Annotated in this window: 89 protein-coding genes and 1 pseudogene (2 of these 90 only partly in view); 42 read left to right on the top strand and 48 right to left on the bottom strand. The window is 67.5% G+C overall.

The features are described from left to right. Positions 1-443: the 5' end (the start) of a LacI family DNA-binding transcriptional regulator gene (locus ACEN9G_RS26630; RefSeq protein WP_483127238.1), read on the bottom strand. 601 nt of this gene lie to the left of the window's left edge; only the first 443 of its 1,044 coding nucleotides appear in the window; the start codon lies at positions 441-443; its stop codon lies off the left edge, out of view. A gap of 944 nt (positions 444-1,387) precedes the next feature. Between ACEN9G_RS26630 and ACEN9G_RS26635 the strand changes: the two genes are divergently transcribed. Beyond that, positions 1,388-4,348 carry a TonB-dependent receptor gene (locus tag ACEN9G_RS26635; protein WP_413342988.1) on the top strand — a complete coding sequence of 987 codons (2,961 nt, stop codon included), beginning with the start codon at positions 1,388-1,390 and terminating at the stop codon, positions 4,346-4,348. A gap of 118 nt (positions 4,349-4,466) precedes the next feature. Here the strand turns inward: ACEN9G_RS26635 and ACEN9G_RS26640 are convergent, their stop codons facing one another. From ACEN9G_RS26640 to kdgD, 8 genes are all read right to left on the bottom strand, one after another. Beyond that, positions 4,467-5,507 (bottom strand): DUF4380 domain-containing protein, encoded by a 1,041-nt coding sequence (locus tag ACEN9G_RS26640; protein WP_413342986.1) that lies wholly within the window; start codon positions 5,505-5,507, stop codon positions 4,467-4,469. 53 nt (positions 5,508-5,560) lie between these two features. Beyond that, positions 5,561-6,268: an ABC transporter substrate-binding protein gene (locus tag ACEN9G_RS26645; protein WP_483127239.1), complete on the bottom strand. Its 708-nt coding sequence runs from the start codon at positions 6,266-6,268 to the stop codon at positions 5,561-5,563. Positions 6,269-6,272: 4 nt separating this feature from the next. Continuing rightward, positions 6,273-8,471, bottom strand: a complete 2,199-nt coding sequence (locus ACEN9G_RS26650) for an NADP-dependent malic enzyme (RefSeq protein WP_483127240.1) — start codon at positions 8,469-8,471, stop codon at positions 6,273-6,275. Positions 8,472-8,743: 272 nt separating this feature from the next. Continuing rightward, entirely contained in the window at positions 8,744-9,361 is a 618-nt protein-coding gene (locus ACEN9G_RS26655) for a flavin reductase family protein (RefSeq protein ID WP_413343054.1), read from the bottom strand. Between the two features lie 115 nt (positions 9,362-9,476). Beyond that, positions 9,477-10,361 carry an SMP-30/gluconolactonase/LRE family protein gene (locus ACEN9G_RS26660; RefSeq protein WP_413343052.1) on the bottom strand — a complete coding sequence of 295 codons (885 nt, stop codon included), beginning with the start codon at positions 10,359-10,361 and terminating at the stop codon, positions 9,477-9,479. Continuing rightward, positions 10,354-11,763, bottom strand: a complete 1,410-nt coding sequence (locus tag ACEN9G_RS26665) for an MFS transporter (RefSeq protein WP_413343050.1) — start codon at positions 11,761-11,763, stop codon at positions 10,354-10,356. The genes ACEN9G_RS26660 and ACEN9G_RS26665 overlap by 8 nt, the downstream gene beginning before the upstream one ends. 127 nt (positions 11,764-11,890) lie before the next feature. Continuing rightward, the gene (locus ACEN9G_RS26670) at positions 11,891-13,471 is read right to left on the bottom strand and encodes an aldehyde dehydrogenase (NADP(+)) (RefSeq protein ID WP_483127241.1); all 1,581 of its coding nucleotides are present in this window, start codon (positions 13,469-13,471) and stop codon (positions 11,891-11,893) included. Positions 13,472-13,504: 33 nt separating this feature from the next. Beyond that, on the bottom strand, positions 13,505-14,416 hold the full coding sequence (kdgD, locus tag ACEN9G_RS26675) for a 5-dehydro-4-deoxyglucarate dehydratase (RefSeq protein WP_413343899.1): 912 nt from the start codon (positions 14,414-14,416) through the stop codon (positions 13,505-13,507). Positions 14,417-14,741: 325 nt separating this feature from the next. On the opposite strand from kdgD, the gene ACEN9G_RS26680 reads away from it, so the two are divergent. Together ACEN9G_RS26680 and ACEN9G_RS26685 are read left to right on the top strand one after the other, a co-directional pair. Then, positions 14,742-17,684: a TonB-dependent receptor plug domain-containing protein gene (locus tag ACEN9G_RS26680; protein ID WP_413343897.1), complete on the top strand. Its 2,943-nt coding sequence runs from the start codon at positions 14,742-14,744 to the stop codon at positions 17,682-17,684. Positions 17,685-17,832: 148 nt separating this feature from the next. Continuing rightward, positions 17,833-19,578: a methyl-accepting chemotaxis protein gene (locus ACEN9G_RS26685; RefSeq protein WP_483127242.1), complete on the top strand. Its 1,746-nt coding sequence runs from the start codon at positions 17,833-17,835 to the stop codon at positions 19,576-19,578. Here ACEN9G_RS26685 and ACEN9G_RS26690 read toward each other — a convergent pair whose 3' ends face one another. Both ACEN9G_RS26690 and ACEN9G_RS26695 read right to left on the bottom strand, forming a co-directional pair. Beyond that, entirely contained in the window at positions 19,579-20,328 is a 750-nt protein-coding gene (locus tag ACEN9G_RS26690) for a FadR/GntR family transcriptional regulator (RefSeq protein ID WP_413343741.1), read from the bottom strand. A gap of 132 nt (positions 20,329-20,460) precedes the next feature. Then, complete coding sequence (locus ACEN9G_RS26695; RefSeq protein ID WP_413343743.1) at positions 20,461-21,270, bottom strand: NAD-dependent epimerase/dehydratase family protein; 810 nt, start codon at positions 21,268-21,270, stop codon at positions 20,461-20,463. 188 nt (positions 21,271-21,458) lie between these two features. Here ACEN9G_RS26695 and ACEN9G_RS26700 point away from each other — a divergent pair, with 188 nt between their 5' ends. Continuing rightward, positions 21,459-24,398 carry a glycoside hydrolase family 2 protein gene (locus ACEN9G_RS26700; protein ID WP_413343745.1) on the top strand — a complete coding sequence of 980 codons (2,940 nt, stop codon included), beginning with the start codon at positions 21,459-21,461 and terminating at the stop codon, positions 24,396-24,398. An 82-nt stretch (positions 24,399-24,480) separates the two neighbouring features. On the opposite strand, the gene ACEN9G_RS26705 is transcribed toward ACEN9G_RS26700, so the two are convergent. Continuing rightward, entirely contained in the window at positions 24,481-25,752 is a 1,272-nt protein-coding gene (locus tag ACEN9G_RS26705; RefSeq protein ID WP_483127243.1) for a tetratricopeptide repeat protein, read from the bottom strand. A gap of 317 nt (positions 25,753-26,069) precedes the next feature. Between ACEN9G_RS26705 and ACEN9G_RS26710 the strand changes: the two genes are divergently transcribed. The 4 genes from ACEN9G_RS26710 (at position 26,070) to ACEN9G_RS26725 (ending at position 34,779) form a co-directional block, all read left to right on the top strand. Continuing rightward, positions 26,070-29,780 carry a TonB-dependent receptor gene (locus ACEN9G_RS26710; RefSeq protein ID WP_413338944.1) on the top strand — a complete coding sequence of 1,237 codons (3,711 nt, stop codon included), beginning with the start codon at positions 26,070-26,072 and terminating at the stop codon, positions 29,778-29,780. Between the two features lie 3 nt (positions 29,781-29,783). Further along, positions 29,784-33,065 carry a DUF8487 domain-containing protein gene (locus ACEN9G_RS26715; protein WP_483127244.1) on the top strand — a complete coding sequence of 1,094 codons (3,282 nt, stop codon included), beginning with the start codon at positions 29,784-29,786 and terminating at the stop codon, positions 33,063-33,065. Positions 33,066-33,225: 160 nt separating this feature from the next. After that, entirely contained in the window at positions 33,226-34,248 is a 1,023-nt protein-coding gene (locus ACEN9G_RS26720) for a glycoside hydrolase family 43 protein (RefSeq protein ID WP_413338947.1), read from the top strand. 96 nt (positions 34,249-34,344) lie between these two features. Then, complete coding sequence (locus ACEN9G_RS26725) at positions 34,345-34,779, top strand: hypothetical protein (RefSeq protein ID WP_413338949.1); 435 nt, start codon at positions 34,345-34,347, stop codon at positions 34,777-34,779. Here the strand turns inward: ACEN9G_RS26725 and ACEN9G_RS26730 are convergent, their stop codons facing one another. Continuing rightward, positions 34,780-35,271 (bottom strand): phage regulatory CII family protein, encoded by a 492-nt coding sequence (locus ACEN9G_RS26730; protein WP_413338951.1) that lies wholly within the window; start codon positions 35,269-35,271, stop codon positions 34,780-34,782. It abuts the gene before it with no gap. Positions 35,272-35,347: 76 nt separating this feature from the next. Here ACEN9G_RS26730 and ACEN9G_RS26735 point away from each other — a divergent pair, with 76 nt between their 5' ends. Genes ACEN9G_RS26735 through ACEN9G_RS26745 form a run of 3 tightly spaced genes read left to right on the top strand, consistent with a single transcriptional unit; the run spans position 35,348 to position 37,683 of the window. Beyond that, complete coding sequence (locus ACEN9G_RS26735; protein ID WP_413338953.1) at positions 35,348-36,088, top strand: hypothetical protein; 741 nt, start codon at positions 35,348-35,350, stop codon at positions 36,086-36,088. A gap of 5 nt (positions 36,089-36,093) precedes the next feature. Then, positions 36,094-36,879, top strand: coding sequence for a DUF2491 family protein (locus ACEN9G_RS26740; protein ID WP_413338955.1), 786 nt, complete (start codon positions 36,094-36,096; stop codon positions 36,877-36,879). Between the two features lie 39 nt (positions 36,880-36,918). Beyond that, on the top strand, positions 36,919-37,683 hold the full coding sequence (locus ACEN9G_RS26745; RefSeq protein ID WP_413338957.1) for a hypothetical protein: 765 nt from the start codon (positions 36,919-36,921) through the stop codon (positions 37,681-37,683). A 15-nt stretch (positions 37,684-37,698) separates the two neighbouring features. Here ACEN9G_RS26745 and ACEN9G_RS26750 read toward each other — a convergent pair whose 3' ends face one another. The 4 genes from ACEN9G_RS26750 to ACEN9G_RS26765 form a co-directional block, all read right to left on the bottom strand. Then, complete coding sequence (locus ACEN9G_RS26750) at positions 37,699-38,670, bottom strand: family 43 glycosylhydrolase (protein WP_413338959.1); 972 nt, start codon at positions 38,668-38,670, stop codon at positions 37,699-37,701. Between the two features lie 70 nt (positions 38,671-38,740). Beyond that, complete coding sequence (gene lspA, locus ACEN9G_RS26755) at positions 38,741-39,226, bottom strand: signal peptidase II (protein WP_413338961.1); 486 nt, start codon at positions 39,224-39,226, stop codon at positions 38,741-38,743. Positions 39,227-39,233: 7 nt separating this feature from the next. Further along, positions 39,234-39,371 (bottom strand): hypothetical protein, encoded by a 138-nt coding sequence (locus ACEN9G_RS26760; RefSeq protein WP_413338963.1) that lies wholly within the window; start codon positions 39,369-39,371, stop codon positions 39,234-39,236. A gap of 20 nt (positions 39,372-39,391) precedes the next feature. Continuing rightward, positions 39,392-40,399: a S41 family peptidase gene (locus ACEN9G_RS26765; protein WP_413338965.1), complete on the bottom strand. Its 1,008-nt coding sequence runs from the start codon at positions 40,397-40,399 to the stop codon at positions 39,392-39,394. A gap of 111 nt (positions 40,400-40,510) precedes the next feature. Between ACEN9G_RS26765 and ACEN9G_RS26770 the strand changes: the two genes are divergently transcribed. After that, a complete protein-coding gene (locus tag ACEN9G_RS26770; RefSeq protein WP_483127245.1) occupies positions 40,511-42,121 on the top strand; it encodes a right-handed parallel beta-helix repeat-containing protein in 1,611 nt (536 codons plus the stop codon). Positions 42,122-42,142: 21 nt separating this feature from the next. Here ACEN9G_RS26770 and ACEN9G_RS26775 read toward each other — a convergent pair whose 3' ends face one another. Beyond that, positions 42,143-42,913: a hypothetical protein gene (locus ACEN9G_RS26775; RefSeq protein WP_483127246.1), complete on the bottom strand. Its 771-nt coding sequence runs from the start codon at positions 42,911-42,913 to the stop codon at positions 42,143-42,145. Between the two features lie 104 nt (positions 42,914-43,017). Here ACEN9G_RS26775 and ACEN9G_RS26780 point away from each other — a divergent pair, with 104 nt between their 5' ends. Both ACEN9G_RS26780 and ACEN9G_RS26785 read left to right on the top strand, forming a co-directional pair. Beyond that, a complete protein-coding gene (locus tag ACEN9G_RS26780; RefSeq protein WP_413344865.1) occupies positions 43,018-43,233 on the top strand; it encodes a DUF3079 domain-containing protein in 216 nt (71 codons plus the stop codon). A gap of 94 nt (positions 43,234-43,327) precedes the next feature. Next, positions 43,328-43,612 (top strand): hypothetical protein, encoded by a 285-nt coding sequence (locus ACEN9G_RS26785; RefSeq protein ID WP_413344863.1) that lies wholly within the window; start codon positions 43,328-43,330, stop codon positions 43,610-43,612. Here the strand turns inward: ACEN9G_RS26785 and ACEN9G_RS26790 are convergent. From ACEN9G_RS26790 to ACEN9G_RS26800, 3 genes are all read right to left on the bottom strand, one after another. Beyond that, the gene (locus tag ACEN9G_RS26790) at positions 43,609-44,169 is read right to left on the bottom strand and encodes a hypothetical protein (RefSeq protein WP_413344861.1); all 561 of its coding nucleotides are present in this window, start codon (positions 44,167-44,169) and stop codon (positions 43,609-43,611) included. The two genes, ACEN9G_RS26785 and ACEN9G_RS26790, sit on opposite strands and share 4 nt — an antisense overlap. A gap of 116 nt (positions 44,170-44,285) precedes the next feature. Beyond that, positions 44,286-44,636: a TfoX/Sxy family protein gene (locus ACEN9G_RS26795; RefSeq protein WP_413344859.1), complete on the bottom strand. Its 351-nt coding sequence runs from the start codon at positions 44,634-44,636 to the stop codon at positions 44,286-44,288. Between the two features lie 64 nt (positions 44,637-44,700). Continuing rightward, on the bottom strand, positions 44,701-45,579 hold the full coding sequence (locus tag ACEN9G_RS26800) for a PhzF family phenazine biosynthesis protein (RefSeq protein WP_483127247.1): 879 nt from the start codon (positions 45,577-45,579) through the stop codon (positions 44,701-44,703). Between the two features lie 416 nt (positions 45,580-45,995). Here ACEN9G_RS26800 and ACEN9G_RS26805 point away from each other — a divergent pair, with 416 nt between their 5' ends. Further along, positions 45,996-47,195, top strand: a complete 1,200-nt coding sequence (locus ACEN9G_RS26805; protein ID WP_483127248.1) for a glycosyltransferase family 9 protein — start codon at positions 45,996-45,998, stop codon at positions 47,193-47,195. Positions 47,196-47,204: 9 nt separating this feature from the next. Here the strand turns inward: ACEN9G_RS26805 and ACEN9G_RS26810 are convergent, their stop codons facing one another. From ACEN9G_RS26810 to ACEN9G_RS26820, 3 genes are all read right to left on the bottom strand, one after another. Further along, positions 47,205-47,591 carry a glyoxalase superfamily protein gene (locus ACEN9G_RS26810; RefSeq protein ID WP_413343173.1) on the bottom strand — a complete coding sequence of 129 codons (387 nt, stop codon included), beginning with the start codon at positions 47,589-47,591 and terminating at the stop codon, positions 47,205-47,207. Positions 47,592-47,609: 18 nt separating this feature from the next. Then, positions 47,610-47,822, bottom strand: coding sequence for a hypothetical protein (locus ACEN9G_RS26815; RefSeq protein WP_413343171.1), 213 nt, complete (start codon positions 47,820-47,822; stop codon positions 47,610-47,612). Positions 47,823-47,902: 80 nt separating this feature from the next. After that, positions 47,903-50,845, bottom strand: a complete 2,943-nt coding sequence (locus tag ACEN9G_RS26820) for a TonB-dependent receptor (RefSeq protein WP_413343169.1) — start codon at positions 50,843-50,845, stop codon at positions 47,903-47,905. Positions 50,846-51,134: 289 nt separating this feature from the next. Here ACEN9G_RS26820 and ACEN9G_RS26825 point away from each other — a divergent pair, with 289 nt between their 5' ends. The 7 genes from ACEN9G_RS26825 (at position 51,135) to ACEN9G_RS26855 (ending at position 61,988) form a co-directional block, all read left to right on the top strand. Continuing rightward, a complete protein-coding gene (locus ACEN9G_RS26825; protein WP_413343168.1) occupies positions 51,135-52,559 on the top strand; it encodes a glycoside hydrolase family 28 protein in 1,425 nt (474 codons plus the stop codon). Further along, complete coding sequence (locus ACEN9G_RS26830; RefSeq protein ID WP_495605480.1) at positions 52,556-56,341, top strand: beta-galactosidase; 3,786 nt, start codon at positions 52,556-52,558, stop codon at positions 56,339-56,341. Before ACEN9G_RS26825 ends, ACEN9G_RS26830 begins: the two co-directional genes overlap by 4 nt. 134 nt (positions 56,342-56,475) lie before the next feature. Continuing rightward, on the top strand, positions 56,476-58,758 hold the full coding sequence (locus ACEN9G_RS26835; RefSeq protein WP_483127250.1) for a putative bifunctional diguanylate cyclase/phosphodiesterase: 2,283 nt from the start codon (positions 56,476-56,478) through the stop codon (positions 58,756-58,758). Between the two features lie 105 nt (positions 58,759-58,863). After that, positions 58,864-59,415 (top strand): hypothetical protein, encoded by a 552-nt coding sequence (locus tag ACEN9G_RS26840; RefSeq protein WP_413344292.1) that lies wholly within the window; start codon positions 58,864-58,866, stop codon positions 59,413-59,415. Between the two features lie 23 nt (positions 59,416-59,438). Then, positions 59,439-60,266: a PhzF family phenazine biosynthesis protein gene (locus tag ACEN9G_RS26845; RefSeq protein ID WP_413344290.1), complete on the top strand. Its 828-nt coding sequence runs from the start codon at positions 59,439-59,441 to the stop codon at positions 60,264-60,266. Continuing rightward, positions 60,267-60,521, top strand: a complete 255-nt coding sequence (locus ACEN9G_RS26850) for a hypothetical protein (protein ID WP_413344289.1) — start codon at positions 60,267-60,269, stop codon at positions 60,519-60,521. A 180-nt stretch (positions 60,522-60,701) separates the two neighbouring features. After that, complete coding sequence (locus tag ACEN9G_RS26855; RefSeq protein ID WP_413344287.1) at positions 60,702-61,988, top strand: YhjD/YihY/BrkB family envelope integrity protein; 1,287 nt, start codon at positions 60,702-60,704, stop codon at positions 61,986-61,988. 31 nt (positions 61,989-62,019) lie between these two features. On the opposite strand, the gene ACEN9G_RS26860 is transcribed toward ACEN9G_RS26855, so the two are convergent. The 6 genes from ACEN9G_RS26860 to ACEN9G_RS26885 form a co-directional block, all read right to left on the bottom strand. Next, positions 62,020-63,360, bottom strand: coding sequence for an FGGY-family carbohydrate kinase (locus ACEN9G_RS26860; protein ID WP_483127251.1), 1,341 nt, complete (start codon positions 63,358-63,360; stop codon positions 62,020-62,022). Further along, positions 63,357-64,376 (bottom strand): ABC transporter permease, encoded by a 1,020-nt coding sequence (locus ACEN9G_RS26865; RefSeq protein ID WP_413341270.1) that lies wholly within the window; start codon positions 64,374-64,376, stop codon positions 63,357-63,359. The genes ACEN9G_RS26860 and ACEN9G_RS26865 overlap by 4 nt, the downstream gene beginning before the upstream one ends. After that, entirely contained in the window at positions 64,373-65,371 is a 999-nt protein-coding gene (locus tag ACEN9G_RS26870) for an ABC transporter permease (RefSeq protein ID WP_413341272.1), read from the bottom strand. The genes ACEN9G_RS26865 and ACEN9G_RS26870 overlap by 4 nt, the downstream gene beginning before the upstream one ends. After that, positions 65,368-66,879, bottom strand: coding sequence for a sugar ABC transporter ATP-binding protein (locus ACEN9G_RS26875; protein ID WP_413341274.1), 1,512 nt, complete (start codon positions 66,877-66,879; stop codon positions 65,368-65,370). Before ACEN9G_RS26875 ends, ACEN9G_RS26870 begins: the two co-directional genes overlap by 4 nt. A gap of 112 nt (positions 66,880-66,991) precedes the next feature. Next, entirely contained in the window at positions 66,992-67,999 is a 1,008-nt protein-coding gene (gene rhaS, locus ACEN9G_RS26880) for a rhamnose ABC transporter substrate-binding protein (protein ID WP_413341276.1), read from the bottom strand. Then, complete coding sequence (locus tag ACEN9G_RS26885) at positions 67,996-68,898, bottom strand: DeoR/GlpR family DNA-binding transcription regulator (RefSeq protein WP_056329878.1); 903 nt, start codon at positions 68,896-68,898, stop codon at positions 67,996-67,998. Before ACEN9G_RS26885 ends, rhaS begins: the two co-directional genes overlap by 4 nt. Positions 68,899-69,217: 319 nt before the next feature. Between ACEN9G_RS26885 and ACEN9G_RS26890 the strand changes: the two genes are divergently transcribed. The 5 genes from ACEN9G_RS26890 (at position 69,218) to rhaM (ending at position 77,016) form a co-directional block, all read left to right on the top strand. Then, positions 69,218-71,326: a bifunctional rhamnulose-1-phosphate aldolase/short-chain dehydrogenase gene (locus tag ACEN9G_RS26890; protein WP_413341279.1), complete on the top strand. Its 2,109-nt coding sequence runs from the start codon at positions 69,218-69,220 to the stop codon at positions 71,324-71,326. Positions 71,327-71,385: 59 nt separating this feature from the next. Beyond that, on the top strand, positions 71,386-72,681 hold the full coding sequence (rhaI, locus tag ACEN9G_RS26895; protein WP_413341281.1) for an L-rhamnose catabolism isomerase: 1,296 nt from the start codon (positions 71,386-71,388) through the stop codon (positions 72,679-72,681). A 118-nt stretch (positions 72,682-72,799) separates the two neighbouring features. Continuing rightward, entirely contained in the window at positions 72,800-75,481 is a 2,682-nt protein-coding gene (locus ACEN9G_RS26900; RefSeq protein WP_483127252.1) for a glycosyl hydrolase, read from the top strand. An 18-nt stretch (positions 75,482-75,499) separates the two neighbouring features. Continuing rightward, the gene (locus ACEN9G_RS26905; protein WP_413339915.1) at positions 75,500-76,702 is read left to right on the top strand and encodes a glycoside hydrolase family 88/105 protein; all 1,203 of its coding nucleotides are present in this window, start codon (positions 75,500-75,502) and stop codon (positions 76,700-76,702) included. Then, positions 76,699-77,016: an L-rhamnose mutarotase gene (rhaM, locus tag ACEN9G_RS26910; RefSeq protein ID WP_413339917.1), complete on the top strand. Its 318-nt coding sequence runs from the start codon at positions 76,699-76,701 to the stop codon at positions 77,014-77,016. The genes ACEN9G_RS26905 and rhaM overlap by 4 nt, the downstream gene beginning before the upstream one ends. 8 nt (positions 77,017-77,024) lie before the next feature. Here the strand turns inward: rhaM and ACEN9G_RS26915 are convergent, their stop codons facing one another. After that, a complete protein-coding gene (locus ACEN9G_RS26915; RefSeq protein ID WP_483127253.1) occupies positions 77,025-77,945 on the bottom strand; it encodes an alpha/beta hydrolase in 921 nt (306 codons plus the stop codon). Positions 77,946-77,991: 46 nt separating this feature from the next. On the opposite strand from ACEN9G_RS26915, the gene ACEN9G_RS26920 reads away from it, so the two are divergent. Continuing rightward, positions 77,992-78,624 (top strand): 3-keto-disaccharide hydrolase, encoded by a 633-nt coding sequence (locus tag ACEN9G_RS26920; protein ID WP_413339921.1) that lies wholly within the window; start codon positions 77,992-77,994, stop codon positions 78,622-78,624. Here the strand turns inward: ACEN9G_RS26920 and ACEN9G_RS26925 are convergent. After that, positions 78,621-79,949 carry a TolB-like translocation protein gene (locus ACEN9G_RS26925; RefSeq protein WP_413339923.1) on the bottom strand — a complete coding sequence of 443 codons (1,329 nt, stop codon included), beginning with the start codon at positions 79,947-79,949 and terminating at the stop codon, positions 78,621-78,623. The genes ACEN9G_RS26920 and ACEN9G_RS26925 overlap by 4 nt on opposite strands. Before the next feature lie 117 nt (positions 79,950-80,066). Here ACEN9G_RS26925 and ACEN9G_RS26930 point away from each other — a divergent pair, with 117 nt between their 5' ends. Genes ACEN9G_RS26930 through ACEN9G_RS26940 form a run of 3 tightly spaced genes read left to right on the top strand, consistent with a single transcriptional unit; the run spans position 80,067 to position 83,887 of the window. Then, complete coding sequence (locus tag ACEN9G_RS26930) at positions 80,067-81,788, top strand: rhamnogalacturonan acetylesterase (RefSeq protein ID WP_483127254.1); 1,722 nt, start codon at positions 80,067-80,069, stop codon at positions 81,786-81,788. After that, entirely contained in the window at positions 81,785-82,468 is a 684-nt protein-coding gene (locus ACEN9G_RS26935) for a DUF6250 domain-containing protein (RefSeq protein WP_483127255.1), read from the top strand. Before ACEN9G_RS26930 ends, ACEN9G_RS26935 begins: the two co-directional genes overlap by 4 nt. Before the next feature lie 12 nt (positions 82,469-82,480). Then, positions 82,481-83,887, top strand: a complete 1,407-nt coding sequence (locus ACEN9G_RS26940) for a glycoside hydrolase family 88/105 protein (RefSeq protein WP_413339928.1) — start codon at positions 82,481-82,483, stop codon at positions 83,885-83,887. A 1-nt stretch (position 83,888) separates the two neighbouring features. Here the strand turns inward: ACEN9G_RS26940 and ACEN9G_RS26945 are convergent, their stop codons facing one another. From ACEN9G_RS26945 to ACEN9G_RS26960, 4 genes and pseudogenes are all read right to left on the bottom strand, one after another. Further along, positions 83,889-84,707: a metallophosphoesterase gene (locus ACEN9G_RS26945; RefSeq protein ID WP_413339929.1), complete on the bottom strand. Its 819-nt coding sequence runs from the start codon at positions 84,705-84,707 to the stop codon at positions 83,889-83,891. A 45-nt stretch (positions 84,708-84,752) separates the two neighbouring features. Further along, positions 84,753-85,160: a hypothetical protein gene (locus tag ACEN9G_RS26950; protein WP_371769226.1), complete on the bottom strand. Its 408-nt coding sequence runs from the start codon at positions 85,158-85,160 to the stop codon at positions 84,753-84,755. Between the two features lie 191 nt (positions 85,161-85,351). Further along, positions 85,352-86,674 (bottom strand): annotated as a pseudogene (locus ACEN9G_RS26955) (NCS2 family permease); the annotation flags it as partial. A 234-nt stretch (positions 86,675-86,908) separates the two neighbouring features. After that, the gene (locus ACEN9G_RS26960; RefSeq protein WP_413339931.1) at positions 86,909-87,571 is read right to left on the bottom strand and encodes an O-methyltransferase; all 663 of its coding nucleotides are present in this window, start codon (positions 87,569-87,571) and stop codon (positions 86,909-86,911) included. Between the two features lie 83 nt (positions 87,572-87,654). Here ACEN9G_RS26960 and ACEN9G_RS26965 point away from each other — a divergent pair, with 83 nt between their 5' ends. After that, the gene (locus tag ACEN9G_RS26965) at positions 87,655-88,290 is read left to right on the top strand and encodes a TetR/AcrR family transcriptional regulator (RefSeq protein ID WP_483127751.1); all 636 of its coding nucleotides are present in this window, start codon (positions 87,655-87,657) and stop codon (positions 88,288-88,290) included. Here ACEN9G_RS26965 and ACEN9G_RS26970 read toward each other — a convergent pair. Then, entirely contained in the window at positions 88,287-89,762 is a 1,476-nt protein-coding gene (locus ACEN9G_RS26970; protein ID WP_413344809.1) for a tryptophan halogenase family protein, read from the bottom strand. The two genes, ACEN9G_RS26965 and ACEN9G_RS26970, sit on opposite strands and share 4 nt — an antisense overlap. A gap of 167 nt (positions 89,763-89,929) precedes the next feature. Between ACEN9G_RS26970 and ACEN9G_RS26975 the strand changes: the two genes are divergently transcribed. Further along, a complete protein-coding gene (locus ACEN9G_RS26975; RefSeq protein WP_483127256.1) occupies positions 89,930-92,104 on the top strand; it encodes a glycoside hydrolase family 3 C-terminal domain-containing protein in 2,175 nt (724 codons plus the stop codon). Here ACEN9G_RS26975 and ACEN9G_RS26980 read toward each other — a convergent pair. Beyond that, positions 92,070-93,389, bottom strand: coding sequence for a GMC family oxidoreductase N-terminal domain-containing protein (locus tag ACEN9G_RS26980; RefSeq protein WP_483127257.1), 1,320 nt, complete (start codon positions 93,387-93,389; stop codon positions 92,070-92,072). The genes ACEN9G_RS26975 and ACEN9G_RS26980 overlap by 35 nt on opposite strands. A gap of 61 nt (positions 93,390-93,450) precedes the next feature. Between ACEN9G_RS26980 and ACEN9G_RS26985 the strand changes: the two genes are divergently transcribed. Then, positions 93,451-93,906, top strand: coding sequence for an Rrf2 family transcriptional regulator (locus ACEN9G_RS26985; protein ID WP_413346544.1), 456 nt, complete (start codon positions 93,451-93,453; stop codon positions 93,904-93,906). Beyond that, complete coding sequence (locus tag ACEN9G_RS26990) at positions 93,887-94,807, top strand: NAD(P)/FAD-dependent oxidoreductase (protein ID WP_483127258.1); 921 nt, start codon at positions 93,887-93,889, stop codon at positions 94,805-94,807. The genes ACEN9G_RS26985 and ACEN9G_RS26990 overlap by 20 nt, the downstream gene beginning before the upstream one ends. Positions 94,808-94,850: 43 nt before the next feature. Here ACEN9G_RS26990 and ACEN9G_RS26995 read toward each other — a convergent pair whose 3' ends face one another. The 7 genes from ACEN9G_RS26995 to ACEN9G_RS27025 form a co-directional block, all read right to left on the bottom strand. After that, positions 94,851-96,017, bottom strand: coding sequence for a DUF2382 domain-containing protein (locus tag ACEN9G_RS26995; RefSeq protein ID WP_413343577.1), 1,167 nt, complete (start codon positions 96,015-96,017; stop codon positions 94,851-94,853). A gap of 20 nt (positions 96,018-96,037) precedes the next feature. Continuing rightward, positions 96,038-96,424: a DUF2382 domain-containing protein gene (locus ACEN9G_RS27000; RefSeq protein WP_413343579.1), complete on the bottom strand. Its 387-nt coding sequence runs from the start codon at positions 96,422-96,424 to the stop codon at positions 96,038-96,040. Positions 96,425-96,583: 159 nt separating this feature from the next. Beyond that, positions 96,584-97,558 (bottom strand): glycoside hydrolase family 43 protein, encoded by a 975-nt coding sequence (locus ACEN9G_RS27005; RefSeq protein ID WP_413343581.1) that lies wholly within the window; start codon positions 97,556-97,558, stop codon positions 96,584-96,586. Beyond that, entirely contained in the window at positions 97,555-98,823 is a 1,269-nt protein-coding gene (locus tag ACEN9G_RS27010) for a rhamnogalacturonan acetylesterase (protein ID WP_413343582.1), read from the bottom strand. Before ACEN9G_RS27010 ends, ACEN9G_RS27005 begins: the two co-directional genes overlap by 4 nt. 19 nt (positions 98,824-98,842) lie before the next feature. Beyond that, complete coding sequence (locus ACEN9G_RS27015; protein WP_483127259.1) at positions 98,843-100,138, bottom strand: right-handed parallel beta-helix repeat-containing protein; 1,296 nt, start codon at positions 100,136-100,138, stop codon at positions 98,843-98,845. 1 nt (position 100,139) lies between these two features. Continuing rightward, complete coding sequence (locus ACEN9G_RS27020; protein ID WP_483127260.1) at positions 100,140-102,827, bottom strand: exo-rhamnogalacturonan lyase family protein; 2,688 nt, start codon at positions 102,825-102,827, stop codon at positions 100,140-100,142. Beyond that, entirely contained in the window at positions 102,827-104,053 is a 1,227-nt protein-coding gene (locus tag ACEN9G_RS27025) for a DUF4861 family protein (protein ID WP_413342230.1), read from the bottom strand. The genes ACEN9G_RS27020 and ACEN9G_RS27025 overlap by 1 nt, the downstream gene beginning before the upstream one ends. Positions 104,054-104,337: 284 nt before the next feature. On the opposite strand from ACEN9G_RS27025, the gene ACEN9G_RS27030 reads away from it, so the two are divergent. The 5 genes from ACEN9G_RS27030 (at position 104,338) to ACEN9G_RS27050 (ending at position 110,622) form a co-directional block, all read left to right on the top strand. Continuing rightward, the gene (locus ACEN9G_RS27030) at positions 104,338-104,988 is read left to right on the top strand and encodes a class I SAM-dependent methyltransferase (protein ID WP_413342229.1); all 651 of its coding nucleotides are present in this window, start codon (positions 104,338-104,340) and stop codon (positions 104,986-104,988) included. A 117-nt stretch (positions 104,989-105,105) separates the two neighbouring features. Beyond that, complete coding sequence (locus ACEN9G_RS27035) at positions 105,106-106,113, top strand: DUF2156 domain-containing protein (protein WP_413342228.1); 1,008 nt, start codon at positions 105,106-105,108, stop codon at positions 106,111-106,113. A gap of 15 nt (positions 106,114-106,128) precedes the next feature. Beyond that, positions 106,129-107,712, top strand: coding sequence for an SDR family oxidoreductase (locus ACEN9G_RS27040; protein ID WP_413342226.1), 1,584 nt, complete (start codon positions 106,129-106,131; stop codon positions 107,710-107,712). Between the two features lie 212 nt (positions 107,713-107,924). Then, entirely contained in the window at positions 107,925-110,315 is a 2,391-nt protein-coding gene (locus ACEN9G_RS27045) for a sensor domain-containing protein (protein ID WP_413342224.1), read from the top strand. A gap of 19 nt (positions 110,316-110,334) precedes the next feature. Then, positions 110,335-110,622, top strand: a complete 288-nt coding sequence (locus ACEN9G_RS27050) for a hypothetical protein (protein ID WP_483127261.1) — start codon at positions 110,335-110,337, stop codon at positions 110,620-110,622. Here ACEN9G_RS27050 and ACEN9G_RS27055 read toward each other — a convergent pair whose 3' ends face one another. After that, on the bottom strand, positions 110,623-113,295 hold the full coding sequence (locus ACEN9G_RS27055; protein WP_483127262.1) for a sensor domain-containing diguanylate cyclase: 2,673 nt from the start codon (positions 113,293-113,295) through the stop codon (positions 110,623-110,625). It lies immediately after the preceding gene. A 226-nt stretch (positions 113,296-113,521) separates the two neighbouring features. Between ACEN9G_RS27055 and ACEN9G_RS27060 the strand changes: the two genes are divergently transcribed. Then, entirely contained in the window at positions 113,522-113,815 is a 294-nt protein-coding gene (locus ACEN9G_RS27060; RefSeq protein WP_440962770.1) for an H-NS histone family protein, read from the top strand. Here ACEN9G_RS27060 and ACEN9G_RS27065 read toward each other — a convergent pair. Then, on the bottom strand, positions 113,805-114,746 hold the full coding sequence (locus tag ACEN9G_RS27065; RefSeq protein WP_483127263.1) for an NAD-dependent epimerase/dehydratase family protein: 942 nt from the start codon (positions 114,744-114,746) through the stop codon (positions 113,805-113,807). The genes ACEN9G_RS27060 and ACEN9G_RS27065 overlap by 11 nt on opposite strands. 95 nt (positions 114,747-114,841) lie before the next feature. Here ACEN9G_RS27065 and ACEN9G_RS27070 point away from each other — a divergent pair, with 95 nt between their 5' ends. Next, positions 114,842-115,240 carry a VOC family protein gene (locus ACEN9G_RS27070; protein WP_413342956.1) on the top strand — a complete coding sequence of 133 codons (399 nt, stop codon included), beginning with the start codon at positions 114,842-114,844 and terminating at the stop codon, positions 115,238-115,240. A gap of 4 nt (positions 115,241-115,244) precedes the next feature. On the opposite strand, the gene ACEN9G_RS27075 is transcribed toward ACEN9G_RS27070, so the two are convergent. Further along, a protein-coding gene (locus tag ACEN9G_RS27075; protein ID WP_483127264.1) for an NHL repeat-containing protein crosses the window boundary here: on the bottom strand, positions 115,245-115,343 show its 3' portion. 1,119 nt of this gene lie beyond the right edge of the window; the window shows 99 of its 1,218 coding nt (coding positions 1,120-1,218); its start codon lies off the right edge, out of view; it ends in the stop codon at positions 115,245-115,247.

Raw genomic sequence — 115,343 nt, forward strand, 5'->3', positions numbered from 1 at the left:
CGCCGGCCCTGTGCGGAGCGCATGATGCCGGCGAGCACGATGCCGTCCGGCCGGCGCCCGATGATCGCTTCCAGCAGCTCGTCCTCGCGCGAATTCTCGTAGCCCGACTGGCCCAGGATGAGCTGGTAGCCGGCGGCGGCGAGGTTTTCCGTCAGCGCCTGGACCGTATCGATGAACACGGAGCCCGCGATGGTCGGCAGGATCGCGGCAACCATGCGGCTCTTCGTCGACGCCAGGCTGCCCGCCAGCAGGTTCGGCACATAGCCCGTCCGCTCGATCGCGGCGCGCACTTTCTGCACGAGGTCGGGCGACACCTTCTCCGGCGAGTTGAGCACGCGCGACACCGTGATCGGCGCCACGCCGGCCACGCGCGCCACGTCGACGAGCGTGAGGCCGCCTTTCGTGCGCCGGGTCCGCTTGGGGGGGGCGACCGGCGCGTTCATGCGGTCTCCGGGCAGCCCGGTCGGGCGCTGCGGCGAATACAGTTACGGAACTTCTGAAAATCGATCATGTCTTTAATTGCGATCTTCTATTGAATTGGACCGCGTATCGAAATAAATAGCAGCGACTCTAAATGCTGGGCGCGATAGCGACAAGATACCACTGCATTCCCTTACTGATGCAAAATGGGGATCGATAATTGTTTTCATCAACGATTCAAAAATTTAATTGATTGCGCTACCAAATTGTATCGCTGATTGGCGCCGTTGCAATGCACCGATATATGGGAGGAACGCGGTATTTCATGGGCAAGGTCAACTTCGCTGATTGCGCTACCTTGGCTACCCTCGGATCATACGGCTGATTTCGTGTGGTGAACGTCATGAATCTTGTTCTCATCTACGTGCATCAGCGTTACGTTGGCCGGGGGCGGGTGCGGCCTGGTGGCGGCATCACGGGGCCTGCGCGCCTTTTGTCTGGTGTGCAATTCGATTGCGCTCCGGGTGCAATGCGATTTAATCGTGCGCGGCTGGCATGGCTGTTGCGGATTTAGAACGAATTGCTGAGCTATAAACTTTCAGCATACTTTGTTGTAAATAATATATACCTTCGATGTTAGCGTGCAACAGTGATGTTATGGGGTTTGACAAAAATCACAGTAAATATCTACACTCATGAAAACGATTACAAGACCATAACGACTACATCGCCAACGCAATCAATAAAGCGTGGAGACAAGAATGCCGACCTCATCCAGCCGTCCTCATTCCTTCCGATCCGGGCGCCATTCCCGATCCGTTCCGACCGTCGTTCCGGCAGCGCCGCGTTACCGCGCAGCGTAATTCTCAGACCGTTTTTGCGGCCGCCGCAGGGCGGCCGCTTCATCCGCCGTCGTAACCAGCTCCGCCGTGAAGCGGAGCATCAATTAGAGAGCACAGGAGACACCATGATTCGATTCAAGAGAACCGCGATCGCCGTCGCAGCCGGCCAGATCGCACTGCTTGCCAGCGGCTATGCGCTGGCGCAGACCGAAGCGGGCCAGAACGCTTCCGGTTCCAACGTCGTCGTCGTGACGGGCCAACGCGCCGCGCTGCAGTCCGCACAGAAGCTCAAGCAGAATTCGGACGAGATCGTCGATTCGATCGTCGCCGACGACATCGGCAAGCTGCCGGACCGTTCGGTCACCGAGGTGCTGCAGCGCGTGGTCGGCGTGACCATCGACCGCACGATGTCCAAGGGCGACCCGGAACACTATTCGGTCGAAGGTTCGGGCGTGAACGTGCGCGGCCTGTCGTACGTGCGCTCGGAACTGAACGGCCGCGACTCGTTCTCCGCGAACGGCGGCCGCTCGCTGAACTTCGAGGACGTGCCGCCCGAGCTGATGGCCGGCGTCGACGTCTACAAGAACCCGTCGGCGGAACAGATCGAAGGCGCAGTCGGCGGTCTCGTCAACCTGCGCACCGCGATGCCGTTCGACTTCAAGGGCCGCAAGCTGGCCCTCACGCTGGAAGACACGTATTCCGAACTGAAGCGCGGCAAGCGCCAGCCGTCCGCCTCGTTCATGTTCTCGGACCGCTGGAAGACGGGCTTCGGCGAGATCGGCGCCCTCGTCGACTTCGCGTATTCCGAAAGCGGCACCCGCACCGACGCCTTCCAGGTCGAGCCGTACTACCCGCGCGACGACGTCGTGGCCGGCAAGACCGTGTGGATCCCGAAGGGCTCGCAATGGCGCACGCTGGAATTCGACCGCAAGCGCAGGGGTACCTACGGCGCGCTGCAGTGGAAGAAGGACAGCACGCTGAGCTCCTCGCTGACGTTCTTCAAGTCGCGCTACAAGATGCACTGGGACGAGCAGGCGATCTTCGCCCAGTCGAGCCCCTACAACATCCAGGTCAGCAAGGATGCGACGTTCAATTCGAAAGGCGCGCTGCTGACCGGCACGCTGACCGATCCGGCCGACGGCGGCATCAACTTCGGCGGCGACACGCGTTCGGCCGACCGCACGTCGGAAACGACGGACGTGTCGTGGAACCTGCGCTGGCGTCCGAACGACCGCTGGACCATCACGACCGACCTGCAGCGCATCCGCGCCACGACCAGCAGCTTCGACTCGACCGTGGCCACCGGCGTGCAGATGCCGAGCGAGACGATCGACCTGCGCGGCGACGTGCCGACCCTGTCGTTCACGGACGCCGACCGCGCCTACCTCGCGAACCCCAACAATTACTACTGGGCGTTCACGATGGAACACCAGGACCGCAGCAAGGCGGGCGAATGGGCATGGCGCACGGATGCGAAGTACGACTTCGACCACCCGGTGCTGCGCGACATCCGCTTCGGCGTCCGCCTGACGGACCGCGATTCGCGCAACGAGAACTCGAACCCGAGCTACAACTGGGCCGCCATCACCCAGACGTGGCAGGTCGGTCCGACCAACACGCTGTCGAGCCTCGCCTACCTGGGCGATCCGCGCTTCAACAACCAGGTGCAGGTCCACTCGTTCAATAACTTCTTCAACAACAACACGTCGGTGCCGGCACTGGTCTTCCCGGCCGTCGCGCTGACCACCGGCTACCCGGCCTCGTATGCCCAGCTGCACACGTATCCGAATATGCTGTGCAACAACGGCACCAACAATTGCACGTCGTGGAACCCGGCCACGTTCGGCACCGATCCGGCCGGCGTCAACGAGCAGAAGGAGAAGACCGGCGCGCTGTACTCGCAACTGCGCTTCGGCTTCGACGACCTGAAGTACCCTGTCGACGGCAACATCGGCCTGCGCTACGTGAAGACCGACATGACGGCGCACGGCTACACCGTGTTCACCCCGAGCACTTCGACGGGTGCCGGCATCCCGCAGTTCACGGCGTTCTCCCAGAAGCAGGACTTCAGCAACAGCTACAACAACGTGCTGCCCAGCCTGAACCTGCGCATGAAGGCGAGCGACGCGCTGCAGTTCCGCTTCGGCCTGTCGACCGGCATCTCGCGTCCGGACTTCAGCGACCTGCAGGGCTACACGACGCTGTCGCAGAACGTGGACAATTCCAGCGGCCTGGTCACCTACACGGGTACCGGTACGGGCAACCCGAACCTGCGTCCGGTCCGTTCGCACCAGGTGGACCTGACGGCCGAGTGGTACTTCGCGAAGACCGGTTCGCTGACCTTCGGCGTCTTCAACAAGCAGCTGAAGGACGTCATCATCAAGCAGTCGTACGGCTACGACCTGGCGGACAACACCGGCAAGTCGTACACCTTCACGACCACGGGTCCGGTGAACGGCGCGGACGGCCATGCGCGCGGCGCGGAAATCGCGTTCCAGCAGTACTTCGACTTCCTGCCGGGCTGGCTGTCGGGCTTCGGCGTGCAGGCGAACTACACGTACGTGGACAGCAAGACGTCGCTGCACCAGCCGGTTCACTCCGTGTACTGCACGGGCAGCAACTCGGCGGCGAACTTCAACCTGAACCTGAACGGCTGCGATACCAACGGCACCACGTTCGACGATCTGCCGCTGATCGGCCTGTCGCGCCAGTCGTACAACCTGGCGCTGATGTATGACCAGGGCAAGATCTCGGCGCGCCTGGCCTGGAACTGGCGCTCGAAGAACCTGCAGAACGTGAACGTCAACGGCACCAACGGCGGCGACGGCACCGACAGCAATCCGGCCAGCCCGACCTTCGGCCAGCACAACGTGGCCTGGGCGCTGCCGACGTGGGCGGACGGCTACGGCCAGCTGGACGGCTCGATCTTCTACAACGTGTCGGACCGGCTGTCGATCGGCCTGGAGGCGCAGAACCTGACCGACTCCAAGGCGCGCCAGCTCATGCAGCAGAGCACGGGCTTCATGGGCCGTGCATGGTTCGTCTCGGGTCCTCGTTACACGGCCAAGATGCGTTACAGCTTCTAACCGCGTAGCGTAGGTAACGCAAGATCCGTCGCCCCTGCGAAGGCAGGGGCCCAAGTTCTGCAGGCATCTCGTCAGCGCATGCAAGATTGGGCCCCCGCCTCCGCGGGGGCGACGTTATTCAGAGTCCGTCGAGCCCCAGTTCCTTCGCATGCGCCCGCAGGAACGCCACCTGCGCCGCACGCGTATCCGGCCCGCCATAGGGCAGCAGGGTCCACTGCTCGGACGCCTGCATGTGCCGGCCCGGTGCCAGCGTCACGTACGGCGCGTGCACCTCCATCTCCATCAATCCCTTCTCGGGCGCTTCCGGCTGCCAGTCGTTGTACAACTCGATCTGCCCCTGGTCCGGATGGATGGCCGTGCGCGGCTGGTGCGTGAACTGGATCACCAGCACCTGGCCTTGATGAAAACCCGCCATCCAGCCGGCGGACGGCTGCAGCAGCATCTTGCCGTTGCGGTGCGGCTGGCCTTTGCCCGCCGGGTAGGCGTCCAGCGAGAACAGGCCGTCCGCCAAGGTCCACGTCAGTGGCACCATGTCCGGCTTCGGTTCGATGGCCTGCTGGCGCACGTCTTCGCGCCGCGCGACGGGCACGTACACGCGCGTGTCGCCATGGGCGCGCGTGTTGAACCAGATGTCCCACGCCACCTGCGTCTTGCGCGCGTTGGCCGCGTCGACGTCCATGCGCAGGCTGTGCGGCTTGCCCGCCGCGAGGCTGTAGCGTTTCACCAGTTGCAGGCCGTTCACGGGACTGGCCGGGCTCGCGAGCGTGATGGCGTCGGGCCGCTTCTCCTCGATCTTGTAGCGGGCGAGGCTCAGCCACGGATCGGGCGGCCACGGCAGGCCGGCGCGCGCCGGGTTCACGTCCTGGTGCGACCACCATTCCTTTTGCGGACCGACCCAGATCTCGTGGCCGAGCCAGCCGACGTTGTCCGTCGTTCCGCCGATGGCGAGGTGCGGATCGCCGGCGGCCAGGTCGCTCTTGATGAAGCTGGGTTGGCCCGCCAGCCCGAACGACAGCAGTCGGCCGCCGATGGCGTCGGTGACGGTCGCGCGCACGCTGCCGTTGTCGAGGGTGTGGACGGGAATATCTGCCGCTTGTGCTGCGGCCGTGAGGGCGCAGGACAGGACCAGCGCTGTTGCGGTTTTGGATGGTGTGGGCATAAGCTGTCGGGCTGTGTGTGAAATCGGTTTCAGCCTGACAGCTTAGCAAAGAATCACCCGGGCGGGGCGACCGATGCGCCTTCGATGCCGTGGCGCTTCAACGCGTCCGCCACGAAGCCGCTCGCCTTCATCTCTTCGACGAACGCGGCGAGCGCGGCGGCCGCGTGCCCGCCCCGCGATTTCGGCACGCCCATCGCCTGGCGGATGACCATGAAGCGGCCGTCCAGCAGGCGCAGGCCGGGGCGGTCGCGCGCGTCCGCTTCCAGCTGCTGGCGCACGCCGGCCGCCACGTCCGCGCCCTGTTCGAGGAACGTCGTCACGACGGCGGGTGAGGAGGGCGCGCGCACGATCTGCGCCTGCCGGAGTTCCCGGGTCAGGAACAGGTCGTACGCACTTCCTTTGCCGACGACGACACGGTGCGCCGCCCGGTCGACGTCCTCGTTGGCGCGGATCGGCGACCCGGCCTTCACGAGGTAGCTGCCCTCGATCAGCACGTACGGCGCCGTGAACGCGATGGCGGCACCGCGCGCGGGATCGATGGCGAAAAAGCCGATGTCCGCGCGCTCCGTTGCGACGGCGTCGACCGACTTGCCGGCCGTGTCGACGACGACGAGCTCGAGGTCCACGCCGAGCCGCCGCGCGAACTCGCGGGCGAGATCGACGGAGACGCCGCCCGCGCCGCCGTCGCCGGCCGCGTGCGCGAGGATCGGGTTGCCCAGATTGATCGCGGCACGCAGCTTGCCGGTCGGCGCGAAGTTCATCCCGTCATGCCTCGGCCACTGCGAGCGCCGTCATGTTGACGATGCGGCGCACGGTCGCGCTGGGGCTCAGGATGTGCACGGACTTCGCGGCGCCCAGCAGGATCGGCCCCACCGTCACGCCCTTGCCCGACGTGACCTTCAGCACGTTGAACAGGATGTTGGCGGCATCCAGCGACGGCATCACGAGCAGGTTGGCGCTGCCGGCGAAATCGTCCTTCGACTGATAGATGCGGCGGATGTCTTCCGACAGCGCGGCGTCGCCGTGGACTTCGCCCAGCACCGGCAGTTCCGGCGCGCTCGAGGCGAGCAGGGCGCGCGCGTCGCGCATGCGCTGCGCGGACGGGCGCTGCGACGAGCCGAAGATCGAGTGCGACACGAGCGCCGCCTTCGGCTCGAGGCCGAAATGGCGCATCTCCTGCGCGGCCAGCTTCGTGATCGCCGCCAGTTCCTGGGCGGACGGGTTGTCGTTGACGTACGTGTCGGTGATGAACAGGGTCATCTTGTCCAGCACGAGCGCGTTCATCGCGGCCAGTACGTCGGCGCCCGGGGCGAGGCCGATCTCGTTCTTCACGTGCGCCAGGTGGGTGTCGTAGCTGCCCGTCATGCCGCAGATGAGCGAGTCGACCTGACCCGCGTTCAGCAGGCGGGCGCCTTGCAGGGTGGTGTCGCCCTCGGCTTCGACGAGCGTGTAGTCGACGCCCGCCTTCAGGCGCAGGCCGGACTGCCTGATCGCCTTTTCGACGTCGGCCGCGCGGCCGATCAGCACCGGCTTGGCGATGCCCTCGTCGACGACGGTCTGCACGGCGCGCAGCACGCGCGGCTCGGCGCCGTCGGCATACGCGACGCGCTTCGGCGCGGCCTTGGCCTTCGCGAACACGGGCTTCATGAAGAAGCCGGTGTGGTAGATCATCTCGCCCAGCTTGTCGCGGTAGGCGTCCATGTCGGCGATCGGACGCGTGGCCACGCCGGATGCTTCCGCCGCCTTGGCGACGGCCGGCGCGATGGCGGCAATCAGGCGCGGGTCGAACGGTTTCGGGATGATGTAGTCGGGACCGAAGTTCAGGTCCTGGCCGGCGTAGGCGGCGGCGACGGCGTCATTCGCTTCCGCCTCGGCCAGGTCGGCGATCGCGCTCACGCAGGCGAGCTTCATCTCGTCCGTGATGCGGGTGGCGCCGCAATCGAGCGCGCCGCGGAAGATGTACGGGAAGCACAGCACGTTGTTGACCTGGTTCGGATAGTCCGAACGGCCGGTCGCGATGATGCAGTCCGGACGCGCGGCCTTCGCCACTTCCGGACGGATCTCCGGTTCCGGGTTCGCGAGCGCGAGGATGATCGGGCTGGCGGCCATCGTCCTGACCATGTCGGCGGTGAGGACGCCGGCGGTCGAGCAGCCGAGGAACACGTCGGCGCCGTCGACGATGTCGGCCAGCGTGCGCGCGTCGGTCTGTTGTGCGTAGCGGGCCTTGTTCGCTTCCATGTTCGCTTCGCGGCCCTGCCAGATCACGCCCTTCGAGTCGGCGACGAAGACGTTCTGCCGTTTCACGCCCAGGCTCACCATCATGTCGAGGCAGGCGATGGCCGCCGCGCCGGCGCCGGACGCCACCAGTCTCACCTGGCCGATGTCCTTGCCGACGACCTTCAGTGCGTTGAGGAGCGCCGCGCTCGAGATGATCGCGGTGCCGTGCTGGTCGTCGTGGAAGACGGGGATGTTCATCCGCTCGCGCAGCTTCTTCTCGATGTAGAAGCACTCGGGCGCCTTGATGTCTTCCAGGTTGATGCCGCCGACGGTCGGCTCCAGCATCGCGATCGCATCGACCAGCTTGTCGGGATCGTTCTCGGCCAGTTCCAGGTCGAACACGTCGACGCCGGCGAATTTCTTGAACAAACAGCCTTTGCCTTCCATGACGGGCTTCGAGGCCAGCGGGCCGATGTTGCCCAGGCCAAGGACCGCGGTGCCGTTCGAGATCACGGCGACCAGGTTGCCGCGTGAGGTGTAATCGGCGGCGGTGGCGGGGTCCGCGGCGATTTCCTCGCAGGCGTAGGCGACGCCGGGCGAATAGGCGAGCGACAGGTCGCGCTGGTTCGACAGGGGTTTCGTGGCGACGACCTCGATCTTCCCGCGTACCGGACTGCGGTGGTACTCGAGCGCGTCGGCGCGCAACTGGGTGTCTTTAGCCTCGTTCAGGCTGCTTTCGGTACTCATGATTTCTCCTATGCCGCTTTGCGCGGACGATGTTATGGATTCGTTGCGGCCATCCGGCGCACGGCAGGGACCGTGCGGGGAGGCAGGCCGGGACATCCGCCGCGCCCGATTCGGCGGCGGGTGGTGGCGCGCCTCCGTTGCCCGCACGGCGTGGTGGCCGGGGCTGTGCGCGCGCTCCTGGCGCGGGCGCGGACGGGGCGCCGTGTCCACGGCGATACGCGATCATACGTGATCGCGGGCGATGTTGCCTACTTCGCCAGATATTCGGTATATCACTGTGGCCTGAACATCCGGAACAGTTGCGCCGGACCGACCTCGAAATAGTCGGCCGGCCCGCCGCCGCGGAGGATGTGGCCGGCGTGCGCCGTGTCGTACACCCCGTCCTTCAGCTGGGCGCGGGCGATGTGCACGCCGACGACTTCGCCCAGCACGAGCCAGCTCGGCGCCGGCTGCCCGTCCGCGTCGTGCAGCCGGATGAGCTGGGTGAGCCTGCATTCGAACGAGACCGGGGCTTCAAGCACGCGCGGGACGTCCACGAGGCGCGACGGGGCGGGCGTGAGGCCGGCCAGCGCGAATTCGTCGACGTCGGGCGGCACCATCGCGCAGGTGGTATTCATGCGGTCGGCGAGGGCGCGCGTGGCCAGGTTCCAGCAGAACTGTCCCGTTTCCTCGACGTTGCGGACGGTGTCCTTGTAACCGACGCTGGCGAAGCCCACGAGCGGCGGCGTGTAGTTGAATGCGTTGAAGAAGCTGTACGGGGCGAGGTTCAGGATGCCGGCGCGGCTTTTGGTGGAGATCCAGCCGATGGGGCGGGGGCCGACGATGGCGTTGAAGGGATCGTGCGGCAGGCCGTGGCCGGCGCGTGGTTCGTAAAAATGGATGTCGTTCATACAAGCACGATACCGCATCGGCGCCATCCGTGCAGGCGCCGGGCGCATGCGGCACCCCGTGCCCACGCGACAGCAGGCAGGACGCGAACGTCCGCGTGGGCGGCGGCCGCCCACTCTACGAGAACGGTACCTCTGGCACGCCGGTCACGCCGGGGCGCACGAGAAGCACCGCCCCCGCCAGCGAATCATCCTCATGCCCCGGCTGCACGATCGACGTGATCAGCAGGGTATCCAGATCCGGCCCGCCGAAGCAGGGCATCGACGGCTTCGCGACCGGCAGCTTCAGTTCCCGATCCAGCTTCCCGACCGGCGTGAATCGCAGCAGGCTCGCCCCATCATTGCCCGCGACCCAGTAACAGCCGTCGCTGTCCATCGCGGCCCCGTCCGGCCGGCCCGCGTACGCGGCCATGTCGACGAGCAGCCGCCGGTCGTGCGGCACGCCCGCGTCGACGTCGTAGTCGAACGTCCACACGCGCCGGCGCGTCGGGTGCGAGTCGGACAAATACATCGTGCGCCCGTCCGGCGACCACGCGAGGCCGTTCTGGGTGACGAGGCCGGAAACGAGCGGTGCCGACAGGCCCGCGCCGTCGTAGCGGTACAGACGTCCGATCGGCAGCGCGGCCGCCATGTCCATCCACATCGTGCCGCTCCAGAAGCGGCCCTGGCGGTCCGTGCGGCCGTCGTTGAAGCGCATGCCGGGCGCCAGTTCGGGCGGCGCGGCGAGACGTTCTGCACGGACACTCCCGTCGTCCCGCAGGTCGACGGTGAAGATGCCCGTCTCCATGCCGGCGATCAGGCCGCCCGCGGCGCGCGGCGCGATGCAGGCGACCATCTCGGCCGCCGTCCAGTGGCGGGTCGCACCCGAGGCATGGTCCAGGCGCCAGATGCGGCGGGCAGGGATGTCGACCCAGTACCATGCCTGTTCGCCGGCGTGCCAGACGGGGCTCTCGCCCACGGCGCAGCTCACGCCGTGCACTCTTTCCACGATCGCGTCAGGCATGCGCCAGCTCCTCCGGCAGGCGGACCATGTCCTGGGTCGGCACGAGCACCTTCATGATGACCCACGCGGCCAGGTAGGCCAGCGCGCAGAACGAGAACATGATCATGTAGCCCGTCTGGATCTGGCCTTGCGCGCCGTAGTAGTCGAACAGCATGCCGCCGATCTTCGTCACGAGCACGCCGCCGATGCCGCCCGCCAGACCGCCGATGCCGACCACGGAGGCGACGCAATGGCGCGGGAACAGGTCCGACGTGATCGTCAGCACGTTGGCGGACCACGCCTGGTGGGCGGATGCGCCGATGCCGATCAGGATCACGGGCACCCAGTAGCCCAGGTGGCCCAGCGGCTGCGCCAGCAGCACGACGAGCGGGAAGAACGCGATCAGGAGCATGGCCTTCATGCGGCTGTCGTATGGCGCGCTGCCCTGGCGCATGAAGCGCGACGGCAGCGCGCCGCCGCCGATGCTGCCGACCATCGTCATGCTGTACAGGACGGCCAGCGGCAACACGAGGTCCGACGTGGCCATGCCGTATTTGTCGGTCAGGTATTTCGGGAGCCAGAACAGGAAGAACCACCAGACGCCGTCCGTCATGAATTTGCCGACGATGAAGGCCCACGTCTGGCGCAGGCCGAGCAGGGTTCGCCAGCTGGGGGCGGGGCCGGTCGCGGCCACCGGAGCCGAACCTGCGTCATCGCTGCGGATGTATTCGAGTTCCGCGCGCGACACGCGGCGCTGGCGAGCGGGTTCGTCGAACAGGACCGCCCAGAACCCGACCCACAGGAACCCGACGGCGCCGATCCAGATGAACGCGGCCTGCCAGCCCCAGATCGCGGCGAGCACCGGCACCGTCAGCGGCGCCAGGATCGCGCCGATGTTGGCGCCGGAATTGAAGATGCCCGTCGCGAACGAACGCTCGGACTTGGGAAAGTATTCCGCCGTGGCGCGGATCGCGGCCGGGAAGTTGCCCGCTTCGCCGATCGCGAGGATCGTGCGGGCGATGATGAAGCCGAGGACGGAGGCCGGCACGGCAAGGCCGAGCAGCGATTTCAGGCCGTTGCCCAGCTCGATCGAATACGCATGGGCGACGGCGCCGGCCGACCAGATGACGATAGCGAGGATGTACGCGGTCTTGGTGCCGAGGCGGTCCACGATCCTGCCCGCGAACAGCAGGGCGATCGCGTAGATGAACTGGAAGGCGGCGGCGATGTTGGCGTAGTCCGTGTTGGACCAGCCGAATTCCTTCGACAGCGACGGCGCGAGAAGGCTCAGCACCTGGCGGTCGAGGTAGTTGACGGTGGTGGCGAAGAACAGCAGCGCGCAGATGGTCCACCGGTAGTTGCCGCCGGCGGGCCGGGCGGCGGGGCTGGCGACTGCGGCGTCGCCGGTGCGATTGCGGGTCATGGTCAGGCCTTATGTTTGATTATGCTGACGTACGCGTGGCCGGCGTCTCCTCCGGCCGTGGCGGGCGGCCGGCACATCGTACCAGCCGCCCGCGCGCAGTTGAGTGCTACTCCGCTCTACTTGATGATCATTTTGCGAGCTGCAAAGTGCCGTCGACCATGCGCGCGAGGCCCAGCGGATTGTCGTCGCGCAGGGATTCCGGCAGCAGATCCGCCGGCACGTCCTGGTAGCACACCGGACGCAGGAAGCGCCCGATGGCGGTGGCGCCGACGGACGTCGAGCGGCTGTCCGACGTGGCCGGGAACGGGCCGCCGTGCACCATCGCGTGCGACACTTCGACGCCTGTCGGGAAGCCGTTGAACAGCACGCGGCCGGCCTTGCGCTCCAGCGTCGGGAGCAGGCTGCCCGCGAGTTCGCGGTCGGCGGCCGTCGCATGGACGGTGGCCGTCAGCTGGCCTTCCAGGTGGCGTGCGACCGCCAGCATCTCCGCTTCGTCGCGGCAGGCGATGACCAGCGATGCCGGGCCGAAGATCTCTTCGTCCAGCGCCGGGCTGGCGATGTACGTGGCGGCGTCGCAGGCGTACAACGCGGCCTGCGCGGCACAGCCCGTGCCTTCGGCGCTGCCCTGGCCGACCAGTTGCACGCCCTCGATGCCGGAGCGGCGGCCGACGGCGTCGACATAGGCCTGGTGGATGCCCGCGGTGAGCATCGTGCCGGCGCCCTTGGCTGCGAGCGCTTCGGCGGCGGACGCGCGGAAGGCGTCGAGGTCAGCGCCGGCGAGGGCGATGACGAGGCCCGGGTTCGTGCAGAACTGGCCCACGCCCAGGGTCAGCGAGTCGACGAACGCGCCGGCCAGTTTCGCGCCGCCTGCAGCGAGGGCGCCCGGCAGGATGAAGACCGGATTGATGCTGCTCATTTCGGCGTAGACGGGGATCGGTTCCTTGCGGGCGTTCGCCGTGCGCACGAGGGCGAGGCCGCCCTGGCGCGAACCGGTGAAGCCGACGGCCTTGATGGCCGGATGCGCGGCCAGCGCCTGGCCGGCCACGCGGCCTTCGCCGATCAGCATCGAGAACACGCCGTCCGGCATGCCGCAGTCTTCGGCCGCCTGGCGCACGGCCTTGCCAACCAGTTCCGACGTGCCGAGGTGGGCGCTGTGCGCCTTCACGACGACGGGGCAGCCGGCCGCCAGCGCGGAGGCGGTGTCGCCGCCGGCGACGGAGAACGCGAGCGGGAAGTTCGAAGCGCCAAAGACGGCGACGGCGCCCAGCGGGATCTTGCGCATGCGCAGGTCCGAACGGGGCGGCGTGCGCTGGGGCAGGGCGGAATCGAGCGTCGCTTCGAGGAAGTGCCCGTCGCGCACGACCTTGGCGAACAGGCGCAGCTGGTTGCACGTGCGTCCGCGCTCGCCTTCCAGGCGCGCCGTCGGCAGGCCCGATTCGGCGGAGGCGCGTTCGATCAGCGCGGGGCCGATGTCCATGATGCGGTCGGCGATGGTTTCCAGGAAGCGCGCGCGCAGTTCCAGCGGCAGGTTCCGGTAGGTGTCGAAGGCCTGTTCCGCGAGCGTGCAGGCGGCGGCGACGTCGTCTTCCGTCGCGAGGCCGAATTCCGGTTCCATCTGGGCGCGCGTGGCCGGGTTGAAGGCGCGCGTGGTGCCGGCGCTGCCGCGCACGACGCGGCGGCCGATGATCATTTCACCTTGAATCGTCATGGTTTCTCCTTGCTGGTAGTCGTTCTTGTTATTTTATTGGCCGCCCTGGGCGACGATCAGCTTGTGCAGCATGTCGGATTCTTCCGCCGTCAGGTCGGTCAGCGGTGCGCGCACCGGGCCGCCGTCGTGGCCGACGAGGCGGGCGCCCGCCTTCACGATCGACACGGCGTAACCGGCCTTGCGGTTGCGGATCGCCAGGTAAGGCAGGAAGAATTCGTCCAGCAGGCGGTTCGTCGTCGCGTGGTCGTCCTTGGCGATCGCGTGGTAGAAATCCATCGCGAGCTTCGGCATGAAGTTGAACACGGCCGACGAGTACACCGGCACGCCCAGCGCCTTGTACGCCGCGGCGTAGACTTCCGCGGTCGGCAGGCCGCCCAGGTAGCTGAAACGGTCGCCCATGCGGCGCCAGATCGAGACCATCAGTTCGATGTCGCCGATGCCGTCCTTGAAGCCGATCAGGTTCGGGCAGCGGTCGGCCAGCTTTTCCAGCGAGTCCGGCGTCAGCCGGCACTGCGCGCGGTTGTACACCACGACGCCGATCTTGACCGATTTGCAGACGGCTTCCACGTGCGCGACGAGGCCATCCTGGCTCGCTTCCGTCAGGTAGTGCGGCAGCAGCAGCACGCCTTTCGCGCCGAGGCGCTCGGCTTCCTGCGCGAACGCGATGGCCGCGCGGGTCGGGCCGCCGGCGCCGGCGAGGATGGGCACCTTGCCGGCGCACGTGTCGACGGCGGTCTTGATCACCTGCGAGTACTCGTCATGCGTCAGCGAAAAGAATTCGCCGGTGCCGCCGGCCGCGAACAGGGCGGTGGCGCCGTACGGGGCGAGCCATTCCAGGCGTTCGATGTAGGTGCTGGGGCGGAAGTTGCCTTCTGCATCGAAGTCGGTGATGGGGAAGGACAGCAGGCCGGACGACATGACTTGCTTGAGTTCTTGCGGATTCATTGGGTCTCCAGGGAAGGACGCGCGGGCGCGATGATGTGTCAACAATTGTCAGTCATCGTACAAGTGAGGCGGAAAAAGGGCAAGCACAAATTGTTGGGGCTGCATACAGAGCGATACCGATTTTGGCATCGAGCGATTAAAAAAAGTTATTGGACGCATATTTACGATGCGGTTCAAAATGCAATTTACGCAATGATAGCGGTAACAGATAGCGTTACCACCGCGTAAAGCAGAGGCAGCGGACCGGGATGAGGTGAAGAGAGCACCCTGCCGGGCATCGCGGTTCGCAACCGGACCACACCGATAAAACAAAAACGGAGACACCATGCCAAAGCAGTTCCGCAAGACCCTGATCCACCTCGCCGTCGCCAGTGCCTGCGGCGTCCTCGCCCTCCCGGGCCATGCCCAGGAGACCGCCGCCGCCCCCGCCGATCCCGCTTCGGCACCCGCACCCGCGCCGGCGGCGGCCACACCCCAGGAGGGCGTCAACACCGTCGTCGTCTCCGGCTCGCGCATCGCCGCGCGCGGTTTCAGCCAGCCGACGCCGACGACGACGCTGACGGCCGACGACCTGGCGAAATCCGCCAAGCCGAACCTGTTCAACACGCTGGCCGAACTGCCCGCCCTGCAGGGCAGCACGGGCCGCACGACGTTCACGTACAGCACGTCGAGCGGCGTGCAGGGCCTGTCGTCGCTGTCGCTGCGCGGCCTCGGCACGATCCGCACCCTGACCCTGCTGGACGGCCAGCGCGTCGTCGGTGCGAACGTCACCGGCGTCACGGACGTCAGCCAGTTCCCGCAACTGCTGGTAAAACGCGTGGACGTCGTGACGGGCGGCGCGTCGGCGTCGTACGGTTCCGATGCGGTGGGCGGCGTGGTGAACTTCATCACCGACAAAAAATTCAGCGGCTTCAAGTTCAATGCCGAAGGCGGCATGACGAAGTACCACGACGACAAGAACGGCACCCTGCAGGCCGCGTGGGGCAGGGGCTTCATGAACGATCGCCTGCACGTGACGGCGAGCGGCGAGTTCACGAAGGAGAACGGCATCGATTCGCCGGGCTTCGGCGAAGTGGGCGCGAACGGCCGCAGCTGGTACAAGAACCCGGCGCTGCAGGAATCGACGAAGGCGATGCAGGCCGCGGGCGCGCCGCGCTACAGAAGCATCCAGCACGCGCAGCACATCCAGTACGCGAAGTACGGCCTGATCACGGACGGCCCGCTGAAAGGCACGGCATTCGGTCCGGGCGGCACGCCGTACCCGTTCCAGTACGGGTCGAATTGCGTGGGCAACTTCTGCGTGGGCGGCGATCTGGCGGGCAGCGTGGGCGCGGGCACGAACCTGGCGATGAACTTCAAGCGCCAGGTCGCGTACACGCGCGTGTCGTGGGACCTCGACGCCGATAACGAGATCTACGTGACGGGCAACTGGGCGCAGGTGAAATCCGTGTTCTCGCCGAACCCGGGCGCGGCCAAGCAGGCCAACCTCGGCATCAAGTGCGACAACGCGTACCTGCCGGCGTCGATCGCGGCAGGCTGCGCATCCGGCTATCCGAACGGCGTGATGCAGGTCGGGACGGCGAACGCGGAATTCCCCGCCAATATTTCCGTGCTCCCGACGCGCACGCAGCGCCGCTTCGTCGTCGGTGCGGACGGCCGCTTCACGCTGTTCGGCAAGGACTGGTCGTATGACGCGTACGCGGAACATGGCGAGAACACGACCGTCATCCACGTGCAGGACATCACCCTGAACCGCCGCTACAACTACGCGATCGATGCCGTGCGCGACGCCAGCGGCAACATCGTCTGCCGTGACGCCAACGCGCGCGCCAACGGCTGCCAGCCGATCAACATCTTCGGCGACGTGCCGATCAACATGGCCGGCTGGTCGTACATCGCGCCGCTGAACGGGCCGATGCAGCATACGGATTCGAGCCAGAACGTCGTCAGCGCCAACGTGCACGGCGACGTGGCCGAAGGCTGGGCCGGGCCGATCTCGATGGCCACCGGTTTCGAATGGCGCCGCGAGGACTATTCGGTGGTCGGCGACCCGTACGGCGCCGGCGTGGACCTGCAGTCGCGCTACGGCCCGAGCTATCCGCTCGACACCACGCTGTCGACCGGCGGCGACAACTGGTTCGCCGGGAACTACCACAACGGCCGCGGCGCGTTCAACGTGAAGGAAGCCTACCTCGAGTTCAACATCCCGTTCCTGAAGTCGGCCACGTGGGGCGAGGCGAACCTGAACATCGCCGACCGCGAAGAAAAATACAGCACCGCCGGCCATGCGAGCGCGTGGAAGATCGGCGCGACGTGGAAGACGCCCGTCGACGGCCTGCGCCTGCGCGCCGTCAGCTCCAAGGACGTGCGCGCGCCTAACCTGTCCGAGCTGTATGCCGCGATGACGGTGACGAACCAGGCCGTCAACAACAACCAGGGTTCGTCCATCCAGATCCAGCAGCGCAACGTGGGCAACCCGGACCTGAAGCCGGAAGTGGCCCGCAACAATTCGTTCGGCATCGTGCTCTCGCAACCCGGCTGGGCGCGCGGCTTCAACCTGTCCGTCGACTACTACGACATCAAGGTCAAGAACGTGATCAACTCGCTGGGTCCCCAGCAGGAGGTCGACCTGTGCTACGCGGGCTACCAGAACGTGTGCAGCGCCGTGTCGATCAACGGTGCGGCCGGCACGAACTACGTGCTGGCGCAGAGCTTCAACTTCGCGTCGCTGCACACGCGCGGCGTCGACATCGAGACGGCGTACCGCACGAACCTGCGTGATTACGGCCTGCCGGGCATGTTCACGTTGCGCGGCATGGCGACGCGCACGATCCACTCGGTGTCCGACCCGGGCGTGCCGGGCACGACGCCGAGCGAGGGCGCTGGCAACATGGCGGGCAGCACGCCGAAGTGGAAGGCGCTCCTGACCCAGTCGTGGGACGACGGCAAGCTGGGTCTCAGCCTGACCGAGCGCTGGGTCAGCGCCGGTGTGTTCAGCAACGAGTTCATCGAGTGCCAGACCAACTGCCCGGTGCCGACCGCGGCGCATCCGACGATCTACGACAACCACCTGCCGGGCGCCACGTACATCGACTTCGGTGCGACGTACACGTTCGCGAAGGACTCGATGTTGTACTTCAAGATCGACAACCTGGCCGACCGCGGGCCGGTGCTCGTGCCGCAGACGAACCTCAGTATCGGTATCAATCCGGCGCTGTATGACGTGATCGGCCGCACCTATCGCGCCGGTGTTCGGATGGCGTTTTAAGCAACCGTCGCTCCCGCGTTCGCGGGAGCGACGATGTCTCAGCGCAACATATATTGCTTTTAGAGAATATATTTCCGATTTTTATGCTTTCCCACTATTTTACCCGGTGAGATTTGGATAGATTGTAGGTGTCGAGGAGGAGACAACCATGCGGCATCTTACAATCAAACAAACATTCATCACCCTGCTGGCCCTGACCCTGGTCATGGCCAGCCTCATGCTGGCCGCGCTGCAGCGCGTGTCCGTCGCGCAAAGCCGCGCGACGGAGGCGAGCGAGTCGCGCTACCGGTCCTATCTGCTGGCGGACGAACTGCGCCAGAGCTCCGACGACCTCACGCGCCTCGCCCGCACCTACGTGGTCACGGGCGACAGCCGCTACGAACAGCAATACCAGGACATCCTCGCCATCCGCAACGGCACCAGGCCGCGGCCCGAGCACTATGAGCGCATCTACTGGGATCTCGTCGCGGGCGGCGTCGCGGTGCCGCCGTCCAGCGGCCAGGCGGTCCCGCTGCAGGAATTGATGCGCAAGGCCGGCTTCAGCGAACAGGAATTCGCCAAGCTGCGGGAGGCGCAGGACGTGTCCGACGCCCTCGTCAAGACCGAAGTCGCCGCGATGAATGCCGTGAAGGGCCTGTTCGACGACGGCCGCGGCGGATTTACCCGCAAGGACGAACCGAATGCGGAATTCGCGCGGGCGATCATGCACGACGCCGCGTACCACCGCAACAAGGCGCGCATCATGGTGCCGCTGAACGACTTCCTGCGCCTGCTCGACGAGCGCACCGGCGCCGCCGTCGCCGACGCCCACCAGGCCACCGGCAGCGCGATGACGGCCGCGATCGCGCTGATGGTCCTGTCGCTCGTGTCGACGACCGCCGCCCTGTACATGGTCTACCGCTACATCATGCGCAACCTGAACAAGGCCGTTACCGCGGCCGACCGCATCGCCGGGGGCGACCTGTCGGGCGAAGTCGTCGTGGAGTTCGACGACGAGGTGGGCCGGCTGATGGGGGCCATCGCCACCATCAACGGCAACCTGCACGACATGCTGGCCAGGATCCGCACGAGCACGGAAAACATGGCGACGGCGACGGATGAAATCGCGACGGGCAATGCCGACCTGTCGGCACGCACGGAAGCGCAGGCCGGGTCGCTCGAGGAGAGCGCCAGCGCGATGGAGACGCTGACCGGGACCGTCCAGCGCAACGCGGCCAACGCGCACAACGCCAACGACCTGGCGGCGCGCGCCTCCACGGTCGCCGGCAAGGGCGGCGACGTGATGGCGCAGGTGGTGTCGACGATGGGGGACATCAAGGATGGCTCGGCACGCATCGCCGACATCATCGGCGTCATCGACAGCATCGCGTTCCAGACCAACATCCTCGCGCTGAACGCGGCCGTGGAAGCGGCGCGGGCCGGGGAACAGGGCCGCGGCTTCGCGGTGGTGGCGGCGGAAGTGCGCGCGCTGGCGCAGCGCAGCGCCGGCGCGGCCAAGGAGATCAAGGACCTGATCAGCGCGTCCGTGCAGAGCGTGGAGACGGGCAGCCGCCTCGTCGACGAAGCGGGCAGCACGATGGACGAGATCATGGATGCGATCCGCCAGGTGTCCGGCATCCTGGGCGACATCGCCCGCGCCAGCGCGGAGCAGGGTCACGGCATCGCGGAAGTGAGCAGCGCCGTGCACCAGATGGACGGTATCACGCAGCAGAATGCGGCGCTCGTCGAAGAGGCCGCGGCGGCGGCGCAAAGCCTGAAGGACCAGGCGCAGGCGCTGCTGCAGGCCGTGGGCATCTTCACGCTGGAACGGGCGCCGGCGGCCGCGTCCGCCCGCCCGGCGCTGGCCGGCAAGCCGCGCCGCGGCGCGCAGGTGGTGGCGCTGCAGTACCGCTGATCAGGCGCGCGGCTGGTCCTGCAGCCGCTGCTGCGCTTCCCGCAGCCGTTCGCGGCTGTTGGAGAGGTGGGTGCGCATCGCGGCGCGGGCCGCTTCCGGGTCGCGCCGCAGGATCGCTTTATAGATGTCCTCGTGCTCGCGGTTCACGCGTTCGAGGTAGTCGGCCGGCTTGTCTTCGCCGAGACCGGGGGTGTTGAGGCGTGCACGCGGGATGATCGCGCTGCCCAGCTGGCCCAGCAGCTCGACGAAATAGCGGTTGTCCGTCGCCTCCGCGATGAGCTGGTGGAAGCGGACGTCGGCCTCGACCGAGGTGCGGCCATTCTCGAGCGCGCGCTGCATCTCGCCCAGCGCCTGGCCCATCTGCGCCACCTGTTCCTCGGTGCGGCGCGACGCGGCCAGCCACGCGGCTTCCGTCTCCATGCTGATGCGCAGTTCGAGGATCGCGAGCACGTCGCGCACCGTCACCACGCTGTCCGTGCCGATGCCGAGCGTGGTCGCGGGCGGTTCCAGCACGAAGGTGCCGATGCCGTGGCGCGTCTGCACGAGCCCACCCGCCTGCAGCTGCGAGATCGCCTCGCGCACCACCGTGCGGCTCACGCCGTACTCTTCCATGATCGCGGATTCCGGCGGCAACTTGTCGCCCGGGTTGAATTCGGAGCGGCGGATGCGCGCGCTCAATTCTTCCACCACACCCTGGGCGAGGTTGCGGTATTTTTTGCGGGCGGGCAGCAGGGCGGTCGGCGAGTTCATGCGGGCGTTGTACACAGTGGGTCCAGGCTACGATTATAGCCGTGCGGACTCACTTGTCTGACAAGTTTGCAAAAAAAACCCGCACGTCAGTGTGGTCGGACGTCAGACGACATTTGGTACGCCAAGCTGTGCTCAGGGCCGGTATTTCGGCCCGTTGTGCAGGAACACGCCGCCCTGGTAGAAGGTCGTGATGTCGTCCGCCGGCGGATACTGGACCTCGGCCGGGAGCTTGTCCGCGAACTGCTGCGAGCTGTCCTTCGGCTTGTAGCGCAGGAAGGAAGCGTGACGGTCGTCCCACCAGCGGCCCTCGTTGTTCGAGATGCCGAACGTGATCGTGTGGCCCACGCGCGGCGTCGTCAGCGAGCGGTGCAGCAGCTGCATCAGGTCGTCGAGCGACAGCCAGGTGACCATCTGGCGGTAATTCGTCGCCTCCGGCCAGCAGTAGCCGATGCGGACGCACACGGTCTCCACGCCGAAACGGTCCCAGTAATAGCGCGACAGCGTCTCGCCGAACACTTTCGATACGCCGTAATAGCCGTCCGCGCGCGGGGGCATGGTGGCGTCGACGAGGTCCGTCGTCCTGTACATACCCATCGTGTGGTTCGTGCTGGCGAAGACGACGCGGCGGATGCCCAGCTTGTGTACGGCTTCGTACAGGTTGACCATGCCGAGGATGTTGGCCTGCATGATCGGCGCCCATTCCTCTTCGGTGGAGATGCCGCCGAAGTGCAGGATGGCGTCGACGCCCTCGCACATGCGCATGACGGCGTCGCGGTCGCCCAGGTCGCACAGGACGATTTCCTCGTGCGGCGCGGCGGGGCCGAAGTCGGCCACGTCGGACAGGCGCACGATGTCGGCGAATTCGTGCAGGCGCTCGCGCAGGCGGCGGCCCAGGTTACCGGCGGCGCCGGTGAACAAAATGCGTTTGAATGGTTTCGTCATTTGTAGTCGTTGATACGGGAAGGGAAAAGCGGCACGGGGCGAGCCCGCGTGCCGCAATGCTAACAGCGTTCCCGGCCCGTTGGCCAGTCCGGACCAACGCTCATCGTGTTGAGTAATTGGCCAGGGCACGAAAAAGTCGAATACCGGACTGCTAGTATTTTAGCGACGTCCACCCCGATCCGACCTTCATGAACCTACGTCTTGCCTTGCTGCTGGCGCTCGCCGCGGCCGTCCCCGCGCATGCCGCGCGCGCCCTGTACGATTTCAATCCCGGCTGGAAGCTGACGGTCGGGGACCCGGCAAACGCCGCGCGTCCCGCCTTCGACGACAGCGGCTGGAAGGCGGTCAGCCTGCCGCACGCGTGGAACGAGGACGACGCCTTCCGCAAGGACATCGCCGACCTGTCGACGGGCATCGCCTGGTATCGCAAGCATTTCCGGGTGCCCGGCCTGAAGCCCGGCCAGAAGGTGTTCCTCGAATTCGAAGGCGCGCGCCAGGCGGCGGAAGTGTTCGTCAACGGCAGGCGCGTGGCGCTGCACGAGAACGGCATCAGCGCGTTCGGCGTGGAGATCGCGGCGGCGCTCGTCGACGGCGACAACGTCGTGGCCGTCCGCACCGACAACCGCTGGGACTACCGCGAACAGGCGACGGGCCAGCGCTTCCAGTGGAACGACAAGAACTTCTTCGCGAACTACGGCGGCCTGCCGAAGAACGTGCGCCTGCACGTGACGGAACCCGTGTACCAGACCTTGCCCCTGTACGGGAGCCTCGGCACGACGGGCGTGTACGTGTATGCGCGCGACTTCGACATCCCGCACCGCAAGGCCACCATCACGGCCGAATCGCAGGTGCGCAACGATTCCGCGCGGGCGCACAGGGTCGCGTACGAGGTCGAGCTGCGCGATAAGGACGGCAAGCGCGTCGCGCGCTTCGATGCGCCCGCGCAGACGATCGCGCCCGGCGCCACCGTCACGCTGAAAGCCGGCGCGCCCGTCGCGGGCCTGAATTTCTGGAGCTGGGGCTACGGCTACCTGTACGACGTGGTGACGACCCTGGAGGTCGACGGCGAGCCGCTCGACGCGGTCACGACCCGCACGGGCTTTCGCAAGACCGCGTTCCGCAATGGGATGATCGAATTGAACGACCGCGTGATCCAGGTCCACGGCTATGCGCAGCGCACGACGAACGAATGGCCGGCGGTGGGCAGCGCCGTGCCCGCGTGGCTGTCCGATTACAGCAATGGCCTGGCGCTGGCCAGCAATGCGAACCTGATCCGCTGGATGCACGTGACGCCGTGGAAGCAGGACGTGGAATCGCTCGACCGCCTCGGGATGATGGAGGCGATGCCGGCCGGCGACTCGGAAGCGGATGTGAAGGACCGCCGCTGGGAGCAGCGCCTCGACGTCATGCGCGACGCCATCGTCTACAACCGCAACAACCCGAGCATCGTGTTCTACGAAAGCGGCAACAAGGGCGTCAGTGCGGACCACATGCGCGCGATGAAAGCGCTGCGCGACGAATTCGACCCGTACGGCGGCCGCGCGGCCGGCAGCCGCGAGATGCTGAGCCGGGAGTTGCAGCACGTCGCGGAATACGGCGGCGAGATGCTGTACATAAACAAGAGCGCGGGCATGCCGATGTGGGCGATGGAGTATGCGCGCGACGAGGCGCTGCGCAAGTACTGGGATGACCTCTCGCCGCCGTACCACAGGGACGGCGACGGGCCGCTGTACAAGGGCCAGGACGCGAGCGTCTACAACCGCAACCAGGACAGCTTCGCCATCGAGGACGTGCAGCGCTGGTACGACTATTGGCGCGAGCGTCCCGGCACCGGCACGCGCGTGTCGAGCGGCGGCGTGAACATCGTGTTCTCCGATTCGAACACGCACCACCGCGGGGCCGAGAACTACCGCCGCAGCGGCGAAGTGGACGCCATGCGCATCGCGAAGGATGCGTTCTACGCGCACCAGGTCATGTGGGACGGCTGGGTCGACGTGGAGCATCCGCGCGCCCACATCGTCGGGCACTGGAACTACCCGGCGGGCACCGTCAAGCCGGTCACGGTCGTCTCCAGTGCGGACCACGTAAAACTGTTCCTGAACGGGAAGGAGGTCGGGCCGGCAGTACAGAGCGCGCGCTTCCTGTTCACTTTCGACCGGGTCGCGCAAGACAAGGTGGCGTGGGCGGCGGGCGAACTGAAAGCGGTCGGCTACGACGCGCACGGCAAGCCCGTGTGCGAAACGACATTGGCCACCGCCGGCGCGCCCGTCGCGTTGAAACTGACGCCCATCGTGTCGCCGCAGGGCCTGCGTGCCGACGGCGCCGACATGGCCCTCGTCCAGGTGGAAGTCGTCGACGCCGCCAGCCGCCGCCATCCGCTCGCGCTGGACATGGTCGACTTCGACGTGCAGGGCCCGGCCGAATGGCGCGGCGGCATCGCGCAGGGGCCGGACAATTACGTCCTCGCGCGCTCGCTGCCGGTGGAGGGCGGCGTCAATCGGGTGCTGCTGCGCACGACGCCGCAGGCGGGGCGCATCGTCGTCCGCGCCCGCGCGCAAGGTCTTGCGCCGGCCGAAGTGGTGCTGGAGTCGAAGCCGGTGACCCTGAAGGATGGCCTCGCAGCCTTGCCGCCCGCGCCGCCCGTGCATCTGGACCGCGGACCGACGCCCTCCACGCCATCGTTCACGGTGTCGCGCGTGGCCGTGCCGGTGACCGCCAGCGATGCGCCGGACGGGAGCAAGTCCTACGATGACGACGAGACGACCGCGTGGACGAGCCAGGCCGGCGCCACGCCCGCGATCACATATACGCTCGCGCGGCCCGCGCGGCTGGCGCAAGTCGTGCTGAAATTGACGGGCTGGCGCGACCGCAGCTATCCGCTCAAGGTCTATGTCGATGGCCGGGAAGCATGGAGCGGCCAGACGCCGAAGAGCCTCGGCTACGTCACGCTGCCGTTGCAACCCGTGCAGGGCCGCACCGTGCGCATCGAGCTGGCGGGCCGGGCGGAAGAGGGCGGGGGCATCAAGCTGACGGAAGTCGCCAACCAGGCGAATACGGCGACGGGAACGAAAGGCGTGTCGACGGAAGTGCTGTCCATCGTCGAGGCGGAATTCTACGAAAGGCCCTGAGCGATGAGCGCCTTCGACATCCCGTTCCGCGTGGACCGCCCGCGCAGCGCGCCCGCTTTCCCGACATGATGCTGCCGGCCGACTACGAGCCGGCCTGGCCGTGCGGCGGGTGCAGCACGGCGTCCGCGCGCTTGCGTTCGTCGGCCGTCAGCGTGGGCGCGAGTGCCCGCAGCGCGGCCGCCGCGCCATCGTGGCCGGCCTGGCGGGCCAGGTCGAACATGACGTACGCCGTGGCCGGATCCCTGGCGCCGCCTTCGCCGTGCGCGGCCATCGCGCCCAGGTTGAACATGGCGTCGGGCTGGCCCTGGCGCGCCGCGGCGGCGAACCAGCGGCGCGCGGTGGCGAGGTTCTTGCCGACGACCTCGCCGCTGTAGAAATAGGTGCCGAGCGCGAACCGGGCATCGGGGTCGCCCTTCAGGGCCGCCTCCTTGTAGTACACGATGGCTTTCGCGGGATCCGCCGGCACGCCTTCGCCCAGGTCGTGCATCCGCCCGGCCGCGAACAGGGCGGCGGGGATGCCGGCGCGGGCCGCCGCCTCGAAATACGCGCCCGCCAGTTTCAGGTCGCGCGGGACGCCGTCGGCCGTGTAGTACGCGAGCCCCAGCAGGTATTGCGCCGGCGCGTAGCCATAGCCGGCCGCCTTTTCGTACCACGCGCGGGCCTTGTCCGTATCGCGTGCCACGCCGATGCCGCGGTCGTACATCCGTGCCAGCATGAACGCGGCGTCGATGCGGGGCGCCAGCAGGTCGGAGCGGGCGGGGTCGTACGGCTTGTGGTCCACCTTTTCCAGCCATGCGACGGCCTGCGCGCCATTCTTCGCCGTCCCGAGTCCGTACAGGTGCATCCGCGCCAGCATCAGCGCCGCGTCGTCGTAGCCGATCTTCGTCCACGCGGTGCCGAACATGTCCAGTGCACGCGCGTAGTCCTTGTTGTCGAAGGCTTCGTAGCCCAGCGCGAGCGTCCTGTCGTTGCGGACGATGCGGTTGCGGCCCGCCGCGAAGCGCCAGTCGGCGCCGCGGCAGCCCGTGACCCGCGCGGTGGCGGAAGACGGGTTCGACACGTCGCCGTCCGGCGCCAGGTCGGAGGCGCGCGGGACGTCGTTCGACATGCTGTCGTCCAGGCCGAAGTCGCGCATGTACGCGGTCGTGACCGGATCGTAGGCGGGATTGTACGGGTCCATGAACGCGCACGACGATGCGGACCGGCCGTTCAGGATGCGGTCCTTCGCCGCGTTGATCGCATGGGGATCGCCGGCCCGCGCGCGGGGACCGTTCACGACCACCGTGTCCGTCTGCGCCTGCACGGAAGACGCCAGCAGGACCGAGAGCAGGGCAGGAATGATGGTTGGCTTCATCGTGTCTCCTCGTTGTGCGGTCAAGGATAGCGCAGCGCGTGTGGCCGGATCGCTCACGGGATTGATCGATTCGGCCGCGGCGGCACGCGGACGGAGAGTTGCGATAACCGGCGATGCGGCAAACGCGCGAATCGGGAGCAAAAAGGAATCGCAATCGCCGCGTTGATCGGTTCGTGTGGTGTTTGCGCACGCACTTCGCTCACGCCGATGAGTATTTCCTGCTGATATATCACGGCGGCTGCACACGACCCTACACTGTTTTCAAGCCGACCCACACAAAAACAGACCGCACAGCGGTCCACCTAGGAGACAGAAAAATGCACGACATCCGACAGGTCATTCGCCCCACGCGCCTCGCCTACGCCGTCTCGCTGGCGGTCGCATCCCTGATGGCGGGCCAGGCTGCGTTCGCGCAGGACGCCACGCCGCCGCAGGACGCGACCAACGCGCAGGCGCCTGGCGCCGGTACGGCGGCAACCGCCGCGCCGCAGGGCAACCAGGAGATCGCGAGCGGGATCGCCACCGTGGTCGTCTCGACCCGCAAATCGCAGCAATCGTCGATCGCCCGCAAGAAGAACGCGGCCACCGCGATCGATTCCATCGTCGCGGAAGACGTGGGCTCGCTGCCGGACCGGAACATCGGCGAGGCGATCTCGCGCATGGCCGGCGTGGCGCTGGACCGCGGCGACTTTGGCGAGGGCGTGACCGTCGCCGTGCGCGGCAACGGCCCCGACCTCACGCGCGTGGAGATCGACGGCATGGCCGTGCAGTCCGCGAACACGGCCGGTCCCGGCTCCAGCGGCCGCGGCAACGAGTTCCGCCAGCTGTCCGCGGACCTGATCAAGAGCGTGGACGTCGTCAAGGGCTCGACGGCCGACATGGTCGAAGGTTCGCTCGGCGGCGGCATCATCATCAAGACGCGTACGGGCCTCGACTTCAAGGAGCCGTTCGCCTCCGTCCGCGTGGCCGGCACCACCAATAATCTGAACAAGAAGTGGGAACCGGACACCAACGTCATCCTGTCGCGCAAGTTCATGGACGACCGCCTGGGCGTGATCCTGAACGCGTCGAAGTCGACGACGGCCAACGAGCAGCACCAGATGCAGGTCGCGACGAGCGCGAACACGGGCTATGCGCGTGCGATCGACTTCGACAACTCGCCGGAAAAGACGTTCACCTATAACCCGTCCACGTTGAACATGGCCGATCCGGCCTCGACCACGCCGGCGGGGCCGGCGGCCGGCTCGGTGGGCATCTACCCGTACACAAGCGGCACCGGCAATTACATGACGGCCACGCCGTACGAGATTCTGACCAGGTCGGCCGCGGCCAAGACCAAGGCCGAATGCTACGCGGCGTTTCCGCGGCTGTCCGCGGCCGACGCGTCGCTGGCGAACCTGAGCTCCACCAATCGCAACAACGCGGTCAACGAGCGCCAGAACGAGTTGATCAGCTGCCTGAACCAGTGGAACGACTACACCCCTTCGCTCATTCGCAACAAGGTGCAGACCGAGGTCGATAAGCGCCAGAACCTCGACTTGCGCGGCGATTTCAAGGTCAACCGCGAACTGACGGTCTACCTGAAGGGCAGCTATTCGAAGCGCGACACGACGAACAACACCTCGTTCCTCAGCTTGGGCGGCATGAACGTCAACACGGCCAAGACGTTCGTCGACGCCAATGGCGTGCGCGCGGTCGCCCCGGGCGCGGATGGCTACTACCTGTACCCGAACAACGTCAGCTACCTCGCCAACAACCCGGCCGTGCAGGGGGCCGTCACCAATATCGATCCGTCGACCGTGACCGTGGACGCGAGCCACCACGTCACGAGCTTCGGTATCAGCGACGGTAGCGCGGGCGTCGACCAGATCTACCAGAAGAGCAAGACGATCACCAAATACTTCCAGACCGGCGGCGAGTGGCGGCGTGGCGGCCTGGCGGCCGAGTGGCTGGTCGGCGACGCGAAGTCGAAGTACACGAGTGAGCAGTTCCGCACGACGTTCAGCACCAAATACGGCGCGGCGCAGTTGTCGGTGCAGCCGAACGGCCTGTGGGCGTACGACTTCCCATCGGGCTCGAACTTCAATCTCTACAATCCCGCCAACTATGTGCAGATGGTACAACCGGCGGCGTCGGCGGCGGTCAAGCCCGGCGGCAACAACATCAACGCCATCCCGGCATATACGGCCAACCAGCAGCCTCTGCTGACCTATTCGCAGCCGCAATTGACTTACAACCCGGTGGTGAGCGAGACGGAAGAGCGCACGGCCAAGGCGGATCTGACGTGGGCGACGCCCGAGTCGGTGCCGTTCTTCACTCGCCTCAAGACCGGCTTCAATTTCCGCGACACCCGCTACAAGCTGCCCGGCAATTACGGTAATGGTTACCAGGCGAGCAGCGACCCGAACGTCTGGGTGCAGCCGTCCATCGTCCGCAGTTCGCTGGTCGGCTGCCAGGACACGACCGGTTCGCTGGGCGCGGGCGGCAACAAGTGCCAGTACGGCTACGTTCCGGGCAACGGGTACAACCGCCTGGGATCGGGCACGGTATACGTGACGCCGCAGCAGTTCCAGGACTTCGTCGGCAAGTCCATCACGGGTAACATCACCCAGACGGCGTTCTTCAACGGCGCCAACGGGCAGTTCGGCAGCGCCCTGACCAACTGGCCGAACATCGACGTGCCGAAGCTCTTCCAGCTCTCAGGCGTCCCGAACGCGAACCTGAACTGCATCTACACCTGCGTGGGCTCGGACGGCAAGACCTACGACCAGCCGATGGCGCGCATGAGCGAGCGGTCGGAGGCACTCTATGTCATGGGCGACTTCCACGTCGACCACATCCCGTTCACGACCCGATCTCTGCCGTTTGGCTGGGATCTGGAAGGGAACCTGGGGTACCGCTACATCCGCACCAAGGTGCACGGCATGGGCCAGATGTCGTTCCAGTCGATCACGCGGAACGCGGACTTCGATCCGGCCAACCCGAACGCGCCGGGCGGCGTCAACGACGTGACGGTGACGACCAATACCGCGATCGACGCGACGACCCACGACTTCCTGCCGATCTATAACCTCGCGTTGTGGGTCGTGCCGGACCAGCTCGTGCTGCGCTACAACCGCGCCCGTACGGTCGCCCGCCCGCCGGTGACGTACCTGCTGCCCCAGGGGCTGTGCCGCTACGACGAACGCCTGAGCGAGGACGGTACCCAGACCTGCACGTCGAAAGTGGGCAATCCGGCGCTGCAGGCCCAGAAGAACCTGAACCAGAACTGGAGCGCGGAGTACTATCCAAGCAAGGACACGATGTTCTCGCTGTCGTACTTCAAACAGCAGGGCATCATCGGTCCGGCCATCGTGCAGAGTTCCACTGGTACGCTGGGCCTGGCGATCACCGACCCGACCACGGGCCAGCCGCTCGCCGAGCTGCCGTTCTCGTTCTCGACGTACCAGAATGGCGTGCCGACCACGCGCACCGGCTGGGAATTCAACACCAAGACCGCCTTCACGTTCCTGCCGGGGCCCTTGCGCTACCTGGGCTTCGACGGCAACTATACGAAGCTGGGTTCCGTCACGTCCACGCAGAACATCGTCGACCTGCTGACCGGCACCGCCATGCCGCCGCTGCGCGAGTCGAAGTTCCAGTACAACTGGGCGCTTTGGTACGACGATGGCCGCCTGTCGGCGCGCGTGGCGGTGCAGGGGGTCGCCAGCTACTTCGCCAACATCGCAGGCTGGACCGGCAACGGCTTGAACAATTACCCGAACGCGAGCGGCAATACCCGTCCGCCCGCCTACAACCCGGGTTCGCCAAACTTCAAGGACGCCACGCGCTACGTCGATGCGAAGATCGGGTATCGCATCACGCCGGAGATCGACGTCTTCGTGGAAGGCCGCAACCTGAACAACGCCGCGACCAGCAACAGCCAGGGGTCCTACGTACCGTTCTCGAACGGCACGCCGAGCATCCTGGACTACAGCTACGCGGGCCGTCGCATCATGGTTGGTGCGAATTTCCGCTTCGGCGGCTGACGCATGAGGAACCTGCTGGGTATCGCCGCGCTGGCCTGGGCCGCTTCGGCCGGCGCGGCGGACACCATCGACCTCGCCGGCGACTGGCGCTTCGCGCTCGACCGCGACGACGCCGGCGTGGCCGGCCACTGGGAAAGCCGCACGCTGGCGGACCGCATCCGCATCCCCGGCATCCTGAACGCACAGGGCTACGGCGACGAGATCACGGTGCGGACGCCGTGGGTGCTGTCGCTGTACGACAAGAACTGGCACCTGCGCGCGGACTACGCGGCATTCACGCAGCCGGGCCAGGTGAAGGTGCCGTTCCTGAGCCAGCCCCCGCGCCACTACCTGGGCGCGGCATGGTACCAGCGCGACGTCGAGGTGCCGGCCGCCTGGCGCGGCAAGCGCGTCGTGCTGCACCTGGAACGGCCCCGCTGGGGTTCCGGCGCGTGGATCGACGACCGCGCGCTGGGTACCGACGTCTCCCTCGTCGCGCCGCACGACTACGCCATCGGCCCCCTCGCGCCGGGCCGGCACCGCATCACGGTGCGCGTGGATTCGCGCGTGCTGATGGCCTACCGGCCGGACTCGCACAGCATCTCCGATTCGCTCGGCATGAGCTGGAACGGCATCGTCGGCAAGGCCGAATTGCGTGCGACGTCCCCCGTCTACATCGCGGATGCGCAGGTGTTTCCGGATGTGGCCAGCCGCAGCGTGCTCGTGAAGCTTGAGGTCGGTAATGGCGGCGGCCAGGCCGGGGCGGGAACCGTCACGGCGAATGGCCAGCGCATTCCCGTGCGCTGGACGGCGGACGGCGGCCATGCCGAATTCCGCGTGCAATATCCGAAGGACGCACCGGCGTGGGACGAGTTCCACCCGGTTCTGCAATCGCTGAAGCTGCGCCTCGCGGGACCAAGCGCCGACGACGCGCGCGACGTGTCGTTCGGCTTCGTGCAGGTGGCGGCGCGCGGCACGGACATCCTCGTCAACGGCCGCCCGGTGTTCCTGCGCGGGACGCACCACGGCGGCGATTTCCCGCTCACCGGCTATCCGCCGACGGACGTCGCGTACTGGAAGAAGATCTTTGCGATCAACAAGGCGTGGGGCATCAACCACGTGCGCTTCCACTCGTTCACGCCGCCGGAAGCGGCCTTCCAGGCGGCGGACGAGGTGGGCATCTACCTGCAGCCGGAGCCGGGCATGTGGAACCGGTTCGAGCCCGGTTCGCCCATCGAACAGGCGCTGTACGACGAGACCGAGCGCCTGATCCGCGCCTACGGGAACCACCCGTCGTTCCTGCTCCTCAGTCCCAGCAACGAACCGTCGGGGCACTGGAAAGACGTGTTCGCGAAGTGGGTTGCACGCTTCCGCGCCGAAGATCCGCGCCGCCTGTACACGAACGGCACGGGCCACACGGAGCCGGTCGTGCCGGGTCTCGACGAGGATGTCGACTACCTCGCGGTGCAGCGCATCGGCCCGAAACCGCTGCGCAACAAGACGGGCTGGTTCGGGCGCGACTACGCGGCGTCGCTGGACGGCATCCGCGTGCCGGTCGTGTCGCACGAGGTGGGCCAATGGGTCGCCTATCCGGATTTCTCCATCATCGACAAGTTCACGGGCTATCTGCAGCCGGGGAACTACGAGATCTTCCGCGCATCCGCCCGCAGTCACGGCGTATTGGACCGCAACCGCGAGTTCGCGCTGGCCTCCGGCCGCTGGCAGCTGGCGTGCTACAAGGAAGAGATCGAGGCGGCGCTGCGCACGCGCGGCCTCAGTGGCTACCAGCTGCTGGACCTGCACGACTATCTGGGCCAGGGCACGGCGCTTGTCGGCATCCTCGATACGTTCTGGGAGTCGAAAGGTTATGCGACGCCCGACGCGTTCCGCCGCTTCAACGGCGCGACGGTGCCGCTGGCCCGCCTGACGCGCACCGTGTACACGACGCGCGACGCGTTCGACGTCCCGGTGGAGATCGCGCACTACGGCGCGCAGCCGCTGGCCGGTGCGCGGCCGTGGTGGCGCATCGAGGACGATGCCGGGCGTGCGGTCGCCGCAGGGCGGTTCGCCGCACTCGACATCCCGATCGGCAAGAACATCCCGCTGGGCCGCGTCGCGGCGGACCTCGCACGGCTGCCAGCGCCCGCGCACTACCGGCTGGTCGCGGGCCTGGACGGAACCGATATCGCCAACGACTGGAACTTCTGGCTGTATCCCGGGCAGGTCGCCGCGGCCGTCCCGGCCGGTGTGCTCGTGACGCATGCATGGCCGGAAGCCGAGGCACGGCTGGCGCAGGGCGGCAGGGTGCTGTACCTGCCGCGCAAGGCGGACCTGGACTGGACGTCGCCGCCGCTCGCGGACGTCCCCGTGTTCTGGAACCGGTTGATGAATCCCGGATGGTCGCGCATGCTCGGCCTGTGGATCGATCGCGCGCATCCCGCGCTGGCCGGCTTTCCTTCGGCCGACCACATGGATTGGCAGTGGAGCGACCTGGTGGCCGGCGCCCGCGCGTTCAATCTCGAACGCCTGCCGGCCGGGTTGCGGCCCATCGTCCAGCCCATCGACGACTGGAACCGCAACTACCGCCTCGGCGCCGTGTTCGAGGCGAAGGTGGGCAGCGGCCGCCTGATGGTGGCCACGTTCGACCTCGAGACCCGCCTGGACGAGCGCCCGGCCGCGCGCCAGCTGCGCCGCTCGCTGCTGGACTACATGGCCGGCCCACGCTTCGCGCCCGCAACGGCCGTCGATCCCGCCGCGCTGCGCGCCAGCCTGTTCGACACGCGCGTGATGAAAAAGCTCGGCGCGACAGCAAGCGGGTGGCCCGATGCGGCGAACGCCGTTGACGGCGACCCCAATACGGTCAGTCTCGTCGCGGTGAAGGGCGATGCGCCGCGGCCGCAGCCGGTGCTGACGATCGCGTTCGCGCAGGCCGTGCCGTTCGACGGGCTCGTGCTGATGCCGCGCCAGAATCACCGCGACCACGAGGGCGACGTGCGCGAGTGGTCCATTCAGGCCAGCGACGACGGCACGACGTGGCGCGACGTGGCCCGGCCGACGCTCCCGTCGACGTTCGATCCGCAGACCGTGCGCTTCGGGCGGACCGTCACGGCGCGCTGGCTGCGGCTGACGTCCCTGTCCGGGTTCGGTGCGGACCGGGCGAGCGCGCTGGCCGACGTCGCGGTGCTGTATGCCGGCCCGGCGCTGCCGGACGAAGCGGGCGAGCTGGAATACAAGCGCTCGCGGTCGACGTCGGCCGACGTCGACGAGGCGGGGATGGACGACAGGCCCCGCAAGCGTACGCGCTGAAAACGTATCGGTCGCGCGAAAAATTCTATTGGTCGGGTGAGGGGTACCCGATTATCATGCGATTATCGCCGCCAGCCGTAGGGCGGGCACCCGTGCCCGCGCGAAAGCAAACGTCCGCGTGGGCGCGGGGCGCCCACCCTACGTCTTGTCTGGAGGTCCGATGTTTCGCTTTGCCCTTCGCGCCCTGCCGGCGCTGGTTCTTTGTGCCGCCGCCGCATCCGCGCCGGCCCACGCCGCCGACCCCGTATTCCACAATCCGCTCGTGCAGCAGCGCGCCGACCCGCAGGTGAGCCTGCAGCCGGACGGCTGGTATTACTACACGGCGACCGTGCCGGAATACGACCGCATCGAGATCCGCCGCGCCCGTTCCCTCGACGACCTGGGTGCCGCCCCGGCGAAGACGGTGTGGCGCAAGCACGCGACCGGCGCGATGGGCGCGCACATCTGGGCGCCGGAGATGCACCGCATCGGCGGCAAGTGGTATATCTATTTCACGGCCGGCAGCGCGGAGCATCCGTGGGAAATCCGCCTGTACGCGCTGGAAAACGCGTCCGCCGATCCGTTCGCGGGCGAGTGGGTCGAACGCGGCCAGGTCAAGACGGGCTGGGAATCGTTCTCGCTGGACGCCACCACGTTCGAACACCGCGGCCAGCGCTACCTCGTGTGGACGCAGACGGCGCCCGACGGCAGCAAGGGCACCAACATCTACCTGGCGAAGATGGACACGCCGCTGTCGATCAAGGGGCCGGCCGTGCTGCTGACGAAGCCGGAGTACGCGTGGGAGAAGGTCAAGTTCGCCGTCGACGAAGGCCCGGCCGTGCTGGTGAGCCACGGCCGCGTGTTCGTCACGTTCTCGGCCAGCGCGACGGATGCGAATTACTGCCTCGGCATGGTCAGCGCGCCGGCGGACGCCGACCTGCTCGATCCGAAGTCGTGGACCAAGCTGCCGGAGCCCGTCTTCAGGAGCAGCGAGAAGAACGGCCAGTGGGGCCCGGGCCACAACGCGTTCACGACGACGCCGGACGGCAAGACCGACGTGCTGGTCTACCACGCGCGCAACTACCGCGAGATCCAGGGCGATTCGCTGCACGACCCGAACCGCCACACGCGCGCGCAGGTCATCCGCTGGCGCGCGGACGGGATGCCGGATTTCGGCGAACCCGTGCCCGACGCGCCCCGGTAATTTAACCGTTGCTTTACCGCCCGGCACACTGGCAATGTGACCGGAAAGTCTGGTATTGTTGTCGCTGTCGCAACAAAAAACAAGACGGAGGACACAATGAACGGTGCGGGCGGTACGAGCGGAGGAACGGGCCAGTTCTTCCTGGGGCTGGTCCTGATGTGCGGGGGCTTCTACCTGCTGCTCAACAGCGTGGTGGTGAGTTCCAGCTTCGGCCTCGGCACGCGCCTGTTCGGCGTGGGCGGCTACGGCATCACGGGCGGGATCGTCCTCATTCCCCTCGTGATCGGCATCGCGATGATCTTCTACAACGCCCGCAACGCGCTGGGCTGGCTGCTGGCGGTCTGCGCGTTCGCGGCGCTCGTGTTCGGCGTGATCGCGTCCGTGAACATGTCGCTGCGCACGATGTCGGCGTTTGAACTCATCTGCATCCTCGCGCTGGCCTTCGGCGGGCTTGGACTGTTTTTACGCTCGCTGCGCAGTGCGGCCCGCGCAGAACAGGCGGCGGCGCCCGAACGCCGGCTGCGTTCCTGATCAGCGGATGCCCGCCTCGGTCTCCTGGCGCAGGCGTGCGCGCCAGGCGCCCAGGGCGGACAGCGCGGCATGGAACTTACGTTCGATCAGGTCGGCCTCGGCCGGGGTGACGGTGCCGTCGAGCAGGGCGGTCGACACCGCCTCGGCCACGGCGCCCACGTCGCTCATCACGCGGCAGACCGTCTGCGACAAGTCGTCCTGGCGCGCCTGCTCCGGCTGCGGCACGACGAACGCCGCCATTCCGTGGCGCACCAGCAGCGCGTGCAGCGGCAGGTGCGCTTCCTGCACGCCGGCCTTGTGGCAGCACTCGACGATCTGCGACACCTCCTCGAACGACGGATAGTGCGATGCGATCGTGGGCGACAGCTTGTTGCGCAAGACATTGGCGGACATGTCGAGCTCGCGCGCCAGCGCATCGATGCCGCCGGGGTACTTGCGCGCCACCGTGTACAGGGCATCGTGCTGGTTCATGTCGAGGTAACGGCGGGTCATGGTATTCCTTTGCTAATTTTACCGGTGCGTGCGACCATCGCGGTCGTTATGCTGATTCTAACTTTCGATCGCTTCCATGACCATGTTGAAGTCTTATAACGTCGCGCTCGTGCTGGCCTTGCTGCTCCCGCTGGCGCATGTCGGGACCGTCGACGCCAGGCCGTCCTCGTCGAGCTCTTTCAAGAGCGGCTTTTCGTCGCAGCGCTCGTCGTCGCCTTCGAAGCCGTCGTATTCGTCGGCGAAGTCGAGCGGGACCAGCTTCGGGTCGTTCAGCCGGCGTTCGGCGCCACCCGACGCCGCGCCGCAGCAGAATAAATCGCCGGGCGGCTTCGGTTCGTTCGGCCGCGGCGCCGCCACGCCGCAGAAATCGGATTCCGCGCTGTCGCGGAAGCTGGACAGGAACACGTCGGAAGCGAACGCGTTGCGCACCCTGGATGCGCGCCGGCAGGCGCAGGCCGATGCGGCGCGGGACACCCGGCCGGTGCCCGGGTACGAGCAGGGACGGAGCGCGCCGACGTATGCGCCGCCGCCCGTGCAGCAACAGCAGCCGCCGGTGATCGTGCGCCAGGACAGCGGCCTCGGTCACGTGATCGCGGGTGCCATGATTGCGAACGCGTCGCGCGGCGCGCATGCGAACAATAACGGCTATGCGGGTGGAACCGCGCCCGCGCCTTCCGGCGGCGGCACGTCGTTCCTCGGCGTGTTCCTGACCCTGTGCGTGCTGGCGCTGATCGGCTGGGGGTTGTACTTCGCGTGGCGCCGCCTGCGCCGCGGCCGGGAAGCCAAGAAACCGAATTATTCGTTCGAAAGGAATTGACGAGAATGGCCTGGAAGGATGTCTTCAGCTACGTGCGTGCGGTGGCCGCCAACAAGGGTGTGACCAAGGGCGAGACGCGTGCCGACGACGACGTGCCGCTGGGCGCGCGCATCGGCAGCGTCGTGCAGGTCCAGATGTCGCCGATCATCCGGGCGCAGGCGAACGGCTCGCTGATCGCGATGCCGGCCGCCGCGGACACGCGCATTCTCGCCGTGTCGCAGATCCGCCTGCAACCCGACACGGAGTTGTACCGCCTGTACCTCGACAAGGGCGACGACGCCGCGGACGAGAAATTCCTGCAGGTGTTCTGCGGCGACGACGGCAAGGTGGCCGAAGTCCTGTACTGCACCCAGCTGGCGCGCATCATCCCGGAGACGGCCGACGACCAGGACGCGTACACGGGCGTGGCCGGCTACGGCCTGGGCGACGCCGGCTACACGCTGTGGCGCGAACAGCTGGCCGACATGCTGGGGGCGCAAGAACTGGCGACCGTGTTCGGCGAGTCGGACCGTCTCGACTACACCCGCGATGCCGGCGGGCGCGAGGCGCAGTTCGTCAGCCCGTTCAAGGGCCGCGAGACGCGCATCGACGATGCACAAGGGCAGCACGGCCTGCGCCAGGAAATGTATTTCATGCCGTACGTGCGCCAGCTGGCGGACGGCGGCCGCGAATATTTATTGATCACGACGGAGATCGTGGAAAGCGTCGATGGCGATGCGGGCAAGCGCGGGATCCACGTGGACTTCGTCATCGGCATCCCGATGGAGCAGGAACGCATCGTCATCCAATAACCGTAGTAACCGTTTTCTTCACCGCAGAAAGGAACAACAATGAGCAACGCTAGTGGATGGGGCCTGACCGCACGACTGGTCACGAAGCATTTCGGCGCACTGGGCAACCGCATCGCCGAGGCCATCGCCAACTTCGACCCCGAAACCGCGACCGAGGCCGACCGCGACCGCCTGGTCGCCACCTTGCGCGAAACGGCGCAGTTGCTGGCCACGTCGCGCGCGTCGTTCGACAAGGAGCATGGCGACGTGGCGAACCTGCAAAACCTGATCGCCAACGACGAACGCGCCGCCGAGAAGCTGGCCGAGCGCCTGGCCGCCGGCACGATCTCGGAAGCGACCGTGACGATGTTCTGCGACGAGCTGGAAGCGAACAAGGCCCGCCTGCCGCAGGAAATCCAGGAAGAGGCGGACGCGAAGGCCTACATGGACGAGCTGCAGAAGATCGTCGATGCGCTGTCGAAGCAGTTGGCCGAATTCGACGCCCAGGCCAGGAAGGCGATGCAGGCACTGGCTTCCGCCAAGGCGCAGAAGGAGCTGCAGGAGCTGCGCCTCGAGCGCCAGGAACAGCTGAACGGCCTCACGAGCATGCGCGGCAACTCGACGGCGCTGTCCGCGCTGACCCGCCGCGCCCAGGCTGTGACGAACGAGGCGTCGGGCCTGCGTATCGTCGCCGACATCGGCCAGAAGCCGCTGGACCAGCAGGCGGAACTGGATGCGATCCGCAAGTCGGTCAGCCAGCCGGAAACGGCCGGCGAGAGCGCGCTGGAACGCCTCAAGCGCCTGTCGGGCAAGACGGCCGCTTGAGGATGCGAGATCCGGTCAGTCGTTCGGCTGACCGGGCTTCACCGCGACCTGTTTGATCGTGCCATCCGCGCCATATTCGAGCGGCGCGATGGCGATCGAGCGGCGGTAGCCGCCGCCGCCCGGCAGCAGGGCGTCGTGGTAGAACACCCAGCTTTTCCCGTCGTGTTCGAGGATGGCCTGGTGGTTCGTCGAGATCTTCAGGTAGTCGATCATCACGCCGCGGTACGTGAAGGGGCCCATCGGCGAGCTCGCGGTCGCGTACAGGATCTGGCCGGGCCAGCCGGACGAGAACGAGAAGTAGTACACGCCGTTATGCTCGTGCATGAACGGCGCTTCGCCATATTTCTTCTTCGGGTCGGACGCGGGCAGGCCGTCGATCTTCACGATCCGGATCGGGCCGTCCAGCGAGATCATGTCGGGCTTCAGCTTGACGACCTTCGGCACGCGCGTGCCGAAGTACATGTACGCCTGGCCGTCCTTGTCGATGAAGACGGCCGGATCGATCGGCTCGTCGCCCGCGTTCACGTCGCGCTCGCGGTCGACGAGCGGATCCTTGCGTGCATCGACGAAGCCGCCGTCCGGACGATCCGACACGGCCACGCCGATCTTGTCGCCGCCGACCGGCGCATAGAAATAGTACTTGCCGTTGCGGTAGGCCGCTTCCGGCGCCCACGCCTTCGCATCCGGCCGCGCCCATTTGAACACGGTGACGGCCAGCGGCACGCCGGCGTCGCGCCACGTCTTCATGTCGGGCGACGTGTACAGGCGCCACGTGACGGAATCCCAGTACTTGCCGGTGTTCGACGCGTCGTCCGTCGCGTACAGGTAGAACTTGTCGCCCTTCGCGGCGGGGAAGAAGTGCGGCGACGGGTCCGCATTGAAGCGGGAAGCGATGGGCCGGCCCGCCTCCGGTGCGGCCGCGTGGGCGGCCAGCGCAAGCGATAGGGTGGGTACGAGAACGGCAAAGAAACGGCGAGTCAGGTGCATGGCGGCTCGTGGTCGAATAGTAAAAGAATGTGCATGCTAGCACAGCTTTTGGGACAAATGATATCGATAACTAAACTTTCTCGTGCCTGCTGGAGCCGGTCGCCAGGACGAGGAATAGCGCGCCGCCGAAAATCCACACGTCGGCGACGTTGAACGAGTACGGATTGGTGATCCCGCAGCAGCTCACGTTGATGTAGTCGGCCACCGCGCCGTAGACGATCCGGTCGTAGGCATTGCCGAGGGCGCCGCCGATGATGGCGCCGGACGCCAGCAGCAACGGCCAGCCCGACTTGTTGCGTACCCAGAATGCCAGTGCAATGGACGCGATGATACTGATCGCCACCAGCAGCCAGCGGGCGTCGAACCCGTTCAGCAAGCCGAAGTTCACGCCCTTGTTCCAGGCCATCACGAAATTCAAGTACGGGGGCCAGGCGGGGATCTGGTGGACGGACGCCAGGTCGAGCCGTTCGACGATGACGATCTTGGAGAGGCGGTCGAGGCCGAAGAAAACGAGCGATGCGACAGCGGTGCGCAGCAGGGGGCTAAAGGAAGTCATTCGTCAGCTAGTCTTGAATGGTGAGGTCGACATCGACCGTCTCTTCGTACACGTAACCCTCGGCTTCATTGCGCAGCAACAGCTTGACGCGCTTGATCGTACAGGGCTCGCCGGCGTCGATGTCATCCGTACAGTGTACGGTCAAAGTTGAACTGATGCGTCATTTCATCGGGACGGGGCCGCGTCCAGCTGCCTCTGCAGCATGTCTTTCGCCACCGCGAGCGCATCGGCGGGCTTCGCAGCGACATCCGGCATGACCCCTGAGCCTTCCCAGTTCGTGTGGGTAACCGGGCTGATGGTCCGGCTATGCGGGATGGCGGCAAAGAAATGGTCGCCGAGGCGATACAACGCGATCGGGTGGGCACCGCCCCACGTCCGCGCCCCGACCACGGTGGCGCGTTTCAACGCCTGCATCGTATAGGTGAAATCTTCGCCGGCGGACGCCGTCCCCGGCCCGGCCAGGATCGCGACAGGCTTCCTGCCGCCATAGCGTCTGCCGTCGAGTGCGCCTTCGGTCCAGGTCTGCATCGTCCGGCCGGAGTCGCGCGACCAGATGTCGTTCAGGCGCGTGGGGCCGTCGACGAAATAGCTGATCAGCAGCGCCACCGATGCCGGGTCGCCGCCCCCGTTCTCGCGCACATCGACGATGAGCGCGTCGGTATCGGACAGCTTGTCCAGTGCGGACGCATACGCTCCCGCCACCGCGGCACGGGGTGGGAATGACGATATCCGCAGATAGCCGATGGCGGGACTCAGATGGTCGACGTGCTCGACACCGTCATATTGGGCCCGGGCGGCGCCGGACGCCGCCCTCGGCATGACATCCGGCACGACGCCGGGACGCAACCGCTTCGGGCTGAACTTCACCTTCATGTGCAGGTCGTGGGCCACGGACGCCATATCGGCCGTGAGCTGCGCGGCGAATCGCTCGCCGCTTGTGATGGCGCCGTACGCGCCATCATGCTGCCGCTGTCGCAGCAACATTTCGATCTGCTTTGCCTTATCGTGGAACACGTAGTGCTGGTCGAGCCGGGCGACCAGCGTATCGATCGTTTGTGCGCGCGTCGTGCCGTCGAGCGACAGGTCGGGCCGGAAGAAGTCCGGCAGGGCAACGACGGTGCCGGCCAGCCCCAACGACAGCAAGATCAACAGGATGAACAGGTTTCTTTTCAATTCTTTCCCCCTCGCTGAGCAGGTTATCGGAAAGGCTGCCCGGGAAAATGCGTGGATTGTCACATCGGTTCGGTAATCATATTCGACACCATGCCGTGTTAAGCTCGCCTCATGCATAACGTTCCCAGCCCGATCTTCACCATGTTGCTGGCTGCGGCAGTCAGCGCCAGCGCTTCCGCCGCCACATTGTCCGTCGGCCCGGGCAAGGCGTTTTCCGCACCGTGCGCGGCCGTTGCCGCCGCCCGGGACGGCGACACCATCGAGATCGAAGGCGGCACCGCGTACCAGGGCGACGCCTGCAGGATCGCCCGCAACGGCCTGACCATCCGCGGCGTGAACGGCCGCCCCCGGATCGACGCGGCGGGCAAGGAAAACGGCGGCAAGGGTACGTGGGTCGTGACGGGCAACGACATCGTCGTCGATAACGTCGAGCTGATGGGCGCCAAAGTGGCGGACCAGAACGGTGCGGCGCTGCGCCTGGAGGGCACCAACTTCACGTTGCGTCACAGCTTCCTGCACGATAACGAAAACGGCATTCTCAGCGGTCACAACGAGAACAGCGACATTCTCATCGAATACACCGAGTTCGGTCACAACGGCTTCGGCGATGGCCAGACCCACAACCTGTACATCGGCAAGGCCAGGAGCCTGACCTTCCGCTACAACTATTCGCACGATGCGAACGTCGGCCACAACCTGAAGTCGCGCGCGATGACGAACACGATCGCCTACAACCGCTTCTCGAGCACGAATCCGGGCGAGAAGGGCAGCACGGCCTCGGGCCAGCCGAGCTACGAGATCGACCTCCCGAACGCGGGCACATCCTACATCATCGGCAACGTCATCCAGCAACCGGCCGCCAACCAGAATCCGGCCATCGTGGCGTACGGGGAGGAAGGTGCGACCAATCCGGGCCAGGACCTGTACTTCGTCAATAACACCGTGGTGAACGACTTCGCCGGCGGGACGTTCCTGTTCGTCAGCGGCAAGGTTTCGACGCCGGCGCTCATCCAGAACAATATCTTCGTCGGCAACGGCACACTCAGTACCCAGTCCAGCGCAGTACTGAAGAACAATTACCGCGCTTTCGCGGCCGACATCGCCGATCGTTCGACCGGCAGCTTGCGGCGCTTCGCCAGCGCGCTCGTGATCGGCGCGGGCACCGACCCGGGCAAGTCGGCCGCCGGCGTGTCGTTGGCGCCGACGGGGCAGTACAAGGACGTCGCGTCGGGCGAGGCGCGCCCCGTTTCCGGCGCGCTGGACCTCGGCGCCTTCGACGTGCGGGGCGCCACGGCGCGCGCGAAAGCGGTCTCCTGGACCGAATGCGCCGCGGAGGGCAAGGTCTGCCGGTTCGGCGGCACGCGCGAAGTGAGGTTCGGCAGCGAAGGCGCGTACACCTCGAAGATCGTGACCGCATCGACGCCCTGCACGACGGCCGTGTTCGGCGACCCGGCGCGCGGCCTGGCCAAGGCCTGCAGCTATGCCGACGTGACCACGGCGGCGCCGGCCGCGCAGGCGAAAACCGCCGCGGCGAGCGCCTGGACGCCGTGCGCGGGCGAGGGCGCCATCTGCCAGCTCAGCGGAACCAATCGGGTGCGTTACGGTACCGAAACCAAAAACGTGACCAAGGTGTTGACCGGTCCCGTGACCTGCTCGAACGCCACGTTCGGGGATCCTGCCCACGGTTCCTTGAAGAGCTGCAGCTATCGGGCGGGACGGTGACGGCGCCGGATCGGTGCACGGTCAAGCGTCACGTTGCATGCGGTCGCGGCGTCGTCGCACTATCGTGAAGACGGCCCGGCCAACGACATAAGCCGCAAGTGCTTGCGGCACGAGGACCAGCAACGCGAACGGGACCACGAGGAAGGTATTTGCGTCGACGTCGGGCGAACGCAAGACTCCGGTGGTGGTCCAGCCGACGACGGCCACGACAATCCCACCGAGGAAAGCGGCCAGGTTCGCCCGGCGGTGCCACCCCGCGTACACGCAGATCGCCGCGGCCGCCAACCAGGTCAGGTTGCTATGGAAGAGTGGCGCCGACGCAAACGCGGAATATGCCGCGACCCCGTGCATGAAGGCGTTGTTCAGGCTACGCGTGGGGGCATCGTCGTGGACGACGCGGCGCTCACGTTTTATGAGCGACAGACACAACTCCAACAATGCCCACAGGACGCCGGTGATCCCAAGCTTCATGAAGAGCCAGTTCGTCTCGATACGCCCCTGGACCTGCTTCTTTCTTTGTTCGAAGTCGATCGTGACGGGACTGAACGGGTAGCCGATCCGCAGGCGATGCCAACGCTCTTTGAAGCGAACGTCAAAGCTGTCGAGGTTGACGGCGAACACGACGTCCTCCTTCAGCCGCACGAAGGTGCCGGTTCGATCTTCCAGATCATCTCTGCCGAGGGCAGTCCAGGAAGGGCGGTAGCTGTCGAACATCGTATCGTATGTGGGGATGGCATTCAGCATCAGGAGCAGCACGATTCCACGGGAAATCGGCCTGGAGAAGAATCGCATGGGGACCTTGGCGTTTGCTGGAGCGCATGAGCTACTCTGATTGGTTTCGGAATGAGTTGACATAGATTAAGGAAAATCATTGCACAACTCACCATACTCGATACATGGCAAAAAAATTTCCCATTTATCCCGTACACCCGGAGCGTGTTTGCTGGGGATGCGACAAATATTGCCCTGCAGATTCACTTGCATGCGGAAACGGCTCGGTGCGCACGCAGCACCCGGTCGAATTATTCGGCGAGGACTGGCAGGAGTGGGGACTCGATTCGAAAAATGACGGCGATCCTGGATCACAAGTCGACGCCAAGGAAAAGCGGTAGGCGCGCACCGTTATTTTTTCGGTGGCCTATTGCGTTCGGGCCCAGTACGACCCATGTACGGGCTACCGACACGTCCCGAGCCATGGAGGCCTCCTTGAAACGTCTCATTGCACTGTGGCGCACCGTCGCCGGCCAGGATCTGCGCCTGCTGTGGTACGCCGTCCGGCACGAACATCGCCCCGGATGGCTGGTGCCGGCACTGGCCGGCCTCGCCTTGTTCGCGGTGGAGCCGTTGAATGTCGCGGTGCCCGTGCTTGGCACGATCGACGAGTTCGTGCTGCTGCCGCTCATCCTGCACGGCATCGCGACCATGTTGCCGGCGCACGTCGTCGACGGTTATGCGCGCGCTTACGATAAGCGCTTGCGGCGCCGGGCCTAGGTTCGGCATGCGGGGAACTTTTCCCGCTGCCGGTTGATGTTCTTGACGAACTCCTCCGCCTGATCCTGCGGATAGGTCTGTACCTGCTCGTTGATCTTCACCTTGTTGAAGACTTCCTTGCCCTGGCACGTGACGAGGACGACTTCGCCGCGTCGAACCAGCGCGGAGCGCATGTCGGCCAGCGACAGCGCCAGGCTGCGGTCGAGTAACTGCCTGACGCCGCTGAGCGCCATCGTCTTCAGCATGTTGCCCAGGAAGCCTTCGTCCTTGTCGCGCGCGTCCTGCGGCTCGCCGATCTGCTTCATGCCGTAATCGGTGAGCTGCATGACCACCGCATCGTCCTTCAACATCAATTCGGTCCACCGGCTCGTCGACTGCACGTAAGGCTGCCCCGACGCGGGCTTCTGGCGCGGACCGAAACGCTCGGGGCCATCGCCCTCATGGGCGTCGATCGAGATGGTCGAGCTGTGGCGGGTTTCGCCGGATGGACCGGCATGGGCAAAGGTCGTGGTCGCGAGGACGGCGGTGGCGCAGAGGATGACGCGGATCGTGTTCATGGTTGTTCCGAAAGCCGGTTGAGGATTGCGGAGGACGATAGCGCAAGCGGCACACGGTTGGCCCGCCGTTTGCGACGAACGGCGTTATTCGGGCGCCAGACGGTGTTATCGCGCGCTCAGCCAGCACCCCGTTTCGCCCGCGGTGCGGCCGGCTTCTTCGGCTTCGGCGGCGGCATGATCGCCGCCGTCTCGAGCAGCAGGCGGCGCAGCGCGTCCGGCTCGTCCAGCAATTCGTCGGCGATCGGATAGTCCTTGGCGCCGGGGTAGGGCGGCCCTTGCGGCAGGTCGGGCGCGAGCCTCGCGGCGGCGTCGGACGGCTTGACGAACAGGCTGCCGTCGCAGGCGAAGGCGACCACCTTGTCGTCGACGTACAGCGCGTATTCGCCGAACATCTTCCGGTGCGTCAGCCGCGCCCCCAAACCCACCACTTCCGCGACGTAGTCGATGAAGCTCCTGTCCGTTGCCATGCGCGTTCTCCGTGCCGTGATCGAAAGCGCCAGCGTAGCTCGGCGCGGCGGTTCGATCAAGACCTCAGAACGCCAGGTGACCGTCGACGCAGGTGACGGCGTTGCCGCCCACCCGGATCGCATCGTCGGCGATCTGCAGGCGCAGGATGCCGGCCCGGCCCAGCGCGGCGCCCTGGCTGGACAGGAAGTCCCGGCCGAACGCGTCGGCCTGGCCCGTGTGCCGCAAATACGCGGCGATGGACCCGTTGCCGCTGCCGCAGACGGGGTCTTCGTCCACGCCGTGCGCCGGAGCGAATGCGCGGACCTCGATGCGCGCGGCGGCGCCGTCGGGATGCGGGCCGAAGACGATCACGCCCGTGTTGCCGGTTGCGGCATCGTGCGCCTTCATGCGGGCCAGGTCGGGCGCGGCGGCCAGCACCGCGCGCGCGTCCGGCAATTGCGCGACGACCCAGCGCGTCCCGGCATCCACGAGGCAGGGCGGGGCGCTGCCGGCCAGCGGCGTGCCGAGGATGCGCGCCACCTCGTCCGCCTGCGCCGCATCCAGCGGGGTGATCGTCGTCGCCGGCAGTTCGAACGCGATCCAGCGGGCGCCATCGCTTGCCTGCGTCACGTCCAGCCGGACCAGGCCGCGCGCGCATTCCTGCACCAGCGCGCCGTCGCGCGGCGCGACCTTGCCCGCTTCAAGCAGCGCGTGCGCCGTGCCGATGGTCGGGTGACCGGCGAACGGCAGCTCCGCGCCGGGCGTGAAGATGCGCACGCGGTAGTCGGCGCCAGGCTGCGTCGGGCGCAGCGCGAACGTCGTTTCGGACAGGTTGGTCCAGTTGGCGATGCGCTGCATCTGCGCGGTGGACAGGTCGTCGGCGTCGAACACGACGGCGAGCGGATTGCCCAGGAACGGGGTGGCGGTGAAGACGTCGACGGTCTTGAACGGGTGGCGTGCCATGCGGATCTCGCGTTGTTGGGATGAGCCCAGTCTACGCAAGGGGCGGCGGCATCGACAGGCACAGTCACCCGATTGCGGCCGGCACTGTACCGGCGATCGGCCCTGCACGGTTTCGACGGGGCGCAGGCTGCGCAACACGGCGCCGGGCTGCTTGCCGACCGGGGTCAGTTCGTACTCGACGCGCGGCGGCACTTTACGACACGGGCGTCGCCCACGCGCGTGGCCGGCAGGTACTCATCGTCACGCATCGCGACAAGGAGGCGGACGTGCTGCGCGCCTGCGCGGCATCGTCGACATCGACGGGGTGGTGCCGGGGTGACTGTAAAGGGACGTAAAGAAGGGTAAAAGAGTTTTATCCGCACACATCGCGTGCGCCGTCCTGCGCATAATGCCTGCAACCCAGCCAGGAAAGGACGATGGTGAATACAGCGCGCGCACATGCCGGAGCGGTTCCGGTCCGCGCCGCCCGCGAGGCGGCACGGTACACGACGGCGGCCCTGCCGCTCGTCCCGGCCGGTGTGCTGGCGCGCGCCGACCGCATCCTGTTCGTCACCCACCTCGCCATCGGCGATTTTACTTACCTGCAGGCGTGCCTGCGCGCATTCGCCCGCGCGTGGCCGCATGTGCGCATGCACGTGTGGGTCGACGAACGGCGCCGCACGGCCGATCCGGCCGCGTGGCCGCACCTGCGCAGGTACGCGCTATACGACTGGCTCGCGGCCTGCCCGTGGATCGACCGGGTCTACGACAGCACGTACAGCCCGGCCGCGTTCGAGCAATCGGTCGACGACGCGCGCGCCGAACGCTATCCGGTCGTCGCGTCGCTGGCCGTCGTCGACTGTCACCGCTATGCGCGGCTGGCCCGGCGCATCAGCCCGCGCGGCTTCGTCGTGGGCCTGACCAAGCCGGCCGAGCGCCTGCTGCACGCGCCGTCGCGCTGGGCGGGCTACCGCAAGCTGGACGCGGCGCTTCCCGTGTATGGGCCCGCGGAGGCGGCGCACCAACACATCAGCGACATCTACGCGGCCTGGTTCGCCCGCTGCTTCGGCGTGGACGTGCCGCCGGCCGCGCGCATGCCGCGGCTGGACATCCCCGAGCGCTGGGTCCGCAGGGCGCACGCGCAGTTCGCGGTCTGGGGCTGCACGGTCGGCAAACCGGTCGTGTTCGTGAACGCATTTTCGAAATCGCCCGACCGCACGTGGCCCCTGGAACGCGTGGCCGCGCTGGCACGCGCGCTGAAGAACCGGCTCGCGTGGCGCGGCGTCACCGTCGTCGTCAACGTGGTGCCGGAAGCGCAGGAGGAAGCGCGCCGGCTGTTCGAAGGGCGGCCCGACCCCGACCTCGCGCATGTGCGGCTGTTTTGCGCGGACGAGCACTTCTTCCAGCTGCCCGCCGTGCTGCGGCTGTGCAGCCTCGTCATCTCCGTGGAGACGGCCGTGATGCACCTGGCGAATGCGGTCGGCGTGCCGGTCATCGCGCTGATGCGCCGCAATCACCCGGAGTGGGCGCCGATCGACCGGGCCCGCAGCACCGTGCTCATGGTGCCGGAACAGGACGACTGGGTCACGCGCATCGGCGTGGACGAGGTGCTGGCCGCCGTGGACGGCCGGGATTGAAGCAAAGCCTCAAGACGCGTCGGCCCCGGGGACCGGTTCCTCGAACGACAGGCGGTTGTGCGACGGATCGCGGATCGTCATCTCGCGGGTCCCCCACGGCATCGTCTGGACGTGCGGGCGCGAATACTTGAACGATTTCGCGAGCAGCGTGGCCTGGTAGCCGTCGAGGTCGCGCACGGCGATGCGGATCGACGCGCCCGGGCTGCCGTCGCCGTAGTGCTCGGACAGGTGCAGCACGCAGTCGCCCAGCGACACCTGCATGTAGACGGGGAAGTCGCCGCCTTCGAAGCGGTGCTCCCAGTCGATCTTGAAGCCGAGGAAGTCGATATAGAACTCGCGCGCCTTTGCTTCGTCGAAGATGCGCAGGATGGGAGTGACGCGGGACAGGGTGTACATGGAACCTCCTTGCACGATTCAGGCGCTGCCGTCCTGGCCGGCCTCCGCGAGACGCTTGCGGTGCGCCGCGCCAAGGGTCAGGTGGAGCATGACGGCCACGCCGGCGAAGCCGACGCCCGCGAGCCAGTCGGCGGTCGCGCCCGAGCGCACCGCGTCCACGATGCGCGCGGCGGCGAGGAACAGCATGCAGGCCGGTGACAGGAAGCGTGCGTTACGTGCGAAAAAGGACATGGCGCGGCGGGATGGCAGTAAAACGGAAAGAATACCAGATCGCCGCGCCCTGAAGCTCGCACTTTTTCACACCCCGTGCTTCAGTACTTGTAGTTCAGCCCCAGCACGAACGAGCGGCCCGAATGCACGTACAGCAGCGTGTCGTTGCGCTGCGTGTCGCGGCCGTAGCGCAGCGGCGTGTCGTTCAGGTTCTGGCCCTCCAGCGACACGCGCAGTTGCGGCGTGATGTTGTACGAGAGGCTCATGTCGATGTTGGTGGAGCCGTCGACCATCGTGTAGTCGTGGCCCGCCACGTCGCCCAGCACGGCATAGATATAGCTGGAGCGGTGCGCCGCCGACACGCGCGCGCTGAACTTCGCGTCCTCGTAGTACAGCGTGAGGTTGTGGGTGCGCGGCGACAGGCCCGTGAAGTCCGCGACCTGCGTCAGCTGCTCGTTCGCCGGCGTGGCCGGGTTGTCCACGCGGGTGATGTACGTGATGCGCGACTTCACGCGCGTCGCGTTGGCAAGCAGGCCGAAATTGCTCCAGAAGCCGGGCAGGAAGCTGAACGGCGCCTGCAGGTTGAATTCCCAGCCTTTCAGCGGGCCGCCGGCCGTGTTGACCTTGCGGCTCACGTTGACTTCCGTCGTGGGCAGGGTCTGGCAGATCGGAGCGCCCGTCAGCGAGCAGCCGTTCAGGATCAGGAGTTCGTTCGGCAGTCCGAGCGTGTTGTACGGCACGCGCTCGTTGACGCTCTGGATGAAGCTCTTGATGTCCTTGCGGAAGTGCCCGAGCGAGACCATCGCGTTCTTCGCGTAATACCACTCGGCCTGCAGGTCGTAGGTGTTGGCGCGGATCGGGTCCAGGTTCGGGTTGCCGATCGAGACCGACTGCGAGATCGGCGATACGGTCGCATTCGGCGCGAGGTCCGTGTACTCGGGCCGCGACAACGTCTTGCCGGCCGAGAAGCGCAGGAACACGTCCTTCGGCAGCTGCGCCGTCAGGTTGAAGGCGGGCAGCCAGTCGCGGTATTTCTTCGTGCCCGTGTTCGGCTGCAGCTGGCCCTGCACGTTGATCATCGCCGTGGACGTCGCCGTCGTCTCCGCGCCGCGCACGCCGGCATTGCCGCGCCACGTCACGCCGAACAGGTCGTAATTGAAGTCGACCATGCCGTACAGCGCATTGATCTTTTCTTCCACGCGGCGGTTGGTCTGCGCGAGGTAGTTGTATTGCGATCCCGGCACGGCATCGCAGTGGCACTCGGTATTGACGACGCCGAGGAACTTCTGCAGGTCGACGGCCGCCCACGACCCCGGCACGCCGGTGCCGCCCAGGCCCGAGCCGAAGCCGCTGATCTGGCGCGAGATGTCGGCCATCGACACGCCGGCCGGCAGCGCGACCGCATTCGCGCTGTTGCCGATCTCGTAGTTGGTCCAGATGTTCTTGCGGGCCGAGATGCCGAAGTGGCTCGTCACGTGGTCGTTGATCTCCCAGTGCACGTTGGCGGCCTGGGTCTGCAGCTTGTTGGTCGTGTCCAGGTAGCGGCCCACGAACATGCCGCGCACGTTGCCGGCGGCATCCTGCGGGGCGAACTGGAAGTTGGCCGGATTGCTCACGTCGATGCCGAAGTTGAGCGTCGGGACGTTGCGGTTGTCGCGGAAGTCCCACGAGAAGCCGTTCACGTTCGGCGCGTCGAACTGCACGGTGGCGCGCATCGGCTCGTTCAGGTTCGAGTTCGAGTTACCGGCCATGAAGTCGGCCTTCACCGTATCGCTGAACCTGTGGCTGCCGGACAGGACGTGCTGGCGGAACTTGGTCGTGTACACGTCCAGCAGGCCTTCGGTGCGCACGTCCACGCCGTTGAACTTGCCGTAGTCCCAGCTGCCGCTCTGGTCGAAATGCGCGTCCAGGATCGACGTCTGCGGCTTGCCGTTCGAACCGAGGTTGCGGCCGAACGAGATCGCCTCGATGTAGTTGTCGTAGCGTTTATTGGCGAACTTGCCGTACATGAGGTCCAGATTCAGTTCGCTGTCCGCATTGCGCCACTGGTAGGAGTTGGTGATCCCCGTGCGCTCGTAATCGGTCTGCGAGCGGCGGTAGCGCGGGATGCGCGGTGCGAACGCGCCCGAGCCGGCGGCCGGGTTCGCGACCGTGCCGCCGTAATTGTCCTTGCGGCCCATGACGCTGTTGTACGCGGCAGGATCGGTCGCGCGCGGCATGCCGGTGCCGCACGTCGTCGCGGTGATGCCCTTGACGGCATCGTTGCCCGGGACCTGCGGCGACACGCCGACGGGCGAGCAGAAGCCGCCGTCGTTGCTGGCGCTGAGCAGTTCCACGGCCTCGTAGCCTTCTTCCGTCGCGCGCCGCTTCGAGTACGCGGCCGAGAGCAGGGCGCCGACCTTGCCGTAGCCCGTGTCCCAGCGGTCCGACACCAGCGCCGTCACGCGCGGCTGCGTCTTGCCGGAGAGGGAGTTGTGGCTTTCCTGGCCGCCGATGCTGAACGTGCGGCCCTTGAAATCGAACGGCCGCGCCGTGCGCAGGTCGACGGTGGCGCCCAGCGAGCCTTCCTCGATGTCCGCTTCCGACGTCTTGCGCACTTCCAGGCTGTTGAACAGCTCCGACGCGAACACGGAGAAGTCGAAGCCGCGGCCGCGGTTCGTGCTGCCGTTGATGTCCGAGGCGCCCGTCGCCGCCACGCCCTCGATGCCGTTGATGCGCACGCGCGTGAAGCCCGCGTTCAGGCCGCGCACGGTGATCTGCTTGCCTTCGCCGCCGTCGCCGCGCGCCAGCGCCACGCCGGGCACGCGCTGCAGCGATTCCGCGAGGTTCGCGTCGGGGAACTTGGCGATGTCCTCGGCCTTGATCACGTCGATGATGCCGTCGCTGTTCTTCTTCGTGTTCAGCGCCCTGTTCAGGCTCGCGCGAAAGCCCGTCACGACCACGACGCTGTCGGACGATTTGCCGTCGGCAGCGGTCGTGGCGACAGGCGCCGCATCGGCCGCCGCCGCCGTCTCCTGGCCGTGTGCATGCAGCGAAGCGAGCATCGCCAGGACGCCGATACTGATGCGGCTGCGGGGTGAAAGAGGATGAATGTTCCGAGGGGTTGCGGTGAAACGCATCGTTGTAGTCTCCATGTCGTTATCGATGACTCGTGCGGTCATATTGACGGGGGCATGGTAGCGCCAAGCATGCTTGAGCGAACCGTCGGTCCGGTACGATCGCGGTAATAATCACGTTGTTGAGCGCTTGCATGGCGAATCGACAACGGTGCCCGCGCAGGCGGCACAATATGCGCTCACAAGGTGCGCGGTGCACCATCAAAGGAGACGTTCAGTGCCCAGTTCCCTCTCACGGCGCGCGCTGCTGCGCGCCGGCGTTGCCGTGCCCGTGCTGGCCGGCTGCCAGGCCTTCATGCCGGGATCCGCCGGCACGCTGCCCAGGTCCGAAGTCCGCGTCGACGCGCCGTTCACGATGCCCGCCATCGCCGTGCCCGATTTCTCGGGCGCGCCCCGCTTCGACATCGTGACGTATGGGGCAGTGCGCGGCGACCAGGCCGCGACCGGCACCGCGCTCGCGCGCGCCATCGCGGCGGCGCATGCGGCCGGCGGCGGTGTCGTCGTCGTCCCGGCGGGGACGTGGCCGACCGGCCCGATCCACCTGAAGAGCCACGTCGCGCTGCACGTGGAGGACGGCGCGACACTCCTCTTTTCGCCCGACCCGCGCGACTACCTGCCGGCCGTGTCCACGAGCTGGGAGGGACTCGAATGCATGAACTATTCGCCGCTCGTGTACGCATACGGGTGCGAGAACGTGGCGGTCACGGGCCGCGGCACCTTGCGCGCGCGGCTCGACGTGTGGAAGCAATGGTATGCGCGGCCGCGGGCGCACATGGATGCGCTGGTCGCGTTGTACAACATGGCGTGCCGCGACGGCGTGCCCGTGGAACGGCGCGACATGACGGCGGGCCAGGCCAACCTGCGTCCGCACTTCATCCAGTTCAACCGGTGCCGCCACGTGCTCGTGGAAGACATCCACATCGTCGACAGCCCGTTCTGGGTGCTGCATCCCTACCTCTGCCGCGACGTCGTGATCCGCCGGGTCGACATCGCGGCGCACGGCCACAACAACGACGGCGTCGATCCGGAGATGAGCCGGAACGTGCTGATCGACCAGTGCACGTTCGACCAGGGCGACGACGCCGTGTCCGTGAAGTCCGGGCGCGACCGCGACGCGTGGCGCCTCGGCGTCCCGTCGCGCAATATCGTCATGCGCCGCTGCCGCATCAAGAATGGCCACCAGCTGATGGCGATCGGCAGCGAGCTGTCGGGCGGCGTGGAGAACGTGTTCGTCGACGACTGCCACTTCGATCACGCGGATTCCTCCGTGCCCAGCACCATCAACAACCTGCTGTACGTGAAGACGAACGAACGGCGCGGCGGCTTTGTCCGCAACATCCACATGACGAACGTGAGCGCCACCCGCATCAAGGGCGGCGTGCTTGCCGTCGAGACGGATGTGCTGTACCAATGGAAGACGCTCGTGCCCACGCTCGAGCGCCGCCTCACGCCGATCGAAGGCCTGTTCGTGTCCGGCATCCGCGTCGAGGATGCGGGCTTCGTCTGCCGCGTGAAGGGCGAGGCGGAACTGCCGGTGCGCGACATACGCTTGCGCGACGTGGCGGTGCGCACGGTGCGCGGGACGCCGGTCGTCACCGAGCACGTGCAAGGCTTCGACAACCGCGCGGACGTGCGGGCATGAGCGGCCGCCGTTTGTGCGCGGCGCTCGCCGCCGCCGTCCTCGCCTGCGTGCCCGCGGTCGCGCAGGAGCTGGGCATTCCGCAGGCGTCGGATACGGCAGCGCGCGCCGGGGACCGGGCGAACCGGGCCGACACGACATGGCTGATGGCCGCCGTGGCGCCCGGCCTGCCGGACCGCCTGAGCATCTTCCGTTCGGACGACGGCACGACCTTCGTCACGCAGGCGTCGGAAGCGTATGCGCCGCCGCGCGGCATGTTGCGCGACCCGGCGCTCGTGCGCGACGGCGGCCGGTACCGGGTGGCGTACGTGGCAGGGGCCGGCAACGAGATCGGCCTCGCGCGCTCGAGCGACCTGAAACACTGGACGTTCGAACGCACCGTGCCGATGCCGGGTCCCGTACGCGCGCCGCGCTGGGTGCGTGCGCGCGACGGCAGCCTGGAACTCGTCGTCGCGCGGCCGCGCGGGCCCGCGCTGCTCGCGCCGGATAACGCGCCGGCGCCGCGTGCGCTGACGGGCCTGCAGGACAGGTACGAGGATGCGGCCATCGTCCGGGATGGCGGCGGTTACGTGGCATTGGCGCGCCGGCGCGCGGACGGCGGCCTGGTACTGGCGCGGGCCCGCGACCTGGCGGGGCCGTGGAGCGTCGAGCGGACGCTCGATGCGCTGGGCCTGGCGGCACCCGGCATCGGCCTCGCGCGCCGGCCGGACGGCAGCTGGCGCCTGGTCTTCGCCGACGCGGCGGGCCATGCGTGGCAGGCCGACAGCGCCGATGGCATGAAGACGTGGTCGGCGCAACGACCGCTGGCCGGCGTGGCGGCCGGCGTGGCCGCGCCGGACATGCTGGCCGACCGTGCGCAGGACGTCGCCGCCGCCGTTCGCCCGCGCGGCAAGGCGCGGCAGGTCGGCTGGGATCCGTACTCGCTGACGGTCGGCGGCAAGCGGATCGTCGTGTGGTCCGGCGAGATCCACCCGTTCCGGCTGCCCGACCCCGCGCAGTGGCGCGACGTGATCCAGAAGATGAAGGCGGTCGGGTTCAACGGCGTGTCGTTCTATTTCGACTGGGGCTATCACTCGCCGGCGCCGGGCGTCTACGATTTTTCCGGCGTGCGCAACGTGGAGCGGGCGCTCGAGATCGCGGAGGAAGAGGGCATGTACGTGATCGCGCGCATGGGGCCGTACGTCAATGCGGAGCTGTCCGGCGGCGGTTTCCCCGGCTGGATGTTCCGCAACCGGGCGGAGGCGCGCACGGACGATCCGGCCTACCTGGCGGCCGTCGACGAATGGATGACGCAGATCGACGCCATCATCGCGCGCCACCAGGCGACGACGGGCGGCGGTACCGTGATCGCCTACCAGCTCGAGAATGAACTGGGCAAGGTGGAGCCGAAACACGTACGCCAGATGGCGCACCTGGCGGCGAAGGCGCGCGCGGACGGCATCACGGTGCCGCTGTTCCACAACGCTGCGGGTCGGCTGCCCGACTGGACGCCGGCGGCGTCGTCCGCGCCGTGGGCGAATCCGGGACCGGTGGACCTGTATGCGTTCGACGGTTATCCGGGCGGCGCCTGCGACGTCCACGCGAATCCGGCGGGCCCGAACAAGGCGCCGGACTGGGGCATCTACGCGACGCCGGGACCGAAGGCGGGCGCGGCCAGCTCCCCCGGTACGCCCGGCTTCGTGGCGGAGATCGGGGCGGGCTGGTTCGACTACTGGGGCTCGAACGGCACGTACGCGTGCACGGCCCAACGCCAGGGCAAGGGCTACCAGCGCGTGTTCTACGGGACGAACCTGATGAACCGCATCACGCTCCACAACATCTACATGGCGTTCGGCGGCACGTCGTGGGGCTGGCTGCCGGGGCCCATCGTGTACACGTCGTACGACTACGGCGCCCCGATCGCGGAAGACCGCGGCCTGCGTCCGAAGGCGCTGGCGCTGAAGCAGCAGGGCATGTTCGTGCAGGCGGCCGCGCCGGTGCTCGCGCGCATGGACAAGGGACCGGAGATCCGCACCACGAACCCGCGCGTGCGGCTCTACCACAACGTCAACACGGAGCTCGGCACGCACGTGCTGTTCGCCGTGCACGGCCCGTCCGACCTGCTGACCGACGATGCGTTCTCGTTCGACGTCACCACGCGCGACGGCACGTACACGATCGCAGCGCGCCTGAATGGCCAGGACGCGAAGATGCTGCTGGCCGATTACGCGCTGGAGCGCCAGCACCTCGTGTATGCCACGTCCGAACTGCAGGCGCAATTGCGCGACGGGGCGCGCGACGTCGTGCTGCTGCACGGCCGTGACGGCGAGAGCGGCGAGACGGTGCTGCGCTATGCATCCGCACCGAAAGTCGAGGTATTGGCGGGCGACGTGCGCACGACGTTCGACGCGGCGCGCGGGGACCTGAAGCTCGCGTATGCGCACACGGGCCTGGCGCGCGTACGCATCACGGGTGGTGGACGCGCGCCGCTGCTGCTCCTGATCGCGGACGAGGGCACGTCGCAGCGTTTCTGGATGCAGGACACGCCGGCGGGCCGCGTCCTCGAACTGACGCCGGCGCTCGTACGCGCCGCCCGCATCGAGGGCGGCCGGCTGCACCTGGCCGGCGATACGGCGGCCGCCAGTCCGCTCGAGATCTGGGGGCCGGAGATCGCCGGGGTCTCGTTCAACGGCACCGCCCTGACGATGGCACGCCAGCCGGACGGCAGCCTGCGCAGCACCGTGCCGCTCGCCGGTCCGGTGCCCGTCGCCGTCCCGGACCTCCGCGCGGTGGCCTGGACGCGGCGCATGGACAGTCCCGAGGCGCAGCCCGGCTTAGACGATAGCGCCTGGGTGCAGGCGGACAACCGGCCGTCGGCCGCGCAGACGTGGACGTTGCCGGAGCGCGGCCAGCCCACGCTCGCGATGAGCGACTACGGTTTCCATCATGGCGACGTGTGGTACCGCGGCCGCTTCGACGCGAGCGATCCCGCCGCGAACCGGCTGGAACTCTTCTACGGCGGCGGTGGCGCGGGCATGCTGCAGGCGTGGGTCGACGGCCGCTTCCTGGGCCAGCACGAGCTGGACACGGGCCGCTCGTTCCCGGAGACGACGGACACCGTGCGCTTCGACCTCGGCAAGCTCGCGCCGGGGCCGCACGTCGTCGCGGTCATGGTCCGCAACGATTCGCACAACTGGGACCTGATGGCGGACGACGCGCACCGCGAGGCGCGCGGCCTGATCGCGGCGTCGCTGACGTCGAAAGGGGGGCGCCGGTTCGCCGTGCCGATCCGCTGGCGCATCCAGGGCAACCAGGGCGGCGAGGACATCGCCGACCGCGTGCGCGGCCCGTACAACGACGGTGGACTGTACGGCGAACGGGCGGGCTGGCACCTGCCGGGCGCGCCGGGGCAGGGGTGGTCGCGCGCGCAGCCGGACGACGCGCCGCCGGCCCCGGGCACGTACTGGCTGCGCACGCAGGTGAAGCTGGACCTGCCGCGCGGGCACGACGTCCAGCTGGGCCTCGCGTTCGGCGACACCGCGCGGCCGCGCTCCGGGCGCGAGAACCGCGCGCTCATCTTCGTCAACGGCTGGAATGTCGGGCAGTTCATCGCGCACGTCGGGCCGCAACGGGTGTTCGTGATCCCGCCGGGCATCCTCGACCCGCACGGCGACAATACGATCGCGCTCGCCGTCACGACGGACGGCGACCCGGCCAATGCGCTGGAACCGGTGCGGCTCGAGGTGTTGCGTGCCGTTCACGGTGGGGTGTCCGGCGACGCGGTAAAGGGTCGGGCCGGGCCGTAGTTGTTGAACTGTCAGTCACAAGACAGCAACACCTGATAGTGTCCCGCGTGACAGTAAGCGGTCCGGGCCTTACAATGTTGCCTCACGAGAATATCGGCCGGACCTTTCCGGCCGCGCCGCGAGGATACAATTTGATGCTAGGGTTTGACGATATCGCACAATGGCGCGCGCGGATCTTCTCGCGCCTGTTGTCGATAGTGCTCGTCCTGGGCACCATCGCGGCGATTCCCAGTGTGGTCGTCGTGCTGCGTCAAGGCGTCTGGACCGTGGCCGCGATGGACGGCGCCGCGCTGGGCTGGCTGTTCGCCCTGTGGCGCCTGAAGCGCCTGCCGTACACCTTCCGCGTCCTGAACTTCCTCGCCATCATCTACATGGTGGCCATCTGCCTGATGCTGAAGGTGGGACCGGTCAGCCAGAACTACCTCATGGCGCCGCCCGTGATGGCGGCGATCCTGCTCGGGACCGGTCCGGCGCTGACGGCCCTCGCGGCCAGCGCCATCATCCTCATCCTCGGTATCGGCCACTTCCAGTCCTCGCTGGTGGACATGGGCCACGACCCGATCATCGTCGCGCTCCTCGTCGCGTTGAACTTCACGTGCGTGGGCGCGCTGCTGACGCTCACGTGCAGCACCTTGCTCAAGGGGTTATCGCGTTCGCTGGACGAAGTGCGCGGCTTCGCCAAATCGCTGGAGAGCGGAAAGGATGCGCTGCAGGCGGTGAACGCCGAACTGCGCCTGACGTCGGCCGCGCTGTCGCGCCTGAACGACATGGTGCTGATCGCGCGCGCCGTCGACACGCCGGACCGCGACCAGCCCATCATCTTCAGCAACGAAGCGTTCCAGCGCCGCACCGGCTACAGCGACGCCGACATCGTCGGCCGCAGCATGCGCGTGCTGCACGGGCCGGGCACGGATCCGGCCGTCGTCGAGCGCATCGTGGAGACCATGCGCAGCGGCCAGCCGGCGACGGCGGAACTGGTCAACTACACCAAGTCCGGCGACCCCTATTGGGTCGAGATGGAACTCATGCCGTTCACGGACGACGCGGGCCGGATCAGCCACTGGGTCGTCGTCGGCCGCGACATCACGGAACGCCGCCATTCGGCCGACGCGATCCACCGCCTCGCGTACTACGACGTCCTCACGGGCCTGCCCAACCGGCGCCTGATGACGGAGCGCCTGGACGCCATGGTGGCATCGGCCAACGGGGGCCGCGGGCTCGGCGCCGTGCTGTACATCGACCTGGACAACTTCAAGCACGTGAACGACGCGCGCGGCCATGCGACGGGCGACGCGCTGCTCAAGCACACGGCGAAGAGCCTGGCCCACGTCGTGCGCAAGGGCGACACGGTGGCCCGTCTGGGCGGCGACGAATTCGTCGTGCTGCTCGACGGCCTCGGCACCGATCCCGCCGCCGCCACCGCCGCCGCGCTGTCGGTGTCGGACAAGATCCGCGTCGCGCTGGCCGACGACGTCGTCATCGACGACCAGAGCTACCATTCGACGGCCAGCATCGGCGTCGCGCTGCCCACGCGCCCCGGTCAGTCCGTGGCCGACCTGCTGCGCGATGCGGACCTGGCCATGTACCACGCCAAGGCGGCCGGCCGCAACGGCGTCGCCGTGTTCGAGACGCGGATGCTGGCCGCGGCCGAGCGCCAGCTGACGCTGGGCCGCGACCTCTCCGCGGCGCTCGACAACGGCGAACTGTCCATGCACCTGCAGCTTCAGGTCGACCATGCGGGCGAGCCGGTGGGCGCCGAGATGCTGATGCGCTGGCGCCGCGCCGACGGCACGTTCGTCCCGCCCGACGTCTTCATCCCGGTGGCGGAAACGACCGGCATGATCGTCCCCCTCGGCCTGTGGGTGCTGCGCCAGGCCTGCGAGGCGCGCCTGGCGCTGGAGGCGGCCGGGCATCCGCTGCAGCTGTCGATCAACGTCAGCCCGCGCCAGTTCCGCCAGCCCGAATTCGTCGCCCAGGTGCGCGCCGCGTTCGAGGAATCGGGCGTGACGCCGCACGCGTTCGTGTTCGAGGTGACGGAAGGGCTGCTCGTCGAAGACTTCGACCTCATCACGGCCAAGATGCGCGAGCTGGCGGCGCTGGGCATCCGCTTCTCGATCGACGATTTCGGCACCGGCTATTCGAGCCTGGGCTACCTGAAGAAGATGCCGCTGTACGAACTGAAGATCGACAAGAGCTTCATGCGCGACACGCCGCACGACGCCAACGGCACGGCGATCGTGCAGACCATCCTCGCGATGGCCGATCACCTGGGCCTGCGCGTCGTCGCGGAAGGCATCGAGACGGAGGCGCAGGCGCGCTTCCTCGGCGAGAACGGGCGCCCGTGCATGCAGGGCTACCTGTATTGCCGGCCGTTGCCGCTGCCCGACCTGATCGCGCGCCTGGAGCGCGTGACATAACGTCGACCCGTACGGCCTCCGTTAGTTGCTCCGGCGGCAACGGCCCGGTACACTGAGCCACGCTGATCTTTGCCCGCCACACCAACACGGGAACCTGTTCGCAGGATGGAAACTTCTGGAGCACACCTCAAGGCGATGCGCGACCCGGCGCGTATATTCCCCGTGGTTGCTCACCCTGAAGCTGTCCGTCGTGCGACGGTATGGCACTGCCGATACAAGAGCCTCGAACCCCTGGCCGAGCTGCGCGACGTGGAAGAGCTCGTGATCGCTACCTTTCCTGATGAGTCGTTTGAATTCCTTGCAAGGCTGGAGAAGCTGCGCCTTCTGCGCGTAGTGCACATGCCCAGGATTAGCGATCTCGGGCCGCTGGCCAGACTGACGCGGCTGACATCACTCTCCTTATCGACGCTTCCTGGCTGGGACGCGTCAGGGAAGACCACGACCATCCGGTCGCTCGAGCCGCTCACGGCAATCCCCGGGCTCGCCCATGTGGAACTTTTTGGTATCTGCCCGCCGGACAAACTGCTCGGTCCCCTCGAGGCGTGCAAAGGTCTCCAGACGGCCCGGGTCTCGCAATACCCTCAAGCCGAAATAGACCGCTTCTTCCGCCAGACTGGAGTCGCCAATCAGTTCAACCCGGACCCATCCATGTCGTAAGTCATCGACGAACGCTCAAGCATATGAATTGTCCAGTAACGAGTCTGCCAATATATCAAGTCGACGCATTCACCAGCCGGCTTTTTGGAGGAAACCCCGCTGCCGTGATCTTGATGAACACGTTTCCGGACGATGGACTGCTACGCCAGATTGCGGCGGAAAACAACGTTCCGGAAACTGCCTTTCTGGTCCCGGACGGCGACAATTACCGGCTGCGCTGGTTCACGCCGACGGTCGAGGTGCCGCTGTGCGGCCATGCTACGCTTGCAAGCGCCGCAGTCGTCATGGAGCGGCTACAGCCAGGACGCACAATGGTGACGTTCGATTCGGCGAGCGGACCTCTGACCGTCAAGCGCATGGGCGATCGATATGTGATGAATTTTCCGGTACGCGTGCCGCGATCGATCCCGCTTCCGGAGGGGCTGACAGAAGCGCTGGGAATCGAGCCGGTGGAGACGCTCGACGACGGTTTTAATTACATCGCGGTCCTGCAAGATACGGAGGCGGTACGTAGCCTGACACCGAACATCGCTGCGGTCGCGCGGCTCGACCGCCCCGGCGTCGTCGTGACCGCCCAGGGAGACCAGCGATGGGATTGCGTGAGCCGCTATTTTGCGCCGGCTAAAGGCATACTGGAAGATCCGGTTACGGGCGGAGCGCACTGCGGACTCGCACCGTATTGGAGTGCCCGTCTGGGAAAGCGTGAACTGCGCGCATACCAGGCTTCAGCTCGTGGTGGCGAGCTTGTATGCCGGGTCGTCGGAAACCGTGTCGAGTTGGAAGGCGCTTGTGTGTTTTATTTGGAAGGCAAGGTTGCTGTCCCCGTCGATCAGGGCTCCGAAAGCGCCTGAATGAAAGTATCCCAGCGTGAACGCGAGACGTTAACAGGGCCGGCGGCGGTAGGTATCGTCGTGGGCATCTTCTGCGCAGTATTCACGGTCGCTTTCGACAGTGATTACGGGGAAGCGCTTGCGTCCGGCTGGTCGACAACGTGCGACGCGATCCTGAGCCTTGTCGCTGGTTTTGCCCTGGCGTTCGTCCCCTTCGGTTTGGTACCTGTGCTGGTCGGACGAGTCAGGTCCGGTGCCGGAAACAAGGGCGGCTGACAGCAGGTTCGACCCGAAAGCCACGCGAATATCAGGCGCGCATCGGCTCGCAAGCGGCGCTGCGGGCTGCGGTCCTTCGTCTTTTGTTTCAATGGACGGTGAGTCACCGTACTGAATCTCACAAGTGGAAGGCTTACCGTAATGCAGGTGACCCGCTCTGTTTCAGTCCGAGGAAATGATATGAACCCTACCGCTCACGAGATGCATGAAGCCGAAACCCGCGCAGCGACCGCCGGGATGGCAACGAACGCGCAATTCGACGTGTTGAAATCACAGGCTTCGGACGTACTTTCCTCTCCGTACGTGCGCGGCGCCGCGGTACTGGGAATCGCGGCTGCGGGTTATGCGCTCCTAAGGCGCAAGAAAGCCCCTGTATCGGATGTAGCACCAGAACGCCACGACCACCTTGGCGGTATGCTGAAGGCAGGTGGTTTGCTTGTTTCCCTGGCAGCGTCCATTGCCTCGGCCAGGGACGATGCCGGTGTCGAACCATCCGCCCCGGTCCAGAAAGGAACGGCATATGTGCCGACGCGTGCGGAGGAAAGCAGATCCGACGCGAAGATCGCGGAACCATCCACAAGCGCGCCCCCACGCCCGATGTTCGAGCACACCTCGGGGAGCTGGATCGGCAGGCAGTGGCAAATATTCGTGGCGGCGGCAAACGCCTGGATGGATGATTACGCGCCGAGCATGGGGGCGGCGCTTTCGTATTACACGCTGTTTTCCCTCGCGCCGCTGCTGGTCCTGATCATCGCGATCGCCGGGACGGTATTTGGACAGGACGCCGCACAAGGCGCAATCATTGCGCAGCTTCAGGGCATCATGGGTAAGGAAGGCGCAACGGCCGTGCAGGGCTTGCTGCAAGCCGCGCGCGAACCGTCCACCGGGATCGTCGCCAGTATCGTCGGCGGTTTTCTTGTGCTACTGGGCGCAACTGCCACGTTTGCCGAGCTGCAAACGGACCTGGACCGCATCTGGCGGGTACCGGCGAAAGCGAAACCGTCGGGTATCTGGGGATGGCTGCGCAGCCGCGTATTGTCCTTCGGGCTGGTTCTCGGATTTGCTTTCATGCTGATGATTTCACTCGTCGTCAGCGCCGCGCTCGCAGCGACGAGCGATTGGCTGGGCGGGGGCAATGCGGTGGAAAGCGTTCTGGCAAGCGTATTGAATTTCATCGCGTCGTTCGCCCTCTTCACGGTTCTCTTTGCGATGATCTACAAGATCATGCCAACCGCCAGGATATCCTGGCACGATGTGTGGATGGGGGCCGCAGTCACGGCATTGCTCTTCAACATAGGCAAATCACTGATCGGGCTGTACCTTGCCAAATCGAGCGTGGCCACGGGCTTTGGCGCAGCCGGCTCGTTTGTCATCCTCGTTGCGTGGTTCTACTATTCGGCGCAGATTTTCCTGTTTGGCGCCGAATACACGTGGGTGTACGCCAACAGCAAGGTACGGAACGGGTAGGTCGAGCCGGCGCGCATCGCGGGCGCGCGCATCATCCGAGCGCAGCACGCCAGCGGGCCCGGTAGGCCGCCAGTCCAGCGGGCGCGCGTGCCGCGATCGCGCTGCTGGCGCCCGGCGGCGCCGCATCGCGGTAACGCAGCATCCAGCCGCCGCACGTGGTGCCGCTCGCATCGTCCGAATACGACACCGGCTGTTGCGGACGCAGCGCCGCAAGCAGGGGGCCGAACCACGGGTTCGCGGTAAAACTGCCCTCGACGGCAAGCGGGCCCGCGGCGCCCAGCGCGTCGAGGCAGTAATCCGTCATCAGCACGCAGTACAGCGTCGCGAGCGCATAGCGTTCCTGCGCGTCCGCGGGCGGCGGGCCTTCGATGCTGCCGCTGCGGCCCGCGAACGGACCACCGGTCGCGGCGAAGCACGGCAGCGCCAGCGTGCCTTGCGCGACGAGGCGCTCGATCGTATCGAGGCCGCAGGGCGCCGGTGTGGCACCCGCCAGTTCGCCGAATTCGCGACCGCCCATGAAGCGCATGCACGCGACGGGCCGGCCCAGCGCGTTCGTGTTGGCGAGCATGTCGTCTTGCTCGCGCAGCCCGTCCAGCGCCGTGCCGAAGGCCGCGGCGATCATCCACGTGCCCGTCGACAGCACGGTGCCTTCGGCGCGGCCGAGGTAGCGCAGCAGCGACGCATTGCTGTCGTGGATGCCGCACAGGACCTGGCAGTCCGCCGGCAGCCACGTGGCGGCCGCGACCTCGGACCGCAGCGTGCCCAGCGCCGCGTGCGCGGGCGCGAGCGGCGGCATCAGGCCCGTCCAGTCCATGCGGCCGACGAGGCTCGAATACGCCTGGGTGCGCGGGTTCCACAGGTCCGTGTGACAACCCAGCGACGTCGCTTCCGACGCCGCCACGCCGCACAGGCGCCAGGCCCAGTACTGCGGATACATGAGGATGTGCTGCGTGCGCGCGAACTCGCGCGGGAAGCGTGCCTGCAGCCATGCGAGCTGGCGGCCCAGGTTCAGGCCCGCCGGCAGGCGCGGGGACAGCGTCTCGTCGTAGGATGGACCGTCGTACTCGACGCCGGGAAGCTCCGCCTCGTAGTCGAGCACGGGCAGCACGAGGCCTGCGTCGTCCACCAGCGCGGCGGTGGCCCCGTGCGTGACGGGCACGATGGCCGACACGTGCGCCCGCGCGGCAAACGCCCGGCACGTGGCGAGCAGCCAGTCCCACAGGCCGTCCGTGTCGAGGTGCGCGTAGGGTCCATCCGCAAGCACCGCGTTCGGGCGGCGCTGCTCCGAGAGGACCTTGCCGGCGGCATCGATCAGCGCGAGCTTCGCGTTCGTCTTGCCGATGTCGAGGACGATCAGGGCGTCCGGCATCATGCGCTCCGCGCGCGCCGCATGCGCAGGAGCTTCGGCAGCGCGATGGTCGCGAGCAGCAGCACACCCACGACGATCGTCATGTAGATGCCGGGGATGTTGGCGAGCGCCAGCCCGTACGTGACGGTGCCCATCGTGAGCACGGCCAGCATCACGCCGGCGATGGTGCCGGCGCCGCCCGCGATGCTGACGCCGCCCAGGATCACCATCGTGATCACTTCCAGCTCCCAGCCGGTGGCGATGTTCGGGCGCGTGCTGCCGATGCGGCCCGTGAGCAGGAAGGCGGCCAGGCCGGCCATCGCGCCCGTCAGCATGAACAGCGCGAGACGGTAGCGGTCGACGGCGATGCCGGAAAATCGCGCCGCTTCCGGGTTGTTGCCGATGGCGTAGATGCGGCGGCCCCAGGTCGTCGTGTGCAGCAGCACGGCGAACAGCGCGGCGCACACGAGCAGCACGACGAATTCGCGCGGCACGATGCCGAAGAAGTAGCCCTGGCCCCAGTCGGCCATCAGCTGCGGATAGCCGGTGAACGCCTTGTCGCCCAGGACGACGCTGGCGAGGCCGCGGTACAGCGACACGGTGCCGATCGTGACGACGATCGACGGCAGCGCGAAGCGCGTGACGAGCACGCCGTTCAGGAAGCCGCACGCGGTGCCCGTGGCCAGTGCGACGAGCGGCAGGCTTTCGGCCGGAAAGCCGGCGCCTTTCGCCAGGCCCATCGCGACGGACGACAGCGCGAGGGTGCCGGCGACCGAGATGTCGATTTCGCGGCAGATGATCAACAAGGCCATCGGCAGTGCGATCAAGGCCTTCTCGCTGAAGTTCTGCGTGCCGTCCAGCAGGTTGTACAGGTCCAGGAAGTGCGGCAGCGCGATGCTGTTCGCGACGAAGACCGCGACGAACAGCATGGCCAGCAGGCTTTCCCAGCGCCCGAGGATCGTTTTCAGGCGCGGCGTTTCGCGGTCGAGGATCGTGTAGCGCGACGTTTTTTCAGTTTGCATCGTGGTGGTCGGGTTCACGCGGCACTCCGTTCGGGTTGGGCGTCCGTGCCATGCAGCGGCAGGATCTGGCGGCTGCGGCGGCCGGCGCCGCGGGCGTTGATCAGGACGGCGACGAGGATCACGAGGCCGGTGAGGGCGCTTTGCCAGAACGGCGACACCTGCAGCACGGGCAGCGCGTTGCCGATCACGGTGAGGAACAAAGCGCCGAGCGTCGCGCCGAGCACCGTGCCGACGCCGCCGCCGATGGAGACGCCGCCGATCACGCACGCGGCGATCACGGTGAATTCGAAGCCATAGGCGATTTCCGTGTAGGCGACGGCATAGCGCGCCACCCACAGGTAGCCGCACAAGCCGGCGACGGCACCGGACAGCGCGTAAGTACCGAGCAGGCGCTTGTGGCTCGGGATGCCGATATATCCCGCGCATTGCGGCGCGTTGCCGATGGCGTACAGGTCGCGTCCGAAGCGTGTGCTGCGTGCGATCCAGGCCATGAGCGCGAGCGTCGCCGCCGCGATCCAAACCAGGTGCGGGAGGCCCAGCAGGCGGTCGAGCGGGAACGCGATGAAGTGAGGCGGCATCTGGTGTGCGGACACCCACGCGCCGCCGGACAGCACGAACACGGCGCCGCGGTAGACGCTCATCGTGCCCAGCGTGACGACGATCGGCGGCAGTTCCAGATAGCCGATCAGCCAGCCGTTGACGAGACCGAGGGCCAGGCCGACGGCGACGGCCGCCAGCATGATCAGCGGCAGCGGCAGGCCGGGATAGTGCGCGCCCAGCATCGCGGCGACCATGCCGGACAGCGCCAGGTTCGAGGCGACCGACAGGTCGACGCCGCGCGTGACGATGACGAGCATCTGCGTCAGCGCCAGCATCACGAGCAGCGTGCTGTCCGTGACGAGGTTGGCGAGCGAGCCGGCCGACAGGAAGACCGGTGCGCGCAGGCCGACGGCCACGACGAGCAGCACGATCATCGCCGCCAGCAGCGGTTCGCGTTGTTTCAGGATGTTCATGCGGCCTCCAGGGTCAACCCGGACGCGGCGGCGACGACCGTTTCCGGCGTCGCATCAACGCGCAGGAATTCGCGCTGCACGCGGCCGTGGTGCATGACGACGATGCGGTCCGCCATGCCCAGCACTTCCGGCAGTTCGGACGACACGAGGATCACGGACAGCCCGCGTGCCACGAGCTGGCTGATGAAGCGGTGCACGGCCGCCTTCGAGCCGATGTCGATGCCCTTGGTCGGCTCGTCGAGGATGATCACTTTCGGATCCGTCGCGAGCCATTTGCCGAGGACGACCTTTTGCTGGTTGCCGCCCGAGAGCTCGGCCACGTGCTGCGTCAGGTGGCTCGCCTTGAGTTCCAGCTGTTCCGCGAAGTGGCGCGCGATGGTCGCTTCCTGCTTGCCGCGGCCGCGCAGGAAGAAGCCGATACGCGACAGTATCGGCAGGGTGATGTTGTGCTGGATCGGCATCGTCAGGTGCGCGCCGTGGTGCTGGCGGTCTTCCGGCACGTAGGCCATGCCCAGCGCGATGGCTTCGCTGGGCGAGCGCGCCATCACGGGCCGGCCGTCCAGCGTGACGCAGCCGGAGACGCCCGGCGTCAGGCCGAACAGCGCCTGCATCACCTCGGAGCGGCCCGCGCCCACGAGGCCATAGAAGCCGAGGATCTCGCCGCGGCGCAAGGTAAAACTGACGTCGTCGAATTCGGTGGGGTGGGACAGGTTCTGCACGACGAGCAGCGGCTCGCCGATCTCGGCGTCAAGCTTCGGATACGCCTGGTGCACGGCGCGGCCGACCATCAGCGCGACGAGTTCCTGTTCCGTGATGTCGGCCAGGCGCCCCTCGGCGACGAACTGGCCGTCGCGCAGCACGGTGTAGCGGTCGGCGACTTCGAAGATCTCGTCGAACTTGTGCGAGATGAAGATGACGGCAGTGCCGGCGGCCTTCAGTTGGTCGATGATGCGGTACAGCTCCCGGATCTCGCGCTGCGACAGCGCGGCCGTCGGTTCGTCCATGATGACGACGCGGGCATCCTGGGCGAGGGCGCGCGCGATCTCGACGAAGTGGCGCTGCGCGACCGACAGGTCTTTTACGCGCGCCTTCACGGGCAGCGCCACTTCCAGGCGCGCGAACAGGGCTTCCGCCTCGCGCTCGATCTGCGCCCAGTCGATACGGCCACCGCGTACGGGCTGGCGGCCGACGTAGATGTTCTCGGCGACGGAGAGTTCGTCGAACATCACGGTTTCCTGGTGCACGGCGGTGATCCCGGCGGCCATTGCTTCCTGCGGGCTCGCGAACGTGACGGGTTTGCCGTCGAGGGACAACGTGCCGGCGTCCGGGCGGTAGATGCCCGTGAGGGTCTTCACGAGCGTGGACTTGCCGGCGCCGTTCTCGCCGATGAGCGCCATGCATTCGCCGGCGCGGATCGTGATGTTCACGCCGTTCAGGGCATGGATGCCGTTGAAGCGCTTGCTGATGCCGGTCAGTTGGAGGACGGGGGGTGTTTGGGTGGCTGGCATGAGTAGTAGTCGGCTTGTGTGCCGTCATTCCCGCGGACGCGGGAATCCATGCTGAGCCGACTTCGGTCGCTCAGCATGGGTTCCCGCCTGCGCGGGAACGACGGGCTGGTGGTCAGAACAGCTTCGCGAACTTGTCGACGTTTTCCGCGTTATAGGTGAACGGCGGTCCCAGCGCCGCCTCGCCATTGGCATCCAGCGTCACGCTGCCCAGCCGTCCGACGGATACGCTGGCCCCGGGTTTCGATTCCGCCTTGCCCTTCACGAACTGGTCGGCCGCGTAGGTGGCGGCGTAGCCCAGGTCGATCGGATTCCAGATCGCGAACTCCTTCACGGCGCCGCTTTTCACGTGGCCCGCCATTTCGGACGGCAGGCCGAGACCCGTCACGTAGACCTTGCCGACGAGGTGTTCGTCCGCCACGGCCTTGCTGGCCGCGACGATGCCGACGGTGGTCGGCGCGATGATCGCCTTCAGCTGCGGGTGGCTGCGCAGCAGGCCGATCGCCTCGCGGTAGCTTTTATCCGACTGGTCGTCGCCGTACACGGTGGCCACCAGCCTGATCTTCGAATACTCGGGTTGTTCCAGCACCTTCTTCATCACGCCGATCCAGATGTTCTGGTTCGTCGCCTGGGCGGAAGCCGAGAGGATCGCGATCTCGCCCGCGCCCCCGATCTCGTCGGCTGCCATCTGGATCTGCTTCTCGCCGATCAGTTGCGCGTTCGACGGATTCAGTTGCATCTGCCGGCCTTCGGGCGCGAGGCCGCTGTCGAACGAGACGACCTTGATCCCGCGCTGCATCGCCTTCTTCGCGATCGGCACCAGCGCGTTCGGGTCGTTCGCCGAGATGACGATCGCGTCGACCTTCTGGCTGATCAGCGAGTTGATGATCTCGATCTGGCCTTCGGCGCTGGGCGTCGTCGGTCCCGTATAGATCACTTCGACGTTGCCGAGCTGTTTCGCCGCTTCGTCGGCGCCCGTGTGGGCCGCGTCGAAGAAGCCGTTGCCGAGGCTTTTCACGACCATCGCGATGCGCGTCTTCTCCGGCTTTTTCTCGGCGCAGCCGGCGACGCCGGCCAGGACGCCGACCGCCGCCAGTGCGAGCAGGGTGGTTTTAAGCTTCAATGTGCGGCCTCCAGTTGCGCGTCCAGCCGCGGGTCGAGCTGCGCGTCCAGGTGGAACAGCGCGGCGGATTGCAGGTCGAACTGCGGATTAAAAAAAGGCGCCCCGACGTTCGGCGCCACTTCGTCCGGTTCGACGGTGACGACCTTGACGCCGTACTGCTCGAGCGTCTGCACGGCCTTGTCGGAGGCGCCGGTGTCCGTGATGACGGTCGATACGCGATCGAGGCCGCACAGGATCAGGCCCGCCTTGCGCGCGAACTTGGAACTGTCCGCCAGCACGATCAGTTCTTCCGCCTGGCTGATCAAACGCTTCTCCGCCTGGATCAGCAGCGGGTCCGCTTCCATCAGGCCGAGCAGCGACAGGCCGTAGACGCTCATGAACATCTTGCCGGCGTAGTGGTGCTGGGTGATGTCGTTGTCGAACGGGGACAGGATCACGTTCTGCTCGCGGTAGACCTTCCCGCCGGGGACGATGATCTCGTTCTCGCTCGAGACGAGCAGGCGCTCGGCCATCAGGAACGAATTGGTCAGGATCTTGAGGTGTTTGTCGGCCAGGAACTCGGCCATCATGAACGTCGTGGTGCCGCCGTTGATGATGATCGTTTCGCCGTCCGTACACATGCCGGCCGCGTGGCGGGCGATGGCCCGTTTGCGGGCGGCGTAGCACTGGATATTGTTCTGGAACGTTTCGCTCGACAGCGGGAACTGGCGCTTCTTGGGAAGCAGGTTCTCGGCGCCGCCGCGGGTGCGGGTGAGCAGGTTGCGGGCTGCGAGCCAGCTGATGTCGCGCCGGACCGTCGCCGGTGACGCGTTGAGCCATTCGACGAGTTGCTGGACCGTCGCCGTCTGGTGCTCGGCGAGCAGTTTCAGCAAACGCTTGCGGCGTTTGTGATTCACCATGTGTCTCCTCCTATGCCGTTTATGTTTTGTGCGGCGGGGACAGCGTCGTACCGTGGGTCGCGCCGTCTGGGAAAAAGAGTAATGAGGAGTTGAAAGGCCGTCAATCGTTAAATGATCAAACGATTGATTATTTGGCCGCCGCGGCGCGCTCAAATGCGCGTTTCGATCAACTAAATGATTAAATCGCTCTTGGTCACGATGTTGATCGATTCCGCGTTGACACTGCTTGGGCCGCTGAATTCTACTGTGCCGGATGCCGCGACCGTGGTCCACGGCGCGGGCCAGACGACACACAACGCAAACACATGGAGACGTATTTATGGGTGCAATGAGCGCTACCTCCCACAAGGAACCGATCACGTCGCGCTGGGACGACCAGCACGCCGCCACGCTGAGCGAGCCTGAACTGCTGCTGTACCGTTCCAATCTGCTCGGTTCCGACCTGCGCATCACGAACTTCGGTGGCGGCAATACGTCGGCCAAGATAGTCATGACGGATCCGCTCACGGGCGGGCAGGTCGACGTGCTGTGGGTGAAGGGCTCCGGCGGCGACCTGGGTTCGATCAGGCTGGACGGCTTCTCGACCCTGTACATGGACAAGCTGCAGGCGCTGAAACAGCGCTACTGCGGCCTGGAACACGAGGACGAGATGGTCGGCTACCTGCCGCACTGCACGTTCGACCTGAACCCGCGCGCCGCGTCGATCGACACGCCGCTGCACGCCTACATCGACCGCCGCCACGTCGACCACATGCACCCGGATGCCGTCATCGCGATCGCCGCGTGCAGGAACAGCCGCGCGCTGACCGAAAAAATCTTCGAAGGCGAACTGGGTTGGCTGCCGTGGCAGCGTCCCGGCTACGATCTCGGCCTGAAGCTGGAACAACTCTCGCGGGAACAGCCGCAGCTGAAGGGCATCATCCTCGAGGGCCACGGCCTGTTTACGTGGGGCGATACCGCCAAGTCGTGCTACGAGACGACGCTCGCCATGATCAAGCGCGCCGAGGAATGGCTGGCGGCGAACGTCAGGCAGCCCGTGTTCGGCGGCCAGGTCGCCCAAGCGCTGCCGGCCGACCAGCGTGCGGCGCTCGTCGCCCGCCTGATGCCGCTGCTGCGCGGGAAGATCAGCCAGCAGGAGTTCAAGCTGGGCCACTTCGACGATTCCGACGCCGTGCTGGAATTCGTCTGCAGTGCCGACCTCGCGCCGCTGGCCGCGCTGGGCACGTCCTGCCCGGACCACTTCCTGCGCACGAAGATCCGCCCGCTGGTGCTGGACTTCGATCCGGCCGCGCCCGATTTCGATCGTCTGGTGGCCGGTCTCGATCAGGCGCTGAGCGATTACCGCGCCGACTACACCGCGTATTACGAGCGCTGCAAGCGCGACACGTCGCCGAAAGTCCGCGACGCCAACCCGATCATCTACCTGATCCCGGGCGTGGGCATGCTGTCGTTCGCGAAGGACAAGGCCACGGCGCGCATCGCCGGCGAATTCTACGTCAATGCGATCAACGTGATGCGCGGCGCGAACGGTGTCGACGAGTACGTCGGCCTGCCGGAACAGGAAGCGTTCGACATCGAATACTGGCTGCTGGAAGAAGCGAAACTGCAGCGCATGCCGAAGCCGAAGAGCCTCGCGGGCCGCATCGCGCTGGTGACCGGTGGCGCGGGCGGCATCGGCCAGGCCGTGGCGCGCCAGCTGCTGCAGGAAGGGGCATGCGTGATGCTGACCGATATCGACGCCGAAGCGCTGGCAGGCGCCCGGGACAACCTCGTCAAGGTCGCCGGCAAGGACAACGTCGCGACCGTGCAGGCCAACATCACGAGCGAGGAGGAAGTGGGCGGCATCCTGTCCGCCGCCGCGCTGCGCTTCGGCGGCGTCGACCTGCTCGTGTCGAACGCGGGCATCGCCTCCGCCGCGCCGCTGGACGAGACGTCGCTGGAGGTCTGGAAGCGCAACCAGGACATCCTCGTGACGGGCTACTTCCTCGTGTCGCGCAACGCGTTCCGCATCATGAAGCAGCAGAAGCTGGGCGGCAGCATCGTCTTCGTGGGCAGCAAGAACGGCCTCGTCGCATCGGCTGGCGCATCGGCGTACTGCACGGCGAAGGCGGCCGAGATCCACCTGGCCCGCTGCATCGCGCTGGAAGGCGCGGAACACGGCATCCGCGTCAACGTGGTCAATCCGGACGCAGTCATCCGCGGTTCGCGCATCTGGGACGGCAAGTGGAAGGAAGAGCGTGCCGCGTCGAACAAGATCGACACGGACGACGTCGAGGAGTTCTACCGCAAGCGCAGCATGCTCAAGAAGAGCGTGTTCCCGGAAGATATCGCGGAAGCGGTGTATTTCTTCGTCAGCGAGAAGTCGGGCAAGAGCACGGGTAACGTGCTGAACGTGGATGCCGGCAACGCGGCCGCATTCACGCGATAATATCAATTCAGAAGAACAGCGGCACCGCCGGGCGCGGTGCCGCGACGACAGGAGACAACATGACGACCCTCATCGATGCCGGTCTGGTGGCCGACCATAACGCGAAGCTGGCCCCCCAGCTGGAAGCCGACTACGAGGCGCTCAAAGGCATGCTGGCCCGCCGCGGCCAGGATATCGAGGCATTGACGGCCCTCGCGCAGCGCTTCGCAGTCGCGGTCCCCAGCTGGGGCGTGGGCACGGGCGGCACCCGCTTCGCGCGCTTCGCGGGCCGGGGCGAACCGCGCAACGTGTTCGAAAAACTGGACGACTGCGCCGTCATCAACGAGCTGACCCGCGTCACGCCGGCGGTTTCTCCGCACTTTCCGTGGGACCGCCCTACGGATGCGAAGGAGCTGCGCCAGAAGGCCGACGACCTGGGCCTCGCGTTCGACGCCGTCAACTCGAACACCTTCCAGGACCAGCAGAACCAGGAACACACGTATAAATACGGCAGCCTGACGGCGAACAGCGGCGCCACGCGCGCGCAGGCCGTGAAACACAACATCGAATGCATCGAGCTGGGGCGCGAACTCGGGTCGAAGGCGCTGACGGTATGGGTCGGCGACGGCGCCAACTTCCCCGGCCAGCACAACCTGCGCGGCGCGCTGGAGCGCTACCTGGACAGCATGCGCGAGATCTACGCGGCACTGCCGGACGACTGGAACGTCTTCATCGAACATAAACTGTTCGAGCCGGCGTTCTACGCGACGACCATCGCCGACTGGGGCACGAGCTTCGCGTGCGCGACGGCGCTGGGCCCGAAGGCGAAATGCCTCGTCGACCTCGGCCACCATGCGCCGAACACGAACATCGAAATGATCGTCGCGCGCCTGGCGCAGTTCGGCAAGCTGGGCGGGTTCCACTTCAACGACAGTAAATACGGCGACGACGACCTGGATTCCGGCTCGATCAACCCGTTCCAGCTGTTCCTGGTCTTCAACGAGCTGGCCGACGCGGCGCTGCGCGAAGGCCCGGCGTTCAAGCCGGCGTACATGCTGGACCAGTCGCACAATGTGACGGACCCGATCGAGAGCCTGATGAACAGCGCCGTCGAAGTACAGCGCGCTTACGTGCAGGCCGCGCTCGTCGACCGCGCGCAACTGGCGGAGTTCCAGGAATCGAACGACGTGCTGCTGTCGGCGCAGGCGCTGAAACGGGCGTTCCGCACCGACGTGGAGGCTATCCTCGCGATGGCACGCGTGCGCTCGGGCGGCGCGGCGGATCCGGTGGCGTGCTATCGGGCCAGCGGGTATCGGGACAAGGTCGCGAGCGCGCGGCCGGCAAAGGCGGGGGCGAGCAGCAGCGGGATCGTGTGAATAACCGTCGCCCCCGCGAAGGCGGGGGTCCAATTTTGCGCGTGTTCACGCAACACTTGGGTTCCCGCCCGCGCGGGAACGACGTTGGTTATTGATCAGTCGCTCCAGGAGTCCCCCCATGAGCAAGCCCTTACTGGCGCTCGCCCTGTCGTGCGCCTTCGCCGCGCACGCGGCCGGCCCGTCCACGACGTTCGCCGACGTCGCCCAACACCTGCAGGCCCCCCCGCCCGACGCACGCCCCATGATGCGCTGGTGGTGGTTCGGTCCCGCCGTCGTCAAGCCCGAGCTGGAACGCGAGATCCTCGCGATGAAGGCCGGCGGCATCGGCGGATTCGAGATCCAGCCCGTGTACCCGATGGAGCTCGACGATGCCGCGCGCGGCATCCACAATGTCCCGTATCTGTCTCCCGAATTCCTCGATGCGGTGGGCTTCGCCAACCGCACGGGCCGCGCCAACGGCATGCGCGTCGACATGACCCTGGCCAGCGGCTGGCCGTACGGCGGGCCGCACGTCACGGTCGGCGAGGCCGCGGCGCGGCTGCGCCAGGCCGTCGTCGACGTGCCGGTCGGCGCGGCGAGCTTCCCACTGCCGGTCATCATGAACGGCGAGAAGCTTATCGCGGCCTTCATCGGCTCGGGCGTCGATCCGGCGTCGCTGACACCGCTGCAGGTCCAGGCTGGCGCCGACGGCCGCGCGGCCATCGCGCCGGCCGACGCGCCCCGCAAGGTCGTCGTGTACATCGCCAGCCGCACCGGCCAGCAGGTCAAGCGCGCGGCGCTGGGCGCGGAAGGATTCGTGCTCGACCACCTGAGCCGCAAGGCCGTCGACCATCACCTCGCCACCGTCGCCGAGCCCCTGATGAAAGCGTTCGGCGATACGCCGCCGTATGCGGTATTCTCGGACAGCCTGGAGGTCTACAACACCGACTGGACCGATGATTTCGCGGCGGAGTTCAAGCGCCGGCGCGGCTACGACATCGTGCCGCACCTGCCGGCCGTGTTCACGGGGCAGGGGCCGGATGCCCCCGCGCTGCGCCGCGACTGGGCGCTGACGCAGACGGAGCTCGTCAACGAGCGCTACCTCGCGCCGATCGACGACTGGGCGAAGAAACACGGCACGCAATTCCGCTCGCAGACGTATGGCGAGCCGGCCGTGTCGCTGTCCAGCAACCGCCTCGTCGCGCTGCCCGAAGGAGAGGGGCCGCAGTTCCGCGAATTCTCGTTCACGCGCCTCGCCACGTCCGCCGGCCACCTGTATGGCCGGCCCGTGATCTCGGCCGAGACCTGGACGTGGCTCCATTCGCCCGCATTCGCCGCGACGCCGCTGGACATGAAGGTGGAAGCGGACCGGATGCTGCTGCAAGGCGTGAACCAGTTCATCGGCCACGGCTGGCCGTACACGCCGCCCGGCACGATCGAACCCGGCTACGCGTTCTACGCGGCCGCCGTGTTCAACGACCACAACCCGTGGTGGAACGTGATGCCGGACGTGACGGGCTATCTGACGCGCATGAGCTGGCTGATGCGCCAGGGCGAGCCCGCGAACCAGGTCGCCGTGCTGCTGCCGAACGACGACGTGTACGCGGCCCTCGTGCCGGGCAAGGTGTCGCTGTCGGCCGAGATGCACACCCACGTCACGCCGGCGCTGACGGCGCAGATCCTCGACGCGGGCCAGAACCTCGACTACACCGATGCCGAGGCGATCCTGGCACTGGGCGTGCGCCATTCGGTGCTCGTGCTGCCGCACGTGATGCGGCTCGCGCCCGAGGTGATCGACAAGCTGGCGGCATACGTGCGCGGCGGTGGGCACATCGTCGCGGTGGGCGGCGCGCCGTCGCTGGCGCCCGGCTATCGCGACGCGGCGCGCGTGTCCGCGACCGTGGCGGCGAAAGCGAAGGCGCTGTTCGCGAGCGCGAACGTGCATACGGTCGCGAACGACGATGCCGTCGGCGCCGCGCTGCGGGCCGTGCTGGCGCCGGACATGAAGCTGTCGGCGCAGGCATCCGACGTCGGCTTCGTGCGCCGCAGGCTGCGCGACGCGGACATCTATTTCATCGCCAATACGAGCAACCGGCCCGTGCATGCGCAGGCCTCGTTCGCGGCGGTGCGCAAGGCGGGCGCGTGGATCGATCCGGACAGCGGCCGCATGACGGCGGCCACGTTGCCGGCCGCGCTCGACCTGGCGCCGTACGAATCGCGCGTGCTCGTGCTGGCGGACGCGCTGCCGTCGGCGCCGGCGCCGGTAGCCGCCTCGATCGAGATCGCGGACCTGGGCCGTGACTGGAGCCTGCGCTTCCCCGGCAAGGCGCAGGCGCAACGTCTCGCCGCGCTGCGCTCGTGGACGGACGACGAGGCGACCCGCTACTTCTCGGGCGTCGCCACCTACGAAAAAGACGTCGAGCTCACGGCGGCGCAACTGCGCTCGCCACGGCTCGTGCTGGATTTCGGTACCGGCACGCCGCTGGAATCGGCACCGAAAGTCCCGGCCGGCATGCGCGCGATGTTCGACAGCCCCGTGCGCGAAGCGGCGCAGGTATATGTCAATGGCCGCCGTGCGGGCGCCGTGTGGCATCCGCCGTATGCCGTCGACGTCACGGGCTATCTGCGGCCGGGCCGCAACCGGATCGAGGTGCGGGTCGCCAACCTCGCGCTGAATGCGCTGGCCGGCCATGCGCTGCCGGATTACCGGCTGCTGTCGGCCCGCTACGGCCAGCGCTTCGTCCCGCAGGACACCGCGCTGATCGCACCGCAGCCGGCCGGCCTGCTGGGCTCCGTCAAGCTGCTGGGTGCGGGCCAATAACAACGACAGGAGAACAACATGACGACGACCCGACGATTCACGATGCTGGCCGCGAGCGTCGCGCTGGCGCTGCCGGCGTTTGCGCAGACGACCGGCTACCCGCAACCGACGCCCGCCATGCAGGCCATCATCGACAAGGACATCAGCCGCCATTTCGGCGACGCGCCGGCCGCTGCGGGCCCGCTCGCGACGGACTTGTCGCCCGAACTCACGCCCGCTGCCATCGACAAGGCCTTGCGCAAGGTCGCGGACTGGCAGCTCGCGCGCTCGCAGCCGTATTTCTCGCGCATCTGGACGGAGAGCGTGATGTACACCGGCTTCATGGCGGCGTCCGAGGCGACCGGCGATACCAGATACCGCGACGCGATGCTCGCGATGGCGCGCCATTTCGACTTCCAGGTGCGCGACCGCCTGCCGAACGCGGACGACCTGTCGATCGCGCAGACCTACCTCGACCTGTACTTCCAGGAGAAGAACCCGGGCATGCTGCGCCTGACGAAGGCCGAGATGGACGACCTGCTGCCCCTGGCGACGCTCAAGCCGAACGATCCGCGCATCCCGTGGTGGTGGTGCGACGCGCTGTTCATGGCGCCGCCCGTGTGGGCGAAGATGTACAAGGCGACGGGCGAACGTAAATATCTCGACTACATGCACCTGAACTGGAAGCGCACGTACGATCTCCTGTACGACAAGGACGAGCATCTGTACGCGCGCGACGCCAGCTACAAGGACAAGCGCGAGGCGAACGGCAGGAAGATCTTCTGGTCGCGCGGCGAAGGCTGGGTGATGGGCGGCCTGGCGCGCGTGCTGGACTACGTGCCGGCGGACGATCCGCAGCGCGGCTTCTATGTGCAGCAGCTGCGCGAGATGTCGGAAAAGCTCGCGTCGCTGCAGGGCGCGGATGGCCTGTGGCACGCGGGCCTGCTCGATCCGAAGACATACCCGCTGCCGGAGATCTCGGGCTCCGCGCTGTTCGTGTACGGCATGGCGTATGGCGTGAATCACGGCCTGCTCGACGGCGCGAAGTACCGGCCCGTGATCGCGAAGGCCTGGGCCGGCATCCTGAAGAACGTGTACGCGGACGGCCGCGTCGGCAATATCCAGCAGACGGGCGCCGAGCCGGCGTTTTATCGTCCTTCGTCCAGCTACGACTATGGCGTCGGCGGCTTCATGCTGGCGGCCGCGGAACTGAAGCGCATGGCGCAGGGAGGCGTGCGATGAGCGAGACCAGGGCCTTCGTCATGCGGCTGAAGCCGGGGAACGTCGACGAGTACAAGCGGCGCCACGACGACATCTGGCCGGAGCTGGCGGACCTGCTGCGCGCGTCCGGCATCCACGATTATTCGATCTTCCTCGACGAGGCGTCGCTGCAGCTGTTCGCGGTGCTGAAGCTGCGCGACGGGCACACGGTCGCCGCGCTGCCGGAGCATCCCGTCATGCGGCGCTGGTGGGATGCCATGGCGCCGCTGATGGAGGTCGAGCCGGGGAACCGGCCGAAGGAGTGGCCGCTGCGGCAGGTCTTCCACCTGCCGTGACGGATTGCCTACTTCGCGGGGTCGAGCAGGCCCCGCGCCTTGAGCCATTCCTCCGCCCGTTTCGGCCACGCCGACGCCGTCCCGAGCCCCGTCCGCATTCCCATCCCGTGCGACCCATGCTCGAACAGATACATTTCGGCCGGCACCTTCGCCCGCGTCAGCGCCTGGTAGAACAGGATGCTGTTCTCGACCGGCACCGTCTGGTCTTCCTGCGTGTGGATCAGGAGCGTCGGCGGTGTGGCGGCCGTGACCTGCCGTTCGACCGACATCAGCCGCACGTCGGCCGGGGACGGGTCGGCACCCAGCAGCGCCTTGCGCGAGCCGGCATGCACGGCCGGGCCGTCCATCGTGATCACGGGGTACATCAGCACGAGGAAGTCGGGACGCGCGCTGACCTTGTCCAGGTCCGCGCCGGTGCGGCCCAGCGGGTGGTCGTACAGCGTGCCCGCGCTGGCCGCCAGGTGGCCGCCCGCGGAGCTGCCCATCACGCCGATGCGGTCCGGGCGGATGTGGTACCGTGCCGCCTGGGACCGCACGAGGCGGACGGCGCGCAGCACGTCGCGCAGAGGCGCCGGGTGGCCGAACTCCTGCATGCGATACTTGAGCACGAAGCTCGTGATGCCGAGGGTGCCGAGCCATGCCGCGTACTGCTCGCCTTCGCGCGCCGTGGACAGGCGCACGTAGCCGCCGCCAGGGCAGATGATGACGGCGGTGCCGTTCGGGCGGTCGACGGCGGGGCCGTACACGGTCAACGTCGGCTCGCTCACGTTGGACACGCGGCCGTCGTCGACGTGTTCCGGACCGAGGCCGGGCTTCGCATCCGGCATGCCTTCGGGCCACAGCGGGATCGTGGCCGTAGCGGGAATTTGCGGCGCGGCGAAGGCGGCATCGACGGCTCCGGCGAGCACGGCACCGGCAACGAGTTTCAAAGTGCGTCTCCTGGTTTCATTCGAACGATTCATTTGAGGTCCTGACATGGTAAAACTTGGATGGTTGGGCGGCGCACTACTGTGCGCGGGTTTGCTGGGGTGTGCGTCGACGCCGGCGCGCGTCGATGGTCCGCTCGGCGCCTTGGACATCGTGACGACGCCGGCCGCCGCGCTGGACGCCGTCTGGCAGCCGCGCGCCGACGGCGTCATCGCGGTGGCGGGCAAGCCGTCCGGCTTCATCGCCACGCGCGATACGTACACCGATTATCGCCTGCACGTGGAATGGCGCTGGACCGGCAAGCCGGGCAACGGCGGCGTGCTGCTGCACGTGGCGTCCGGGCCGAAGGACGGCGTCTGGCCCTACAGCATCCAGGTGCAGACCAAGCATGGCGCCGCCGGCGACCTGTTGCCGATGGCGGGTGCGACGTTCAACGAACCGCTGACGACGGCGCCGGGCGCCTACCCGCCGATCAAGGCGCATGTCGCGGCGGACAGCGAGCGTGCGCCCGGCGAGTGGAACAGCATGGACGTGCTGGTGCGCGGCGGCTGCATCGACGTGACGATCAACGGCGTCGCGCAGAACGCCGTCACGATCGCGCAGCCGGCGACGGGCCGCATCGGCTTCCAGCTCGAAGGCACGCCGTACGAGCTGCGCAACCTGCGCGTGGAACGGCTTTAACGCTTGAGCCATGATTCCGGCACCGGCACGATGCAGATGTTCAGCGTGCGGCCATCCGCCGACAGCATCGCGGACTGGATCTCGATGCGCGTGCCGTCCGGGCTGAACGTCGGGTGAGGGTGGTCGGCGGCCGTCGTCTTGTGGCCCGTCGTCAGCAGCTTCATTTCGTGCGACGCGCGGTCGATCAGGTACAGGCTGCGGCTGAAATCGTCGCCGACGGCGAAGCGGCCGTCGCTGGACCCGTGCACGTGCCAGAAGCCGCTGCCGGACGGCGTCTGGCCGACGATCTGCATCTGGCGCGTGCGCAGGTTGACGATGGCGAGGCCGGTCGGTTTTTCGCGCGTGCCCGTCCGGCCCCAGCCGTCGTCCTGGCCGGGATTCGCACCGCCGACGTCGGTGGCCGGCGCGTCCACTGCTGCGGCCGCGCCGGGGATCGCGCGGTGGCCCATGATGGCGAGGGCCACTTCGTCCTTGCCGATCACCGCTTCGTGCGTCACCCATTCGTACGGCGCTTCCGGATACAGCGGGCGCAGGCCGCTGCCATCCGCCTGCACGGTCCACGTGCGCTGCGGCGACTTGCCGCCCGTCTCCCAGCAGAACACGATCTCGCCCGGATTCCACAGATTCGCCTGGATGTGGCCCACCTGGAACGGCACCGACACGACATGGCGCACCTCGCCCGTACGCACGTTCACGCGCGCGATGCCGGCCGGGCCGGCGCCCATCTTGCGCGGGCCGAACGCCGGCTCCAGCTTCGTGCCCGGCGCCAGGTGGCGCGCCGCCTCGTGCGGGCCGACGCGGACGTACAGCCACTCCTCGTCGGCGTCCAGCGCCGTGTCGCCATAGGCTTCCATCGAGGCCGGCAGGGTCGCGGCCACGCGCTGGTAGCTGGCCGCGTCGCGCATGCGGGCGGCCGCGCTGTCCGCGAATACGCGCGCGAGGTCGACCTCGACGACTTGCCGGTCGTCGCCCGCGCGGCGCAGGAAATACAGCTTCATCGATTTGCGGGCCGCGTTCAGCATGCCCTCGTAGCCGCCTTCCGTGACCTGCACGATGTCGCCGGTCTTTTCGTTGACGGCCATCGCCTCGTTGCCGGCCAGGTGCGAACGGAAGATCAGCCACTGGCCGTCCGCGGTCCACTGCGGGTGCGTCTGGTAGATCTTGGAATCGCCATGCGGGCGGCTCGTGAGGAAGGTCAGGCGGGTGCCGGTGACGGGATCGACGACTTCCTTGCGTTCGGACGGGAAGCGCTGGCCGATGGCGGCGCGGGCGTCGAGGGATGCGAGCAGTGTGCAGCACAACGTCAATACGGTCAGTATGCGCATGGGCAGTCTCCTTGTTTTTGGAATCCGATCATTGTTGCAGCGGCGGCCGCGCACAACCGATCATTTTCCTGATTCTTTCGGCGGCCCCGTTTTGACGACGGCCGGCGCGAGCATAGAATGCAACGCAGAACAACGAACCCGAATCCCGCCATGCCGCTGCTTTCTACCCTGCGCCGATTGCTCCACGCCCCGCTCATCCTGCTCGCCTGTGCGAGCGTCCACGCGCAACCGCTGCCGGCGGCCGTCAATACCGACCCGGCCCGCGCCCAGGTCACGCTGCCGGAGCCCGCGAATCCCGCGCTGCCGTCGCTGGTCCTGATCGGCGATTCTACGGTCCGCAACGGCCGCGACGACGGCCAGGGCAAGGGCGCGGCCGGCCAGTGGGGATGGGGCAATCCGGTCGCCGCCTGGTTCGATCCGGCCAGGGTCAACGTCGTCAACCGCGCCGTCGGCGGACTCTCGAGCCGCACCTACATCACGAGCGGCCACTGGGAGCGCACGCTGGCTTTCGTCAAGCGGGGCGACATCGTCGTCATGCAGTTCGGTCACAATGACGCCGGCGCCGTCAACGACACGAGCCGCGCACGCGGCACGATTCGCGGCATCGGCGACGAGACCGAGGAGATCGACAACCTGCTCACCCACAAGCACGAGACCGTGCACACCTACGGCTGGTACCTGCGCCGGTTCGTGGCCGACATTCGCGCCAGGGGCGCGACGCCCATCATCTGCTCGCCGATCCCGCACAAGCAGTGGGACGCGGCCGGCCACGCGAAGCGCGACCGCGACACGTACGGCGGCTGGGCCGCGGCGGTGGCAAAGGCGGAAGGCGTCGGCTTCATCGACCTGAACGAGGGCATCGCGCGCCGCTACGATGGCTTGGGCCATGACGCCGTCGTGCAGCTGTTTCCGCAGACGACGCCGGACGAGCACACGCACACCAACTGGGCGGGCGCGGTCCTGAATGCGCAAGTCGCCGTGGAAGGCATGAAGGCGTTGGGCGACCCGCGCATCGCCGCGTGGCTGAAGCCCCAGGCACCCGTGAATCCGCAGCCGCCCGTGCGCGAGGATGACCGCCCCGTCGTCGACGCGCGCGCGGTGCGCGACGAGGCACCGCGCGATGCCAGCCTGCCGACCCTGTACCTCGTCGGCGATTCGACGGTGAAGAGCGGCGGCGTGAACGGCGCCATCGGTTGGGGCGAGCGCATCGCACCGTATTTCGATGCCCGCAGGATCAACGTGGTGAATGCCGCGATCGGCGGCCGCAGCAGCCGCACGTATTACACGGAAGGGCGCTGGGACAAGGTGCGCGACCAGTTGAAGCGCGGCGACGTCGTGCTGATCCAGTTCGGCCACAACGACGGGGGCCGCATCGGCGACCCGGCGATGAAGAACCGCGCGTCGGCGCCGGGCACCGGTCCGGAGACCGTCGAGGACACGCGTCCGGACGGCGCGAAGGAACAGGTGCACAGCTTCGGCTGGTACATGGCGCGTTACGTCGCCGATGCGAAGGCGAAGGGCGCCACCGTGGTCCTCGTGTCGCCCGTGCCCCATCGCGACCGCTGGCAGGAAGGCCGCGACTTCGCGACGTTCGCCGACTGGGACCGCCAGGTGGCCGAGGCCAGCGGCGCGCTGTTCATGGACCTCACGCTGCTCGTGGCGGACGGCTACAGGCGGATCGGCGCGGACAAGGTGAACACGCTGTTCGCCGATGCGCGCACGCACACGAATGCGGCGGGCGCCGAATTCAACGCGGAGCGCGTCGTCGCCGGCCTGAAGGCGCTGCCGGGCAATCCGCTGGGCGCTTATTTCGCCGACCGCGCGCTGGCCGCGCAATGAGGTCCGCACTGATCCTGGCGGTGGCCCTGTGCGGATCCGCCCAGGCCGACGACTGCGCCGCGTGGGGCCGGCCCGGCGCGGTGTTGTTCCAGGACGATTTCAGCAAGCCGCTCAGCGGCTGGGTGGCCGAGTATGCGCGCAAGCCGGGCAACGTCGTCGAGAGCCGCGATGGGCGGCTCGTGATGGACGTCGACGGCGGCGCCACCGTGTGGCTCGATCGGCCGCTGTATGGCAATGTGCTGATCAGTTTCACGCGCCGCGTGATCGTCGACGGCGGGAAGAACGACCGCCTGTCCGACCTGAACGTGTTCTGGATGGCGCGCGATCCGAGGCGCGCCGACCTCTTTACGCGCAGCGGCAAGTTCGAGGACTACGACGACCTGTCGCTGTACTACGTGGGCATCGGCGGCAACCGCAACACGACGACGCGCCTGCGCCGCTATGGCGGGGGCCGCCGTGAACTGGTCGCCGACTACACGGACGGCGCGCATCTGCTGGAGGCGAACCGCGACTACCGCATCGAGATCGCGGTCTACGAGGGCTGCACGCGCGTGCGCGTGGACGGCAATACGTGGTTCACGTATCGCGACCCGCATCCATTGACGTCCGGCCGGTTCGGGCTGCGCACGACGTGGTCGCGCCAGGCGGTGGACGACCTGAAAATACAACGACTCGACTGACAGGAGACATGCTTGAAGAACCGTTTGAAGCCCTGCGTGGCAGGGGTGCTGGCCGCCTGCGCGCTGCACGCGTCAGCCCAGCAGGCGCCGGCCCCGCAGGAACAAGGCCCGGCCCCGGCCGACGCCATGCTGCACGCGCTGGACGTGCACTACCCGACGCCTTATCGCGCGATGGACGCGGCCGAGGTCAAGGCCGTGCTGGACCGCGTGTTCGACTACCTGGACAAGGTCACGCCGGCCGCGGTGATCGACCAGCGCACGGGCGTGCCCATCGCGGACCTGTCCACGCCGAACGCGAACGCCGTGCTGAAGCCGGGCGACTTCCGGCTGACGAGCTATGAATGGGGCGTCACCTACACGGGCATGCTGGCCGCCGGCGCCGCCACGGGCGACCGCCGCTACACGGATTACGCGCTCAAGCGCCACGAACTGCTGGCGCGGCTGACGAAGACCTATCTGCCGCTCGTCCAGGCCGACCGCGAGCATGCCGCCGCGCCCATCAAGAGCTTCCTGAACCCGCACGCGCTGGACGATGCCGGTGCGCTGTGCCAGAGCTTTCTGAAGGCGAAGCTCGAGGGGTCGCCGGTGGACTATTCGCAGATGATCCCGATCTGCGGCGACTTCGTCACGAAGAAGGAATACCGGCTGAAGGACGGCACGCTGGCGCGCGGCGGTCCGGACGGCCGCGGCGGCGTGAAAATGCGCCCGCTGCCGGATACGCTGTGGCTGGACGACATGTTCATGGGCGTGCCCACGATCGCGTACCTCGGCAAGGCGACGGGCGATGCGCGTTACTACGACGACGCGGCGCGCCAGGTGCTGCAATTCTCGAAGCGCATGTTCAACAAGAACCTCGGCATCTACATGCACGGCTATGTGGAAGGCTTGCGCGACCACCCGGAGATGCACTGGGCGCGCGCGAACGGCTGGGCCGCGATGGCGATGGTCGAGGTGCTGGAAGTCCTGCCGAAGACGCACAAGGACTACAAGGCCGTACTGGAACAGCTGCGCGCGCACGTCAAGGGGCTCGCCAGCTACCAGACGAAGGACGGCTTCTGGCACCAGCTCATCGATCGCAGCGACACGTACCAGGAAACGTCCGCCACCGCGATCTACGCCTACGCCATCGCACGCGCCGTCAACCGCGGCTATGTCGACGCGCAGGCCTACGGACCGATGGCGAACCTCGCGTGGAACGCCGTCGCGAGCAAGGTGCAGCCGAACGGGCAGATCGAAGGCATCTGCGTGGGCACGGGCATGGCGTTCGATCCCGCGTTCTATGCGTACCGGCCGACGAGCGTGAAGGCGGCGCACGGGTACGGGCCCACGTTGCTGGCCGGCGCCGAGATCATCGCGATGAACCGCAAGTTCAGGTTCGGGCTGAACGACAGTGGGTTGATGTACCAGGGCGTGCGCTGACTCAGACTTCGATGATCAGATCTTCCCGGAACGCGGCCTGCTCGCCCTTGTTCGCATACCCGAGCGGATTCGCGACCACGCGGCAGCGCCAGCCCGTGCCTTCGACCACGTAGTCGTTCGCGCAATGGAGGTGGCCGTGCATCCACACGTCCGCGAACGGCAGCAGGTCGTCCAGCGCATTGCAAAAGCCTGCCGTGCCGGGCGAGATGCCGTAGCGCGGATCGGCGCTGCGCAGGGTCGGGGCGTAGTGCGTGACGGCGATCGTGGTGCCGTGGAACGGCGTGGCCAGTGCGTTGCGCAGCCAGGCCTGGCAGCCGAACGACAGTTCCCGCTGGCCCTCCGCCAGCAGCGGCACGCCATCCACGAGCGTCGTGTTCCCGGAGAGGTAGTAGTTCGCGGCGCGGAATGCCTTTTCGCGCTGCTTGAGCTGGCGCCCGATGTCGGTCTCGGAGACCGCCAGGGCGTCGAAGTCGGCCCACAGCGTCGTGCCGATGAAGCGGACGTCGCCGAGGGTGACGATCGCGCGGTCGAGCCACGTGATGTCCAGCGCGGCACAGGTCGCGCGCAGGCGCGCCAGCGTGGCGTCGAAATCGAGGCCGTCGAATTCGTGGTTGCCGGGAACGTACAGGACGCGCGCCGCGGCGCCCGTCGTGGCCGGGGCGAAGCGACCGAGGCCGAAGTCGTCGGTGTCCAGGCGCGAGCGGGCCTGGTAGGAACCGATGTCGCCGGCGAGCACGACGACGTCCGTGTCGGCGAAGATGGTCGGCTGGAACCCGGGGTCGCGTTCGAGGTGAAGGTCGGAGAAGAGCTGGATACGCATCCAGCAAGTATACCTGTCTTCGCGAACGGACCCCGGTTCGATGCGTTACTTGCCGGCCTGCTGCAGTTTCTCGCCGGCGCGTTCCAGGCCGCGGCCCGTGGCGGCCGTCGCGTCCTTCGCGCCTTCCTTCACGTTCTGCGCGGCTTCGTGCGATTCCTGGCGCACTTCGGCGCCGGCCTGCTGCATCTTGTCGCCGGCGCGGTCGGCCGCTTCCTTGACGTTCTGGTTGGCCTCGTGGGCCGCTTCCTTCGCATTCTCGCCGGCCTGCTGGGCAGCGGCGTTGGCGTTGGCCGCGGCTTCCTTCGACTCGGCGGCAGCCTTGGCGCCCGCGTCGTCGATGGCCTTGCCGGCTTCCTGGGCCGGACCCATGCCGTTCTTGTCCTCGGCCTTGTGGCAACCCGTGACCAGCACGGCGACAGCAAGCATGATGCTCGAAATGGTAGTGGCTTTCATAATGTTCTCCTAGTAAGAAGTTGTCACTTAGATTACACAATTTCGTAAAAATGCGGCGTACGATACGGCTGGGCCGGTTTCGGGCGCCTCGAGGATCACATGGAGAGAACGGAGAAAGGCCTGCCGCGGTTGACCGCGCGGCAACCGTCCGCATCCCGCGGATGGGGAGGGACGGTCGCCGGGAGAGAGGATCAGATGGCCCAGCCGCCCGCGTAGAACGCGGCCAGCGCGAGGGCGATGCTGACGGTGCCGAAGTTCAGCTTGCGCCATTCGCCGGCCAGCACGCGGCCGATCACGAGGGTGCAGAAGCCCAGCATGATGCCGGTGACGATGTTGCAGGAGAGGAGGATGAACACGGCGCATACGAGGCCGGCCAGCGCATCGAGCTTGTCGTCCATGTTCATGTGCGCCACGCTGCTCAGCATCAGCAGGCCGACGTACATCAGCGCCGGTGCGGTGGCATACGACGGCACCAGGCCGGCCAGCGGCGAGAAGAAGATCAGGCCGAGGAACAGCATGCCGACGACGACGGCGGTGAGGCCGGTGCGCGCGCCGGCCGCGGTGCCGACACCCGATTCGATATAGGCCGCTGCCGGTGCGCCGCCCACGAGGCTCGAGAACAGGGAGCTGACCGAATCGGCCGTCAGGGCCTTGCCGCCGTTATGGATGTAGCCGCGCGCATCGACCTGGCCGGCCTGGCCGGCGACGGCGCGGATGGTGCCGGTGGCGTCGAACACGGCGGTCATCACGAGGGCCAGCACGCTGGGCAGCACGGCCATGCTGAGCGCGCCCTTGACGTCCATCGCGCCGATCAGCGACGCGTGGCCCGGGCTGCTCAGTTGCGGCCACGAGAAGATGCCGGTGAAGTGCACTTTCGGATCGAAGGCCAGGCCGAGGGCGGAAATCGCGATTACGACGAGCAGGATGCCGCCCGGGACCTTGCGCTGTTCCAGGCCGAAGATGGCGGCCAGGCCCAGGATGCTCATCAGGACCGGGAAGGAGGTGATCTGGCCCAGCGCGACGGGCAGGCCCGCGCCCGCGTTCTTGACGACGAGGCCGACTTCGCTGGACGCGATCATCAGCAGGAACAGGCCGATGCCGACGCCCGTGCCGTGCGCGACGCCGGACGGGAGATTCTGCAGGATCCACGAGCGCAGGCCCGTGATGGAGATCGCCGTGAAGATGAGGCCCATCAGGAACACGGCGCCCAGCGCGATCGCCGGCGTCAGGCCCTTGCCCAGCACGAGGCCGAACGCGGTGAAGGCGGTCAGCGAGATCGCGCAGCCGACGGCGATCGGCAGCCGCGCCCAGAAGCCCATCAACAACGAACCGAAGGCCGCGGTCAGGCACACGGCCACGTACACCGCGCTGACGTCGAAGCCGGCCTGGCCCAGCATGCCCGGCACGACGAACACGGAATACACCATCGCGAGGAAGGTGGTGACGCCGGCCACCACCTCCGTGCGCTGGGTGCTGCCGCGCGCCGAGATCTGGAAGTACTCGTCGATTTTGCCGGTGGCGGCAGGTGGGGACGTGAAAGTCTCCGCGCGTTCGACGCGCTGGAGTTGAGGCTGTGACATGGCTGCTGCTCCTCTATGTTATCGGTCCCGGCGCGCATTGCTTGGACGCGGCACCGGGTTGTCTCATCGTTATGAGTAGAGAAGCTTAGGGCCGAAGGCGCGCGGCGAACCATGCATCCTATGCATAGGCACTATACGCGTCGGCGTATTGCGTTTGCCGCGATCGCGTTATCGGGCGGTCCGCACGGACAGTTCGACGTCGTCCGCGAACGGCATCGACAGGTAACCGGACGCCGGCGCGCGCATGCGGGCGAGGTAGTCCGGGCAGTGGTCCGCATTGTCCGCGACGATCGCCGCGCCCGGGCGCAGATGCGGTTCCAGCAGCGCGAGCACGTCGGGATAGAGCGCCTTGGCGCCGTCCAGCAGGACGAGATCGATGTCATCCGGCAGGTCGCCGGCCAGCGTCTGCAGGGCGTCGCCCGCGCGGATCTCGACGAGGTCGAGCAGGCCCGCGGCAGCCAGGTTGGCGCGCGCCCGCTCGACTTTCGCCGGCTCGAATTCGCTGGTGATCAGGCGACCGCCGCCATTGTCGCGCAGCGCGGCGGCCAGGTGGATGGTCGAGATGCCGAACGACGTGCCGAATTCGACGATGGTCCGGGCCCGGCTCGAGCGGGCCAGCATGTAGAGCAGGACGCCGGTGCCGCGCGAGACGGGCAGGGCGAGGTCCTTCAGGCGGCCGTACAGGTCGCGGTAATCCGTCTTGCTGCGCATGAGGCGTTGCAGTTCCGCTTCCGGCAGGTCGCGGCAGGCGGCCAGCGGCGATTCGGCATCGGTCTCGGCGAACAGGCGCGCCAGCAGCGGGGCGACGGGGTCGGTGGCAAGGGTAGTCATCGTGGTTCCTTGTGGTGGTGAGTAGGTCCGGTTATTATGCGAATAATCCTTCAGGTTTTCTATTCGCATTCCCGGAGCCCCCGATGACCGAACGCCGCCGCCCCCAGATCGCCTCGCGCAAGGCACCGAAACAGGCCCGATCCAATGAGCTCGTGGCGGCCGTGCTGGAGGCGGCTGTTCAGGTTCTGGCGGCGGAAGGGGCGCAGCGCTTCACGACGTCGCGCGTGGCGGAAAAGGCGGGCGTCAGCGTCGGGTCGCTGTACCAGTACTTCCCGAACAAGGCGGCGATCCTGTTCCGCCTGCAGAGCGACGAATGGCGCCGCACGACGGCCATGTTGTCCGCCATCCTCGCGGACACGGCGCGGCCGCCGCTGGACCGGTTGCGGTCACTGGTGCACGCGTTCGTGCGGTCGGAATGCGAGGAGGCGGCGATGCGCGTGGCGCTGAACGATGCGGCGCCGCTGTACCGCGATGCGCCCGAGGCGCGCGCGGTGCGGCAGTCGGGGGAGGAGGCCGTGCGGACGTTCCTGGCAGAGGCGCTGCCGGGGGCGCCGGGCGCCACGCGGGCGCTGGCGGCCGATCTGCTCACCGATACGCTGTCCGCGGTCGGCAAGCAGTTTTCGGAGCGGCCGCGCGCGCCCGGCGAGATCGCGGCCTATGCGGATGCACTGGCGGACATGCTGTGCGCGTGGTTGGAACGCTTGGGCGCGGACCGTTAGCGACCCAGCACCTTGGCCAGGTACTCGTGATGCGCCGGCACCGTCGCGACAGCCGCCGCGAGCTGGGTCGCGCGCTCGCGCACCCATTCGAGCGACTGTTCCTCCGGAATCAGCTTCAGGGTCGGATCGCTGCGCGCCGGCCAGTTCTGCATGCCCGCGTGGATCGCGAGCCAGCTGTGGCCGTCGAAGCCTTCCTCGTCGTACTGGTGCAGCACGCCCGTTTCGCGCCATGCGTGCAGCTTGTAGGCCAGCGTCTCCGGCAGCTCCGTGGCCGCCATGGCTTGCCAGAACGGCGTGTCGCGGCGCGCGGTCAGGCAGTAGTGCATCAGGATGAAGTCGCGGATGCGTTCGAACTGGCGCGTGAGGCCCGTGTTGTACGCGTCGACGAGGTCCGGCGCGACGGGGCTGCCCCGCTGCAGGAGGGTCATCAAACGGCCGACGCCCACCTGCACGAGGTAGATGCTGGTCGATTCGAGCGGTTCCAGGAAGCCCGTCGCGAGGCCGATGCCGACGACGTTGTGCGACCAGAATCTGGCGCGGTGCCCCGTCGTGAAGCGCAGCAGGCGCGGCTCCGCCAGTGCCTCGCCGTCGAGCTGCTGCAGCAGCTGGTCGCGGGCCTTTTCTTCGTCGATGAAGCGGGACGAGAACACGTGGCCGTTGCCCGTGCGGTCCTGCAGGGGAATGCGCCACGCCCAGCCTGCGTCCAGCGCCGTCGCGCGCGTGTACGGCGTCAGGTTGTCGCCCACGCTGGCGGACGGCACGGCCCAGGCCCGGTCCACGGGCAGCCAGTGCGAGAAGTCGACGAACGGTTCGCCCAGCGTGCGGCCCAGCAGCAGCGAGGCGAATCCGGAACAGTCGATGAACAGATCGCCCTTGACGACGCGGTCGTCGTCCAGCTTCAGCGACGCGATGCCGCCGTCCGGCCGGCGCGCCACGTCGACGACCTTGCCCTCGGTGCGGCGCACGCCGCGCTTCAGGGCGATGTCGCGCAGGAAGCGGGCATACAGGTTCGCGTCGAAGTGGTAGGCGTAGTTGAAATTCGCGGCGTCCTTGCCGGGCGCGCAGAAGCGGTCGTTCATCGCCATCACGGTCGGCAGGCATTGCTCGCCGAACGCGGGCAGGTTGGCGCGCGGGTGCCGGCGGTACTGGCCCCACAGCGACTCGGGGCCGTTCAGCATGCCGAAGTCGCCGAACGTGTGGTAATAGTCCTCGCCCTTGACGCGCCAGTCGCGGAACCGGATGCCCAGCTTGTACGTGCCGTTCGTCGCGCGCAGGAAGTCCGCTTCGGGAATGCCGAGGATCTGGTGGTAGTTGCGGATCGACGGGAACGTCGCCTCGCCGACGCCGACCGTGCCGATGTCCTCCGATTCCACCAGTTCCACCGTCGTGCCCTTCAGGCCCGTCGCGAGGGCCGTCGCGGCCATCCAGCCGGCCGTGCCGCCGCCGAGGACCACGATGCGTTCATAAGTCATGCTGTCTCCTGTTTGTATGCACACTGATTGTACTGATGTCTTTACGGTGTGCAAGGAACTTTTGGCGCCGGACAGGAACTTGTGGCCGAGTGTTGTGAAAACGGTTTCATTCCGGGGTATGATTTGGATGTTCGCGCTAACAAAAAACGTTTACACAAGGAGACAGCATGCAGACGAACATCCTCCGCGCCGTGGCCCTCGCCGCCGCGCTGTGCGCCGGCACCGCCCACGCGGCGCCGTACCCGTTCCAGGATCCGAACCTGGCCCCGCAACAACGCATCGCCAACATCCTGGCGCTGATGACGCCCGACGAAAAGATCGCCGCGCTGTCGACCGATTCCGGCGTCGCGCGCCTCGGCATTCCCAGCTTCGGCAGCACGGAAGGCATCCACGGCCTCGTGCAGCGGGGCGAATCGAAGCGCCAGCGCCAGCCGATCCCGACGACGCAATTCCCGCAGCCGCCGGGCATGGGCGCGAGCTGGGACCCGGAGCTCGTGCGCCAGGCCGGCGCCGTGCAGTCGACGGAAGCCCGCTACATCACGCAGAGCGCGCAGTACAAGCACCCGATGCTGATGCAATGGGGCCCGCAGGCCGACCTCGCGCGCGACCCGCGCTGGGGCCGCAGCGAGGAAGTCTACGGCGAGGACGCGTTCCTCGTCGGGACGATGGCGACCGCGTTCACGCGCGGCATCCAGGGCGACGATCCAAAATACTGGCGCGGCGCGGCACTCCTCAAGCACTTCCTCGCCAACAGCAACGAGAACGGGCGCGGCAACTCGACGTCCGATTTCGACGACCGCCTGTTCCACGAATACTATGCGGCGCCGTTCCGCATGGCGTTCGAGGACGGCGGCGCGCGCGCCCTGATGGCGTCGTACAACGCGTGGAACGGCACGCCGATGGGCGTGCACCCCGTGCTGCGCAGCCTCGTGATCGGGAAGTGGAACGCGGACGTGATTTCGAGCGACGGCGGCGCCATCGGCAACCTGGTGAAACTGTATAAACGGTATCCGGACCAGAAGGCGGCGGCTGTCGCGGGCCTGAAAGCCGGCATCAACCAGTACCTCGACAAATACCAGGACGAGCTGCGCGCGGCGCTGAAGGAGGGGGCCATCACGGTGGCCGATCTCGATGAGGCGCTCGCGCGCAAGTTCCGCACGACGATCAAGCTGGGCCTGATCGACCCGCCGGCCGGCAATCCGTATGCCGCGATCAAGGACGGCCCGGCGCCGTGGGACAGCGCGGCGCACAAGGCCGTGTCGTTGAAGATGGCGCTGGAATCCATCGTCCTGATGAAGAACGACGGCCGCGCGCTGCCGCTCGCGAAGTCGCGCATCAAGCGGATCGCCGTGATCGGACCGCATGCGGACAGCGTGCACTGGGACTGGTATGGCGGAACCGCGCCGTACACGGTGACGGCGCTGGCCGGCATCAAGGCGGCCGTGGGACCGGGCGTGAAGGTGAACTATGCCGCCGACAATGCGAACGACGCGGCCGTGAAGGCGGCGCGCGACGCGGACGTGGCCATCGTCGTCGTCGGCAACGACCCGACCTGCGGCCCGAACATGGCGCACGAGTGGACCGACGCCGGCACGAAGCCGTGCGCCGACCCGGGCGACGGCCGCGAGGGGCGCGACCGCGAGACGCTGGCGCTCGCGCAGGAAGGCCTGGTAAAACAGGTGCTGGCGGCGAATCCGCGCACGGTGATGGTGCTCGTATCGAGCTTCCCGTACACGATCGGCTGGGCGAAGGAGCACGTGCCCGCGATCGTGCAGATGGCGCATGCGTCGCAGGACCAGGGCACGGCGCTCGCGCAGGTGCTGTTCGGCGACTACAACCCCGGCGGCAAGCTCGTGGCGACGTGGCCGGCGGCGGAATCGCAGCTGCCGCCGATGATGGACTACGACATCCGCCACGGCCGCACCTACATGTACTTCAAGGGCCAGCCGCTGTTCCCGTTCGGGCACGGCCTGTCTTATACGACGTTCAAATATGGGAAGCTGCGCACGAGCGCGCCGGCGCTGGCTTCCGGCGGCACGGTCGACGTCGACGTGGACGTGACCAATACGGGCAAGGTGGCGGGAGACAGCGTCGTCGAGCTGTACGCCGCGTGGCCGAAGTCGCAGGTCGAGCGGCCGCGCCAGGCGCTGGTCGGCTTCCGGCGCGTGAACGTGAAGCCGGGCGAGACGCGCACGGTGCGCATCCCGCTCGCGGCGCAGCGCCTCGCGTACTGGAACACGCAGGCGGGCCGGTTCGAGGTCGAGCCCGTGCCCGTGACGCTGATGGTGGGCGAGTCGTCGGCCGACATCAGGCTGACGACGACGCTGCCCGTGAAGCGCTGACCCGCGCCAGGTGACGGCCGAGCCGCCAGCCCAGGCACAGCAGGGTCAGGGTGGGCGGCAGGCCCCACGGTTCGGGGATGACGGACGCGTCGCACACGTACAGGCCCGGCGTCGGCGTCGCGAGGTCCGCGTCCAGCGCCTGGCCGATGGGCACCGTGCCGCCCGGATGCGCGGCGAAATGGTGGCTGGCAAAGATGTGATGCGCGCCGCTGGCTTCCAGGATGCCGCGCGCCTGCGCGATGCCGGCATCGAAGCGGCGCCGGTCTTCCGGCGCCAGCGTCTTGTCGACCCAGCGCGGGCCGACATTGCCTTTGATCTCGTCGCGGATCTTGACCATGATCGTCAACGTGCGGTCGTGTGCCAATAACCGGTCGACCCGGCCCGCCTGCGCCGCGAACGCCTGGTACATGGGGCGGGGCAGCGTGAGGTCGGCCAGGCTGATCCCGGCCTCCGGGTCGTAATGCCCGGCCGCCATCGGCACCTCGGCGCCGCCGCCCTCGATGCCGTCCACCGTGCCCATCACGGCCACGACGGGGTCGCTGAAGAACGGCGCGGGACCACTCAGCAAGCCGGACGCGCGCAGGATGCGCGGGCTGCCGATGCCGCCCGCGGCCAGCACGACGAGGCCGGCGCGGAACGTCTCCGTCCGCCCGCCGACGTTCGCTTCGACGCCCACGGCGCGGCCATCTTCCACCAGCACCCGCGTGACGTGCGCGTGGGTGACGAGCCGCGCGCCGCGCGTGCAGGCGTCGTCGACCAGTTCACGGGCCGACCACTTCGCCCCGAACGGGCAGCCGTAGACGCAGCGCCAGCATCCGGTGCGGCACGCGGCCGGGCGGATCATCTTGTCCAGCTTGCGCCACGCGAGCCCTTGCGCGCGGGCGCCCGCGGCGATGCGTGCGGCCATCGGGCCGACCAGATCGTCCGGCAGCGGCGCCATCGGCAGTTCCGCGCGCCAGGCGGCCAGCGCCGGGGCGAGGTCGATGCCGTGCCTGGCGAACATGGCGGCGGGCGGCGGCGCGGCGGTGGCGAAATTGATGGTCGACGTGCCGCCGGTCGTCAGCGCGCGCACGAGCAGCGACAGGTCGCGGTGCAGGAACGCCCCCTTGCCGGGCACGGCGGCCATGCCGGCCATCTGCGTCAAGGTGCCCGCGAGCGGCGCCGCGCCGCCAGTTTCCAGCATCAGCACGCGGACACCGGCCCGCGCGAGCTCGCGTGCGACGCTGGCGCCGCCGGGGCCGGTGCCGGCCACGATGGCGTCGAAAGAAGGGGAGTTCGAAGACATCCGGCATTGTAGCGTGCACGCCGTCATGCACGCCGGCCCGTTATGTACTATCATAAGTTACATGAGAACCGACAGCAAACTTTCCTCGATCCTGCACCTGCTGCTGCACATGGCCCACAGCGACCGTCCGCTGACGTCGGAAGAGCTGGCGGGCTTCCTGCACACGAATCCCGTGCTCGTGCGGCGCACGCTGGCCGGCCTGCGCGAACGGGGCTACGTCGCGTCGGAGAAGGGACATGGCGGCGGCTGGGCCGTGACCGCCGACCTGCACCGGGTCACGCTGCGCGACGTGTACGACGCGGTGGGCGCGCCGACCGTGTTCGCGATCGGCAATCGCGTCGAGCAGCCCGGCTGTCTCGTGGAACAGGTCGTCAACCAGTCGCTCGGCGATGCGCTCGCGGAAGCCGAGGCGTTGCTGCTCGCGCGCTTCGCGCAGGTCACGCTGGCGGAACTGTCCGAGCGCTTCAACGCGCAGTATCCCCAAGGAGGAGCACATCATGCACACCCATCCGAATGAGTCCGAATTCGACGTGATCGTCGTGGGCGGCAGCTATGCCGGCCTGTCGGCGGCCACGCAGCTTGCGCGGGCGCGCCGGCGCGTGCTGGTCATCGACGGCGGCCGGCGCCGCAACCGCCATGCCGACCGCTCGCACGGCTTCCTCACGCAGGACGGCACGGAAGCGGCGGCCATCGCCGCGCAGGCCCGCGCCCAGTTGCGCGCATATCCCACGGTCGCGTGGGCGAACGAGACGGCGGTGGCGGCTTGCAGCGCCGGCGCCGGTTTCGACGTCGCGCTGCCGGATGGCGGCACGGTGCGGGGCCGCCGGCTGATCCTCGCCACCGGCGTCGCCGACACGTTGCCGGCCGTGGACGGCCTGGAGGAACGCTGGGGCACGAGCGTCTTCCACTGCCCGTACTGCCATGGCTACGAACTGGATGAAGGCGCCATCGGCGTGCTCGCGGCGGGCGAGGCGTCGCTGCACCAGGCGCTGATGCTGCCCGACTGGGGCCAGGTCACCCTGCTGCTGAACGGCGCGTTCGAACCGCAGCCGGATCAGCTGGCGGCATTGGCCCGGCGCGGCGTGGCCGTCGAGCGCACGCCGGTCGCACGCATCGAGGGCCGGGCCGACGTGGTGCTGCGGGACGGACGCCGGCTGCGGCTGGCGGGACTGTTCGTCGCGACCCGCACGCACATCGCCAGCCCGCTGGCCGAGCAGCTGGGCTGCGTGCTGGAAACCGGTCCGCTGGGACCGTACGTCGCGACCGACGCGCAGAAAGCGAGCAGCGTGCCGGGCGTGTTCTGTTGCGGCGACATGGCGCGGCCCGCCGGCAACGTGGCGCTCGCGGTCGCGGACGGCGCGCTGGCGGGCATCGCGGCGCACCGTTCCCTGATTCCGGAGCTGGCCGTCCTGGCGTGACGCGCGGCATGCCTTGCCGCGCCCTTGACGCGCCCTTGACGCCTTACGACGTCATGCGGTTCCAGCCCGACCGCACGGCCGCCTTCATGCGTTCCCACGTGGACGAGCCGCTGCTGCCGTAGCGGGTATCCCAGTCGCTGCGCAGGTCGGATTCCACGTCGTCCCAGTTGCGGCCCTGGTAGCGGGCGTCGCGCCGCATCTCGTCGCCGTAGCGGTAGGCCGGCGCGTAGTCGTCGTACGTGCCGCCCAGGCTGGCGTAATTCGTCTGCCAGTCGTTGCGGTAATAGGTGTCGTCGTCGGGCGCGCTGCCCTGCAGCGGCTGTACCTCGACTTCCGTGTGGCGCACCGTGTCCTGGATGTTTTGCTGGCGCTGGCTGACTTCCTTGCCGACGACGACTTCCTCGACCACGCGCGCGGATTTCTGCACGACGGCTTCCTCGGCCGTTTCGCGCAGTTCGATCGTCTGGTCCTTGAGCGCGGCGACGTCGGCCGGGTTGATCGGCTGGTCGACCGGACGGCGTTCCACGCTGACGTGTTCCTCGCGCAGCGACACCGTTTCGTTCACGGGCGTCTCGACCATGCGCGAGAAGACGCGCACGCCGCCCCGTTCGACCTGGCGCTTGCCGACCCGGACTTCTTCCTGCACGACCGGGATCGCGGCTTTGCCGGTGGTCTGGTCGACGGCCGTCTCGCGCTGCAGCGAGTCCGAACGCACGGTCGAATCCGAGAGGCTGCCCGACAGGTTGCCCGTCTGCGTCCCCGCCTGCATCGAGCCGGCGGCCAGCGACGGCGACGTCTGCGGCTGGTAGGCGCTCGTGCCCAGCGATGCGGCGTTGCCCGCCAGGTCGTGGCGCTCGTCGATGTCGATGGGGCCGAAGCGTTCGATCACGTCGGCGGCGCGTTCCACTTCCGGCTCCGACGACGTGGTCAGGGTCAGCACGTGCTGGCCGCCGGCGACCGCAGTGGAATAGCGGGTCGCATGTTCGTCGTGGTCCGAGCCGAACAGGTTGTCGAAGAAGTGCTTGATCGAGGCGCCCACGCCTTCCTCGTGGGTCGCGCCGAGCGTCGTGCCGGCCGTCGTCGTGGTGCCGGACAGGTCGGCGCTGGAGACATAGACGTTGTCGCGGGTGAAGCCCGATGCCAGCAGTTCGTCCATCGCGTTCTGGGCATCGCTGCGGTTGTCGAACACCGCTACGAGAGTATGTTGCATGATGCGTCCTCCGGTGAATGTCACGTGGGTGAAGTGTCGCCGTGCTCGTCGAAGCGCTCGACGCTGACCTGCTCGGACTTGAGCATGACCGTGTCGACGTGGTGTTCTTCGCGGCGGGTGCGCGTGATGTGGAGCTCTTCCTTGATGCGCAGCCGCCGTTCGACGACCAGCACTTCCTCGAGAATCGGTACCACGAGCGTTTCCCCTTCGTAGCGGGTCGCGGGCGCCTGGTCGAGCGGGACGATGCGGTCCACCGGCACATGGTGGACCTCGACGTCGTCGCGCAGCAGGCGCTCGTCGATCCGGCAAGGGGTCTCGGCGACAGTCTTGTGGATGCGTACGCCGCGACCCGTGTCGACGATCCGTTTCTCGACCCACGCCTCCTCATGGACCACGGGAACCCGCAAGAGCTCCTGTTTTTCCTGATCGGGTTTTGATGAGTCAAGGGACACGGTCCGCCTCCGGGTTCACGACACTGGAGCGACCGAGATTACTCTATTGGCCACGGTTCCCGCGCACCGTTGCCTCCCCACAATCGAGACTGTAGGACAGGACGCTAGACGGCATTACGGCCGACGCAGCGCGGCAAGCACGTCCGCCGGCACCCGCAGTGCCGTCCCGTGGCGCATGCGCCGCGCCGTGCCTTCGTCCGGGAAGTGCATCTGCGCCGTCACGTCTTCCCAATGCACGAGATCGCGCGAGCGCAGCGCGCCGTAGTGCTTCGTCGTGTAGGCGTCGTAGTACACGATGACGTCGTCGCCCACCTGCAGCGCCGTCGGTCCCTCGGTCCACAGGCCGGCGGGCGAGATCGGCGCGCCCAGCGGTTCGAACGGCCCCTGCAGGCCGGCGGCGCGCGCCAGCTGCAGGTATTTACGGGGCGGGTGGCGCGTCTCGTCCTTCACGAGCAGCCAGTCGCCGCGGTTCGTGCGCAGGAACGTCGCGTCAATGACGGAAAAGCCCGGATCGTAGAACAGGCGCGTGGGCGTGAACGTGACGAAGTCGCGCGTCGTCGTGGCGTAGATGCGGTGGTTGTACTTGTTGGCGCCGGCGTCGTCGCCGGCCGCTTCGGATGCCGCGAAGCGGCCCGGGATCGTCGACGACCAGAAGATCAGGTACTCGCCGCGCTTCTCGTCCCACGCGATCTCCGGCGCCCACGCGTTCAGGGTCGTCGGCTCGTGCGCCATCACGGGCAGCTCGCGTTGCGCCGACCAGTGGACGAGGTCCGGCGACGACGCGTAGCCGATGCCCGTCTCGTTCCAGCCGCTCGTCCATACCATGTGGTAGACCCCGTCGGGGCCGCGCACGATGCACGGGTCGCGCATCAGTTTTGCCTTGCCGACTTCAGGCTGGAGATAGCTGCGGCCGCCGTTCAGCGCTTCCCAGCGGTAGCCGTCGACACTCCCGGCCAGGTGCAGGCCGTCCTGGCCGTTGTCGATGAAGTAGGCGAAGACGTAGGCGTCTGTTTGCGATGCCGGTTTGATGCCGGCGCAGCCGGCCAGGGCAGCGAGACCGAGGGTCGAGAGTAAGGTACGGCGTTTCATTTGTGCTCCTCGTCGCCCAGCGGGCGCTCTGCGGTATGGTGGGGACTCGGCGGTACGGCAAACGCCGCGACCGGATCGGGATGGGCGGGATCGAACGCGAAATCGTCGACGATGAAACCGGCGGCCGGCACGCGCGCCTGGCGCAGGCCCAGCACGACGGCCTTCGCCAGCTCGTAGCTGCCATAGCTGTCGTGGTGCGTGTTGTCCAGGCGGCCCGGCGCGGGCTCCGCGAACGCGGCCTTCGAGCCTTCCGGACCCAGCGCCTCGTAAAAGGTTTTGCTCATCGCGTTGAGGTCGATGAACGGCACGTTCAATTCCTGCGCGGACTGGCGCGCGGCCTCGGCGTAATCCTTCAGCGACGGGATCACGCGGCCATCGGCATCGAAGCCGCGCCGCTCCATCGGCGACACGATCACGGGCAGGCCGCCGTGCGCGCGGACGGCGTCCACGTGGGCCTTGATCTCCGCCTTGTACGTCGTGAACGGTCCGCCCTTGCCAGCCTTGATCTGCTTCTGGTCGTTGTGGCCGAACTGCATGAGGAGCGTGTCGCCCGGCTTCATGCCGCTCACGATCTTGTCCAGCCGGCGGCGCGCGAGCGAGTCGCGGTACGTCTCGCCCGATTCGCCGTGGTTGGCGACGGCGATGCCGGGCTTGAAGAAGCGCGGCAGCATCTGGCCCCAGCTGTTGTACGGTTCGGCCGGCTGGTCGCAGACGGTCGAATCGCCCAGCAGGTACAGGGTCGGCACGTGCGCCGGCGCGATGGCGATCGTGCGTACGGCCGGGTGTGCGCCGTTGATTTCCAGGGTCAGGCGCGGGTCCCAGTTCCACGCTTCCTCGACCGTTTCGCGCGGCGCTTTCAGTTTGACTTCGCCGCCGGTCGGGACCTTCGGCGTGCGCACGTTGACGGTGAACGTCTTCGTGACGGTCTCGCCCGGCCTGGTTGCCACGTTTTCCAGCATCAGCCGGCGCAGTTCGGATTTCACCGTCGTCGCGGCCGCGGCCGTGTCGTCGCCCAGCGTGACGGTCACCGTGTAATTCCCTTCGGGGAGATCGACGGAAAAATAATAGGGATGGACGCCGTCCGGCCGGGTGCCCGGCTCGAGGCCGTAGCCGCGCGCGCCGCTGTAGGCGGCGTCGACGGGCGTGTAGCCGGCCGGCGCCTTGCCGGACCCGAAGGCGAATTTCCAGCCTTCGGCGGCATGCGTATTCGCCGCGCAGGCAGCGAGAAGCAGGGCGCTGATCGCCCCGCGGATCGATGGGTTCATGGTCTTCCTGTGGTTCTAATCAGCGCTCGAACGCGCCCAGGTCCGGTGCCTTGCCGCGGAAGGGCAGGCCCACGTCGACGCCGCGATCGATGACGGCGCTGGCGGCAGACGGGTGGAACATGGGTATGTCCGGCAGGCTGCCGTCCGGCTTGCGCGGCGCGTCCCAGCCGGTGGGCGCCACGCTGTCGAAGTCGGACGGCTTCAACGCAAGGTGCAGATCCCAGGAGTTGGCCGCGCTGTCCGCGCCTTCCACCTTCAGCGCCGCACCCGCCGGGTAGGCGAGGTTGTTGCGCAGGGTGCCCAGGTAGACGGGGCCGCCATCCGGGGCCACGCCGAGCATATTGTAATCGATAACATTTCCAAAGGCGGTGTTGTGTTGGAAGTCCAGCGCGATGGGATGATGGTTGGCATAGAAGCCCGATACCTTGTTGTCGAACGCGACGGAAAAGCGCACCACATGTTTCACCCCGTTGGGCACGTAGCGCCCGCTGTAGCCGCCCGCCTTGATGCCGTTGCCGTTCCCGGCCGCGAGCGGCGTGTGCGTGCCCGGCAGGTAACCGTGCTGCCACGCCCACGAATACTCGATGGTCACCGGCGAGTACGCGTTGATCAGGTCGAAGCCGTCGTCCGTGTTCGCCCACGCACGGCAGCCGCGGAACACGTTGCCCGGATGGCCCGCGCTCACGTGGGCGCCGAAGCCGTCCGCGCTCTGGCCCGCGCCATTCGACGTGTAGGGGTCGTAGTTATGGTGCGAATCGCTGTTCAGCACGAGGTTCCAGCCCCCGTCCTTGATGAACAGGCCCGGTCCCATGTTGTGGTGCAGGTCCAGCTGCTCGAAGACGTCGTGGTTCGCGTTGATCCACACGCCCCACGATTCGTGGTTCAGGCGGTTGTCCGGCTGCTGCGGCGCGCCCGTGATCTCCAGGCCTTTCAGGTGGATCCAGTCGGCGACGACTTCGATGCCCTTGACGCGGCAATCGTCCTTCATGCCCGAGAAATCGAACACGGGCGTCTCGCCCGGATAGGCCCAGTAGCGGATCGGCTGCTGTTCCGTGCCGCTCTTGTCGAGGACGATGGCGGACACGGTCGCGCGCCGCGACGCGCACGCCGTCGTGGCCTTCGTGTAGGCGTAGCGGCCGCCGCGGAAATACACGGTGTCGCCCGGCCGCGCCAAGGCCTGCGCGTGCGCGAACGATTGCCACGGCGCGGCCAGTGTGCCGGCCGCGGTGTCGCTGCCGGTCGGGGCCACGTACCAGGTCGCGGCGGATGCGGGCGCGGCGACGAAGGCCGCGGCAATGACAAGGGAACGATGCATGTCAGGTCTCCTGGGTGCGGGGCAGCGCGTCGCCGATCAGCGCAAGATTCTGGATGGCGGCCAGGCCCCATTGCGCCGTTTCGTTCGTGCTCACCCATGGGACTTCGTCGACGGGATTCAATACGTCCGGCCCCGCCACGCGCACGGTGCGGAACGGTCGCCGCCTGCCTTCGCCCGCGAATTCCTGCCACGCGCGCCGGGCCAGCCCGGGGTCCTTGCGCTTCCAGGCCGCGTATGCGGTCAGCCGCGAGTGGCCGACATACAGCGCATGCGTGGCGCCGTGCGGCGCGCCGAGGCGGCGGCGCTGCTCGTCGACCGGCGCGTTGAACAGTTCGCAGTACTCGAGCCAGGCCCGCTCGAAGGCCGTGTCGCCCGTCAGGCGGATCAATTCGTCGAAGATTTCGACGGCGCCGAACACGGCGTTCAGGTGCAGCGCTTTCACGCCGGTGCCGATCATGTTGTGCAGCCGGCCCGTGTCCGGCTCGTAGCCCATGCGGTCGCCGTTGAAGAAGCCGTGCGGCATCGCCGCGATGTCGCGCATGCCGGCGCGGATCTTGTCGCGGTAGCGCGCGCTGCCGGTCCGCTCCCACTCGGTCAGCCAGTTGGCCACGAGCGACGCCCAGTCCGTGCCGAAGCTGATCCGCGCCGGATACGGTCCTTTCGGCGGCTGGTTCGCCAGTTTGCGGACCGGGTCGACGTCGTCCAGCCTGCGGTCCGCATCGAGCACCTCGCGCATGATGTCGCCGGTGCGCTCGTCGCCCGTCAGGTAGTAATAGAAGCGCCGGTAGACCGCGGTGCTGATGCGCACCTGCTTGGCGCTGCAGCCCCAGTGCTGCACGTTGTGGCGCGAGCCGAGCCCCGCGAAGCGGCCCAGGTGGTAAGTATCGACTTCGCTCGTGTGCCGTACCATCGCCTCGCCCATCCGGAAGATGTCGGCGCGTCCCGTGCGGAGGAACGAATACCACAACCACAGGTCGGGCGACAGTTCCGAGTTGTCCCACGCGAAGCCGCCCACGTCGTAGCGCCAGTCGTGGCGGTCGGCGTCGTAGGTGTGGCGGATGTCGCCGTAGTCCCAGAAGCCGTACCAGCGGCGCTGCTCGACTTCCTTGCGGTAGAAATCGAAGCGCGCGTCCAGCTGGTTCTCGATCGCCGCGCGTGCCGGCGTGCTGCGGTCCGGCAGCGCCCACAGGTTGCCGAACACTTGCGTCGCGAGGATATGCGCGGGCGCGGGCACGAGCTGCGGCGGCGTCTGCATCGCCTGCGCGATCTCCACCAGGCGCGCGCGCGGCGGCGTCGTTTCGAACGCCCACAGCGTGATCTCGCTGCTGCGCGCGACGCCGACGGGCGTGCCGAAGCCTTTCTCGTAATCCTCGTACGTGATGTCCAGGCCCTGCAGCTCCCCGGCATGCGTGTCCATGCCCATGCCATCGTGGTAGAAACGCAGGTCCATCGCGGGCGCGTCCGGGGACCACATCCAGACGGTGGCGCGTGCGGTGTCCGTGTGCGCGTCACGGATGTCCAGTTGCGTCGGGTGGCGCTGCCAGAAGTCGCGCAGGCCGAACGCGACGCCACCGGAGACGCCGCCCACGTAGCCGGTACCGGGCGCGCGCCGGCCCCAGGCCGAATCGACCCAGCCGCAGCCGGCCTTCGTGCGCTTGCGGATGCGGAAGCTGTCGGCCGACAGCTGCGTCAGCGAGACGTCGCCCCACGCCGGCACGAGGTGCAGCAGCGGCGCGACCTTGTCGGCCACGGGCGGGCAGCGTTCGCCCGCGAGCTGGGCGCGGCGCACGTCGGCGCCCGGGTCGCGCCGCAGGCCGGTCAGGTTGCGCACGGCTTCGGCCCACAGGCCGCCGTCCTCGCCCGCGAAGCGCACGTGGCGGTCGTGCGGCGCGTCGCGCAGCGGGACGTCGAACGTGAGGCCGATGCCGCGGATGAAGTCCTGCTGCTCGTCGCCGTCGAATACGAACGTGTGCATGATGCGGATGGATTCGGCGCCCGCGTACAGGTACAGCCGGACGGTGAACGGGAGCCAGGCGCGGGTCTGGTCGCGGTGCCTGCCTTCCAGCCTGATCACGCTGCGCACCGGGCCTTCCTGCTCCAGCGTCGCTTTCTCGAGTTCGCTCACGAATTCGGTGCGGCGCGTGCTGCCTTCCGGCTGGTCGTCGCGCAGCGCGACGAGGCGGACGTTGCACGCGATGTCGCGGCCGGCGCGGCGGATGGCAGTCACCAGCACCGGACCGCGTGACGGCACGGTGCACTCGACGATGCCCGTGCCTGCGACGAAGCCGTCGGCCGAGCGGCGCACGGTGACGGCGTGTTGCGCGCGGGCGCGTGGCGCGCCCGGACGCACGCGCAGGGCGGCGTCCGGACGGCCGCCTGCGCCGAGCGCGTGGGCCGTCCATTTCAGCGAGCCGTCCGGCCAGACCGCCAGCGGCCAGCTTTGCGCGGGCACCTCGCGGGAGGTGCCCTCCACGACGAACGGCTGGTCGTTGCGGACGGCGCCGCGCGGCCACGGCACGCCGAACGTCGTGCCGGCGCTGAACGCGGGTGCCCCTTCCAGCCAGGCCAGCGCCGCCCCGTCGGGTGGCCGCGACGGCGTGGCCGCCGCCCGTGCCGTCCCGCCCAGCGGCAGTGCCGCGGCCACCGAGGTGACACGTGCGGTGGCGCGGAAGAAGTCGCGGCGGTCCATCAGCGCGCCGACAGACTCACGCGCACGGGCGCGGCCACGCGCGCCGCTTCATCCGTCACGGTGCGCTGCCACTGCTCGCGCGACGTGATTTCGCCGGCCCGCGTCCACGCGGCGCCCACGTAATAACGCAGCGGCTGGCCGGACGTCACCGGCGCCAGCATGAACGCGTTGCGCGCATCGGCCCCGAAGGCGGGGTTGCCAGCGGACGGCAGGATCACGGCCACGCCGAAATCCCCGCTCTTCTTTTGCGTGACCCACTGGACGAGGGCTTTCGATCTGGCGTCTTCCGTGAATGTGGACTTGCCGTCCTCGCCCTTGTCGGCCGGTTCCTTGTTCAGGCCCACGGCCGCCTGCAGCGGCCCGTTCCCGGCGAACGTGAACGTGCTGTCGATGCGGTCGAACCAGTGGCCGGCGTCCACCGTGAAGCGCTTGACCTCGGCCACTTTCGTGCCGGCCGCGTCCCAGCCGTCGTAGGTGAGTTCGAAGATCGCGCGCACGGGACCGTTCGCCAGGACCTTCCAATGCGTGAAGTTGATGCCCGAGACCAGCTTGCCGCCGGCCCAGATGCCCGTGCCGCCGGCGCCCAGCGTCGTGCCGACGTTGTACATGTCGATGCCTTCGCCCTCGTCGTGGTGATAGTGGTCGTGGCCGATGTTGTACCAGCGGTCGACGATCGGGTACGGGACCCGCTTGAACCAGATATCGAGGCCGCTCGTCTTCAGGACTTCCTTGTCGGAGCCGGCGGGCGCCGGGGCGGCGAGGGCGGGGCCGTAGGTGCGGTGCGCGACCTTGTCGTTTTCCCACGCGAAGTCGTCGAGGCGTTCGGGCACGATGCGGGCCCAGACCCTGGTGGGGAACGGGGGCACGACGGCGTCCGTCTTTTCGACGGTGAACGTGGCGCTCTTTTCGCCCGGCGCGAAGTCGTGCTGGAACAGCAGTTCGCCGTACGCGACGCCGTTCTTCTGCGGGTCCTTCGCTTCCGGCGCCACGTTCGTCACCTGGTGCGGCAGTACGCGGCCGGCCGCGTCCTTCACGACGATGTGCTGGATGCCGGCATGCGGCAGCGCGTCGTTGACGCTCTTCCACGGGATGGCGATGGTTTCCGCCGGCCGCGCGATGGCGAGATCGTGGGTGACGGTGACGGTCAGGCGCTCGGCGGCGTGCGCTGCGGGGTGCGTGGCAGCTGCGATGGCGGCGAGGGCGAACAGGGGCAGGGAGAGTTTCATCGTTCGTGGCGGCGTAGGGTCCAGTGGGAATATGCCCGTCGAGTATCGATTCGGCGGCTCCCGGGTGTCAACTTACGGCCGGCCGCGGTCACCATTCAATCAGCGCGTTGAGCGATGGTCTTTACGCGCATGACCCGCAAAGCCAGTGTTTTGGCTCGCAAGGACAAGGCGCCGGGCCGTGGAATGTGCGGGCTTTCCATTACTCTAATGGTGCTTGACGTTCATGCAACGTGAACGGGGCAGAGGAGACATCCATATAGGTCGGAAAGACCGGAAGGGCAAACATGAGAGACAAGTACAAGCTCGTAGGGCCGATCTACGACTGGCTCAGTGCGTTCTACAGCGGCAAATCGATCCACCGCTGCAAGGTCGCGATGCTCGACAAACTGCGTCCGGGCGACAGGGTGCTGTTCGCCGGCGTCGGCCACGGCCGCGATGCGGTCCACGCCGCGCGGCTCGGCGCCGACGTCACGGTGGTCGATTTGTCGGCCACCATGCTGAAGAAATTCCAGGCCAATCTCGAGCGGGAAGGCATCGTCGACGTGCGCATCCGCCAGGTGCACAGCGACATCATGCTGGTCGAGGAATTCGAACAGTACGACATGGTCGTCGCGAACTTCTTCCTGAACGTGTTCGAGCAGGACATGATGCTGCGCGTGCTCGCGCACCTGATCCGCCTGGGCCGTCCCGGCGCCCACATCGTCGTCGGCGATTTCTCGTTCCCGACCGGGAACGTGTTCAGCCGCGTCTTCAAGACCCTGTACTGGTACGGGGCCGTCGGCTTCTTCTGGCTATTCGCCGGGAACGCCTTCCACAACATCTACAACTATCCGGAGTGGATGAAGAAGTTCGGCCTGCAGGTCGGCGAACAGAAGCACTACAAGCTGCTGCTGCTCGACTGCTACTGGTCGGTCATCGGCCAGAAACCGGCCTGAGACCCAACGCCGTCGTCCCCGCGAAAGCGGGGATCCATGCTGAGCCGACCAGGACGCCCAGTATGGGTTCCCGCGTGCGCGGGAACGACGGGTGCTTGCAATCCAACCGGAGCCCACATGAGCCAACACGCTGTCGCGCTGGAGCGGCGTATCGCCGCCGACCTGTCCCATCACGATACGGCCAGGCGTGCCGCCGTCCTGCGGCAATACGGCGGCCACGCGCTGTCGTTCTGCACCATGCAGCCGGGGATGTCGTATTTCGAAGTGCCCGGCGTCGGCTACATCGCCTTCGCGAAGTACTGGGGCATGCGCTTCGCGCTGGGCGAGCCCGTGTGCCCGCCGCATCTGCGCGACGCGATGCTCACCGCCTTCGTCGACCGCTATCCCGACGCCGTCTTCGTCCAGGTGGGCAAGGGCGTCGTCGACCACCTGCACGCCCGCCACGGCTATTACGGCACGCAGTTCGGCAGCGAATCGCGCCTGGACCTCGCCACGTTCTCGCTGCGTGGCGCGCGCAAGCAGGTGATACGCACGGCGATCAACGCCGCCCGCGCGGACGGCATCGAGATCCGCGAGGGCGGCTTCGACCACGACGTGCGCCGCATCTCCGACGCATGGATCCGCACGCGGCGCTGCAAGAACAACGAGATCCGCTTCCTGATCCGGCCGATGATCGTCGACTACCGCGAAGGCACGCGCTATTTCTACGCGTACCGCGACGACGAGGCCGTGGGCTTCGTGTTCTTCGATCCGCTGTACCGCGACGGCCGCCTGGCCGGCTACGTGCCGAACATTTCGCGCTCGTCGGCCAATTTTCGCCAGGGCCTGTGGTACGCGCTGATGGCCTACGCGATCGCGCGCTTCCAGGAAGAAGGCGTGCCGTGCCTGGACCTGGGCCTGACGCCGCTGATGCTGTCCGGCGAGATCGAACCGCAGGAATCGCGGCTGCTGCGCACGACCCTGTCCGTGATCCGCGAGCGGATGGACTTCCTCTACAACTTCAAGGGGCTCGAATTCGCCAAGTCGCGCTTCCAGGGGCCGGTCGAAAAGACCTATTGCTGCCACCGGAACGCACTGCCGGCCCTCGCCATGACGGCCATGTTCCGCCTGACGCGGATCATCTAGGCCACGGAGATATCCATGACGACCACCATCGACGAGGCAGCCGACGGGCTGCCGGACGTGCGCGACGCCTTTGCCGGCAAGCGCATCCTGCTCACCGGTGCGACGGGTTTCGTCGCGAAGGTCCTGCTGGAAAAGCTGATCCGCACCGTGCCCGACATCGGCCGCATCGTGCTGCTGATCCGTGCCGGCAGCCTTGGCGACGCCCGCGCGCGCTTCGAGCGCGAGATCGCGGCATCGTCCGTGTTCGACCACCTGCGCGCCGTGCGCCCGGCCTGGCTGGAACGCTTCCTCGCCGAGCGCGTGGACTGCGTGACGGGCGAGATCACGGCGCCCGGCTTCGGCCTCGCGGCCGCGCGCTTCGCCGAGCTGGCGCGCGGCGTGGACGTGGTCGTGAACGCGGCCGCCAGCGTCGATTTCCGCGAACCGCTCGACGAAGCACTCGCCATCAACACGCTGAGCCTGCGCCACGTGACGGCGTTCGCGCGCGTCGCCAACGCGCCGCTGGTGCACGTGTCGACCTGCTACGTGAACGGCTACAACCGCGGCGAGATGCGCGAGGAGATCGTCGCGCCGGCAGGCAGCGCACGCGACGGCATCCCGCGCCATCGCGACGGCTGGTACGACGTCGACGCGCTGATCGCCGCCCTGCGGCGCAGAATCGGGCGGGTGCGGGCGAAGGCCGGCGGCGCCGATCCGGAACGGCTGCGCCGGCGCCTGACGGACCTCGGCATCCGGGAGGCCCAGCGCCACGGCTGGAACGACACCTACACGTTCACCAAGTGGCTCGGCGAGCAGGTCGCCCTCCGGGCCATGCACGGGCTTGCCCTGACGATCGTGCGGCCGGCCATCATCGAAAGCACGCTGCGCGAGCCGGCGCCCGGCTGGATCGAGGGCGTGAAGGTGGCGGACGCCGTGATCCTCGCCTATGCGCGCGGCAAGACGAGCTTCTTCCCCGCGCGGCGCGAAGGCATCATCGACGTCATCCCCGTCGACCTCGTCGCCAACGCCATCGTACTGGCAGGTGCGGAGGCGGTCTCCGCCGGGCCGGGCCGGCGCATCTATCAATGCTGCAGCGGTTCCACGAATCCGCTCGCGCTGGGTGAACTGATCCGGCTGCTGCAGGCGGAATCCAAACGCAACTGGCGCCAGTACGACCGCCTGTTCCACGCCGAGCCGAAGCACGATTTCCGCACGGTCGGGGAGGGGACCTTCCGCTTTTTCATGGGCGCGTTCGGCATCGGCGCGACGGCGTGGAACGGCCTGCGCCGGCTGGCGGGCGCGCCGGGTGCCACGCGCGCGCTGGAAAAGCTGCGCACGACGCGCCTGCTGGCGCTGACGTTCGCCTTCTACGCGCACCCGCGCTACCGGTTCCACAACGCCGGCCTGCTGGCCCTGGCCGCGCGCTTCGGGGAGGAGGCGCGGCGGCTGTATCCGGTGGATGCGCGCCTCGTCGACTGGGAAGACTACCTGTGCCGCATCCACATGGCGGGGCTGAACCGCTATGCGCTGCGACGGCGGGACGCGGTGCCGGAAGATTCGGCAGCCGGCGCTGCGGCGACCGCGGGCGTCGACCCAATGGCGGCCCCGGCCTCGCGCTGACGGGCGGAGCGGCAAGCCGGACCGGCTTGTCCGGTCATTCTGCAACTAACCGACCGGCGCCGTGACCCACACCGAAACCCCGCCACCAGCACGCCGGGAGGGGCCGGCGCGATGCGATGTAAATATGCGCCCCTTCGGACGTGACTGCGTTATGATGTTTTCCCAATGGACGCAACGTGCAAGCGCGCCCGGCCGGTTCTCTGGAGGAGGTCGTGAACCTTTCGCCTTTACCCCTCGCGGTATTCGTCGTCGACGCGGCAGGGACGATCACGAGCTGGAACCGCGCCTGCGAAAAGCTGGCGGGCTATGGCGCGGCGGACATCCGTCACTGCAGCCTCGACCAGATCATCGCCTTCGACGAGCCGGCCACCGTGACGTGGATCGGCGAGCGCGTCAACGAGGATTCGACGGGAGACCTGATTTGCGCGGACGGGCACCGGGTGCCGGTGCGGGTGACGGTGGCGCCGCAATCGCTCGATCCCGACCAGCCCGGCGGCTACAGCGTCATCGTCGTGCCGCGTGCCGGCCTGGCGCCGACCCGTTACGCATTGATCCAGGACCTGCCCATCGCCGACATCATCGAGGAATTGCCGTGCGTGTTCTACGTCATCGACCAGAGCGGGCACCTGCTGTTGTGGAACCACCAGCTGGAAGACGCGCTCGAGATGGCGAGCGAGGAGTTGCCGACGTTTAACGTCAAGAATTTCTTCGACGAGCGCGACCAGGCGATGATCGTGGAAAAGATCCTGGCCGCCTTCGAGGGTGGCGGGTCGTACCACGAGGCCGACCTCGTCGGGAAGCACGGCAAGCGCACGACTTTCCTGTTCCATTGTTCGCGTGCGAGCCTGGGCAACCTGCCGGTCGTGTTCGGCACGGGCCTGGACATCACGTCGCGCAAGGAAGCCGAGCGCGGCCTGCGCGTGCGCGAGCGGGCCATGTACGCGAGCGTGAACGCGATCGTGATCACGTGCTGCGCGGACGGGGCCGACAACGTGATCGAGTACGTGAATCCCGCGTTCGAGCAGATCACCGGCTACACGCTGGCCGAGGTGAAGGGCCGCAATCCGCGCTTCATGCGCGTCGAGGATTGCGACGTGCACGAGCAGCAGCGTATCCATGACGCCGTCGCTTGCAGGCAGAGCGTGCGCGCCGTCCTGCGCAACCGGCGCAAGAACGGCGAGATCTTCTGGAACGACCTGCGCGTCGATCCCGTTGCCAGCATCGAGGGCGAAGTATCGCACTTCGTCGGCGTGATCAACGACATCACCGAAGCCCGCCATTACGAGCGCCGGCTGCAGCACCTCGCGCACCACGACGCGCTGACGGGTCTTGCCAACCGCACGCTGCTGCTGGAACGCCTGAAGGCGGCGATCGATGCGGCGTCGTCCCATCGCCGCCAGGGCGCGCTCGCGTTCCTGGACCTCGACAACTTCAAGCACATCAACGACACCTTCGGCCACGAAGCCGGCGACGCCGTCCTGCGCGAGATCGCGGCCCGCCTGCGCGACAGCATGCGCGAGGAAGACACGGTGGCGCGCCTGGGCGGCGACGAATTCGTCCTCGTGATCGCCGAGCAGGCCGACGTGACCCAGCTGGCCTGCCTCGTCGAGCGCGTACGCCAGAGCGTGTCGGCGCCCGTCGTCGTGGAGGGCAAGGAGATCCTGCCCGGCACGAGCATCGGCGTCAGCCTGTTCCCGCAGGACGGGCGCACGGTCGACGACGTCATGCGCGCGGCCGACACCGCCATGTACCACGCCAAGACCCTCGGGCGCAACAACGTGCAGTTCTACTCCGAGGCACTGAACCAGGTCGTGCACCAGCATCTGCTGCTGGAAGCGAGCCTGAGCCGGGCGATCCGCAACCGCGAACTGGTGCTCGGCTACCAGCCGAAGGTCGACCTGCGCACGGGCAAGGTCGTGGGCGCCGAGGCGCTCGTGCGCTGGCAGCATCCGGTCGACGGCATCATCGCGCCCGACGTCTTCATTCCCGTCGCCGAGCAGACGGGCCTGATCATCCCGCTGGGCGACTGGGTGCTCGACGAGGCATGCGCCACGCTGCAGACGCTCGCCGCCGTGGGCATCGAGGATTTCGTCATCGCGGTGAACCTGTCCGCACGCCAGTTGCGCCAGCGCCGCTTCGTGAACCGGCTCGCGGACACGTTGGCGCGGCATGGCGTCCCCGCGCACCGCCTGGAGCTGGAAGTGACGGAGAGCCAGCTGATGGACCACCCGGAAGAAGCGCGCGACGCGCTGGCCCAGTTGAAGCTGCTGGGCGTACGCCTGTCGATCGACGATTTCGGGACCGGTTACTCGAGTCTCAGCCACCTGCAGAAATTCCCCGTCGACTGCATCAAGATCGACCGGTCGTTCCTCGGCGGGGGCACGGATCCGGACGACGGCCATGAAGTCATCACGCGCGCCATCATCGCGCTCGGCCACAACCTCAAGCTGCAGGTGATCGCGGAAGGCGTCGAGACGATCGAGCAGCTGACGTTCCTGCGCGACCACGACTGCGACCAGATGCAGGGCTATTATTTCAGTCCGGCCCTGGCCCAGGAGGGCCTCCAGGAGATGCTGCGGCGCGACGCGCGCCTGCCGATGTAGATGCCGGAGGAGGCGGACGATGAAGACGACGAATGTTGGCGCCGTGCGCAGCGACGTGCGCCGGGTGCTGCTGGCCACGCTGGCCATCCTGCTCGTGCCGGCCGTGGCGATGCGCTTCACGCACGAGGTGAACTGGGGCCCCGGCGATTTTCTCGTCGGCGGCGCGCTGTTGGCCGGTACGGGCCTGGCGTACGTGCTCACGAAGCGGCGCGTCGCGGGCCGGCCGGGCCGCCTGCTGCTCGGCGGCCTGTTTGCGCTCGGGCTGCTCCTCGTGTGGGCCGAACTTGCCGTCGGCGTGTTCCACTGATCAGGCGTATTCGCCCGTATGCAGCACCGCGTACGTGTGGCGGCCGGCTTCCTTGGCGACGTACAGCGCGCGGTCGGCCGTTTCCATCAGCGCCCGCGGGTCGACGCTGCCGCCGGACGCGAGGCCGATGCCAATCGTCGTCCCGACTTTCAATGTGCGTCCGGCCAGCGCGAACGGTTCCGCGATCGCGTCCAGGATCTTGCGGGCGACGCGCTCGACGTCGGCCTCGCTGCGCACGTCGTGCAGCAGCACCGTGAATTCGTCGCCGGCCAGGCGTGCGACCAGGTCGGTCGAGCGCACGCTGGTCCGCAGCCGGCGCGCGAATTCCACGAGCACGTCGTCGCCGGTCGCGTGGCCGTAGCGGTCGTTGATCTGCTTGAAGAAGTCCACGTCCAGGTACAGCAGCGCGCAATCGCGGTCGCCCTGGCGCGAGCGGTTGGCGGCGCCTTCCAGCGCCTGCTCGAAGCGGCGCCGGTTCGGCAGCTGCGTGAGCGGGTCCGTGTGCGCCAGCGCATGCAGGCTGCGCTCGTGCATGCGCGAGGCGGTAGCGTCCGTCGTCAGGATGTACACGCCGGCCACGCGGCCGTCGCGCATCTGCGGCAGGAACGTCGAGTGGGCGATGCGCGTGTGGTTCTTGCGCACGATCTCGTGTTCGCACTGCGACGCGTTGCCGAGCCAGGCCTGTTCCAGCGCCCTGGCCTGCGGCGCGTAAAAGGCGGGGCCGAACGCTTCCTCGACGGTGAGGCCGAGGATCCGCTCAGGCGGCACGCCCAGCCACGATGCGTGCACGGCGTTGGCGAACGCATAGCGGCGGTCGGCGTCCAGGTGGGCGATCAGCACCGGCACGTTGTCGGTGATCGTACGCAGCCGCTCCTCGCTCTCGGCCTGGCGCAGTTCGGAGAGCCTGCGGGCGGTCATGTCGAACGCCATCGCGTAATAGCCGTCCGGCGTGCCGTCCAGTGCGCGCTGCGGCACGAACATGCACTGGTAATACAGCTGGCGGCCGTTCACCTCGATGACGTCCTCGAACGTGCTGCTTTCGCCCGCGTGGACGCGGCGCAGGTGGGGTTCGAGCTTCGCGTATTCGGGTTCCGAATAGGCGTCGCGCACGTCGTGGCCGATCAGCGCCTCGGCCGGCTTGCCGTAGAACTGGATGGCGCGGCCGTTCAGGAACACGAACCTGCCCGCCGCGTTGACCTTGCCGATCAGCGCCGGCAGGTTTTCCGTGATGGCGCGCAGGCGGCGTTCGCTCGCTTCCAGCTGTTCGCGCGCCGTGTTGCGCTCGGTGATGTCGGTCATCGCCACGACGGCGCCCAGCATCCGCCCGTTGGCGCTCTTCAGCGGACGGCCGCTGGCCAGCAGGGTGGCAGCGGGGCGGCCCGGGGGCGCGATGGCCATCGCCTGTTCGCGCACGACCCCGCCCCGCAGGACACGCGCGAGCGGCACTTCGTCCGGCGCGAGCGGCGTGTGGCCGTCCGCTTCGTACAGGGCGTAATGCGTCGGCCAGTCGGCCGTCTTCACGCAGGCGCGGTCCAGGCCGTGCAGCGTGCGGGCCTTCTTGTTGAACAACGTGAGGTTGCCCTCGGCGTCGCAGGCGACGACGGCGACGTCGATCGATTCCAGCACGGCATCCAGCAATTCCTGCTTTTCGTCGAGCTGCTGGCGCGTGCGGTTGCGCTCGGAGACGTCGTCGAGGAACGCGCCGACGCAGCGCCGGCCCTGCCATTCGTAGGCGCCGACTTTCATTTCGACGGCGATGCGGCGGCCGCTCGCGGTCAGCGCCGGCAGCTCGATCTGCCTGTCGACGACGGTGCTGCAGCCCGTCTCGAGGAAGCGGCGCATGCCTGCGGCGTGCGCCGCGCGCAGTTCTTCCGGCACGATCAGGTCCGCCAACGGACGGCCCACGGCCTCGCTCCGGTTCCAGCCGAAGATCCGTTCGGCGGCCGGGTTCCATTCGGTGATGCGGCCCTCGGGATCGGCGCCGACGAACGCGCTGTACGACGTCGCGACGATCGTCCGGTTCCAGCTTTCGGCATCGCGGAGCAGCGTCTCGGCCGCCTTGCGGTGGGCGATTTCCGTGGAGAGGTCCGCGAGGCGGGCTTCCAGTTCCACCGTGCGCTGGGACACACGCAGCTCCAGTTCCGCGTTGAGCGACTTGAGGGCCTGCTCGGCCATCACGCGCGCCGTCGTGACTCGGGCCTGGTTCAGTTCCACCTCGACCAGGTCGGCCAGGTCGCGCAGGCACTGGCGCTGCGCGTCGTCGAAACGGCGCGGGTTGCGGTCGACGATGCACAGCGTGCCCACGGCCTGGCCGTCGCAGAAGACGGGCTGCCCGGCATAGAAACGGATGTGCGGCCCGCCCTTGACGAGCGGATTGTCGGCGAACCGCGGATCCGCGGCCGCATCCTCGACGACCAACATCTCTCGTTGTGCCACGGTGTGGGCGCAGAAGGCATCCTCGCGGGCCGTCTGTTCCACGTCCAGGCCGCAGCGCGACTTGAACCATTGGCGCTTGTCGTCGACCAGCGTGATGAGTGCGATGGGCACGCCGAAAGTCATCGCGGCCAGGCGCGTGTAGCGGTCGAAGCGGGGCTCCGGCCGGGTATCCAGCAGGTCGAGCGCGGTCAGTGCCGCGAGGCGAGAAGTTTCCGAGATCGTCTTGGTCATCAGCATGGGCCGTTCCAGGTGGGGTGAACGGCGGCGGGGCAGGGGCCGCAAGGAAGGCGCTCGCCGGGGGTTGGGGCGAGTGTCCGGAAGAATGGTAACACTAAATTCCTCACGGAAAGTTTCACTTTTGTGGAATGTGGCGCGGCCACTACGTTGCAGTTCACATATTGCGCGGGCGCCGACATAGTAAAATGGGGGCCCGCGTTCCCCTCCTGGCAAAGGATGTTTCCCCATGGCGCCGATCGATCTCAACGGCTATGACCTCGCCGAACTGAAAGGTTTGTTTTTCGATATCGAACAGGAGATCAAGCGCCGCGCGCGCGACGAGCGCGACCGGGCGCGCGACCGCATCCACGCGCTCGCGGCCGACGCGGGCATCCCGCTCGACGCGCTGGTCAAGACAGCGGTGCCGCGCTACCGCAACCCGGCCGACAGCGACCAGACGTGGACGGGCCGCGGGCGCCAGCCGCGCTGGATCGCCGAGGCGCTGGCCAGCGGGCGGTCGCTGGACGATTTCAAGATCTGAGCATCGGCGACGTGTAAGCCGGATCGTGGGTAAACGGCAGCGGGCGGCCTTCGCGCAGGGTGGCGAGGACCGCTGCGAAGTCGGTCCGGCAGCGGAACCCCAGGTCGCGTTCGATCGCGGCCGCGTCGTACACGCGGCCGATGCTGGCCGGCAGCGACCAGCCCCGGGCCGCGTAGAGGCTGGCCGCGTCCGGGAAATGCCGGGCGATCACCGCCGGCGCGTCCGTCTTCAGCAGCGCCGCGTCGGCGCGGTCGAAGGGCGTCGGCGCCGACACGACGTACAGGCCGAAGCCGATGGCCGGCGCCTTCTCCAGCGCGGCGAGGTGCGCGAGCGCGCAGTCTTCGACGGTCAGGCGGCGGTGCAGGAATTCGTTCGCCTTCATGTTTTCGCCGGCAAGATGGTCGTGCGTGTCATCGTCTTCCGGGAAGAACCGTGCCGTCCTCAGCACGACCACGGGGAGACCGTGCTCCGCGTGGAACAGCCGCGCCAGCTCCTCGGCCGTGCGCTTGGTCACGCCATAGATGTTCCGGGGCTGCAGCGGTCCGCTCGTCTCGTCCAGCCAGGCGGCGGCGGGCGCGGTCTCGTCGCGGATGGCCTGCGTGATCATCAGCGACGTGGTCGACGTGGATATGAACCGGCTCGTTCCGTGGGCCGCCGCCGCTTCCAGCAGGTTGAGCGTCCCGGTGACGTTCACGTCGACGAACGCCTGGCGCGGATAGCGCGCGATGTCGGGCTTGTGCAGCGCGGCCGCGTGGATCACGGCGTCGAACCGGTAGCCGGCGAACAGGCGCCGGACAAGGGGCGTGTCGGCGACGCTGCCGACCACGTCGGTGTGCGGGCCGGGCGCCACGTCGAGGCCGAGCGGGACGTGGCCCGCCCGCCGCAGCAGCGGGGACAGGAATCGGCCAAGCCAGCCGGAAGAGCCAGTCAAGAGAATTTGCATGTTCGATGTCGATCTCGTGGGGTGCCGTTCGTCGTCAGGATGCAGGACAGGTTTTCCAACCAACATTATGACAAGAGGACATCATGAACAAGCAAATCATCTTCAACCTGCCGGTGCAGGACCTCGATCGTTCGAAGGCCTTCTTTTCGGCGCTCGGCTTTACGCTCAATTCCCGCTACAGCAACGAGAATGCACTGTTCATGAACATCGTGGACGACGCCCTGCACGTCATGCTGATGACGGAAGCGTTCTTCGAATCCCTCATCAGCAAGCCGGCCGTGCGGGCGCGTGATGCCAACGAGGTGATCATCTGCCTGAGCTGCGAAAGCCGGGAAGAAGTCGACAGCCTGATCGCCCGCGCGCAAGCGGCGGGTGCGCGGATTCCGCACCCGCCCGAGGATCATGGCTTCATGTACGACCAGGGCTTCGAGGACCTCGACGGCCATCTGTGGAACCTGGTCTGGACGGCGCCGCAGGAATGACCCGTCAGGGCAGCTGTACGCGGACCACGCCGTCGCCGACGGTCACATAGAGACGGCCCTTGTCGTCGATCGCCAGGCCTCCTGGATTGTTGAGGCCGCCGGG

The sequence above is a fragment of the Massilia sp. Masssp94 genome (assembly GCF_059491305.1).

Coding starts and splice junctions, on each gene's coding strand:
- ACEN9G_RS26635 (WP_413342988.1), top strand. CDS start 1,388: ATGATTCGATTCAAGAGAACCGCGATCGCCGTCGCAGCCGGCCAGATC.
- ACEN9G_RS26640 (WP_413342986.1), bottom strand. CDS start 5,507: ATGCCCACACCATCCAAAACCGCAACAGCGCTGGTCCTGTCCTGCGCC.
- ACEN9G_RS26645 (WP_483127239.1), bottom strand. CDS start 6,268: ATGAACTTCGCGCCGACCGGCAAGCTGCGTGCCGCGATCAATCTGGGC.
- ACEN9G_RS26650 (WP_483127240.1), bottom strand. CDS start 8,471: ATGAGTACCGAAAGCAGCCTGAACGAGGCTAAAGACACCCAGTTGCGC.
- ACEN9G_RS26655 (WP_413343054.1), bottom strand. CDS start 9,361: ATGAACGACATCCATTTTTACGAACCACGCGCCGGCCACGGCCTGCCG.
- ACEN9G_RS26660 (WP_413343052.1), bottom strand. CDS start 10,361: ATGCCTGACGCGATCGTGGAAAGAGTGCACGGCGTGAGCTGCGCCGTG.
- ACEN9G_RS26665 (WP_413343050.1), bottom strand. CDS start 11,763: ATGACCCGCAATCGCACCGGCGACGCCGCAGTCGCCAGCCCCGCCGCC.
- ACEN9G_RS26670 (WP_483127241.1), bottom strand. CDS start 13,471: ATGACGATTCAAGGTGAAATGATCATCGGCCGCCGCGTCGTGCGCGGC.
- kdgD (WP_413343899.1), bottom strand. CDS start 14,416: ATGAATCCGCAAGAACTCAAGCAAGTCATGTCGTCCGGCCTGCTGTCC.
- ACEN9G_RS26680 (WP_413343897.1), top strand. CDS start 14,742: ATGCCAAAGCAGTTCCGCAAGACCCTGATCCACCTCGCCGTCGCCAGT.
- ACEN9G_RS26685 (WP_483127242.1), top strand. CDS start 17,833: ATGCGGCATCTTACAATCAAACAAACATTCATCACCCTGCTGGCCCTG.
- ACEN9G_RS26690 (WP_413343741.1), bottom strand. CDS start 20,328: ATGAACTCGCCGACCGCCCTGCTGCCCGCCCGCAAAAAATACCGCAAC.
- ACEN9G_RS26695 (WP_413343743.1), bottom strand. CDS start 21,270: ATGACGAAACCATTCAAACGCATTTTGTTCACCGGCGCCGCCGGTAAC.
- ACEN9G_RS26700 (WP_413343745.1), top strand. CDS start 21,459: ATGAACCTACGTCTTGCCTTGCTGCTGGCGCTCGCCGCGGCCGTCCCC.
- ACEN9G_RS26705 (WP_483127243.1), bottom strand. CDS start 25,752: ATGAAGCCAACCATCATTCCTGCCCTGCTCTCGGTCCTGCTGGCGTCT.
- ACEN9G_RS26710 (WP_413338944.1), top strand. CDS start 26,070: ATGCACGACATCCGACAGGTCATTCGCCCCACGCGCCTCGCCTACGCC.
- ACEN9G_RS26715 (WP_483127244.1), top strand. CDS start 29,784: ATGAGGAACCTGCTGGGTATCGCCGCGCTGGCCTGGGCCGCTTCGGCC.
- ACEN9G_RS26720 (WP_413338947.1), top strand. CDS start 33,226: ATGTTTCGCTTTGCCCTTCGCGCCCTGCCGGCGCTGGTTCTTTGTGCC.
- ACEN9G_RS26725 (WP_413338949.1), top strand. CDS start 34,345: ATGAACGGTGCGGGCGGTACGAGCGGAGGAACGGGCCAGTTCTTCCTG.
- ACEN9G_RS26730 (WP_413338951.1), bottom strand. CDS start 35,271: ATGACCCGCCGTTACCTCGACATGAACCAGCACGATGCCCTGTACACG.
- ACEN9G_RS26735 (WP_413338953.1), top strand. CDS start 35,348: ATGACCATGTTGAAGTCTTATAACGTCGCGCTCGTGCTGGCCTTGCTG.
- ACEN9G_RS26740 (WP_413338955.1), top strand. CDS start 36,094: ATGGCCTGGAAGGATGTCTTCAGCTACGTGCGTGCGGTGGCCGCCAAC.
- ACEN9G_RS26745 (WP_413338957.1), top strand. CDS start 36,919: ATGAGCAACGCTAGTGGATGGGGCCTGACCGCACGACTGGTCACGAAG.
- ACEN9G_RS26750 (WP_413338959.1), bottom strand. CDS start 38,670: ATGCACCTGACTCGCCGTTTCTTTGCCGTTCTCGTACCCACCCTATCG.
- lspA (WP_413338961.1), bottom strand. CDS start 39,226: ATGACTTCCTTTAGCCCCCTGCTGCGCACCGCTGTCGCATCGCTCGTT.
- ACEN9G_RS26770 (WP_483127245.1), top strand. CDS start 40,511: ATGCATAACGTTCCCAGCCCGATCTTCACCATGTTGCTGGCTGCGGCA.
- ACEN9G_RS26775 (WP_483127246.1), bottom strand. CDS start 42,913: ATGCGATTCTTCTCCAGGCCGATTTCCCGTGGAATCGTGCTGCTCCTG.
- ACEN9G_RS26780 (WP_413344865.1), top strand. CDS start 43,018: ATGGCAAAAAAATTTCCCATTTATCCCGTACACCCGGAGCGTGTTTGC.
- ACEN9G_RS26790 (WP_413344861.1), bottom strand. CDS start 44,169: ATGAACACGATCCGCGTCATCCTCTGCGCCACCGCCGTCCTCGCGACC.
- ACEN9G_RS26795 (WP_413344859.1), bottom strand. CDS start 44,636: ATGGCAACGGACAGGAGCTTCATCGACTACGTCGCGGAAGTGGTGGGT.
- ACEN9G_RS26800 (WP_483127247.1), bottom strand. CDS start 45,579: ATGGCACGCCACCCGTTCAAGACCGTCGACGTCTTCACCGCCACCCCG.
- ACEN9G_RS26805 (WP_483127248.1), top strand. CDS start 45,996: ATGGTGAATACAGCGCGCGCACATGCCGGAGCGGTTCCGGTCCGCGCC.
- ACEN9G_RS26810 (WP_413343173.1), bottom strand. CDS start 47,591: ATGTACACCCTGTCCCGCGTCACTCCCATCCTGCGCATCTTCGACGAA.
- ACEN9G_RS26815 (WP_413343171.1), bottom strand. CDS start 47,822: ATGTCCTTTTTCGCACGTAACGCACGCTTCCTGTCACCGGCCTGCATG.
- ACEN9G_RS26820 (WP_413343169.1), bottom strand. CDS start 50,845: ATGCTCGCTTCGCTGCATGCACACGGCCAGGAGACGGCGGCGGCGGCC.
- ACEN9G_RS26830 (WP_495605480.1), top strand. CDS start 52,556: ATGAGCGGCCGCCGTTTGTGCGCGGCGCTCGCCGCCGCCGTCCTCGCC.
- ACEN9G_RS26835 (WP_483127250.1), top strand. CDS start 56,476: ATGCTAGGGTTTGACGATATCGCACAATGGCGCGCGCGGATCTTCTCG.
- ACEN9G_RS26840 (WP_413344292.1), top strand. CDS start 58,864: ATGGAAACTTCTGGAGCACACCTCAAGGCGATGCGCGACCCGGCGCGT.
- ACEN9G_RS26845 (WP_413344290.1), top strand. CDS start 59,439: ATGAATTGTCCAGTAACGAGTCTGCCAATATATCAAGTCGACGCATTC.
- ACEN9G_RS26850 (WP_413344289.1), top strand. CDS start 60,267: ATGAAAGTATCCCAGCGTGAACGCGAGACGTTAACAGGGCCGGCGGCG.
- ACEN9G_RS26855 (WP_413344287.1), top strand. CDS start 60,702: ATGAACCCTACCGCTCACGAGATGCATGAAGCCGAAACCCGCGCAGCG.
- ACEN9G_RS26860 (WP_483127251.1), bottom strand. CDS start 63,360: ATGATGCCGGACGCCCTGATCGTCCTCGACATCGGCAAGACGAACGCG.
- ACEN9G_RS26870 (WP_413341272.1), bottom strand. CDS start 65,371: ATGAACATCCTGAAACAACGCGAACCGCTGCTGGCGGCGATGATCGTG.
- ACEN9G_RS26875 (WP_413341274.1), bottom strand. CDS start 66,879: ATGCCAGCCACCCAAACACCCCCCGTCCTCCAACTGACCGGCATCAGC.
- ACEN9G_RS26885 (WP_056329878.1), bottom strand. CDS start 68,898: ATGGTGAATCACAAACGCCGCAAGCGTTTGCTGAAACTGCTCGCCGAG.
- ACEN9G_RS26890 (WP_413341279.1), top strand. CDS start 69,218: ATGGGTGCAATGAGCGCTACCTCCCACAAGGAACCGATCACGTCGCGC.
- rhaI (WP_413341281.1), top strand. CDS start 71,386: ATGACGACCCTCATCGATGCCGGTCTGGTGGCCGACCATAACGCGAAG.
- ACEN9G_RS26900 (WP_483127252.1), top strand. CDS start 72,800: ATGAGCAAGCCCTTACTGGCGCTCGCCCTGTCGTGCGCCTTCGCCGCG.
- ACEN9G_RS26905 (WP_413339915.1), top strand. CDS start 75,500: ATGACGACGACCCGACGATTCACGATGCTGGCCGCGAGCGTCGCGCTG.
- rhaM (WP_413339917.1), top strand. CDS start 76,699: ATGAGCGAGACCAGGGCCTTCGTCATGCGGCTGAAGCCGGGGAACGTC.
- ACEN9G_RS26920 (WP_413339921.1), top strand. CDS start 77,992: ATGGTAAAACTTGGATGGTTGGGCGGCGCACTACTGTGCGCGGGTTTG.
- ACEN9G_RS26925 (WP_413339923.1), bottom strand. CDS start 79,949: ATGCGCATACTGACCGTATTGACGTTGTGCTGCACACTGCTCGCATCC.
- ACEN9G_RS26930 (WP_483127254.1), top strand. CDS start 80,067: ATGCAACGCAGAACAACGAACCCGAATCCCGCCATGCCGCTGCTTTCT.
- ACEN9G_RS26935 (WP_483127255.1), top strand. CDS start 81,785: ATGAGGTCCGCACTGATCCTGGCGGTGGCCCTGTGCGGATCCGCCCAG.
- ACEN9G_RS26945 (WP_413339929.1), bottom strand. CDS start 84,707: ATGCGTATCCAGCTCTTCTCCGACCTTCACCTCGAACGCGACCCCGGG.
- ACEN9G_RS26950 (WP_371769226.1), bottom strand. CDS start 85,160: ATGAAAGCCACTACCATTTCGAGCATCATGCTTGCTGTCGCCGTGCTG.
- ACEN9G_RS26960 (WP_413339931.1), bottom strand. CDS start 87,571: ATGACTACCCTTGCCACCGACCCCGTCGCCCCGCTGCTGGCGCGCCTG.
- ACEN9G_RS26965 (WP_483127751.1), top strand. CDS start 87,655: ATGACCGAACGCCGCCGCCCCCAGATCGCCTCGCGCAAGGCACCGAAA.
- ACEN9G_RS26970 (WP_413344809.1), bottom strand. CDS start 89,762: ATGACTTATGAACGCATCGTGGTCCTCGGCGGCGGCACGGCCGGCTGG.
- ACEN9G_RS26975 (WP_483127256.1), top strand. CDS start 89,930: ATGCAGACGAACATCCTCCGCGCCGTGGCCCTCGCCGCCGCGCTGTGC.
- ACEN9G_RS26980 (WP_483127257.1), bottom strand. CDS start 93,389: ATGTCTTCGAACTCCCCTTCTTTCGACGCCATCGTGGCCGGCACCGGC.
- ACEN9G_RS26985 (WP_413346544.1), top strand. CDS start 93,451: ATGAGAACCGACAGCAAACTTTCCTCGATCCTGCACCTGCTGCTGCAC.
- ACEN9G_RS26990 (WP_483127258.1), top strand. CDS start 93,887: ATGCACACCCATCCGAATGAGTCCGAATTCGACGTGATCGTCGTGGGC.
- ACEN9G_RS26995 (WP_413343577.1), bottom strand. CDS start 96,017: ATGCAACATACTCTCGTAGCGGTGTTCGACAACCGCAGCGATGCCCAG.
- ACEN9G_RS27005 (WP_413343581.1), bottom strand. CDS start 97,558: ATGAAACGCCGTACCTTACTCTCGACCCTCGGTCTCGCTGCCCTGGCC.
- ACEN9G_RS27010 (WP_413343582.1), bottom strand. CDS start 98,823: ATGAACCCATCGATCCGCGGGGCGATCAGCGCCCTGCTTCTCGCTGCC.
- ACEN9G_RS27015 (WP_483127259.1), bottom strand. CDS start 100,138: ATGCATCGTTCCCTTGTCATTGCCGCGGCCTTCGTCGCCGCGCCCGCA.
- ACEN9G_RS27020 (WP_483127260.1), bottom strand. CDS start 102,827: ATGGACCGCCGCGACTTCTTCCGCGCCACCGCACGTGTCACCTCGGTG.
- ACEN9G_RS27025 (WP_413342230.1), bottom strand. CDS start 104,053: ATGAAACTCTCCCTGCCCCTGTTCGCCCTCGCCGCCATCGCAGCTGCC.
- ACEN9G_RS27030 (WP_413342229.1), top strand. CDS start 104,338: ATGAGAGACAAGTACAAGCTCGTAGGGCCGATCTACGACTGGCTCAGT.
- ACEN9G_RS27035 (WP_413342228.1), top strand. CDS start 105,106: ATGAGCCAACACGCTGTCGCGCTGGAGCGGCGTATCGCCGCCGACCTG.
- ACEN9G_RS27040 (WP_413342226.1), top strand. CDS start 106,129: ATGACGACCACCATCGACGAGGCAGCCGACGGGCTGCCGGACGTGCGC.
- ACEN9G_RS27050 (WP_483127261.1), top strand. CDS start 110,335: ATGAAGACGACGAATGTTGGCGCCGTGCGCAGCGACGTGCGCCGGGTG.
- ACEN9G_RS27055 (WP_483127262.1), bottom strand. CDS start 113,295: ATGCTGATGACCAAGACGATCTCGGAAACTTCTCGCCTCGCGGCACTG.
- ACEN9G_RS27060 (WP_440962770.1), top strand. CDS start 113,522: ATGGCGCCGATCGATCTCAACGGCTATGACCTCGCCGAACTGAAAGGT.
- ACEN9G_RS27070 (WP_413342956.1), top strand. CDS start 114,842: ATGAACAAGCAAATCATCTTCAACCTGCCGGTGCAGGACCTCGATCGT.